General features: G+C 74.0%; 98 protein-coding genes and 2 pseudogenes (2 of these 100 only partly in view). 42 read left to right on the forward strand and 58 right to left on the reverse strand.

Features of this window, described 5'->3' with window-relative positions; all coding sequences use genetic code 11:
• From IE109_RS18510 to IE109_RS18525, 4 genes are all read right to left on the reverse strand, one after another.
• A protein-coding gene (locus IE109_RS18510; protein WP_189552018.1) for a cytochrome c oxidase assembly protein crosses the window boundary here: on the reverse strand, nt 1-798 show its 5' portion. 165 nt of this gene lie to the left of the window's left edge; the window shows 798 of its 963 coding nt (coding positions 1-798); the start codon lies at nt 796-798; its stop codon lies beyond the left edge, outside the window.
• Between the two features lie 125 nt (nt 799-923).
• A complete protein-coding gene (locus IE109_RS18515; protein WP_189552019.1) occupies nt 924-1,949 on the reverse strand; it encodes a 6-phosphofructokinase in 1,026 nt (341 codons plus the stop codon).
• A gap of 168 nt (nt 1,950-2,117) precedes the next feature.
• Entirely contained in the window at nt 2,118-2,846 is a 729-nt protein-coding gene (locus IE109_RS18520) for a type 1 glutamine amidotransferase (protein ID WP_189552020.1), read from the reverse strand.
• 17 nt (nt 2,847-2,863) lie between these two features.
• On the reverse strand, nt 2,864-4,111 hold the full coding sequence (locus IE109_RS18525) for a Mur ligase family protein (protein ID WP_189552021.1): 1,248 nt from the start codon (nt 4,109-4,111) through the stop codon (nt 2,864-2,866).
• A gap of 115 nt (nt 4,112-4,226) precedes the next feature.
• Here IE109_RS18525 and def point away from each other — a divergent pair, with 115 nt between their 5' ends.
• Complete coding sequence (gene def / locus IE109_RS18530) at nt 4,227-4,772, forward strand: peptide deformylase (RefSeq protein WP_189552022.1); 546 nt, start codon at nt 4,227-4,229, stop codon at nt 4,770-4,772.
• A 50-nt stretch (nt 4,773-4,822) separates the two neighbouring features.
• Here def and IE109_RS18535 read toward each other — a convergent pair whose 3' ends face one another.
• Nucleotides 4,823-5,476: a TetR/AcrR family transcriptional regulator gene (locus IE109_RS18535; RefSeq protein WP_189552023.1), complete on the reverse strand. Its 654-nt coding sequence runs from the start codon at nt 5,474-5,476 to the stop codon at nt 4,823-4,825.
• A gap of 135 nt (nt 5,477-5,611) precedes the next feature.
• Here IE109_RS18535 and IE109_RS18540 point away from each other — a divergent pair, with 135 nt between their 5' ends.
• Nucleotides 5,612-6,838, forward strand: coding sequence for an acyl-CoA dehydrogenase family protein (locus IE109_RS18540; protein ID WP_189552024.1), 1,227 nt, complete (start codon nt 5,612-5,614; stop codon nt 6,836-6,838).
• A gap of 196 nt (nt 6,839-7,034) precedes the next feature.
• On the opposite strand, the gene IE109_RS18545 is transcribed toward IE109_RS18540, so the two are convergent.
• The 5 genes from IE109_RS18545 to IE109_RS18565 form a co-directional block, all read right to left on the reverse strand.
• Nucleotides 7,035-7,958: a carbohydrate ABC transporter permease gene (locus tag IE109_RS18545; RefSeq protein ID WP_229891215.1), complete on the reverse strand. Its 924-nt coding sequence runs from the start codon at nt 7,956-7,958 to the stop codon at nt 7,035-7,037.
• A complete protein-coding gene (locus IE109_RS18550; protein ID WP_189552025.1) occupies nt 7,955-9,286 on the reverse strand; it encodes a carbohydrate ABC transporter permease in 1,332 nt (443 codons plus the stop codon). The genes IE109_RS18545 and IE109_RS18550 overlap by 4 nt, the downstream gene beginning before the upstream one ends.
• Before the next feature lie 4 nt (nt 9,287-9,290).
• The gene (locus tag IE109_RS18555) at nt 9,291-10,616 is read right to left on the reverse strand and encodes an ABC transporter substrate-binding protein (protein WP_373297728.1); all 1,326 of its coding nucleotides are present in this window, start codon (nt 10,614-10,616) and stop codon (nt 9,291-9,293) included.
• Nucleotides 10,613-12,304 carry a glycoside hydrolase family 13 protein gene (locus IE109_RS18560; RefSeq protein WP_229891217.1) on the reverse strand — a complete coding sequence of 564 codons (1,692 nt, stop codon included), beginning with the start codon at nt 12,302-12,304 and terminating at the stop codon, nt 10,613-10,615. The genes IE109_RS18555 and IE109_RS18560 overlap by 4 nt, the downstream gene beginning before the upstream one ends.
• Before the next feature lie 216 nt (nt 12,305-12,520).
• Entirely contained in the window at nt 12,521-13,795 is a 1,275-nt protein-coding gene (locus tag IE109_RS18565; protein ID WP_189552027.1) for an ABC transporter substrate-binding protein, read from the reverse strand.
• A gap of 123 nt (nt 13,796-13,918) precedes the next feature.
• On the opposite strand from IE109_RS18565, the gene IE109_RS18570 reads away from it, so the two are divergent.
• The 4 genes from IE109_RS18570 to IE109_RS18585 all read left to right on the forward strand — a co-directional run bounded on the left by IE109_RS18570 (nt 13,919) and on the right by IE109_RS18585 (nt 18,247).
• Complete coding sequence (locus tag IE109_RS18570; protein ID WP_189552028.1) at nt 13,919-14,434, forward strand: PadR family transcriptional regulator; 516 nt, start codon at nt 13,919-13,921, stop codon at nt 14,432-14,434.
• On the forward strand, nt 14,431-15,201 hold the full coding sequence (locus IE109_RS18575; protein ID WP_189552029.1) for an ABC transporter ATP-binding protein: 771 nt from the start codon (nt 14,431-14,433) through the stop codon (nt 15,199-15,201). The genes IE109_RS18570 and IE109_RS18575 overlap by 4 nt, the downstream gene beginning before the upstream one ends.
• 6 nt (nt 15,202-15,207) lie before the next feature.
• Nucleotides 15,208-17,493: an ABC transporter permease gene (locus tag IE109_RS18580; protein WP_189552030.1), complete on the forward strand. Its 2,286-nt coding sequence runs from the start codon at nt 15,208-15,210 to the stop codon at nt 17,491-17,493.
• A 100-nt stretch (nt 17,494-17,593) separates the two neighbouring features.
• Nucleotides 17,594-18,247 (forward strand): thermonuclease family protein, encoded by a 654-nt coding sequence (locus IE109_RS18585; protein WP_189552031.1) that lies wholly within the window; start codon nt 17,594-17,596, stop codon nt 18,245-18,247.
• Nucleotides 18,248-18,305: 58 nt separating this feature from the next.
• On the opposite strand, the gene IE109_RS18590 is transcribed toward IE109_RS18585, so the two are convergent.
• On the reverse strand, nt 18,306-19,007 hold the full coding sequence (locus tag IE109_RS18590; protein ID WP_189552032.1) for an esterase/lipase family protein: 702 nt from the start codon (nt 19,005-19,007) through the stop codon (nt 18,306-18,308).
• Between the two features lie 229 nt (nt 19,008-19,236).
• Nucleotides 19,237-19,722: a glutathione peroxidase gene (locus IE109_RS18595; protein WP_189552033.1), complete on the reverse strand. Its 486-nt coding sequence runs from the start codon at nt 19,720-19,722 to the stop codon at nt 19,237-19,239.
• A 71-nt stretch (nt 19,723-19,793) separates the two neighbouring features.
• On the opposite strand from IE109_RS18595, the gene IE109_RS18600 reads away from it, so the two are divergent.
• On the forward strand, nt 19,794-20,003 hold the full coding sequence (locus tag IE109_RS18600; protein WP_189552034.1) for a DUF6011 domain-containing protein: 210 nt from the start codon (nt 19,794-19,796) through the stop codon (nt 20,001-20,003).
• 70 nt (nt 20,004-20,073) lie between these two features.
• On the opposite strand, the gene IE109_RS18605 is transcribed toward IE109_RS18600, so the two are convergent.
• Nucleotides 20,074-20,940, reverse strand: a complete 867-nt coding sequence (locus IE109_RS18605) for an acyl-CoA thioesterase (RefSeq protein ID WP_189552035.1) — start codon at nt 20,938-20,940, stop codon at nt 20,074-20,076.
• Between the two features lie 70 nt (nt 20,941-21,010).
• The gene (locus IE109_RS18610) at nt 21,011-23,533 is read right to left on the reverse strand and encodes a DEAD/DEAH box helicase (protein WP_189552036.1); all 2,523 of its coding nucleotides are present in this window, start codon (nt 23,531-23,533) and stop codon (nt 21,011-21,013) included.
• Between the two features lie 147 nt (nt 23,534-23,680).
• On the opposite strand from IE109_RS18610, the gene IE109_RS18615 reads away from it, so the two are divergent.
• Together IE109_RS18615 and lgoX are read left to right on the forward strand one after the other, a co-directional pair.
• Nucleotides 23,681-24,472, forward strand: coding sequence for a metal-dependent hydrolase (locus IE109_RS18615; RefSeq protein WP_189552037.1), 792 nt, complete (start codon nt 23,681-23,683; stop codon nt 24,470-24,472).
• Between the two features lie 81 nt (nt 24,473-24,553).
• Nucleotides 24,554-26,491, forward strand: a complete 1,938-nt coding sequence (lgoX, locus tag IE109_RS18620; protein WP_189552038.1) for an L-glutamate oxidase LgoX — start codon at nt 24,554-24,556, stop codon at nt 26,489-26,491.
• A 118-nt stretch (nt 26,492-26,609) separates the two neighbouring features.
• Here lgoX and IE109_RS18625 read toward each other — a convergent pair whose 3' ends face one another.
• Together IE109_RS18625 and IE109_RS18630 are read right to left on the reverse strand one after the other, a co-directional pair.
• The gene (locus IE109_RS18625) at nt 26,610-28,400 is read right to left on the reverse strand and encodes an ABC transporter ATP-binding protein (RefSeq protein ID WP_189552039.1); all 1,791 of its coding nucleotides are present in this window, start codon (nt 28,398-28,400) and stop codon (nt 26,610-26,612) included.
• Complete coding sequence (locus tag IE109_RS18630) at nt 28,397-30,172, reverse strand: ABC transporter transmembrane domain-containing protein (RefSeq protein ID WP_189552040.1); 1,776 nt, start codon at nt 30,170-30,172, stop codon at nt 28,397-28,399. Before IE109_RS18630 ends, IE109_RS18625 begins: the two co-directional genes overlap by 4 nt.
• A gap of 375 nt (nt 30,173-30,547) precedes the next feature.
• On the opposite strand from IE109_RS18630, the pseudogene IE109_RS18635 reads away from it, so the two are divergent.
• Nucleotides 30,548-30,811 (forward strand): annotated as a pseudogene (locus tag IE109_RS18635) (peptide-N4-asparagine amidase); the annotation flags it as partial.
• 41 nt (nt 30,812-30,852) lie between these two features.
• On the opposite strand, the gene IE109_RS18640 reads toward IE109_RS18635, so the two are convergent.
• From IE109_RS18640 to IE109_RS18650, 3 genes are all read right to left on the reverse strand, one after another.
• Nucleotides 30,853-32,277: a Gfo/Idh/MocA family protein gene (locus tag IE109_RS18640; protein ID WP_189552041.1), complete on the reverse strand. Its 1,425-nt coding sequence runs from the start codon at nt 32,275-32,277 to the stop codon at nt 30,853-30,855.
• Between the two features lie 684 nt (nt 32,278-32,961).
• On the reverse strand, nt 32,962-35,886 hold the full coding sequence (locus IE109_RS18645; RefSeq protein ID WP_189552042.1) for an FAD-binding and (Fe-S)-binding domain-containing protein: 2,925 nt from the start codon (nt 35,884-35,886) through the stop codon (nt 32,962-32,964).
• A gap of 74 nt (nt 35,887-35,960) precedes the next feature.
• Nucleotides 35,961-36,410, reverse strand: coding sequence for a MarR family winged helix-turn-helix transcriptional regulator (locus tag IE109_RS18650; RefSeq protein WP_189552043.1), 450 nt, complete (start codon nt 36,408-36,410; stop codon nt 35,961-35,963).
• 276 nt (nt 36,411-36,686) lie between these two features.
• On the opposite strand from IE109_RS18650, the gene IE109_RS18655 reads away from it, so the two are divergent.
• Together IE109_RS18655 and mltG are read left to right on the forward strand one after the other, a co-directional pair.
• The gene (locus IE109_RS18655; protein WP_189552044.1) at nt 36,687-38,492 is read left to right on the forward strand and encodes an ABC transporter ATP-binding protein; all 1,806 of its coding nucleotides are present in this window, start codon (nt 36,687-36,689) and stop codon (nt 38,490-38,492) included.
• A 404-nt stretch (nt 38,493-38,896) separates the two neighbouring features.
• Nucleotides 38,897-39,754 carry an endolytic transglycosylase MltG gene (gene mltG, locus IE109_RS18660; RefSeq protein ID WP_189552045.1) on the forward strand — a complete coding sequence of 286 codons (858 nt, stop codon included), beginning with the start codon at nt 38,897-38,899 and terminating at the stop codon, nt 39,752-39,754.
• Nucleotides 39,755-39,806: 52 nt separating this feature from the next.
• On the opposite strand, the gene IE109_RS18665 is transcribed toward mltG, so the two are convergent.
• The gene (locus tag IE109_RS18665) at nt 39,807-40,958 is read right to left on the reverse strand and encodes an NAD(P)-binding domain-containing protein (RefSeq protein ID WP_189552046.1); all 1,152 of its coding nucleotides are present in this window, start codon (nt 40,956-40,958) and stop codon (nt 39,807-39,809) included.
• 122 nt (nt 40,959-41,080) lie between these two features.
• On the opposite strand from IE109_RS18665, the gene IE109_RS18670 reads away from it, so the two are divergent.
• Complete coding sequence (locus tag IE109_RS18670) at nt 41,081-41,503, forward strand: YjbQ family protein (RefSeq protein WP_189552047.1); 423 nt, start codon at nt 41,081-41,083, stop codon at nt 41,501-41,503.
• 116 nt (nt 41,504-41,619) lie between these two features.
• On the opposite strand, the gene IE109_RS18675 is transcribed toward IE109_RS18670, so the two are convergent.
• Complete coding sequence (locus IE109_RS18675) at nt 41,620-42,789, reverse strand: lactate 2-monooxygenase (RefSeq protein WP_189552048.1); 1,170 nt, start codon at nt 42,787-42,789, stop codon at nt 41,620-41,622.
• A gap of 237 nt (nt 42,790-43,026) precedes the next feature.
• Between IE109_RS18675 and IE109_RS18680 the strand changes: the two genes are divergently transcribed.
• The gene (locus IE109_RS18680) at nt 43,027-44,304 is read left to right on the forward strand and encodes an ATP-binding protein (RefSeq protein ID WP_189552049.1); all 1,278 of its coding nucleotides are present in this window, start codon (nt 43,027-43,029) and stop codon (nt 44,302-44,304) included.
• Nucleotides 44,305-44,307: 3 nt separating this feature from the next.
• Here IE109_RS18680 and IE109_RS18685 read toward each other — a convergent pair whose 3' ends face one another.
• From IE109_RS18685 to IE109_RS18695, 3 genes are all read right to left on the reverse strand, one after another.
• Nucleotides 44,308-44,583 carry a DUF2087 domain-containing protein gene (locus tag IE109_RS18685; RefSeq protein WP_189552050.1) on the reverse strand — a complete coding sequence of 92 codons (276 nt, stop codon included), beginning with the start codon at nt 44,581-44,583 and terminating at the stop codon, nt 44,308-44,310.
• Between the two features lie 240 nt (nt 44,584-44,823).
• A complete protein-coding gene (locus tag IE109_RS18690) occupies nt 44,824-45,525 on the reverse strand; it encodes an HAD family hydrolase (protein WP_189552051.1) in 702 nt (233 codons plus the stop codon).
• 43 nt (nt 45,526-45,568) lie between these two features.
• Entirely contained in the window at nt 45,569-46,054 is a 486-nt protein-coding gene (locus IE109_RS18695) for an Lrp/AsnC family transcriptional regulator (RefSeq protein WP_189552052.1), read from the reverse strand.
• A 535-nt stretch (nt 46,055-46,589) separates the two neighbouring features.
• Here IE109_RS18695 and IE109_RS18700 point away from each other — a divergent pair.
• Both IE109_RS18700 and IE109_RS18705 read left to right on the forward strand, forming a co-directional pair.
• Nucleotides 46,590-48,104 (forward strand): FUSC family protein, encoded by a 1,515-nt coding sequence (locus IE109_RS18700; RefSeq protein WP_189552053.1) that lies wholly within the window; start codon nt 46,590-46,592, stop codon nt 48,102-48,104.
• A gap of 345 nt (nt 48,105-48,449) precedes the next feature.
• Nucleotides 48,450-49,511, forward strand: coding sequence for a lactonase family protein (locus IE109_RS18705; RefSeq protein WP_229891219.1), 1,062 nt, complete (start codon nt 48,450-48,452; stop codon nt 49,509-49,511).
• Between the two features lie 163 nt (nt 49,512-49,674).
• Here IE109_RS18705 and IE109_RS18710 read toward each other — a convergent pair whose 3' ends face one another.
• The 5 genes from IE109_RS18710 to IE109_RS18730 all read right to left on the reverse strand — a co-directional run bounded on the left by IE109_RS18710 (nt 49,675) and on the right by IE109_RS18730 (nt 54,745).
• Entirely contained in the window at nt 49,675-50,595 is a 921-nt protein-coding gene (locus IE109_RS18710) for a sirohydrochlorin chelatase (RefSeq protein WP_189552054.1), read from the reverse strand.
• A 70-nt stretch (nt 50,596-50,665) separates the two neighbouring features.
• Nucleotides 50,666-51,709, reverse strand: coding sequence for an N-acetylglucosamine kinase (locus IE109_RS18715; RefSeq protein WP_189552055.1), 1,044 nt, complete (start codon nt 51,707-51,709; stop codon nt 50,666-50,668).
• Between the two features lie 64 nt (nt 51,710-51,773).
• On the reverse strand, nt 51,774-52,451 hold the full coding sequence (locus IE109_RS18720; protein ID WP_189552056.1) for a uracil-DNA glycosylase: 678 nt from the start codon (nt 52,449-52,451) through the stop codon (nt 51,774-51,776).
• A 34-nt stretch (nt 52,452-52,485) separates the two neighbouring features.
• The gene (locus tag IE109_RS18725; protein ID WP_189552057.1) at nt 52,486-53,571 is read right to left on the reverse strand and encodes a WD40/YVTN/BNR-like repeat-containing protein; all 1,086 of its coding nucleotides are present in this window, start codon (nt 53,569-53,571) and stop codon (nt 52,486-52,488) included.
• A 91-nt stretch (nt 53,572-53,662) separates the two neighbouring features.
• Nucleotides 53,663-54,745: an NADH:flavin oxidoreductase/NADH oxidase gene (locus IE109_RS18730; protein WP_189552058.1), complete on the reverse strand. Its 1,083-nt coding sequence runs from the start codon at nt 54,743-54,745 to the stop codon at nt 53,663-53,665.
• 120 nt (nt 54,746-54,865) lie between these two features.
• On the opposite strand from IE109_RS18730, the gene IE109_RS18735 reads away from it, so the two are divergent.
• On the forward strand, nt 54,866-55,216 hold the full coding sequence (locus tag IE109_RS18735; protein WP_229891221.1) for an ArsR/SmtB family transcription factor: 351 nt from the start codon (nt 54,866-54,868) through the stop codon (nt 55,214-55,216).
• Nucleotides 55,217-55,237: 21 nt separating this feature from the next.
• Here IE109_RS18735 and IE109_RS18740 read toward each other — a convergent pair whose 3' ends face one another.
• Nucleotides 55,238-56,587 carry an FAD-dependent oxidoreductase gene (locus tag IE109_RS18740; protein WP_189552060.1) on the reverse strand — a complete coding sequence of 450 codons (1,350 nt, stop codon included), beginning with the start codon at nt 56,585-56,587 and terminating at the stop codon, nt 55,238-55,240.
• Nucleotides 56,588-56,967: 380 nt separating this feature from the next.
• Nucleotides 56,968-57,627 carry a DUF305 domain-containing protein gene (locus IE109_RS18745; RefSeq protein WP_229891223.1) on the reverse strand — a complete coding sequence of 220 codons (660 nt, stop codon included), beginning with the start codon at nt 57,625-57,627 and terminating at the stop codon, nt 56,968-56,970.
• Nucleotides 57,628-57,787: 160 nt separating this feature from the next.
• Between IE109_RS18745 and IE109_RS18750 the strand changes: the two genes are divergently transcribed.
• Complete coding sequence (locus tag IE109_RS18750; protein ID WP_189552061.1) at nt 57,788-59,305, forward strand: LVIVD repeat-containing protein; 1,518 nt, start codon at nt 57,788-57,790, stop codon at nt 59,303-59,305.
• On the opposite strand, the gene IE109_RS18755 is transcribed toward IE109_RS18750, so the two are convergent.
• The 4 genes from IE109_RS18755 to IE109_RS18770 all read right to left on the reverse strand — a co-directional run bounded on the left by IE109_RS18755 (nt 59,278) and on the right by IE109_RS18770 (nt 62,558).
• Nucleotides 59,278-59,943 (reverse strand): TetR/AcrR family transcriptional regulator, encoded by a 666-nt coding sequence (locus IE109_RS18755; RefSeq protein ID WP_189552062.1) that lies wholly within the window; start codon nt 59,941-59,943, stop codon nt 59,278-59,280. The genes IE109_RS18750 and IE109_RS18755 overlap by 28 nt on opposite strands.
• A gap of 114 nt (nt 59,944-60,057) precedes the next feature.
• Complete coding sequence (locus IE109_RS18760) at nt 60,058-60,762, reverse strand: phosphatase PAP2 family protein (RefSeq protein WP_189552063.1); 705 nt, start codon at nt 60,760-60,762, stop codon at nt 60,058-60,060.
• A gap of 133 nt (nt 60,763-60,895) precedes the next feature.
• Nucleotides 60,896-61,831 carry a M56 family metallopeptidase gene (locus IE109_RS18765; RefSeq protein ID WP_189552064.1) on the reverse strand — a complete coding sequence of 312 codons (936 nt, stop codon included), beginning with the start codon at nt 61,829-61,831 and terminating at the stop codon, nt 60,896-60,898.
• Between the two features lie 103 nt (nt 61,832-61,934).
• Nucleotides 61,935-62,558, reverse strand: a complete 624-nt coding sequence (locus IE109_RS18770; protein ID WP_189552065.1) for a DUF5134 domain-containing protein — start codon at nt 62,556-62,558, stop codon at nt 61,935-61,937.
• A 147-nt stretch (nt 62,559-62,705) separates the two neighbouring features.
• On the opposite strand from IE109_RS18770, the gene IE109_RS18775 reads away from it, so the two are divergent.
• Nucleotides 62,706-63,269 (forward strand): GNAT family N-acetyltransferase, encoded by a 564-nt coding sequence (locus IE109_RS18775; protein WP_189552066.1) that lies wholly within the window; start codon nt 62,706-62,708, stop codon nt 63,267-63,269.
• Between the two features lie 70 nt (nt 63,270-63,339).
• Here the strand turns inward: IE109_RS18775 and IE109_RS18780 are convergent, their stop codons facing one another.
• Together IE109_RS18780 and IE109_RS18785 are read right to left on the reverse strand one after the other, a co-directional pair.
• Nucleotides 63,340-66,039: an ATP-dependent Clp protease ATP-binding subunit gene (locus tag IE109_RS18780; RefSeq protein WP_189552067.1), complete on the reverse strand. Its 2,700-nt coding sequence runs from the start codon at nt 66,037-66,039 to the stop codon at nt 63,340-63,342.
• A gap of 400 nt (nt 66,040-66,439) precedes the next feature.
• The gene (locus IE109_RS18785) at nt 66,440-67,123 is read right to left on the reverse strand and encodes a glycerophosphodiester phosphodiesterase (RefSeq protein WP_189552068.1); all 684 of its coding nucleotides are present in this window, start codon (nt 67,121-67,123) and stop codon (nt 66,440-66,442) included.
• Between the two features lie 394 nt (nt 67,124-67,517).
• Between IE109_RS18785 and IE109_RS18790 the strand changes: the two genes are divergently transcribed.
• The 4 genes from IE109_RS18790 to IE109_RS18805 all read left to right on the forward strand — a co-directional run bounded on the left by IE109_RS18790 (nt 67,518) and on the right by IE109_RS18805 (nt 71,471).
• The gene (locus tag IE109_RS18790) at nt 67,518-68,915 is read left to right on the forward strand and encodes a DUF6421 family protein (RefSeq protein WP_189552069.1); all 1,398 of its coding nucleotides are present in this window, start codon (nt 67,518-67,520) and stop codon (nt 68,913-68,915) included.
• 26 nt (nt 68,916-68,941) lie between these two features.
• A complete protein-coding gene (locus tag IE109_RS18795; RefSeq protein WP_189552170.1) occupies nt 68,942-69,706 on the forward strand; it encodes an SDR family NAD(P)-dependent oxidoreductase in 765 nt (254 codons plus the stop codon).
• The gene (locus tag IE109_RS18800) at nt 69,685-70,782 is read left to right on the forward strand and encodes a threonine aldolase family protein (RefSeq protein ID WP_229891225.1); all 1,098 of its coding nucleotides are present in this window, start codon (nt 69,685-69,687) and stop codon (nt 70,780-70,782) included. Before IE109_RS18795 ends, IE109_RS18800 begins: the two co-directional genes overlap by 22 nt.
• Before the next feature lie 74 nt (nt 70,783-70,856).
• Entirely contained in the window at nt 70,857-71,471 is a 615-nt protein-coding gene (locus IE109_RS18805; RefSeq protein ID WP_189552070.1) for a transglutaminase-like domain-containing protein, read from the forward strand.
• A gap of 127 nt (nt 71,472-71,598) precedes the next feature.
• Here the strand turns inward: IE109_RS18805 and IE109_RS18810 are convergent, their stop codons facing one another.
• Nucleotides 71,599-72,321 carry a lysophospholipid acyltransferase family protein gene (locus IE109_RS18810; RefSeq protein ID WP_189552071.1) on the reverse strand — a complete coding sequence of 241 codons (723 nt, stop codon included), beginning with the start codon at nt 72,319-72,321 and terminating at the stop codon, nt 71,599-71,601.
• Between the two features lie 217 nt (nt 72,322-72,538).
• Between IE109_RS18810 and IE109_RS18815 the strand changes: the two genes are divergently transcribed.
• The 6 genes from IE109_RS18815 (at nt 72,539) to IE109_RS18840 (ending at nt 79,017) form a co-directional block, all read left to right on the forward strand.
• On the forward strand, nt 72,539-72,898 hold the full coding sequence (locus tag IE109_RS18815) for a TlpA family protein disulfide reductase (RefSeq protein WP_189552072.1): 360 nt from the start codon (nt 72,539-72,541) through the stop codon (nt 72,896-72,898).
• Between the two features lie 243 nt (nt 72,899-73,141).
• Nucleotides 73,142-73,666, forward strand: coding sequence for a flavin reductase family protein (locus IE109_RS18820; protein WP_189552073.1), 525 nt, complete (start codon nt 73,142-73,144; stop codon nt 73,664-73,666).
• Between the two features lie 189 nt (nt 73,667-73,855).
• Nucleotides 73,856-74,641 carry an electron transfer flavoprotein subunit beta/FixA family protein gene (locus IE109_RS18825; RefSeq protein ID WP_189552074.1) on the forward strand — a complete coding sequence of 262 codons (786 nt, stop codon included), beginning with the start codon at nt 73,856-73,858 and terminating at the stop codon, nt 74,639-74,641.
• 59 nt (nt 74,642-74,700) lie between these two features.
• Nucleotides 74,701-75,663 (forward strand): electron transfer flavoprotein subunit alpha/FixB family protein, encoded by a 963-nt coding sequence (locus tag IE109_RS18830; protein WP_189552075.1) that lies wholly within the window; start codon nt 74,701-74,703, stop codon nt 75,661-75,663.
• Between the two features lie 153 nt (nt 75,664-75,816).
• The gene (locus tag IE109_RS18835) at nt 75,817-77,121 is read left to right on the forward strand and encodes a DUF6986 family protein (RefSeq protein ID WP_189552076.1); all 1,305 of its coding nucleotides are present in this window, start codon (nt 75,817-75,819) and stop codon (nt 77,119-77,121) included.
• Nucleotides 77,122-77,229: 108 nt separating this feature from the next.
• The gene (locus tag IE109_RS18840) at nt 77,230-79,017 is read left to right on the forward strand and encodes a serine/threonine-protein kinase (RefSeq protein WP_189552077.1); all 1,788 of its coding nucleotides are present in this window, start codon (nt 77,230-77,232) and stop codon (nt 79,015-79,017) included.
• Nucleotides 79,018-79,234: 217 nt separating this feature from the next.
• Here IE109_RS18840 and IE109_RS18845 read toward each other — a convergent pair whose 3' ends face one another.
• On the reverse strand, nt 79,235-80,263 hold the full coding sequence (locus IE109_RS18845; protein WP_373297730.1) for a LacI family DNA-binding transcriptional regulator: 1,029 nt from the start codon (nt 80,261-80,263) through the stop codon (nt 79,235-79,237).
• 243 nt (nt 80,264-80,506) lie between these two features.
• Here IE109_RS18845 and IE109_RS18850 point away from each other — a divergent pair, with 243 nt between their 5' ends.
• Entirely contained in the window at nt 80,507-81,469 is a 963-nt protein-coding gene (locus IE109_RS18850) for an ROK family protein (RefSeq protein WP_189552078.1), read from the forward strand.
• 30 nt (nt 81,470-81,499) lie between these two features.
• Here IE109_RS18850 and IE109_RS18855 read toward each other — a convergent pair whose 3' ends face one another.
• Nucleotides 81,500-81,724: a DUF8839 family protein gene (locus IE109_RS18855; RefSeq protein WP_189552079.1), complete on the reverse strand. Its 225-nt coding sequence runs from the start codon at nt 81,722-81,724 to the stop codon at nt 81,500-81,502.
• A 228-nt stretch (nt 81,725-81,952) separates the two neighbouring features.
• On the opposite strand from IE109_RS18855, the gene IE109_RS18860 reads away from it, so the two are divergent.
• Nucleotides 81,953-82,993, forward strand: coding sequence for an NUDIX hydrolase (locus IE109_RS18860; protein ID WP_189552080.1), 1,041 nt, complete (start codon nt 81,953-81,955; stop codon nt 82,991-82,993).
• Nucleotides 82,994-83,320: 327 nt separating this feature from the next.
• Here IE109_RS18860 and IE109_RS18865 read toward each other — a convergent pair whose 3' ends face one another.
• Complete coding sequence (locus IE109_RS18865) at nt 83,321-84,028, reverse strand: MBL fold metallo-hydrolase (RefSeq protein ID WP_189552173.1); 708 nt, start codon at nt 84,026-84,028, stop codon at nt 83,321-83,323.
• 85 nt (nt 84,029-84,113) lie between these two features.
• On the reverse strand, nt 84,114-85,499 hold the full coding sequence (locus tag IE109_RS18870) for a dipeptidase (protein WP_189552081.1): 1,386 nt from the start codon (nt 85,497-85,499) through the stop codon (nt 84,114-84,116).
• Between the two features lie 209 nt (nt 85,500-85,708).
• On the opposite strand from IE109_RS18870, the gene IE109_RS18875 reads away from it, so the two are divergent.
• Nucleotides 85,709-86,926 (forward strand): geranylgeranyl reductase family protein, encoded by a 1,218-nt coding sequence (locus tag IE109_RS18875; RefSeq protein ID WP_229891227.1) that lies wholly within the window; start codon nt 85,709-85,711, stop codon nt 86,924-86,926.
• A 321-nt stretch (nt 86,927-87,247) separates the two neighbouring features.
• A complete protein-coding gene (locus IE109_RS18880; protein WP_189552083.1) occupies nt 87,248-87,616 on the forward strand; it encodes an antibiotic biosynthesis monooxygenase family protein in 369 nt (122 codons plus the stop codon).
• 73 nt (nt 87,617-87,689) lie between these two features.
• Here IE109_RS18880 and IE109_RS18885 read toward each other — a convergent pair whose 3' ends face one another.
• Nucleotides 87,690-87,968, reverse strand: coding sequence for a DUF6332 family protein (locus IE109_RS18885; RefSeq protein ID WP_189552084.1), 279 nt, complete (start codon nt 87,966-87,968; stop codon nt 87,690-87,692).
• A 134-nt stretch (nt 87,969-88,102) separates the two neighbouring features.
• The gene (locus IE109_RS18890; protein ID WP_189552085.1) at nt 88,103-89,626 is read right to left on the reverse strand and encodes an MFS transporter; all 1,524 of its coding nucleotides are present in this window, start codon (nt 89,624-89,626) and stop codon (nt 88,103-88,105) included.
• An 87-nt stretch (nt 89,627-89,713) separates the two neighbouring features.
• Here IE109_RS18890 and IE109_RS18895 point away from each other — a divergent pair, with 87 nt between their 5' ends.
• Entirely contained in the window at nt 89,714-90,112 is a 399-nt protein-coding gene (locus IE109_RS18895) for a MarR family transcriptional regulator (protein WP_189552086.1), read from the forward strand.
• Nucleotides 90,113-90,384: 272 nt separating this feature from the next.
• Here IE109_RS18895 and IE109_RS18900 read toward each other — a convergent pair whose 3' ends face one another.
• The 4 genes from IE109_RS18900 to IE109_RS18915 all read right to left on the reverse strand — a co-directional run bounded on the left by IE109_RS18900 (nt 90,385) and on the right by IE109_RS18915 (nt 93,690).
• Nucleotides 90,385-91,137: a maleylpyruvate isomerase family mycothiol-dependent enzyme gene (locus tag IE109_RS18900; RefSeq protein WP_189552087.1), complete on the reverse strand. Its 753-nt coding sequence runs from the start codon at nt 91,135-91,137 to the stop codon at nt 90,385-90,387.
• Between the two features lie 98 nt (nt 91,138-91,235).
• Complete coding sequence (locus tag IE109_RS18905; protein ID WP_189552088.1) at nt 91,236-92,549, reverse strand: MFS transporter; 1,314 nt, start codon at nt 92,547-92,549, stop codon at nt 91,236-91,238.
• A 101-nt stretch (nt 92,550-92,650) separates the two neighbouring features.
• Entirely contained in the window at nt 92,651-93,007 is a 357-nt protein-coding gene (locus IE109_RS18910) for a DUF8129 domain-containing protein (RefSeq protein WP_189552089.1), read from the reverse strand.
• Nucleotides 93,004-93,690 carry an endonuclease gene (locus IE109_RS18915; RefSeq protein WP_189552090.1) on the reverse strand — a complete coding sequence of 229 codons (687 nt, stop codon included), beginning with the start codon at nt 93,688-93,690 and terminating at the stop codon, nt 93,004-93,006. Before IE109_RS18915 ends, IE109_RS18910 begins: the two co-directional genes overlap by 4 nt.
• A gap of 299 nt (nt 93,691-93,989) precedes the next feature.
• On the opposite strand from IE109_RS18915, the gene IE109_RS18920 reads away from it, so the two are divergent.
• Nucleotides 93,990-95,216 carry an ROK family protein gene (locus tag IE109_RS18920; protein ID WP_189552091.1) on the forward strand — a complete coding sequence of 409 codons (1,227 nt, stop codon included), beginning with the start codon at nt 93,990-93,992 and terminating at the stop codon, nt 95,214-95,216.
• Nucleotides 95,217-95,282: 66 nt separating this feature from the next.
• Here the strand turns inward: IE109_RS18920 and IE109_RS18925 are convergent, their stop codons facing one another.
• Nucleotides 95,283-95,825, reverse strand: a complete 543-nt coding sequence (locus IE109_RS18925) for an ATP-binding protein (RefSeq protein WP_189552092.1) — start codon at nt 95,823-95,825, stop codon at nt 95,283-95,285.
• Between the two features lie 197 nt (nt 95,826-96,022).
• Complete coding sequence (locus tag IE109_RS18930; RefSeq protein ID WP_189552093.1) at nt 96,023-96,352, reverse strand: hypothetical protein; 330 nt, start codon at nt 96,350-96,352, stop codon at nt 96,023-96,025.
• Between the two features lie 279 nt (nt 96,353-96,631).
• Here IE109_RS18930 and cds1 point away from each other — a divergent pair, with 279 nt between their 5' ends.
• The gene (cds1, locus tag IE109_RS18935; RefSeq protein ID WP_308431371.1) at nt 96,632-97,789 is read left to right on the forward strand and encodes an L-cysteine desulfhydrase Cds1; all 1,158 of its coding nucleotides are present in this window, start codon (nt 96,632-96,634) and stop codon (nt 97,787-97,789) included.
• Nucleotides 97,790-97,843: 54 nt separating this feature from the next.
• On the opposite strand, the gene IE109_RS18940 is transcribed toward cds1, so the two are convergent.
• The 3 genes from IE109_RS18940 to IE109_RS18950 all read right to left on the reverse strand — a co-directional run bounded on the left by IE109_RS18940 (nt 97,844) and on the right by IE109_RS18950 (nt 99,945).
• Nucleotides 97,844-98,326: an SRPBCC family protein gene (locus tag IE109_RS18940; RefSeq protein WP_189552094.1), complete on the reverse strand. Its 483-nt coding sequence runs from the start codon at nt 98,324-98,326 to the stop codon at nt 97,844-97,846.
• A gap of 174 nt (nt 98,327-98,500) precedes the next feature.
• Nucleotides 98,501-98,950: an SRPBCC family protein gene (locus IE109_RS18945; RefSeq protein WP_189552095.1), complete on the reverse strand. Its 450-nt coding sequence runs from the start codon at nt 98,948-98,950 to the stop codon at nt 98,501-98,503.
• Between the two features lie 164 nt (nt 98,951-99,114).
• Nucleotides 99,115-99,945 (reverse strand): DeoR/GlpR family DNA-binding transcription regulator, encoded by an 831-nt coding sequence (locus IE109_RS18950; RefSeq protein ID WP_189552096.1) that lies wholly within the window; start codon nt 99,943-99,945, stop codon nt 99,115-99,117.
• A 211-nt stretch (nt 99,946-100,156) separates the two neighbouring features.
• Here IE109_RS18950 and IE109_RS18955 point away from each other — a divergent pair, with 211 nt between their 5' ends.
• Nucleotides 100,157-102,616, forward strand: a complete 2,460-nt coding sequence (locus IE109_RS18955; protein WP_229891230.1) for a hypothetical protein — start codon at nt 100,157-100,159, stop codon at nt 102,614-102,616.
• Here IE109_RS18955 and IE109_RS18960 read toward each other — a convergent pair.
• The 5 genes from IE109_RS18960 to IE109_RS18980 form a co-directional block, all read right to left on the reverse strand.
• Nucleotides 102,586-105,042, reverse strand: coding sequence for a right-handed parallel beta-helix repeat-containing protein (locus IE109_RS18960; protein ID WP_189552097.1), 2,457 nt, complete (start codon nt 105,040-105,042; stop codon nt 102,586-102,588). The two genes, IE109_RS18955 and IE109_RS18960, sit on opposite strands and share 31 nt — an antisense overlap.
• A gap of 114 nt (nt 105,043-105,156) precedes the next feature.
• Nucleotides 105,157-105,762, reverse strand: a complete 606-nt coding sequence (locus IE109_RS18965) for an Rv1733c family protein (RefSeq protein ID WP_189552098.1) — start codon at nt 105,760-105,762, stop codon at nt 105,157-105,159.
• 143 nt (nt 105,763-105,905) lie between these two features.
• The gene (locus IE109_RS18970; RefSeq protein WP_189552099.1) at nt 105,906-106,730 is read right to left on the reverse strand and encodes an MOSC domain-containing protein; all 825 of its coding nucleotides are present in this window, start codon (nt 106,728-106,730) and stop codon (nt 105,906-105,908) included.
• A gap of 105 nt (nt 106,731-106,835) precedes the next feature.
• Nucleotides 106,836-107,315, reverse strand: a complete 480-nt coding sequence (locus IE109_RS18975; protein WP_189552100.1) for a DUF6643 family protein — start codon at nt 107,313-107,315, stop codon at nt 106,836-106,838.
• A gap of 385 nt (nt 107,316-107,700) precedes the next feature.
• The gene (locus tag IE109_RS18980; protein WP_189552101.1) at nt 107,701-109,029 is read right to left on the reverse strand and encodes a glycosyltransferase; all 1,329 of its coding nucleotides are present in this window, start codon (nt 109,027-109,029) and stop codon (nt 107,701-107,703) included.
• A 57-nt stretch (nt 109,030-109,086) separates the two neighbouring features.
• Here IE109_RS18980 and IE109_RS18985 point away from each other — a divergent pair, with 57 nt between their 5' ends.
• From IE109_RS18985 to IE109_RS19005, 5 genes and pseudogenes are all read left to right on the forward strand, one after another.
• Entirely contained in the window at nt 109,087-109,872 is a 786-nt protein-coding gene (locus tag IE109_RS18985; protein ID WP_189552102.1) for a glutamate racemase, read from the forward strand.
• A gap of 84 nt (nt 109,873-109,956) precedes the next feature.
• A pseudogene (locus IE109_RS18990) lies at nt 109,957-110,496 on the forward strand (hypothetical protein); the annotation flags it as partial.
• A gap of 313 nt (nt 110,497-110,809) precedes the next feature.
• Complete coding sequence (gene lnt, locus IE109_RS18995) at nt 110,810-112,420, forward strand: apolipoprotein N-acyltransferase (protein WP_189552103.1); 1,611 nt, start codon at nt 110,810-110,812, stop codon at nt 112,418-112,420.
• An 11-nt stretch (nt 112,421-112,431) separates the two neighbouring features.
• Entirely contained in the window at nt 112,432-112,914 is a 483-nt protein-coding gene (locus IE109_RS19000; protein ID WP_189552104.1) for an NUDIX hydrolase, read from the forward strand.
• A 54-nt stretch (nt 112,915-112,968) separates the two neighbouring features.
• Nucleotides 112,969-113,584 carry the 5' portion of a 3-hydroxybutyrate dehydrogenase gene (locus tag IE109_RS19005; RefSeq protein WP_189552105.1) on the forward strand. It continues 170 nt past the right edge of the window, so 616 of the gene's 786 nt are visible here — the first part of the coding sequence; it begins with the start codon at nt 112,969-112,971; its stop codon lies off the right edge, out of view.

Consider the following 113,584-nt stretch of genomic DNA (forward strand, 5'->3'; position numbering starts at 1 on the left):
GAACGCCCAGGCGATGCCGCCCGCCGCGTTCTGGTCGTCGAGGGCGTCGATGCCGAGCGAGGCCGGCGGGTTCGCGTACACCTTGACCATCGGCTCCGTCGCCATCATCAGCGCGATGCCGAAGAAGGCGTGGAACGGCATGCCCGCGAACAGCTCCAGCATCCGCATCACGTAGCCGGGCCGGTGCGGCCCGGGGTCCACGCCCATGATCGGCCAGAAGAACACCAGCCCGACCGCGAGGAAGTGCACCATCATCGCGATGTGCCCCGGCCGGGAGCTCATCAGGAAGTCGAACAGCGGCGTGAAGTACAGCGCGTACAGACTCGCGATGAACAGCGGGATCGTGAACACCGGGTGCGTGATGATCCGCATGTAGCGGCTGTGCAGCAGCGCCAGCAGCAGCTCGCGCGGCCCCTTGGCGCCACGCCGGGGCGCGACCGGGAGGGCGCGCAGCGCCAGCGTCACCGGGGCGCCGAGCAGCAGCAGGATCGGCGAGAGCATGCTGACGACCATGTGCTGGACCATGTGCACGCTGAACATGACCATGCCGTAGTCGTTCAGCGCGGTGCACATCACCAGCGCGATGCTGAGCACCCCGACCGTGAAGAACACCGTCCGGCCGGCCGGCCAGGCGTCCCCGCGCCGGCGCAGCCGCGCCACGCCCCATCCGTACAGACCGAGGGCCACCAGACAGCCGGTGAGGAAGAAGAGGTCCGGCGAGAACTCCAGGGCCCGCCCCAGGGTGAACGGCGGCAGATCCATGGGCATGTCGTGCGTGCCGTGCCCGCTGTGATCCATCCGCCGGCTCCTGACTCGTTTCGTGCTGGGTTGTCCGCTTGCGGGGTCCAGACTAGAACCGCCCCCGATCGCGGCTGCGACCGGGGGCGGGTGGTCCCGAGCGGGACGAGATCACGACACGGGCGTCACAGGACGGTCTCCGCCTCGTCGTACCGCTCCGCCGGCACGGTCTTCAGCGTCTCCACGGCCTGGGCCAGCGGCACCATCACGATGTCCGTGCCGCGCAGGGCGGTCAGCATGCCGAATTCGCCCCGGTGCGCGGCCTCCACCGCGTGCCAGCCGAACCGCGTCGCCAGCACCCGGTCGTACGCCGTCGGCGTCCCGCCCCGCTGGACGTGGCCGAGGATCACCGCACGGGCCTCCTTGCCGAGCCGGTGCTCCAGCTCGCCGGCCAGCTGCTGGGCAACGCCGGCGAACCGTTCGTGCCCGTAGATGTCCTTGCCGCCCTCGTTGAACTCCATGGAGCCCGCGCGCGGCTTGGCGCCCTCCGCCACCACGACGATGGCGAACTTCTTGCCCGCCGCGAACCGCGCCCCGACCCGGGCCGTCAGCTCGTCGATGTCGAAGGGCCGCTCGGGCACGACGATCGCGTGCGCGCCGGCGGCCATGCCCGAGTGCAGCGCGATCCAGCCGGTGTGCCGGCCCATGACCTCGACGATCAGCACGCGCTGGTGGGACTCGGCGGTCGTCTTGAGCCGGTCGAGCGCCTCGGTGGCGACCCCGACGGCGGTGTCGAACCCGAAGGTGACGTCGGTCGACGCGATGTCGTTGTCGATGGTCTTCGGTACGCCGACAATGGGCAGCCCGGCCTGGGAGAGGAGGTTCGCCGCCTTGAGGGTGCCCTCGCCGCCGATCGGGATGATCGCGTCGAGGCCGAGGTCGGCGACGTGCCCCTTGGCGCGCTCGACGCCGTCGACGAGGTGCGCCGGCTGCACCCGGGAGGAGCCGAGGATGGTGCCGCCACGGGCCAGGATGCCGGCCACCGCGTCCAGGTCGAGCTTGCGGTAGTCGCACTCCAGGAGGCCCTTCCAACCGTCGTGGAAGCCGATGACCTCGTCGCCGTGGTCGACGACGGCGCGGTGCACGACGGAACGGATGACGGCGTTCAGACCGGGGCAGTCGCCGCCGGAGGTGAGCACACCAATGCGCATAGCCCGAGATACCTTTGCAACGTGGGCCGACTCCCGGACCACGTCGTCCGGTTGGATCCCCGCCACCCTACCGGCGTTGGGTGACGGGGCCGAAACGAGCGTCCGACTACTGGACGGTAGTCGTAGGAACCGACGAAACCGGGGACCGGAGGGTCGCCCGGTGTCCCGTCAGGCGGGCTGCGAGGCCGCCGCGATCCGCTCGGAGCGCAGCGCCTCGTACCACCGGTCGTCGGTCGGCGGCAGGGCGTTCACATCCAGGGCCAGCTTCAGCAGCAGGTCCGCGATCTGCGGATTGCGCGCCATGACCGGTCCGTGCATGTACGTCCCGAAAACGGTCTCGTTGAACGCGCCCTCGGTGCCGTCCCCGGTGCCGTTGCCGTTGCCGAACACCGTCCGGGCGAACGGCCGGGCCGTCGGGCCGAGGTGGGTGACGCCCTGGTGGTTCTCGAACCCGGTCAGCTGGGGCAGCCCCAGGCGCGGGTCGATGTCCGCCAGCACGTCACCGACGCAGCGGGCGCCCTCGCCGCGCGTCGAGACCACGTCGAGCAGGCCGAGACCCGGCTCCCGCTCGCCGAGGTCGTTGATGAACTCGTGGCCGAGGATCTGGTAACCGGCGCACACCGAGAAGATGATGGCCCCGTTCTCGGCCGCGCGGTTCAGACCGCCGTCGCGGCGCAGCCGCTCGGCCGCCAGCCGCTGCGGCCGGTCCTCACCGCCGCCGATCAGGTAGATGTCACCGGACGTCGGGATCGGCTGGTCGCTGCGGACGTCCACCCGCTGCACGTCCAGGCCGCGCTGACGCGCGCGCCGCTCCACCACCAGGGCGTTGCCCTGGTCTCCGTACGTACTGAGCAGGTCCGGGTAGACCCACACGAGACGCAGACTGCTGTCGCTCATGCTCATCCTTCTCGGGGTCAGTTGCCGACGCGGCGGCGGACGTCCTGGAACGCGGTGTAGTTGGCGATCAGCTCGATCCGCCCGGGCGGGGAGAGCTGCACGGCCTCGTCGACGGTCTCGCAGACCCGGAAGTCCAGGCCGGCGACCTCGAGTCGCACCGCGAGGTCAAGCCGACGGTCGCCGATGACCACGATCGGGTGCCCGGCCAGCCGTGTGTAGTCCACGTCCCACAGCCAGGACGTGTCCGTGCCGTCCGCGCCGCGGGCGTTGACGGACAGGATGACCGGCGTCGGCGGCGGGTCGATCAGCGAGAACGTCTCGAGCCAGCCCGCCGGGTTCTTCGCCAGCAGCAGCCGCAGGTCGCGGCCCTGGAAGGAGACCACGTCGTACCGGCCGGCCACCGCCTGCACCTGGTACATGCGCTCCAGCGCCACCTGCGGAGGTACGCCGAACACGGCCGCGACGGCGGCGGAGGTCGCGGCGTTCGCCCGGTTGGCGCGGCCCGGCAGCTGGAGGTGGATCGGCCAGGCCGAACCGTGCGGGTCCAGGACGTGGTCGCCGCTGAGCGCCCAGCTCGGGGCGGGGCGCCGGAAGCCGCACTCACCGCAGAACCAGTCGTCGCCGGGGCGCTGCATCACACCGCCGCAGGCGGGGCACGACCAGGCGTCGTCCTTCCACTCCTGACCGGCCGCCACCCACACGACGTTGGCCGAGGAGGACGCGGCCCAGACGACCAGCGGGTCGTCGGCGTTGGCGATGACGACCGCCTTCGTGCCGGACAGCCCCTCGCGCCACTTCTCGGCGAGCATCCGTGTCTCGGCGGCGCGGTCGAGCTGGTCGCGGGAGAGGTTGAGCAGCGCGATCGCCTTCGGCGCCACGTCGCGAGCGACGCCGGCGAGGTACTTCTCGTCGACCTCGATCACGCCGTACTTGGCGTCCGAGCCGCCCGCGAGGGCGGAGGTGATGCCCGCGGGCATGTTCGCGCCGAGCGCGTTCGAGACGACCGGGCCGCTGGCCCGCAGCGCCTCGGCGATCAGCCGTGTGGTGGTGGTCTTGCCGTTGGTCGCCGACACCAGGACGACGTCCAGGTGCTGCGCCAGCCGCCCGAGCAGTTCCGGGTCCAGCTTGAGCGCCACCCGGCCGCCGATCACCGATCCGCTGCCGCGTCCCGCGGCGCGTGACACCGCCGCCGCGGCCTTTCCTGCCGTCACGGCCAGCTTGGCGCGCGGCGACAGCGGCTCAGGATTGCCAGGGTGTCCTGCCATCGTCCTTGTTCCTCCTAGCGTGGGTCCGGGCTCAGCCTATCGAGATCCGGCCGGGCGCCCGAACCGCGCCACCTGCTGAAACCCCCGAAGCGGCCGGGAACGTACGCTGAGTGCCATGCGAAACCGGCCGATCCCCGGCAGTTCCGGCCATGTACGAGCCATGACTCTGCTCGGCGACCCGGTCCTGCACACCCCCTGCGAGCCCGTCACCGACTTCGGGCCGTCCCTGTCCCGGCTCATCGAGGACCTGTTCGCGACGATGTACGCGGCGCAGGGCGTCGGCCTCGCGGCCAACCAGGTCGGCGTGGCCTCGCGGGTCTTCGTGTACGACTGCCCCGACGACGAGGACGTCCGCCACCTCGGCCACGTCGTGAACCCGCGCCTGGTGGAGGCGGACGGGGTGACGGTGCGCGGCCCGGAGGGCTGCCTGTCCCTGCCCGGCATCGAGGCCGGTACGGAACGCTTCGACCGCGCGGTCGTCGAGGGCGTCGACCGGCTCGGCCGGCCGGTGCGCGTCGAGGGCACGGGCTTCTTCGCCCGCTGCCTCCAGCACGAGTGCGACCACCTGGAGGGCACGGTCTACACCGACCGCCTCACCGGCTGGCGGCGGGCCCGTGCCCTGCGCGCGGCGGGCCGCGCCTCCTGGGCCAAGGCCCGCTGACCGGGGGACCCCGGCGGCCGGCAGCCGCGCCGGCGTCCGGCCGGACCCGGTCAGAACCCGGGGCTGTCCACCCTGTCGTCGACCCGCTCCAGGCGGCCCCAGAGCAGGTCCGCCAGGCCCCGCACCAACTCCGCCCGGGTGCAGGGGCGTTCGCCGAGCCACCAGTCGCCCGCGGCGTGCATCATCCCGACGATGCCGTGGCCCCACACCCGGGCCAGCACCTCGCTGTCCGGCCCCAGGTCGACGCGTTCGGCGATCACCCGGGCCAGCTCCTCGCCCATGCGGCGCAGTACGGGCGCGGAGTGGCGTCCCGTGTCGAAGCCGTGCTCCGGCTGCTGTCCGCCGCCGGTCTCCTCCGACGGGTGCATCAGGAACCGGTACACCTGCGGCCGGGCCTCGATGGCGGCCAGGTACGTGTCGAGCGTCGCCTCCACCCGCCGGCGCCGGTCGGCGGGCGCGTCGAGCGCCGAGCGCAGGTTGGCCAGCAGGGCGTCCGTGTGGCGCGTCGCGAGCGCGCGGTACAGTCCGCCCTTGTCGCCGAAGTGCCGGTACAGGATCGGCTTGGTGATGCCCGCCTCCGCCGCGATGGCGTTCATGGACGCCTGCGGCCCGTCGCGGAGGACCACGCGGTCGGCGGCCTCGAGCAGCTCGCGTCGCCGTTGGTCGGCCGACCGCTGCTGCTCGGTCCGGTGTGTGGTCTCCATAGCGTGTCTCCCCGCCCGTGCGATGTCCCTAAGACCCGCGCAACGTAACACCCGGTCCGCCGGGGCTGCCGGTTGACAGCGTCTACTTACCGGTAACAGACTGCGGTTACCGCAAGTAACATGCAGGGAGGGAACATGGCCGAGTTCACGTTCGAGCTCAACGACGACCAGAAGCAGGTCCGTGACTGGTTGCACGGGTTCGCCAGGGACGTGATCCGGCCGGCCGCCTCCGAGTGGGACGAGCGGGAGGAGACCCCCTGGCCGATCATCCAGGAGGCCGCCAAGGTCGGCATCTACTCCCTCGACTTCTACGCCCAGCAGTTCTTCGACCCCACGGGCCTCGGCATTCCGATGACCATGGAGGAGCTGTTCTGGGGCGACGCGGGCATCGCGCTGTCCATTGTCGGGACGGGCCTCGCGGCCGTCGGCGTCCTCGCCAACGGCACCGAGGAGCAGATCGGCACCTGGATCCCGCAGATGTACGGCGACCCGGGCGACGTCAAGGTCGCGGCCTTCTGCTCCTCCGAGCCGGACGCCGGCTCGGACGTCGCGGCCATGCGCACCCGCGCGGTCTACGACGCGGCCAAGGACGAGTGGGTGCTCAACGGCACCAAGACCTGGGCGACCAACGGCGGCATCGCCAACGTCCACGTCGTGGTCGCCGTCGTCGACCCCGAGCTCGGCTCCAAGGGGCACGCCTCCTTCATTGTCCCGCCGGGCACCCCCGGGCTCTCCCAGGGCCAGAAGTTCAAGAAGCACGGCATCCGCGCCTCCCACACGGCCGAGGTCGTCCTGGAGGACGTCCGCGTCCCCGGCTCGTGCCTCCTCGGCGGCAAGGAGAAGCTCGACGAGCGCCTCGCCCGCGCCCGGGAGAAGGCCAAGGCGGGCGGCGAGCGCGTGAAGAACGCCGCCATGGCCACCTTCGAGGCGTCCCGGCCGGCGGTCGGCGCCATGGCCGTGGGCACCGCCCGCGCCGCGTACGAGGTGGCGCTCGACTACGCGAGGACCCGCGTCCAGTTCGGCCGCCCGATCATCGACAACCAGGGCGTCGCCTTCCAGCTGGCGGACATGCGCACCCGGATCGACGCCGCCCGGCTCCTGGTCTGGCGGGCCTCCTGGATGGCCACCACCGGCAAGCCGTTCACCTCCGCCGAGGGCTCGATGTCCAAGCTCTACGCCAGCGAGGTCGCCAAGACGGTCACGGCCCAGGCCGTCCAGATCCTCGGCGGCAACGGCTTCACCCGCGAATACCCGGTGGAGCGGATGCACCGCGACAGCGCGATCTACACCATCTTCGAGGGCACCAGCGAGGTGCAGCGCCTGGTGATCGCCCGCACCCTGTCGGGCATGCCGATCCGCTGACCCGGCGGTCCGCCGGACGGAGCTTCGCCGAAGGCGGCACCGGCGGGCGCACCAACCCCGCTGCTCCGGGGGCACCGCGTCCTCCGACGTCCAGGTGCTCAGCCCGGAGCACGCGAAGGGTGTGCACTCACCGTCGCGCGGCGGGGCGCCTCCCCCGTGTGAGGCGCCCCGCCGCGCGACGGTGGTCCCGCCGGTCTCACTTGACCGACCCGGCCATCACCCCCTGGACGAAGTGCCGCTGGAAGGCGAAGAACACCACCACCGGCACGATCAGGGAGAGGAAGGCACCCGGCGCCAGGACGTCGATGTTGCTGCCGAACTGCCGGACCTGCGACTGGAGTTCCACGGTGAGGGGCTGTGAGGAGCTGTCGGCGAACAGCAGCGCCACCAGCATGTCGTTCCAGACCCACAGGAACTGGAAGATCGCCAGGCTCGCGAGGGCGGGCCGGCCCACCGGCAGCACCAGCCGGGTGAAGATGCGCCACTCCCCGCCGCCGTCCATCCGCGCGGCCTCCAGCATCTCGCGCGGGATGTCGGCGAAGTAGTTGCGCAACAGGAAGATCGCGAACGGCAGCCCGTACGCGACGTGGAACAGCACCACGCCCGGGATCGTGCCGAACAGGCCCAGCTGCCCGAAGAGCTTGGCGACCGGCAGCAGGCCCACCTGCACCGGGACCACCAGCAGCGCCACCACCGCCAGGAAGATCCAGTCCCGGCCGGGGAACTCCAGCCACGCGAAGGCGTAGCCGGCGAGTGCCGCCAGCACCACGACGAGCACGGTCGTGGGCACCGAGATCAGCACGGTGTTCCAGAAGGCCCTGGTGATGCCGGCGTTGCCCAGCAGCGCCGTGTAGTTGTCGAAGGACAACCGGCCGGGCTCGGCCAGCGCGGTCCACCAGCCGCTCGCCGCGTTGTCGTTGGCCGAGCGCAGCGAGGACAGCAGCAGTCCGGCCACCGGGGTGATCCACACCAGGCCGACCACCGCGAGGAACGCCTGGACCACGCCGTGGCCCAGCAGGCGGCGGAGCCGGCCGCCCGGCCGCCGGGCCGGCGCTGGCCGGACGGGCGGGGGCGGAGCGGACGGCTGGGACGGGGGAGGAGCGGTGACGGTCGCGCTCATGACTGGCTCCTGCGGAAGCGGCGGACGTTGAACACCATGGCGGGGACGACCAGCAGCAGGAGCAGTACGCCGAGCGCGCTGCCCAGCCCCTGGTCGTTGCCCCCGCCGAAGGAGACCAGCCACATCTGGGTGGCGAGGACCGTGGCGTCCTGCTGCACCGGCCCCGGCGCGATGATGTAGATCAGGTCGAAGACCTTCATCACATTGATCACCAGCGTCACGAAGACGACCGTCAGCACCGGCGCCAGCAGCGGCACCGTGATCCGGCGGAACACCTGCCACTCGCTCGCCCCGTCCATCCGCGCCGCCTCCAGCGCGTCCCGCGGCAGCGACGACAGCCCGGCGCCGATGAGCACCATGGCGAACCCGGTCCAGATCCACAGGTAGGCGCCGATGATCGCCGGCGTGACGAGCGCCGGACCGAGCCAGGAGACGCCCTGGTACGGCGGCGCGAAGTTCGCCGCGGGCAGCCGGATCGTGTACGAGCCGTCCGGGAGGTCCGCGAAGCGGTACGAGCCGTCCGCCGCCGTGGTCGCCGTGGCCACCGTCCGTCCGTCCCGCACCGCCTCCACCGTCAGGCCCGGCAGGCCGCGTTCGGCCGCGTCGATCGCGCCGGGCCGCCCACCGCCGCCGGGCGTGAAGTCCAGGTGGACGGCGCCGCGCAGTTCGTGGGGGCCGGCCTCCGCGGTCGACGCGGGCTCGGCCCGTGCCGGTACCTCCCCGGGCGGTACGCCCACCAGCCCGAGGTTCACGGTCCGGCCCGGTGGGACGGCGCCGGCCGTCCCGTACGACCCGTCCGGGCCCTCGCGCAGCCCCTGGTCGTCCCGGGGCCGGGCGCTCGGGTAGGAGGAGGCGCCGGTGAACGCGTCGTGCACCCCGACGACCGCCGCGTTGAGGACGCCCTTGTCGGGGTCCTCCTCGTACGCGAGCCGGAAGATGATGCCCGCCGCCAGGAACGACACGGCCATCGGCATGAACAGCAGCAGCTTGAACGCGGTGGCCCAGCGGACCTTCTCCACCAGCACGGCGAGGACCAGGCCGAGGCCAGTGAGCAGAGTCGGGGCGACCACGACCCAGATGGCGCTGTTGCGGATGGCGGTCAGGGTGGCGGGGTCGCGGAACATCTCCGCGTAGTTCTCCCCGCCGGCGAACCGGGTCCCGGTCGCGTCGAAGAAGCTGCGGCCGACGGAGAACAGGACCGGGTACACGACCAGCGCGCCGAGGAGCAGCAGCGCCGGGAGGACGAAGGCGGCGGCGATGGCCCGCCGGCGGCGCTGGGCGCGCCGCCGGGGACCCGCGGCCCCCACGGGAGTGGTGAGGGTGGTCATGTCGTCAGCCCTTGTACGCCTTGGCCGCCGCGGCTTCGAGCGCCGCCGCGGTCGCCGCCGGGTCCGACGGGTCGCGCAGGAAGTCCTGGAGCAGTTTCCACTCGCCCACGCCCTTGGTGCCGCCGAACGAGGCCGGTGCCTGGTCCGACATGTCGAAGCGCACCGCGTCGCCGGCGTCGATCAGCGACTTGGCCGTCTCGCGCACCGTGTCGTCGCCGTACGAGGCGAGGTCCAGCTTCTTGTTGGGGGACAGGAACCCGCCCGCCTCCGCCCACACGGCCGCCGCCTCGGGCGTCGCCAGGAAGGCGAGGAACGCCTCCGCGGCCTTCTGGTGCTTGCCGTCCTTGAGGACGACGGCCGCGTCGCCGCCGCTGACCACCGGCGCCTTGCCGCCCCCGACCGCGGGGAACGGGAAGAAGGCGGCGTCCTGGCCGATCTTCCTGCCGAACTGGTCCTTGGCTATCCCGGCGACGAAGTCGCCCTCGTAGACCATCCCGGCCTCCGGGTCGGGGCCGAAGACCTTCTCCACGGAGCCGGGGAAGTCGGTGCCCAGCGCGCCCTTGGGGCCGCCCGCGATCAGCCTGCCGTCGGAGAACAGCTTGCCGAGGGTGGTCAGGGCCTTCACCACGGTGGGATCGGTCCACTCGATCTCGTGCCGGGCGAGCCGGTCGTACTTCTCGGGACCCGCCTGGGAGAGGTAGATGTTCTCGAACCAGTCGGTGAGCGTCCACCCGTCCTCACCGGCGACCGCGAAGGCCGGGAGGCCGGAGTCGGAGACGGCCCGCCCGTTCGCCAGCATCTCCTCGTACGTCTTCGGGACCTCGACGCCCGCCTGCTCGAACGCCTCGGGGCTGTACCAGACGGTCGACTTGTGGGCGGCCTTGAAGTACAGGCCGTACAGCTTGCCGTCGACCGAGCCGTACATCGACCACACCGGGGCGAAGTTGGTGTGGACGGCGTTCACGGTCCGGGTCGGCAGCGGCTTGAGCCAGCCCTTCCTCGCGAACTGCTGGAGCACGCCGACCTGGGGGACCATCACCACGTCCGGGGCGTTGCCGCCCTCGATCTTGCTGCCGACGACCGTGGAGACGTTGTCACCGGTGGAGGTGAACCGGGTCTTCGCGCCGGTCTTCTCGGTGAAGGCGTCCAGCACCTTCTGGAAGTTCTTCTGCTCGGCGCCGGACCACACGCCGGCCACGTCGAGGGTCTGGCCGCTGAGCTCCTTGCTCCCGCCGCCCGCGCTCACCGGGCCACCGCCGCAGGCGGTCGCCCCCAGCGCCAGGGCCAGCGCCGAACAGCACGCCATCGCCATCCGTCGTCGCGTCATCATCGTGATACCTCCGAGGTGGTGTGGTCACCGGTCCACCAGGCGGCGGTGGATCCGGGCAGTACGCCGGCCGGGCAAGGGCCGCTGGACAGCAGGGGAGCGCCGGACACCGGTGCGGGCACCGGCTCGGCGGTGAAGTTCACGGCGCACACGAGGCCCTCGCCGCGCTCGAAGGCCAGGACGCCGGGCGGCGCCTGGAGCCAGCGCAGGGTGCCCTCGCCCAACTGCGGCAGCCCGTGCCGCAGTTGCAGGCCGTCGCGGTACAGGTGCCAGAACGAGCGCGTGTCGGCGAGCGCCCGGTCGGTGGCGTGGTCGGCGAACCAGCCGGGCTGCGGCAGCCACGGCTTGACGCTCTCGGCGCCGGTGCTGAACCCGAACGGCGAGGCGTGTCCCGACCACGGCAGCGGCACCCGGCAGCCGTCGCGGACGCGGGCCCGGCTGCCGGTGCGCCGGAAGATCGGGTCGGTGAGCACCTCGTCGGGCAGGTCCACCACCTCGGGCAGACCCAGCTCCTCGCCCTGGTAGACGTACGCGGCGCCCGGCAGTGCCAGCATCAGCAGCGCGGCGGCCCGCGCGCGGGCGGCGCCCAGGCCGCTGCCCCCGGTGCCGGACTCGCCGTACCGGGTCACCGTGCGCACCTGGTCGTGGTTGTTGAGCACCCAGGTGACGGTGGAGCCGGTGCCGGCGATGTCCCGGATCGCCTCGTCGATGACCGTACGGAAGGTGCCGGCGTCCCAGGGGGCGCTCAGCAGGTCGAAGAAGAACGCCTGGTGCAGTTCGTCGGGCCGGACGTACTTGGCGTGCTCCCGGGCCGTCGGTACGGACACCTCGCCGACCAGCAGCCGTTCCCGGCCGTCGCGGGCGGTGTACTCCTCGCACACCGCGCGCCAGTGGCGCCACACGTCGTGCACCTCGGGCTGGTTCCAGGCGAGCGGGTTGACCGAGTCGCGCGTGCGGGCGTCGGCCTCCGGGTCGGGGGAGTCCGGCAGGTCGGGGTGCTTGAACAGACCGGCGGCCACGTCGATGCGGAAGCCGTCCACGCCCCGGTCCAGCCAGAAGCGCAGGACGTGGTCGAAGTGCGCGGGCACCTCGGGGTTGCGCCAGTTCAGGTCCGGCTGCTCGGGCGTGAACATGTGCAGGTACCACTGGCCGGGCGTGCCGTCCCGTTCGGTGACCCGGCTCCAGGCGGGGCCGCCGAACATGGCGTGCCAGTTGTTGGGCGGCACGTCGCCGCCGGGGCCGCGGCCCTCGGCGAAGTGGAAGCGGGCGCGGGCCTCGCTGCCGGGCGCGGAGGCGAGTGCCTCGCGGAACCAGGCGTGCTGGCTGGAGCAGTGGTTGGGGACGATGTCCAGCAGCACCTTGACGCCGAGCCGGTGCGCGTCGGCCACCAGCCGGCCGAACTCGCCGAGGTCGCCGAAGACGGGGTCCACGTCGCAGTAGTCGGCCACGTCGTACCCGTGGTCGGCCTGCGGGGACGGGTAGAAGGGGCTCAGCCAGATCCCGTCGACGCCCAGCTTCTTGAGGTACGGAAGCCCGGCGCGGACGCCGGCGAGGTCGCCGATGCCGTCACCGGTGCTGTCCAGGAAGCTGCGGACGTACACCTGATAGATCACCGCGTCGCGCCACCAGGGGTGGGCGGTCGGGTGCGTGAGGTGCTGCGAGAGGCCGTCGTCGGCCGGAGCTGTGAGCATCACCCGTTGACCTGTTTCTTCGTGAAGGGGTGCGCGCCATCCGGAGCGGGTAGCGGTTATGCATGCATGTTAGGTAGGGATGCCGAGAGGGTGTCAACGGTGGTGCACGAAACAGCGAAAGTTGGCGGCTTATGTCCCGCTATGAACCGGTGGTTGTTGGCGTGCGGCTACCTAACAGGTAACTATGTGGCGCTAGGGGAGCGGGAGAAGGGAGTGTCAGCGGCGGCGGGCGATGGCCGCGAGCTCGCCGGCCAGCCGGCCCACCGCGGCCTCGGGCGCCTGGCGCTGCGCCATCGCGTCGTGCAACACGGCCTGCACGGCCAGGCTGACCTGCTCGTAGTGGGGACTCTTGGGGCGCGGGGCCGCCGCCAGCACACTGCTCCGCAGCGCCGGGAGGTACGGGAAGCGCCGCACCAGCGCCGGGTCCCCGTACAGGGCGGCCCGCACCGGCGGCAGGGCGCCCTCCGTCAGCACCCGGCGCTGCACCCGTTCGCTCGTCAGGTACGCGATGAGGTCACGCGCCGACTCCGGGTGCCGCGCATGGCTGCTCACCGCCAGGTTGGAACCGCCCAGCACGCTCGTGCCCGGCCCGTGCGGGCCCGGCAGGGGCACCGCGCCGAACCTCCCCGCCACCCGCGATCCGGTGCCGGAGGCGCCGGCCCAGGCGTACGGCCAGTTGCGCAGGAACAACAGCCCGCCGTCCTGGAACGCCTGCCGCGACTCCTCCTCCGTGTACGCCAGGGCCTCCCGGGGGATCCAGCCGTCCCGGACGCCCCGGGCCAGGAAACCGATCCCCGCGCGAGCCGCGGCGGAGTCCACCGTCACCCGCTCGCCCTCGTCCCCGAGGATGGTGCCGCCCGCCGAGTACACCGCCTCGGCGGCGTTCACCGTCAGCCCCTCGTACGGCAGGAACTGGCCCGCGTAACCGTCCAGCCCGTGCGCCGGGGCGAGAGTCCGCGCCTGGCGCTCCAGCTCCGCCCACGTCCGCGGCGGCCGCTCGCCCGCGCGGTCGAGCACGTCCTTGCGGTAGAAGAGCATCCCGGCGTTGGTGACGTAGGGAACGGCGTACAGCCTGCCGTCGTACGTCGCGGTGTCCACCACCGGGGGCAGGAAGCTGCCCAGCGGGAACCGCTCCCGGTCCACCGGGGCGATCCACCCCGCGGCGGCGAACTCCGAGGTCCAGGCGACGTCGATGTTGAGGACGTCGAACCGGCCGGCCCCCGACCGCAGGTCGGTGATCATCTGGGAGCGGGTCTCGTCCGCCGAGTCCGGCAGCTCGACCAGGGTCACCCGCTCGTCCGGACGCGCCCGGTTCCACCCGTCCAGCACCCGGCCCAGGTAACCGGTCAGGTCGCCGGCCGTGGCCAGGGTCATGGGGCCGCGCCCCCCGTCGGGCACCCGGCCCGCCGGAGTGACGCCGGAAGCCGCGTACCCGGTCAGAACGACCATGACGACGAGGAGACCCCTACCCGCGGCACGCATCCACCGCATAGGTTCCTCCCTGAGCACCGGCGCAGGACGTCGGCGTCCGCGTCTCGGGCATGTATACCCGTTAGGCATGGGCGATACTAGAGCCCACATCACATCGGGAGCACGCGGAGGAGGACAGCACGGGTGCGCCTTCCCCTCCTCGCCCTCCTGGCCCGGGGCCCCGCCCACGGCTACGAGCTCAAGCAGGACCTTGAGCAACTCCTGGGCGCCGCGTACCCTCCCACCAACGTCGGCCAGATCTACGTGACGCTCGGCCGGCTGGAGAAGTCCGGGCTCATCGAGGGCGAGGAGATCGCCCAGGAGAGCCGGCCCAACAAGAAGATCTACCGACTCACCGACGCGGGGCGGGAAGCACTGCGCGCCTGGTTCGAGGAGACGGCCGACGAACCGAGGGTCCGGGACGAGTTCTTCATGAAGCTCGCCCTCGCCCCCCGCACCGGTCTCGCCGACCAGATCGCCCTGATCAACAAACAGCGACGCGAGTACCTCAACACCATGCGCAACCTCTCCAAGCTGGCCGCGACCGAAGACCGCACGAACCGCATATCGCACCTGCTGATCGAGGGCGCCATGCTGCACCTCCAGGCCGACCTCGACTGGCTGGAGCGCTGCCAGGAGGAACTGGAGGACCTGCGATGACGGACGCCTCCGCGATACCCGCCACGCCCCTGCTGCGCGCCGAGGGCCTGGTCAAGACCCACCACGGCGAGGGCGCCCCCGCCCACGCCGTACGCGGCGTCGACCTCTCGGTACGGCACGGCGAGTTCGTCGCCGTCACCGGACCCTCCGGCGCGGGGAAGTCCACCCTGCTGCACCTGCTCGGCGGTCTCCAGCGCCCCGACAGCGGCTCCCTCTGGCTCGACGGCGAACGCACCGACGGCTACAGCGAGGCACGGTGGGCCGTCGAACGGCGGCGCCGCATCGGCATCGTCTTCCAGTTCTTCAACCTGGTCTCCAACCTGACCGTCGCCGACAACGTCGAACTGCCCGCCCTCCTCGCCGGCACCTCGGCCCGGCAGGCCCGCGCCGAGCGCGAGAAGCTCCTCGCCGAGCTCGGCCTGGAGGGCAAGGCCCGCAGCATGCCCGGCGAACTGTCCGGCGGCGAACAGCAGCGCGTCGCCCTCGCCCGCGCCCTGGTCAACCAGCCGCGCCTGCTCCTCGCCGACGAACCGGCCGGCAGCCTCGACAGCAAGGGCACCCGCGAGGTCATGCGGCTGCTGAGCCGGTTCCACCTGCGCGGGCAGACCATCGTCCTGGTCACCCACGACGCCCGGCTCGCCAGCGCCGCGGACCGGGTGATCAGCTTCTTCGACGGCCGCGTCGCCGACGACGCCGAACTCGGCGGCACGCCCCCGCGCCGCACCGGCCCGGCCGGCGTCATCGCGCTGAACGAACTGAGGGACTGACCGGCTGTGCGGGCCATGCTGCGCTGGGCGCACGCCGATCTGCGGACCCACCGGGGCGAGGCACTGTTCCTGGTCGCCGCGACCGCCGGGATCGTCGCGTCGCTGCTGCTCGCGACCGCGCTCTTCGGCTATGCCACCAACCCCTGGCAGCGGGTGTTCACCCAGTCCCGGGGCGCCCACGTCTGGATCCACACCGGGCCCACCGCCGACACCGGCCGGCTGGCCGCCCTGGACGGCGTCGACGCCCTGGCCGGCCCGTACCGCACCGCCACCACCACCGTCGCCTCACGCGGAGCCCGCGCCGGCGCGGAGCTGCGTGCCACGGACGGTGGCCAGCCCCCGACGGGCCGCCCCCTCATGACGTCCGGCCGCTGGCTGGACCCGGCCACGCCCGGCGGCGTCGTCCTGGAGGCGGGCCTCGCCCGCGCCCTGTGGGCCGAGCCGGGCGACCGGCTCACCGTCGCCGAACGCACGGTGACCGTCCTGGGCGTCGCCGAGACCGCCGAGCGCCGCTACCGCCCCGGCGAACGGCCCGGCACCATCTGGGCCCTGCCGGGCGCCGTGCCCCTCGACCGCACCGGCGGACAGGTCGTCGGGCTTCGGCTGGCCGACCCCGGTGACACCGACTACACCGTGCAGCGCGCCGTCACCACGCTCGGCGCGGGCGCCGTCAGCGACGTCTCCACCTGGCAGCAGGCCCGCGGCGAGGCGCAGGGCGACACCCGGCTGCTCGGCCAGGTCCTCGGCCTCTTCGGCCTCGGCGCCCTGATCGCCGCCGCGCTGGCGGTGTTCGGCGCCATCGCCACACGGGTCCGCGGCCACCTGCGGGACATCTCCGTCCTCAAGGCCGTCGGGTTCACCCCCGGCCAGGTCGTCCGGATCTTCCTCGTCCAGCACCTGGCGTTCGCCGTGCTCGGCGCCGCCCTGGCCGTGCTGCTCGTGCGGACGCTCGGCGCCCGCCTGCCGGGCCGCCCCGGTGACGCCGTGCGGGTCTGGCAGGGGCTGCCGGGCCACCTCCCGGCGCTCCTGCTGATCCCCGCCGGGGCCGTGCTGTTCATCGGGGCGGCGACCTGCCTGGCCGCCTGGCGGGCGGGCCGCGTACCGCCGGTGCCGGTGCTGCCCGCCGCCGCGGCCCCGGGCGGCGGGCTGTCCGGCGCGGCACGGAAGGCGCTCGGGCTGCGCGTGCCGCCCGCCCTGGTCCTCGGCTGGCACCGGGCCTTCGGGCGCGGGCGGCGCGCCCCGGCGGCCATCGGGCGCCTCGCGCTGCCGCTGCTGCTGATCACCGTGGCGCTCGGCGCGTGGACCACCATCGAACGGTTCGACAGCCGCCCCGAGCAGCTCGGCCTCGCCGCCGCCCTCACCGCCCGCCCCGACGGCACCCTCACCGACCGCGACGCCACCGCGCTCCTGCGGGCCCACCGGCAGGTCACCGCCGCCCACCCGGGGCTGGAGGTCGCCGCCCTGGTCCCCGGCCAGACCGGCACCATCGCGCTGCGCGGCCTCGGCACCCGCGAGCGGCCCTACCCGTACTCCATCGCCGAGGGCCGCCCGGCCCGGGGCCCCGACGAGGCGGTCGCCGGACAGGGGCTGCTCGACCTGCTCGGCGCGCGCGTCGGCGACTGGGTGCGGCTGACCGTCGCCGGCCACCCCCAGGTGCTCCACATCGTCGGCCGCAGCATCGAGCCGGAGAACGGCGGCCGGGTCATCTCCACCTCGCTCGACACCCTCCGCGAGAACGACCCCGGCCTGCGCCCCAGCCTGTACCAGCTGCAACTGCGCCCGGGCGCCGACCCCCGCGCGGTGGGCGACGAACTGGCCGACGCCTCCTCCGGGCGGCTGGACGTCCGCGAGGTCTCCAGCCCCGCCGACCGGCTCTCCGCCCTGCGCGGGGTCGTCGCCGGGCTGATCGCCGTCCTCGCCCTCATCGGGCTCACCGAGCTGTCCACCGCCATCGGCGGTACCGTCCGCGACGGTGAGCGCGACCTGCTCGCGCTCAAGGCGATCGGCCTCTCCCCGCGCCAGATCACCACCGTCACGCTCACCGCGACCGGCTGCACCGCCCTGGCCGCCGCCCTCCTCGGGACGGCCCTCGGCGTCCCGCTCGCCCTCTGGCTGGTCGACCACGAGGCGCACGCCACCGGCGTCGGCGCGGGCATCGCGCACGCCCCGCCCCCGCTCCAGCTCCTGGCGCTGGTCGCCGCCGCCGTCGCCGGCGCGGTCGCCCTCGCGGCCCTCCCGGCCGCCCGCGCCACCCGCCACCGCCTGGCGGACACCCTCAGTGCGGTGGCCTGACCCCGGCGCGGGCCCCGCGCCCCCTCCGGGCCGGGCAGAAGACGTTCACGGCCGGAGGTGCTGTACTGGAAGGCCGGCACTCTCCCCGGGAGGGGGCGTCATGAGCCCTTCAGTCACTCCGAGGCGTCCGGCACGCCGCCGGACCGGCGTCGTCCTCATCTCCCTCGCCGTCGTCCTCGGCCTCGGCGGGCCGGCCGACGCGGCGCGGCCCGACGGCCGGGCGGCCCGCGACAGGGCGGAGGCCGCGCCGCGCGGCCCGGTCGTCCTGCGGGTCGTCGACGGCGACACCATCGAGGTCAGGGGCGACGGCAGGATCATCCCCGCCGGCGCCAGGGCCAAGGTGCGCCTGCTGGAGATCGACGCGCCGGAAAAGGGCGACTGCTTCAGCCGCGAGGCCACGCAGCGCACCGCCACCCTGCTGCCCGTCGGGACCCGGCTGCGGGTCGAGCGCGACGAGGCGCTCAAGGACCGGTACCAGCGCTACCTGTTGTACGTGTGGAACGAGCGGGGCGTCCTCGTCAACGAGTCCCTGGTCCGCACCGGTCACGCCGAGGCCGTGCTGTACCCGCCCAACGACAAGTACTGGCCCAGGATCTCCCGCGCCCAGACCGCCGCCGTGCAGGCCGGCGCGGGGCTGTGGAAAGCCTGCGCCGGCGCCCCCGCGACTCCGCCCGCCGCGCCGGGCACCTCCGGACGGCCGGCGGATCCCCACGGCGACGGGCCGCCCCCGCTGCCACCCGGTCCTCGCGCATGACCGACGCGCCCGCGCCCTCCCGCCCGCGCGGCGGGGTCCGCGCGGGCGGGGCGGGGCGTCAGGCGTTGACGAAGTCGCGCACCTGTCCGTACACCACCGGGTCGGAGCCCAGGGCGCTGTGACCCAGGCAGGCGGTGCGGGTGTTGGCGGCGCCGCTCAGGGCGACGCTGCTGTCCGGGTTGATGAAGGTGTCGCAGGGCGACCACCAGGTGGCGTGGCGCGTGCCCTCGGGGGTCTCGTCGCCGGAGTTGAGCGCGGTGAGGAAGGCGGAGCCGATCCGCATCTCCGTACAGGACGTGTCGTAGCAGGAGTTGGCCGCGTCGGTGCCGTGGTTGGGACCGCCCAGGGAGACCCAGGCGTCGGTCTTCCCGCCGCCGCCGAGGCTCTTCGTCCAGTGGCGGCTGGACAGGCCGCCCATGGAGTGGGTGACGACGTCGACCCGGGAGGCGCCGGTCCCGGCGAGCAGGCGGTCGACCTCCGCGGCGACTTCCCGTGCCGTGGTGGCATTGGACTGGCGCCAGTCGTAGCTCCACTGGCGCAGGTGGGTCGAGGGCCAGCCGTCCGCGCGGAAGCGGTCGGCCATGGTGTTCCAGTACGACCCGGAAGAGCTGTATCCGTGCACGAACAGAATGGGGTTGCTGCCGGGCCGGAAGGAGGACGCCGGAGCGGCGGCGGCGTCCTCGGCGGCGTCCGCGGGAACGGCGGTGACCAGCCAGAGCAGGGTGCTCGCCACGGCGATGACTAGCAGGTTCTTGTTCATGACCTACCTCGGTGAGGGGGCGCGTGGGGGGCGCCAGAGGAGGCTACTGGTGAGTAGTGGAGGTATGTCAATGCCCGTGCGCGAAAGAAAGCGGAAAAGCGGAGCCGGGGATTACGCTCCATTCCGTAGCGTTATTGGGAGCCGAAAGGAAAAGCGGCTCGCAAACCCTCGGCGACGAAAAGGGCGCCGGCCCCCGCGAGGGGACCGGCGCGTGGCGGAGCCGTGCGGGTCAGGCGGACAGCGCCGCCTCGATCGCCGCGACCAGCTCGGCGCCCTCCGGCTCGGTGCGCGGACGGAAGCGGGTGACCTCGCCCCGCGGGGTGACGAGGAACTTCTCGAAGTTCCACTGCACGTCCCCGGCCTCGCCGTCCGCGTCCGCCACCTTCGTCAGCTCCGCGTACAGCGGGTGCCGGCCGGGGCCGTTGACGTCCGTCTTCTCCAGCAGCGGGAAGGTCACCCCGTACGTCGCCGAGCAGAACGTGCCGATCTCCTCCGCCGTGCCCGGCTCCTGGCCGCCGAACTGGTTGCACGGCACGCCCAGCACCGTGAAGCCCCGGTCGCCGTAGGTCTTCTGGAGCCGCTCCAGGCCCTCGTACTGCGGCGTCAGTCCGCACTTCGACGCCACGTTCACCACCAGGACCACCTTGTCCTTGTAGTCGGCCAGGGTCGTCGGGTCACCGGACAGCGTGCGCAGCGGGATGTCGTACAGGGACATGCGGGGACTCCTCGTCGAAGGGAAGGACAACAGGGTCGATCAAAACACGCGCGCCTGGTAGACAGGCAGGTGTGCACCAGGAACAGCAACTGCTCGGGACGGAGACCGTCGCCGCCGGCCCACGCCCGGTGCGGTGCCGGCTGTGCGGGCGGACCCTGACCGGTGCCTCCTCGCGGCGCACCGGCCTCGGCCCGGCATGCGACGCCAAACTGCACCCGGCCGGGCCCGACATCAGGACGCGGCGCCACGAGGTCGAGCAGGACGCGCTGCCCGGCCTGTGAGCCCGCACCGCACGCCCCGCCCGGTCACGTCGCCGCTCCCGGTCACGCCGCCCCGCCCGGCCCGTGCGGCTCAGTGGCGGCGGAACAGGCCCTCCTGCACCACCGACACCAGCAGCCGGCCCTCCCGGTCGTAGATCCGGCCGCGAGCCAGGCCACGGCCGCCCGTCGCGATCGGGGACTCCTGGTCGTACAGGAACCACTCGTCGGTGCGGAACGGGCGGTGGAACCACATCGCGTGGTCCAGCGACGCCATGTCGAAGCCGCGCGGGCCCCACAGGGGCTCGACCGGGATGCGGACCGCGTCCAGCAGGGTCATGTCGGAGGCGTACGTCAGCGCGCAGGTGTGCACCAGCGGGTCGTCGCCGAGCGGGCCCACCGCGCGCATCCACACCGCGCTGCGCGGGTCCGCCTCCTTGACCTCCTCGGCCGTCCACCGCAGCCGGTCGACGTAGCGGATGTCGAACGGCTGGCGCCGCGCCATCCGCTCCAGCGCCTCCGGCAGCGCGCCCAGGTGCTCGCGGATCTCGTCGGTGACCGACGGCAGGTCCTCCGGCGGCGGGAAGTCCAGGCGCGGCGGCAGCTGGTGCTCGAAGCCCGCCTCCTCCGGCCGGTGGAAGGACGCCGTGAGGTTGAAGATCGTCCTGCCGCGCTGGATCGCGGTCACCCGGCGGGTGGTGAACGACCGCCCGTCCCGCACCCGTTCCACCTGGTACACGATCGGCAGGCCCGGGATGCCGGGCCGCAGGAAGTAGGCGTGCAGCGAATGCACCGGGCGGTCGCCGTCCGTGGTCCGCCCGGCCGCGACCAGGGCCTGGCCGGCGACCTGCCCGCCGAAGACCCGTTGCAGGGACTCCTGCGGGCTCGCGCCACGGAAGATGTCGACCTCGATCCGCTCCAGGTCGAGCAGGTCGACGAGTCTCTCGGCGGGGTTCGTCACGGATGCTCCTTCACGCTGGACGACATACGGTCGGGACGGTACGGGTGAACGAGGCGGGCGGGGGGACGGCTCACAGCTGCCCGACGTCGGTGACGCGGACGACCGCGCGGCCCTCCTCGTCCGAGGCCGCCAGGTCCACCTCCGCGCTGATGCCCCAGTCATGGTCGCCGTTCGGGTCGGCGAAGGTCTGCCGGACGCGCCACAGGCCGTGCGACGTGTTCTCGTCGGACGCGTCGATCGACAGCAGCTTCGGCCCGCGCGCGTCGGGGCCGGTGCCGAGGTCGTCGTACTCGTCCCAGTACGCGTCCATGGCCTCCGCCCACCGCTCCTCGTCCCAGCCGGACTCCGCGTCCATCTCGCCCAGCTCCGCCAGCTGGTCCAGCGCGGCCAGTTCCACCCGGCGGAACATCGCGTTGCGCACCAGGACCCGGAAGGCGCGGGCGTTGGCCGTCACCGGCTTGACCTGGTCGGCCCGCTCCTGGGCCTCCTCGGCGGTCTCGACCTCCGGGTTGGCCAGCTGCTCCCACTCGTCCAGCAGCGAGGAGTCCACCTGCCGCACCATCTCGCCCAGCCAGGCGATCAGGTCCTCGAGGTCCTCGGTCTTGAGGTCGTCCGGGATCGTGTGGTCCAGCGCCTTGTACGCGGACGCCAGGTACCGCAGCACGATGCCCTCGGTGCGCGCCAGCTCGTAGAAGGACGTGAACTCCGTGAAGGACAGGGCCCGCTCGTACATGTCACGGATGACGGACTTCGGCGAGACGGGGTGGTCGCCCACCCAGGGGTGCGACTTCTTGTACGTGTTGTACGCGTGCCACAGCAGCTCTTCCAGCGGCTTGGGGTACGAGACGTCCTGGAGCCGCTCCATCCGCTCCTCGTACTCGACGCCGTCCGCCTTCATCGCGCCGACCGCCTCGCCGCGCGCCTTGTTCTGCTGGGCGGCGAGGATCTGGCGCGGGTCGTCCAGCGTGGACTCGACGACCGACACCATGTCGAGCGCGTACGACGGCGACTCCGGGTCCAGCAGGTCGAACGCCGCCAGCGCGAACGTCGACAGCGGCTGGTTCAGGGCGAAGTCCTGCTGGAGGTCGACGGTGAGCCGGATCGTCCGCCCCTCCGCGTCCGGCTCGGCGAGCTGCTCGACGACCCCGCCGTCCAGCAGCGAGCGGTAGATCGCGATGGCGCGGCGGATGTGCCGCAGCTGGTTCTTGCGGGGCTCGTGGTTGTCCTCCAGCAGCCGGCGCATCGCCTCGAAGGCGTTGCCGGGCCGCGCGATCACCGACAGCAGCATGGTGTGGGTGACGCGGAAGCGGGACGTCAGCGGTTCGGGCTCGGAGGCGATCAGCTTCTCGAAGGTGTTCTCCGTCCAGCCGACGAAGCCCTCCGGGGCCTTCTTCCGCACCACCTTGCGCCGCTTCTTCGGGTCGTCGCCGGCCTTCGCCAGCGCCTTCTCGTTCTCGATGACGTGCTCGGGCGCCTGCGCGACCACGAACCCGGCCGTGTCGAACCCGGCGCGCCCGGCCCGGCCCGCGATCTGGTGGAACTCCCGGGCGCGCAGCGTCCGCACGCGGGTGCCGTCGTACTTGGTGAGCGCGGTGAACAGCACCGTGCGGATGGGGACGTTGACCCCGACCCCCAGGGTGTCCGTCCCGCAGATGACCTTCAGCAGGCCCGCCTGGGCCAGCTTCTCCACCAGGCGCCGGTACTTGGGCAGCATGCCCGCGTGGTGCACGCCGATGCCGTGCCGCACGTACCGCGAGAGGTTCTTGCCGAACTTGGTGGTGAAGCGGAAGTTGCCGATCAGCTCGGCGATCCTGTCCTTCTCCTCGCGCGAGCACATGTTGATGCTCATCAGCGACTGGGCCCGCTCGACGGCCTGCGCCTGGGTGAAGTGCACGATGTAGACCGGTGCCTGCTTGGTCTGCAGCAGCTCGGTCAGCGTCTCCGTGATGGGCGTGAGCTGGTACTCGTACGACAGCGGCACCGGCCGGGTGGCCGAGCGCACCACCGAGGTGGGGCGGCCGGTGCGGCGCGTGAGGTCCTTCTCGAACATCGAGACGTCGCCGAGCGTCGCCGACATGAGGACGAACTGCGCCTGCGGCAGTTCCAGCAGCGGGATCTGCCAGGCCCAGCCGCGGTCCGGCTCGGCGTAGAAGTGGAACTCGTCCATCACGACCTGGCCGACGTCGGCGTGCCGGCCGTCGCGCAGCGCGATCGAGGCGAGCACCTCCGCCGTGCAGCAGATCACGGGCGCGTCGGCGTTCACCGACGCGTCGCCGGTCAGCATGCCCACGTTCTCGGTGCCGAAGAGCTTGCACAGGTCGAAGAACTTCTCCGACACCAGTGCCTTGATCGGCGCGGTGTAGAAGGTCACCTGGTCATTGGCGAGGGCCGTGAAGTGCGCGCCGGCCGCGACCAGCGACTTGCCGGATCCGGTGGGGGTGGAGAGGATCACGTTGGCCCCGGAGACCACCTCGATCAGCGCCTCCTCCTGGGCCGGGTAGAGCGTGATGCCCTGCTCCTCGGCCCATGACGAGAAGGCCTCGAAGAGGGCATCGGGGTCGGCGTCCGGCGGCAGCTGATCGATAAGGGTCACGCCCCCATCTTGCCTGGCCCACGTCCGGAAGCGGGAACCGGCCGCCCGGATGAAGATCACGGACGGTAGGCTGTCCCGTCGGCCGGGGGGCGGGAGCGGGAGCCGCCCGAGGGCGCGGGACAAGGGCTAACGGGGCGGGGAACGCACATGATGGGACCGGCGCACTCGCTCTCCGGAGCGGCCGCGTGGCTGGGAGTGGGGGCCGCGACCGCCGCGGCGGGGCATCCGATGCCGTGGCCGGTGCTCGTCGTCGGCGCCCTGATCTGCGCCGGAGCGGCGCTCGCCCCGGACCTCGACCACAAGTCGGCGACCATCTCGCGAGCCTTCGGGCCCGTCTCGAAGACCCTCTGCGAGATCGTCGACAAGCTCTCGTACGCCGTCTACAAGGCCACGAGGACGCGGGCGGACGCCCGCCGCAGCGGCGGCCACCGCACGCTCACGCACACCTGGGTGTGGGCCGTGCTGTGCGGCGCGGGGGCGTCCGCGCTCGCGATCACCGGGGGCCGGTGGGCGGTGCTGGGCATCCTCTTCGTCCACCTGGTGCTGGCGGTGGAGGGCCTCCTGTGGCGGGCGGCCCGGATGTCCAGCGACGTCCTGGTGTGGCTGCTGGGCGCCACCAGCGCGTGGACCCTCGCCGGTGTGCTGGACAAGCCCGGCAACGGCGCGGACTGGCTGTTCACCGCGCCCGGCCAGGAGTACCTGTGGCTGGGGCTGCCGATCGTGCTGGGCGCACTCGTCCACGACGTCGGCGACGCCCTGACCGTCTCGGGCTGCCCGATCCTGTGGCCGATCCCGGTCGGGGGAAAGCGCTGGTACCCGGTGGGGCCGCCGAAGGGCATGCGCTTCCGCGCGGGCAGCTGGGTGGAGCTCAAGGTGCTGATGCCGGCGTTCATGCTGCTGGGCGGTGTGGGCGGGGCGGCAGCTCTCAATCTCATCTGAAGAAACCCGTGACGATTCCCGTTCGAGTGAACGGGGCGCGTAGCCGTTCCATGGGGCCTCAAGATCCGCTTTCTTCTGACCATGGATTCCTCTCAACTGACGCGCCGTCAGTTCACGGCCCGCACCAGCACGGTCGCCGCGGCGGCCGCTCTTCCCGCCGCCGCCGTCACCGCGCCACCCGCCACCGCCGCTCCGGCCCCCCGTTCCACCGCCGACTGGCAGACCTGCCTGGCCGTCGCCCGCGCCCTGCTGGTGCTCGACGACAAGAACCAGCCCCTGGTCCCGCGTTACGAGAAGATCCTGCTGGGTGGAGGGCTGCCCAAAGCGGCCTCCAAGCCCAAGAAGGTCCTGGTCCTCGGCGCCGGCCCGGCCGGCATGGTCGCCGCGGCGCTCCTCAAGCGCGCCGGTCACCACGTCACTGTCGTCGAGGCCAACGGAAACCGGGCCGGTGGCCGCATCAAGACCTTCCGCACCGGCGGCCACGAGAACGCCGCCCAGCCCTTCGCCGACCCCAAGCAGTACGCCGAGGCGGGCGCCATGCGCATCCCGGGCAGCCACCCGCTCGTCATCGGCCTGATCGACGAACTGGGCATCGAGCGCCGCCCCTTCCGCTACGTCGACACCGACCCGGAGGGGAAGCCCCGGTACCGCACCTGGATCCGCGTGAACGGCATCAGGGCTCGCCGCGCCGACTACGCCAAGAACCCGCAGGCGATCAACCGCTCCTTCGGCGTGCCGCGGAAGTACGAGAACGTGCCGGCGGCGGACATCGTGCGCCAGGCCCTCGATCCCGTACGCGACGAGTACAGCACCCTCCGCCCCGACGGCACCCGGGTCGACAAGCCGATGCCCGAACTGGTCGAAGGGTGGGCCAGAGTGGTCCAGCGCTTCGGCGACTGGTCCATGTACCGCTTCCTCACCGAGCACGCCAAGCTCGACGAGCGCACCATCGACCTCATCGGAACCCTGGAGAACATGACCTCCAGGCTGCCGCTGTCCTTCCTGCACAGCTTCATCAGCCAGTCGCTCATCAGCCCCGGCACCGCCTTCTACGAGCTGGAGGGCGGCACCGCCGTCCTCGCCGACGCGCTGCTGGACCGGGTACGCGAGGACGTCCGGTTCGACCGGCGCGTCACCCGCATCGAGACCAGGGAGGACGGCCGGGAACGGGTGAGCGTCGACACGGTCTCCGAGGGCCGGGACGGCAAGGTCGTCCGCGAGCGGTTCACCGGGGACGCGGCGATCGTGACCATCCCGTTCTCCGGGTTCCGGCACGTCCAGGTCTCCCCGCAGCTGTCGTACGAGAAGCGCCGCGCCGTCACCGAGGTGCACTACGACAGCGCCACCAAGGTCCTCCTGGAATTCAGCCGCCGCTGGTGGGAGTTCGCCGAGGACGACTGGCGGCGCGAGCTGGACGCCATGGAGCCCGGACTGTACGACAAGTACCGCAAGGGCCAGGTGCCGCCGGACGGCCGCCGGCTCGGCGAGCACCCCTCCGTGCTGCGGGGACACCTCACCGAGGACCAGCGGACGCACTACGCGGCCAACGCCTGGGTGTCGCGCGACCAGCCCGAGGCCGCCGAGGTCATCGGCGGCGGGTCGGTCACCGACAACCCCAACCGCTTCATGTTCAACCCCTCGCACCCCGTCCCCGGCAGTGACGGCGGTGTCGTCCTCGCGTCCTACAGCTGGGCGGACGACGCCAGGCGCTGGGACGCCTACGACGACGAGGCGCGGTACGCGCTCGCCCTGCGCGGCATGCAGGAGGTGTACGGCCAGCGGCTGGAGGTCTTCTTCACGGGCGTCGGCCGCACCCAGAGCTGGCAGCGCGACCCGTACGCCTACGGCGAGGCGTCCGTCCTGCTGCCCGGCCAGCACACCGAGATCCTGCTCGACATGCGTACCACGGAGGGTCCGCTCCACTTCGCCGGCTGCCACACCTCGGTCAAGCCCGCCTGGATCGAGGGCGCCATGGAGTCGGCGGTCCGCGCGGCCCTGGAGGTGCACGGCAGCCGCTGAGACGGCGGGGACCCGGGGCGGCGCGCACGCGCCGCCCCGGGTCCCCGCCCGGACGCGGCCCCCGTTCGCGGCCCCCGGACGCGGCCCCCGGACGCGGCGGGAGCGCGAGCGCCCGCCGCTACCCGTGCCAGGACCGCCACAGCGCCGCGTAGGCGCCGTCCGCCGCGACCAGCTCGGCGTGGCTGCCCGACTCGGTGATCCGGCCGTCCTCGACGACCGCGATCACATCCGCGTCATGGGCCGTGTGCAGCCGGTGCGCGATCGCCACCACCGTACGGCCCTCCAGCACCCGGGCCAGGGACCGCTCCAGATGCCGGGCGGCGCGCGGGTCCAGCAGGGACGTCGCCTCGTCCAGCACCAGGGTGTGCGGGTCGGCCAGCACCAGGCGGGCCAGTGCCACCTGCTGGGCCTGCGCCGGGGTCAGGGCCAGGCCGCCGGACCCGACCTCGGTGTCCAGCCCGTCGTCCAGCGCCCGCGCCCAGCCGTCGGCGTCGACCGCCGCGAGGGCCGCCCACAGCTCGGCGTCCTGGGCGCCCGCCCGGGCGAGCAGCAGATTGTCGCGGAGCGTCCCGACGAAGACGTGGTGCTCCTGGTTGACCAGCGCGACGTGCTCCCGGACCCGCTCGGCGGGCATCCGCGACAGCTCCGCGCCGCCCAGCGTGATCCGCCCGTCGCGCGGCGCGTAGATCCCGGCCAGCAGCCGGCCCAGCGTCGACTTGCCCGCCCCCGAAGGGCCGACCAGCGCCACGCGCGTGCCCGGCGGCACGTCCAGCGACACCCCGTGCAGCACGTCCACGCCGTCGCGGTAGCCGAACCGCACCTCCCGCGCCCGTACGTCGCGCCCGTCGGGCCGGACCGACGCGTCGCCGCTCTCCGGCTCGATGTCCCGCACCCCGACGAGCCTGGCCAGCGACACCTGCGCCACCTGGAGCTCGTCGTACCAGCGCAGGATGACGCCCACCGGGTCGACCAGCATCTGGGCCAGCAGCGCGCCGGTCGTCAGCTGCCCGACGTCCATCCAGCCGTTCAGGACGAACACGCCGCCGATCATCAGGACGGCGGCCAGCACGGTGGTGTGGGTGATGTTGACGACCGGGAAGAGCACCGAGCGCAGGAAGAGCGTGTAACGCTCCCACGCCGTCCACTCCTTGATCCGCCGTTCGGACAGCGCGATCCGCCGCCCGCCCAGCCGGTGCGCCTCGACCGTCCGGCCCGCGTCGACCGTCTCGGCCAGGGCGGCGGCGACCGCCGCGTACCCGGCGGCCTCGGAACGGTACGCCGAGGGCGCCCGCCGGAAGTACCAGCGGCAGCCCACGACCAGTACCGGCGCCGCCACCAGCACGGCGAGCGCCAGCGGCGGCGCGGTCACCGTCAGCCCGCCGATCAGCAGCCCCGCCCACACCACGCCGACGGCCAGCTGCGGCACCGCCTCCCGCATGGCGTTGGCCAGCCGGTCGATGTCGGTGGTGATCCGGGAGAGCAGGTCACCGGTGCCCGCCCGCTCCAGCACACCCGGCGGCAGCGCGACGGACCGCACGAGGAAGTCCTCGCGCAGATCGGCCAGCATCTCCTCGCCGAGCATCGCCCCGCGCAGCCGCACCATGCGCACGAACACCGTCTGCACCACCAGCGCGGCCAGGAACGCCCCCACGGTGACCGGCAGGTGCAGGTCCCGCGCGCCCTCGGCGAGCCGGTCGACCAGCGAGCCGAGCAGGTACGGCCCGACCATCGACGCCACGACCGCCACCGCGTTGACGGCGACCAGCACGGCGAACGCCGTGCGGTGGCGGCGCAGGAGTCCGGTCACGTACGCCCGGACGGTCGCGGCCGTGCCCACCGGCAGGGTGGTCGCCGACTCCGGGGCCGCCGGGTCGTGGGCGGGCGGCGCCATGCCGATGACGACGGTCATGCCGACTCCTCGATGTCCACCAGGGTCTCCTCCTCGGTCTCGCGGGTGACGACCGCGCGGTAGCGGCCGTCGGCGGCCAGCAGTTCGCGGTGGGTGCCCACCGCCACCGCCCGGCCCTCATGGACGAGCACCACCCGGTCCGCCAGGTCCAGCAGCAGCGGCGACGAGGCCAGCACCACGGTCGTCCGGCCGGCGCGCAGCCGCTGGACGCCGGCCGCGACCCGCGCCTCGGTGTGCGAGTCCACCGCGGACGTCGGTTCGTCCAGCACCAGCACCTCGGGGTCGGTGACCAGCGACCGCGCCAGGGCCAGGCGCTGGCGCTGGCCGCCGGACAGGGACCGGCCGCGCTCGGTGATCCGGGTGAGCGCCGGATCGCCGCCGTCGTCCGGCGACGCCTGCGCGAGCGCGTCCAGCACGTCGCCGCACCGGGCGGCCGCGAGCGCCTCGTCGGCGGTGACCTTCCCGGACGACGGCACGTCCAGCAGCTCGCGCAGGGTGCCGGACAGCAGGACCGGGTCCTTGTCCTGGACCAGGACGGCCGAACGCGCCGTGTCGAGCGGCAGTTCGTCGAGGGGAACCCCGCCGAGGAGGACGGAGACGTGCGACTCCGGGGCCTCGGACGGATGCCCGCCGAGCCGGTCGGCCAGCCTGCCGGCGGCGTCCGGGTCGCCGCACACCACGGCGGTGAACAGACCGGCCGGGGCGAGCAGCCCGGTCACCGGGTCGTACAGGTCGCCGCCCGGCCGTTCGCCGGCCGCCGCCTGGGTGCTGGTGGTGGTGCGCGTCAGGGCGAGCACCCTGGCGGCGCGCTTCGCGGAAGGACGCGAGAAGGAGTACGCCATGGCGATCTCCTCGAAGTTGCGCAGCGGGTGGTGGGCGAGGGTGACCGCGCCGTACACGGTGACCAGTTCGCCGACCGTGACGCGTCCCTCCAGGGCGAGTTTCGCCCCGTACAGCACCACCACGACCAGCAGCAGCCCCGGCAGCATCACCTGCACCGCGGCGATCAGGGCCCACATCCGGGCGCTGCGCACGGCGGCCTCGCGCACCTCCTGGGACGCTTCGCGGTAGCGGCGGAGGAACAGCTCCTCGCCGCCGATGCCGCGCAGCACCCGCAGCCCGGCGACCGTGTCGGAGGCCAGTTCGGTGGCGCGGCCCGCCTTCTCCCGCTGGACGTCCGCGCGCCGGGTGGCGCGGGGGAGCAGCGGCAGGGCGGCGAGCGCCAGCACGGGTACGCCCACGGCGACGACGACACCGAGGTCGGGCTGGTAGACGACCAGGCCCCCGCAGATCACCACCAGCGCGGTGGCCGCCGCGGCGAACCGCGACAGGGTCTCCACGAACCAGCCGATCTTCTCGACGTCGCCGGTGGAGACGGCGACGACCTCGCCCGCGGCGACCCGGCGGTTCAGCACCGAGCCCAACTCGGCGGCCTTGCGCGCCAGCAACTGCTGGACACGGGCGGCGGCGGTGATCCAGTTCGTCACGGCCGTGCGGTGCATCATCGTGTCGCCCACGGCGATGGCGGCGCCCATCAGGGCGATGAGCGCTCCGGCGCGGGCCAGGCCGCCGCCCGAGCGGTCGATCACGGCCTGGACCGCGAGGCCCACGCCCAGCGGCAGACCGGCGATGCCGAGGTGCAGCAGCAGGCCCCACAGCAGGGACTTGACCTGACCGCCCAGCTGGTTGCGGCCGAGCCAGAGGAGGAAGCGCGTGCCCGACCTGACGTCGGGAGCACCCGGATCGGCGTACGGAAGATGGTGGATCTGCATGACGTCCCAGGGGTTCCGTCGGCGGGCGGCAGCGCTGAGCGGCGGCCGGAAACCGTGCAAGGTTCGCCTTCCGGGCCCGCCGACGGCAATCGGTTTTCCGACCGGACCGCGCGGAACACGCCACCGGCCACCCCCCGCCCCCGGCGCCGGGGAGGCCGTCCCGCGCTTCACTCCCGGCCCATGAGACCACGACGAGTCATGAGCATGTTCATCGGCGGAGACCTCGGCGTCACCGCGCCGGCGGGTACGGCCCCGGCGTCCGCCACGCCCCACGACCCACCCGCGGAGTTCGGCACCGATTGGCGCGATCCGGTCACCGCAGCCCGGGCCGCCGACGTCCCCGGCCGGGGTGATCCCGCTCACCGGCCCCTCCCCGGCGACCGGCTGCGGACCGTCCTCACCCTCGGCGACCGCGCCGACTCCCCGGTCCCGCGCGCCGGGCAGCGCCCGCGGTGGACCAGGCTCGACGACACGTACGCGGGCGGGTGCGCGACCTGGACCACCGGCGTCCCGCGCGACCAGCGGCACGCGGTCGGCACCAGCTCCGAGCGGTACCGGCTGTACGGCTCCGGCGGCTGCCGGGGCCGGAGCCCGGGGACCGAGCAGGGGACGCTGACGGAGGACCGTCGCCACCGCTGAACGCGAGGAGCGGGCCCGGACCGGGCCCGCTCCCACGGTTCTCACTCCGGCTTGACCGAGTCCACGCCCGACCGGGCCCTTCTCCACTCGCCGCGGGTGAAGTCGGGTATCCGCTGCGGCGCGCCCTTCGCCTTGATGGAGGCGTGGCTCAGCGGCACCGGGGCCGTCCAGGTGGCCGCGTCGTACACGTCGAAGTCGGGGACCAGGCCGAGCCTCATGCACTGCGTCAGCCGGAACACCATGATGTAGTCCATCCCCCCGTGGCCGCCGGGCGGGTTGGCGTGCTCCTTCCACAGCCAGTGGTCGAACTCGTCCGCGTACGCCGAGAAGTCCGCCCACCGGTGGTCGTCGTGGTCCGGCTCGATGTATATCCGCGCCGGGTAGTCCTCGAACACGCCCTTCGTACCGCCGAGGCTGTTGATCCTGCTGTACGGGTGCGGTGTCGACACATCGTGCTCCAGCCGGATCACCCGGCCCTTGGCGGTCCGCACCATGCTGATGGTGCGGTCGCTCTCGATGTACGTCTCCTTCCAGCTCGGGTCGCCCGGCTCCATGTTGGCCTCGCGGTACTCGGCCAACCCCAGTGCGGGCGTGCCGAAGCTGCTGATGCTGACCGCGCGGTCGCCCCGGTTGACGTCCATGTAGTTGGCGACCGGCCCGAAGCCGTGGTTGGGGTACAGGTCGCCCCGCAGCCGGGTGTGCCACAGCCGACGCCAGGGGCCCTCGTAGTACGTCGGCGAGAACATCAGGGCCCGCAGGTCGTGGTTGTACGCCCCGGCCCCGTGCAGCAGCTCGCCGAACTTGCCCGCGTGGGCCATGCGCAGCACCCGCATCTCGTTCTTGCCGTAGCAGCAGTTCTCCAACTGCACGCAGTGGCGGCGGGTGCGCTCGGAGAGGTCGACCAGCTCCCACAGCTCGTCCAGGCGCATCGCGACGGGGCACTCGACGCCGACGTGCTTGCCGTTCAGCATCGCTGTCTTCGCCATGGCGAAGTGGACGTCCCACGGTGTCGCCACATAGACGAGGTCGATGTCGCCGCGCTCGCAGAGCCGCTCGTAGTCGTTCTCCCCGTTGGCGTAGACGGCGGGCGACGGCTGTCCGGCCCTCACCACCCTGGCGGCGGCCTGTTCCGTCCTGGCCTTCACGGGATCGCAGACGGCGACCACCCGGACGCCGGGGATGGCGAGGAACAGGTCGATCATGCTGCCGCCACGGTTGCCGAGCCCGACGATCGCGACGCGGACGGTGGAACGCCGCTCGAAGGGCACGCCGGCCATCGTGCGGCCCTGGCGCGGGGGAGTGGCGGTGGTCTCCGGTCCGTCGTTCTCGGCGGCGACAGCGGTACCGCCCAGCGCGCCGAGCCCCAGTCCGGCGGCGCCCGCCACCCCGGCCGTGGTCCGCAGGACGGACCGGCGGCTGGGTGAGTCCTCGGCCCGGTCCTGGTTCCCGGGTGCTGCGTCGTTCATCGAACCTCCAGTGCGTTGTGTGCGCGGCTGGTTCATGAATCCCGGCAAGGACCCTGGCTGTTGGGGCTGCGGACACGCAAGAGGGCTGGCTGGACTCTCGTTTCGAGCACATGGACTCTTGTGCGGGGATGGCGCGATGGCGTTCACCAAAGGGTTCCGGCGCACGGTCTGGAAGGCTCGCGCGGGACGGCCCGCCCGCGCCCGGCGGTCGGCGTGACGGAGCCGTACGCCGTCGGCGCCGGTCTCTGGGCGCGGTCGGGTGCCCCGGCCGACCCCGCCTGCCGACCCTGGTCGGCCCCGGCCCCTACGCGGGCGGGCTTCTGGGGCCGACCGACACGCTCCACCACGGCCGATTGGCCCGTGGGCGCCCCACGGGCGGCGGTGCCGTTCGCAGGCACGTTTGGATAGCCCTCGAAAGGCTGTCGGGCCGGCGGGCCGCCCCATGAGACTCCTTGGTACCGGGCAGGCCGCGACCGGTTCGCGGCCGGAAAGTACCGGTCCCGGTGACCCGCGTATGTCAGGAGCAGATCAGTCATGGGCACAGTGTTCTCACGGCGGCCGGACCGGCCGGCGACGGCTGACGACCACGGCGCCGGCGGGGACGGCCCTCCTCCTCGCCATCACCCCTACGTAGGCGCCGGGGCTCCGGCAGCCGAGGGAGCGGCGTCGGCACCGGCGTGAGCGTCAGAGGCGGGTCGCCCGCTCCAGCTCCAGCAGCACCGAGTGGTAGGGGCGGCCCGTGGCGTGGTGCATGCCGAGCTCGCACATGCGGTTCGCGGAGAGGTACGCGTCGAAGGTCCGCGCCGTCACCTCGGCCGCCTCGCGGGCCGTCGCCGATTCCGTCAGCTCGGGGTGCAGCATGCCCCGGTCGCCCGCGAAGGCGCAGCAGCCGGCGTCGTCCGGGACGACGACCTCCTCCGCGCACGCCTCGGCGATCACCGGCAGCCGGTCCTGGTCGCCCAGGTGCCGCATCGCGCAGGTGGGATGGACGACCGCGGAGGCGGCCTTCCGCCGCACCGTCAGGTGCGGCAGCAGGTCGTCGGCGGCCCACACGACCGAGTCGAGCACGGTCAGTTCCGCGTGCAGCTCGCGGTTGCGGGCGTCCAGGTACGGCACCACCTCGCGCCCCAGGCCCAGCGCGCAGGAGGAGGCGTCCACCACGAGCGGCAGCCGCCCGCCCGCGGTCCAGCCCCAGGCGGCCTCGACGATCCGGTTCGCCATCACCCGCGCGCCCTCGTCGTACCCCTTGGAGTGCCAGATCGTGGCGCAGCAGGTGCCCGTCACATCGGCCGGGATCCACACCGGCTTCCCCGCCCGTGCGGACAGGGCCACCACCGCCTCGGGCAGGGACGGCCCGTCGAACCCCTCCGGCTCGCCGAACACCCGGTTCACGCACGCCGGGTAGTACACGGCCACCGCCCGCGCCCGCTCCGTGACGGGCAGCCGGGCGGCGGCCGCACCGGGGATCTCCGGCAGCCACCCCGGCACCAGCTCGGGCCCCGCCACCGCGCGGACCAGCCGGGTGACGGCACCGGGCAGGCGGTCGCCGAGCCGGCGGCCGGTGGCCACCGCGAGCCGCGCCGAAGCCTCCACCGCCGCGAACCGCCGCGCGGCCAGCGCCGCCGTCCGCTCCTCGCGTGCCGAGTGGCGGGCGTGCCGCAGGCGCTTCATCAGCGCGCCCGTGTCGATGCCCACCGGGCAGTCGAGGCCGCACACCGAGTCGCCCGCGCAGGTGTCCACCGCGGCGTACCCGTACGCCGCCAGCAGGCCCGTCTCGACGGGCGCCCCGGGGACCTGCCGCATCATCTCGCGGCGCAGCACGATCCGCTGGCGGGGCGTCGTCGTCAGGTCGCGGCTGGGGCAGGACGGCTCGCAGAAGCCGCACTCGATGCACGCGTCGGTGATCGGCTCCACCCTCGGCACCGTCTTCAGGCCGCGCAGGTGGCCCCGGGGGTCCCGGTCGAGGACGACGCGTGGGGCCAGCACCCCGTCGGGGTCGAAGGCCCGCTTGGTGCGCCACATCAGCTCCGTGGCCCTGGGCCCCCACTCGAGCTCCAGGAACGGCGCGATGTTCCGGCCGGTGGCGTGCTCGGCCTTCAGGGAGCCGTCGAACCGCTCGACGGTCAGCTTGCAGAACTCGTCCATGAAGGCGGCGTACCGGTCCACGTCGTCCGGGTCGGACGGGTCGAAGGCCAGCAGGAAGTGCAGGTTCCCGTGGGCCGCGTGGCCGGCGACGGCGGCGTCGAAGCCGTGCTCGGCCTGGAGTGCGAGGAGCGCCTCGCACGCCTCGGCGAGCCGGGCGGGCGGCACCGCGAAGTCCTCGGTGATCAGCGTCGTACCGGAGGGGCGTCCGCCGCCCGCCGCGGCGACGAACGCCTTGCGGGCCTTCCAGTAACCGCCGATCGTCCGGGCGTCCCGGGTGAAGGCGTTGGTCACCGACTCCACCGGCGCCACCAGCTCGACGTCGTCGAGCACCCGCGCCGCCGCCCGCTCGCAGGACTCCAGGGCCGCCGCGTGGGGCGCGCGGAACTCCACCAGCAGCGCCGTGGTCGGGCCGGGCAGCCGCCCCCAGTCGGCGGGCACCCCGTCCACCCGGACGGAGGCCCGCAGCGTGTTGCCGTCCATCAGCTCCACGGCGACCGCGCCCGCCTCGGTGAAGCGCGGCACCGCGGCCGCGGCGGCGGGCAGGGAGGGGAAGAACAGCAGCGCCGCGGCGACCTCGCGGTCCAGCGGCAGGGTGTCGAAGACCACTTCGGAGATGAAGCCGAGGGTGCCCTGCGAGCCGACCATCAGCCCGCGCAGGATCCCGGCCGGCGTCGCGACGTCGAGGAAGGCGTCGAGCCGGTAGCCGTTGGTGTTCTTGAGCGCGTACTTGGCGCGGATCCGGGCCGTCAGCTCCGCGTCGGCCTCGATCTCCGCCTTGATGGCGAGCAGCTCCGCGCACAGGCCGGGCTCCGCGCGCTCCAGGACGTCGTCGGCCGCCGGGTCGCCGGTGTCCACGACCGTGCCGGACGGCAGGACGACGGTGAGCGAGGCGACCGTGCGGTACGAGTTGCGCGCCGTGCCGGCGGTCATCCCCGACGCGTTGTTGGCGACGACCCCGCCGACGGTGCACGCGATCGCGCTCGCCGGGTCGGGGCCCAGTACGCGCCCGTACCGGGCGAGGGCCGCGTTGGCGCGGGCGAGGGTGGTGCCGGGGCGGACACGGGCGCGGGCGCCGCCGTCGAGGACCTCGATCCCCGCCCAGTGCCGGCGCACGTCGACCAGGATGTCCTCGCCCTGCGCCTGGCCGTTGAGGCTGGTCCCGGCGGCACGGAACACGACCTCCCGGCCACGGCCGTGGGCGTACGACAGGACGGCCGAGACGTCGTCGACGTCCTCCGGGACCACGACGACCTGGGGGACGAAGCGGTAGGGGCTGGCGTCCGACGCGTACCGGACGAGGTCGGAGACCTGCCACAGCACCTTCCGCGCACCCAGCAGCGCCGTCAGTTCGTCACGCAGCCGTCCGGGTGACCCGTGGGCCATCAGGTCGGGCACCCGGTCGGGGGAGGGGCCGTGGTGCGTGCCCGGTCTCAGGGCGTCGGGTTTCGGCTCCGGCAGTGGCATGTCACTGTCCCCTCGGCAGGCGGCACGGGCGTCGGGCGACCGGCGACACGGCGCGGGGTGTCACGGCACGGGCGTCAGCAGTGGTGCTCCGGGCTCCCGTCGACCAGGGCGGACAGCAGCCCGCCGAGCACCTCGCGCTGTTCGGCGGTCAATGGGGCCAGGATGTCCTCCGCGGCGGCCCGGCGCGCGGTACGCAGCTGCCGCAGCGTGTCCCGCCCGGCGTCGGTGAGCTCGATCCGCACCACCCGCCGGCTGGCCGGATCGGGGACCCGGCGGACCCGCCCGCTCGCCTCCAGCCCGTCCACCAGGCTGGTCACGGCGCGCGGGACGACCTCGAGGCGGGCGGCGAGGTCGGCCATCCGGGGCGGGGTGTCGTAGTGGGCGACCGTGCGCAGCAGCCGGGACTGGGCGGGGGTGATCGCTATGTCGGCCGACTCCAGCTGCCGCTTCTGGCTGCGGTGGAGGCGCCGGGTCAGCCGGAGCAACTGCTCCGCGAGAAGGCCGTCGGCGTCGGGGGAGTACATGGCCGGATGCTATCAGGACCCCGCTCATTGTGAGGATAGGTAACAATGAGCTATCCTCTCGAAAACCCCTCGCCGGCCCGGTTCCCCCAGCCGTGCGGAGGGCGACACCCCGAGCCGCTGGGAGTCGTCCGGGAATCGCCCGGCGGGTCCGCTCCGGAGCCGGGTCCCGGTCCTCCGGAAGCCGCCGAAGCGGCCGTCCGGGCACCGCTCCGCGGCCGTCCGGGCACCGCCTCCGCAGGACGGTCCGCGGCCCGCCCTGTACGTTCGAAGGAGCCCATGCGCATCCACGCCGAGTCCACCTGGACGCCCCCGCCTCCCGATCCGGAGCAGCCGGCCCAGATCCGGCGCGTCCTCCGCCTCTTCCGTCCCTACCGCGGCCGGCTGGCCGTGGTCGGCCTGCTCGTCGGCGCCTCGTCGCTCGTGTCGGTCGCCTCGCCCTTCCTGCTCCGCGAGATCCTCGACACCGCGATCCCGCAGGGCCGCACGGGTCTGCTCACCCTGCTCGCCCTCGGCATGATCCTCACCGCCGTGGTGACCGGTGTCTTCGGCGTGCTGCAGACGCTGATCTCCACGACGGTGGGCCAGCGCGTCATGCACGACCTGCGCACCGCCGTCTACGGCCGGCTCCAGCGCATGCCTCTCGCCTTCTTCACCCGCACGCGCACCGGTGAGGTCCAGTCACGCATCGCCAACGACATCGGCGGGATGCAGGCGACCGTCACCTCCACCGCGACCTCCCTGGTGTCGAACCTGACCGCCGTCGTGGCCACCGTCGTGGCGATGCTGGCCCTGGACTGGCGGCTGACGGTCGTCTCGCTGCTCCTGCTGCCGGTGTTCGTGTGGATCAGCCGCCGGGTCGGCCGCGAGCGCAAGCGGATCACCACCCAGCGGCAGGGGCAGATGGCCGCCATGGCCGCGACCGTCACGGAGTCGCTGTCGGTCAGCGGGATCCTGCTGGGCCGCACCATGGGCCGGGCCGACTCGCTCACCCGGTCCTTCGCCGCCGAGTCCGAGCGCCTCGTCGACCTGGAGGTCCGCTCCTCGATGGCTGGCCGGTGGCGCATGTCGACCATAGGGATCGTCATGGCCGCCATGCCCGCGATGCTCTACTGGGCGGCGGGGCTGGCTCTCCAGGCGGGCGGCCCGGCCATCTCGATCGGCACGCTCGTCGCGTTCGTCTCGCTCCAGCAGGGCCTCTTCCGGCCCGCCGTGAGCCTGCTGTCGACCGGGGTGGACATCCAGACCTCCATGGCCCTGTTCCAGCGGATCTTCGAGTACCTGGACCTCCGGGTGGACATCACCGAGCCCGACGCCCCGGTCCGGCTGGAGGAGATCCGGGGCGAGGTCCGCTTCGAGGACGTCGACTTCCGGTACGACGCCAAGAGCGGCGAGACGCTCAGCGGCATCGACGTCGCCGTGCCGGCCGGCGGCAGCCTGGCCGTCGTCGGCCCCACCGGCTCCGGCAAGTCCACGCTCAGCTATCTCGTCCCCCGGCTGTACGACGTCACCGGCGGCCGCGTCACACTCGACGGCGTCGACGTGCGGGACCTGGACTTCGACAGCCTCGCCCGCGGGGTGGGCGTGGTCTCCCAGGAGACCTACCTCTTCCACGCCTCGGTCGCCGACAACCTCCGCTTCGCCCGGCCCGAGGCGACCGACCAGGAGATCGAGGCGGCGGCCAGGGCGGCCCAGATCCACGACCACATCGCGTCGCTGCCGGACGGTTACGACACCCTGGTCGGCGAGCGGGGATACCGCTTCTCCGGTGGGGAGAAGCAGCGGCTGGCCATCGCCCGCACGATCCTGCGCGATCCGCCGGTGCTGATCCTCGACGAGGCCACCAGCGCCCTCGACACCCGTACGGAACACGCCGTGCAGCAGGCGATCGACGCGCTGTCCGCCGGCCGCACCACCATCACCATCGCCCACCGGCTCTCCACCATCCGGGACGCCGACGAGATCGTGGTGCTGGACGCGGGGCGCATCGTGGAGCGGGGGACGCACGAGGAGCTGATGGAGCGGGACGGCCGGTACGCCGCGCTGGTGCGCGGTGACGCCGAGCTGGAGCCGGCCGGCTCCTGAACACCCCGCGGCAGGCCGGCGGCCCCTCGCGCGCCGGACCGCCCGTACGACGACGGCGCCGCCGCTCCCCTGGGGCGGGGGAGTGGCGGCGCCGGGCGGGCGATCGTCAGACGAGCCAGCCGATGAAGTGGACGACGCCGGCGAGCAGATCGGTGATGACGTTCATGAGGTGCGTTCTCCTTGTGCTTCGCATGCCTGTGTGGGACTGCGCGGTCGCGGTCTGCAGCCCGTCGCTTGCGCATCGTAAGCATCACCCGTCACATTCGGCACGCGCGGCTAAACCAACCGCGATCACGCCTTCGGGCGAACAACCGGCCCCGTGTTCGTCTGTTCCCTCTCGGCGGCTGGCGACGATCCGGGTGGATTTACCGGATTATGTGCTGATATCGGGTTAGCGTTCCGGCATGGTGAACGAGCCCCCGCAGGACACGCCCCGGCGCAGGAGGCCCCGTATGACCCGTCGCGGTTGGCTGGCCCTGGGCGCCGGCCTGGTCGCCGTCGCGGCTGTCGCGGTGCTGGTGCCGCTGCTGCTGCTCAAGCAGCCCCCCGCCGTGCCGCCACCGGAGAAGCCGACGATGCTGCTCGTCCCCGAGGGGTGGCGGGCGAGCCAGGTGTACGAGGCGGCCGACAAGGCGCTGAAGGTGGCGCCCGGCACCACCCGCAGGACCGCCGAGGCCGGCACGCTCAAACTGCCGGCGGACGCGCTGGGCAATCCGGAGGGGTTCCTCTTCCCCGCCACCTACCCGGTCTACCGGAAGACGACCCCGCGCGGCCTGCTCGACTATATGGTCAGGACCGCTCATCAGCGGTTCGGGGCCGACCGCATCACGTCCGGCGCCCAGCGCAACGGCGTGAGCCTCTACCAGACGGTGACCATCGCCAGCGTCGTACAGGCCGAGGCGGACACCCCGGAGGACATGGGGAAGGTCGCCCGGGTCATCCACAACCGCCTCGCCCAGGGCATGACGCTCCAGATGGACTCGACCCTCAACTACGGGCTCGGCCGCTCCACGCTCGACACGTCGCACGCCGACACCCGCATGGACAACCCGTACAACACCTACAACCGCCAGGGGCTGCCCCCCACTCCGATCGGCAACCCCGGCGAGCAGGCCATGCACGCCGCGGTCGACCCCCCGCCCGGCGACTGGCTCTACTTCGTCACCGTGCGGCCCGGCGACACCCGCTTCACCGCCGACTACGCGGAACACCTGCGCAACGTCCAGGAGTTCAACGCCCAGCGCGCGTCGGCGGCGGACTGACAAACCGACCGGCTGACCGCGGCCCGGCCGGCCCCGGCGCGCGCCGGTCGCGTCAGACGGTCGCCGCCTCCCGGTCCCGGTCGCGGTCCCGGTCGTCGCCCCGGCCGGGCCCGCGGCCCCGGTCCCCGTCCAGCAGGCGGGCGATGTCACGGGCCGCGGACCGGCCGGCCCGATTCGCGCCGATCGTGGAGGCGGAAGGGCCGTACCCCACCAGATGGACGCGCTCGTCGCGCGCCGCGCGCGTCCCGTCCACGCGGATGCCGCCGCCCGGCTCACGCAGCCGCAGCGGCGCCAGGTGGTCGATGGCCGCCCGGAAGCCGGTCGCCCACAGGATGACGTCGGCGTCCAGCGTCCGCCCCGCCGACGAGGGGCCCGCGTCCCAGAGGACGCCCGTCGGGGTGATCCGGTCGAACATCGGCAGCCGGTCCAGGACGCCGCGCTCGCGGGCCCGCCGGGTCGCCTCGTTCAGTGGCAGGCCGGTCACGCCGACCACGCTCTGCGGGGGCAGCCCGCGCCGTACCCGCTCCTCCACCAGGGCCACCGCCGCCCGGCCCTCCGCCTCGCCGAACGGGCCCTCGCGCCAGACCGGCTCGCGGCGCGTCACCCACGTCGTCTCCGCCGCCACCTCCGCGATCTCCATAAGGTGCTGCGTGCCCGACGCCCCGCCGCCGACCACGACCACCCGCCGGCCGGCGAACGCCGCCGGTCCCGGGTAGTCCGCCGTGTGCAACTGCCACCCGCGGAAGGTCTCCTGACCCGGGTAGCGCGGCCAGAACGGCCGGTCCCAGGTGCCCGTCGCGCTGACCAGGGCGCGCGTCGCGTACGTCCCCTCCGAGGACTCGACCAGCAGGCGTCCGCCCTCCCCTTCCCGGACGGCCGTGACGTCCACGGGCCGGTGCACCCGCAGCCCGAACCTCTCCTCGTACCGCGCGAAGTACCCGCCGATCACCTCCGACGACGGGCGGCTGTCGTCGGCGCCGGTCAGCTCCATCCCGGGCAGCGCGTGCATCCCGTGCACACGGCCGTACGTCAGCGACGGCCAGCGGAACTGCCAGGCGCCGCCCGGTCGCGGGGAGTGGTCCAGGACGACGAAGTCCCGGTCCGGTTCGAGACCGACACGCCGCAGGTGGTACGCGGCGGACAGCCCGGCCTGTCCCGCGCCGATGACGACCGCGTCCACGTCCCCGCCCACCAAGTAGTTCATGTTTCTACCAACAGGGGTGGGCCCGCGGATCTTCCCCGCCGCCCGGTGGAGCCGCCCGCGCGGACCCGCGACCCCGCGCCGGCCTGCGCGGGCCGGCACCGGCGCGGTGACACCATGGGGGCATGAGCGACGCATTCACCACCCGTACGCTGCGCATCACCACCGGCCACACGGAGACGGTCCACGACCTGACCGACGCCTGCGCCTCCTTCCTCCGCGAGGTGGCGGCCGGGCGCGACGGCCTGCTGAACGTCTTCACCCCCCACGCGACGACGGGCGTGGCCGTCCTGGAGACCGGTGCCGGCAGCGACGACGACCTCCTGGCCGCCCTGCACACCCTGCTCCCCGCCGACGACCGCTGGCAGCACCGCCACGGAAGCCCCGGCCACGGCCGCGACCACGTGCTGCCCGCGCTGGTGCCGCCGCACGCCACCATCCCCGTGGTGGGCGGGGAGATGGCGCTGGGCACCTGGCAGTCGGTGTGCGTGGTCGACACCAACAAGGACAACCCGGACCGGCAGGTGCGGCTCAGCTTCCTGGGCTGAGTTCCCGCCCGGCCGGCGCGCCCGGCGCAGGCGCCCGGCCGGGTGGCCGCCGGGCGTCCGGCCGGTTCACCCGGCGGCGTCGGCCGGCGGCTTCCCCTCCGGGCGGCGGGCGGCGGTCACGCGCCCTCCTCGACGAGGTCCTCCCGGCCGGGGCCCGCCGGGGTGCGGTGGCCGGACAGGGCCAGGGTCAGATCGAGTTCGGCCAGGAGACAGCGGATGACGTGCTCGACGCCCGCCTGGCCGTCGAGGCCGAGTCCGTACGCGTACGGGCGTCCCACCAGCACCGTGTCGGCGCCCAGCGCCAGCGCCTTGAAGATGTCGTCGCCCGTGCGGATGCCGCTGTCGAACAGCACGGCCAGCCGGCCGTCGGCCGCCTCCGCGACCCGGGGCAGCGCGTCGGCGGCGGCGACGGACCCGGCGACCTGGCGGCCGCCGTGGTTGGACACCACCACGCCGTCCATGCCCGCCTGGGCGGCACGCCGGGCGTCGTCCGGGTGCAGGACGCCCTTCAGCACGATCGGTCCGTCCCAGTTCTCCCGCAGGAACTCCAGGTCCGGCCAGGTCTTCGCCGGGTCGGCGAACATCCCGACGAAGTGCGCCACCGCCGCGTTCGGGTCCTCGTGCACCGGCTTGGCCAGCCCCGCCAGGAACGCCGGGTCGGTGAAGTAGTTGGCCGTGCCCACGCCGTGGAGGAACGGCAGGTACGCCTGGTCCAGGTCGCGCGGCCGCCACGCGAGCAGCGGTGTGTCCAGCGTGACGAACAGCGCGGTGAACCCGGCCGCCTTCGCCCGGCTCAGGAACGAGCGGGTGACCTCCCGGTCCTTCGACCAGTACAGCTGGAACCACCGCTCCGCGTCGCCCATCGCCTCCGCGACCTGCTCCATGGGGGTGCTGGACGCGGACGACAGGACGAACGGCACCCCCTGCGCCGCGGCGGCCCGCGCGGCGGCCGGCTCCGCGTCGGGGTGCATGATCGACAGCACGCCCACCGGGGCCAGGGCGAGCGGCGCGGGCAGTTCCCGGCCCAGTACGCGCACGGACAGGTCGCGGTCGTGGACGTCCCGCAGCATGCGCGGCACGATCCGCCGCCGCTCCAGCGCCGCCCGGTTGGCGGCCGCGGTGCTCCCGTTGCCCGCGCTGCCCGCCACGTAACCGACCGGCCCGGGGCCGAGGCGCCGCTCGGTCAGCTCTTCGAGGCGCGTCAGATCGGTGGGGAGCCTCGGTACGGCGCCGGTCATCCCGTTCAGGTAGATCTCGTACTGGAAGTCCGCCCAGTGCTTCGCCATGCGTCGTACGTCCCGTCCCTCGGTCGCGGAGATCGTGCGTCCCCGTGATCCTGTCCATCGTCCGGGCGCACGTCCACCGCCGTGCCGCCGCTGTGCCGCCCGCCACAAGGTCCTCGCGGACGTGCACAACGTCCACGGCGGCGCAGTCGGCCCCCCGCCCTTGTGCGCGGCGGCACAGGAGAAGGCCGGTAGGGGCCCCCTAGCCTCGCCGGAACAGCAGAACGAGGGGTGGTACCGGTGAACTGGCTGATCCACGACTACCGCGAGAGCGACCTCGCGGCCGTCGTCCACTTGATCGACACGACGGCCGAACTCGGTCAGGAGTCGGTGTTCTCGCTCGCCGAGTGCATCGGCGCGCTGACGAGCCGTCAGCCGGCGGTCGTCGCCGTCCACCAGGGCGCGCCCATCGGCGCGGCGCTCGCGTGCGTGGCGGGGGAGCGCGCCTGGGTCATGCGCATCGCGATCGCGCCGGCGTGGCGCGGCAGGGGGCTGGCGAGCGCCCTGCTGGTCGAACTGGAACGGCGCCTGGTCGCCGCCCGGGTGGGAAGGATCGCGTACGTCCTGCCCGAGGAGGAGCTCGTCGGCGAGGGCCTGCTCAACGCGGGGTACACGCGTCAGCCCGCCGTGGCGTACTTCGAGAAGGTCGAACCGCTGCACGGACCCGCCGCCAACCTCCTGGAGGACCTCGGCGGCAGTTTCCTGCCGGGCGACCTGTGGGGCCGGGTCGCCGGCATGGAGGCCGAGAAGGACCTCATCGAGAGGCGCGTCGTCCTGCCGCTCGCCCAGCCCGAGCGGGCCGCCCGGCACGGTGTGCGTCCGCCCCGCGCCATCACCCTGTTCGGGCCGCCCGGCACCGGCAAGACCACCTTCGCGCGGGCCATCGCCTCCCGGCTGGGCTGGCCCTTCGTCGAACTCCTGCCGTCCCGGCTGGCCGACGAGGGCAACCTGGCCGCCGCGCTGCGCAGCGCGTTCGCCCGGATCGCGGAGCTGGAGCGGGTGCTCGTCTTCATCGACGAGGTGGAGGAGATCGCCCCCGTACGCGCCGAGCCCGCGCAGCCCGGCGGGATGCACGGCGTCACCAACGAACTCCTCAAGCTCATCCCCCGGTTCCGTGAGGGCGACGAACGGCTGCTGGTGTGCGCCACCAACTCCATCCGGTCGCTCGACCCGGCGTTCCTGCGCCCCGGCCGGTTCGACTACCTCATCCCGATCGGTACGCCGGACAAGGCGGCGCGCGCCGCGATCTGGTCCCGGTACACGGACGGCCGGACGGACGTCGACGTGTCGGTCCTGGTGGCGGCCAGCGACCTGTTCACCCCGGCGGACATCGAGCACGCCGCCCGGATCGCCGCCCAGACCGCCTTCGAGCGGGACCTGGGAGACCGGGACCCGCTGCGGACGCCCGGGGCCGGAACCGAGGACTACCTGGAGGCCATCGCCCAGTGCCGCCCGACGGTGACCCCGGCGATGACCGACCAGTTCGACGCGGACATCACCGCCCACGCCCGCTTCTGACGGCTACCCCGCCCGCCGGTAGGCGGCGCCGTCCCGCGTCCGGGTCAGCATCCCGCCGACCACCAGGTAGCGGCGCAGCGCGGAGCAGTCCTCGTGCACCGTGCGCAGGGCCGCGTTCACCTCGGGCTCGGTGTACGAGCGGTCCCGCTCGAACAGCGTTTCGGCGAGGTGGACGAGCAGTTGCTCACGCCGGGCCGGCTTGCGGGGGATGGCCGTCAGCCGGCCGTGGGAGAAGAGGGCGGTCACGTCGCGCGCACCGCCCGTTCGGATCTCGGACATGCCGGGAAGCCTGTCGTGCCGATTCCGCACGGGCAACGGGTTTTCCCGGCCGTGCGGGCCCGGACCGCGCGGGATCCGCGCGGGGTCCGCGCCGGGCCCGGGTTGCGCGGGCACCCGTCGGGACGGGCACCGGCCGTTCGGGGACGGGCCGTTCGAGACCCGACGGACACCGGCGCGGGTGCCCGGTGCGGTCGGTCCGCGGTCACCGGCCCGGGAACGCGTCGTCCGGTGACCGTCCGGTCAGGTCGTCCGGCGGCCGGCCATCACGAAGTCGTAGGCCGCCGCCGCGGTGAACTCCGCCTGCCCGCCGCGCAGCAGCAACTCCGCGCCGCCGAAGGCCGGGTCGTCGACCGTGCCCGGCACGTACGGCACGGCGACGCACCGCATCCCGGCCGCCCGGGCCGCCGCCGCGCCGGGCGGGGCGTCCTCCAGCACCACACAGTGCTCCGGCTCGACCCCGAGCCGCCGTGCCGCCTCCAGGAACACGTCCGGCGCGGGCTTGCCCCGCTCGACCTCCTCGGCCGACACCAGGGTGGTGAGGTACGCGTCCAGCCCCGTACCGCCGAGGACCGCCTCGATCGCGGCGCGCGACGAACCGGACGCCACCGCCATCGGCACGCCCTCCGCGTGCAGCCGCTCCACGAGCGCGCGCATCTCGGGGAACACCTCGGTCGCCGCGCGCGCCAGCTCCAGGTAGTGCCGGTTCTTGCCGGCCAGCAGCTCGTCGAGCGGGGCGTCGAGCCCGTACTCCTCCTTCAGTGCCGCCAGCGTCTCGCGTGTCCCGATCCCGATGAAGTCGGTGTGCCGCTCCCAGCCGAAGTCCGTGACGCCGTAGCGCTCCAGGAGCCGGCGCCCGGCCTCGTAGTAGTTCGGCTCGCTGTCGACCAGCGTGCCGTCGAGATCGAAGACGACCGCGACGCGAGGGGTGTCTGTACGTGGCATGCGTCCAGCATGCCAAGTACCGCCCGCGGTCCTCCGGCCCGGCTCACCCCCGCTGCCGCCCGGCCGCCCGGCCCACCGCCTCGACCAGGGGCAGCAGCCGGTGCGGCACCCGCTCCCGCAGGGCCATCTCCGTACGCGTGCGCACCACCCCGGGGAGCTGGATCAGCCGCTGGATGACGTCTTCCAGGTGCCCGTTGTCCCGCGCCACGACCCGGGTGAGCAGGTCCCCGCCGCCCGTGATCGAGAACGCCTCGACGATCTCGGGGACGGCGGCCAGCGCGTCCCCCACCTCGTCCAGGTGGCCCTGGGTGACCTCGATGTGCACGAACGCCAGCACCGGATGCCCGAGCGCGGCGGGGGACAGGACCGGGCCCGTACCGGTGATCACGCCCTCCCGTTCCAGCCGGTCCAGCCGGGCCTGCAACGTGCCGCGCGCGATGCCGAGGACGCGTGCGTACTCCCGGACGCTGGTGCGCGGCTGCTCGATCAGCAGCCGGAGGATGCGGGTGTCCAGCTCGTCCACGGCCATGGCTGCTCGCTCCCTCTGGTACGACGCTTCCCGAGATCACCGTACCAATGGCCCAGTCCGGTCCTCCCCGGCGGATGGCGGGATCCGTCGCCCCCGCCGCTCGGCGGCGCCGGCGTCGGGGTCGGCACCGGGTCGGGCCCTCCGGCGCCGGATCAGAGACCGGGGTCGGCCCCGTCGTGGTCGGCCTGCGGGCTCTCTCCTGGCCCGGGTCCCGGCGGACGGTCTGCTTCCCCTTCTCCTTCCGTCCTCGGGACGCTCCCTCTTGAGCCCGGTCCGGATGCTGGCCCATTGGCCCCGCCCGAGGGGTACCGCGCTGTCCATCATCGGGCCAATGGCCCAGTCGACTCTCGACGAGTTGAGCCATCGGGCCGGAAGGTGGTGTCATAAAGGCGTCGATGGCGCTGCGGATCCCGCGGCGCCTTTTTCATGCCGGAACACCGGAACCGGAACGCCGGAATGTCGGGGCGTCCCGGACGCCGGGCGTCGAGGACACCGGGCCACCGAGGACCCGGTGTCGTGGAAGGGGCGGGAGACTGTGCTGAAGAGGATGTTCGTGGCTCCGGATCCGGGGCGGCTGCGGTTGCGCGGCGCCGCCCGGGCCGTCCTCGGCATCAGCGCGGCGGTGGCCGGGTGCGGGCTCGCCGGACACTCCCTCACGGCGGCCATCACCGGTGGGCTCGCCGCGCTCCTCGCGCTCTTCACCGTCACGGACGCCACGGTCGGGCGGCAGGCGGTCACCACCGCCCTGCTGCCGGTCGTCGGCTTCCCGGTACTCGCCGCCGCCGCCCTGCTGCACGATCACCCGGTGGCGCGGGACATGGCCTTCCTCGCCGTCATGGGCGCCGGGGTGTACGCCCGGCGCTGGGGGCCGCGCGGTCACTCCCTCGGGGTGTTCGCCTTCATGACCTTCTTCGTGACGCAGTTCCTGCGCACGATGCCCGGGCAGCTCCCCGAGCTGTACGCGGCCGTCGCCCTCTCCCTGCTGTGCTCGTCGGCGGTCCGCTTCGGGCTGTGGTGCTACGAGCGGCGCCTGGCGCCGCCCGCCCCGCCCGTGCCGGTCGAGGGCCGGGGACTGGCCCGTACCACCACACGGCAGGCCGTCCAGGCGACCGTCGGCGGCGCGGTGGCGCTCGTCATCGGCCAGATGCTGTCGGGGGAGCGGTGGTACTGGGCGGTCGGCGCCACCTGGTGGATCTTCGTCAACACGTCCTCGCGGGGCGAGACCCTCGTCCGCGGCTTCCGCCGGGTCCTGGGCACCCTCATCGGCATCGCGGCCGGCCTGGTGGTCGTCGTCCCGCTGGACGGCGCCGCGGTGCCCACCGCCGTCCTGGTCGCGGCCTGCGTGTTCGGGATCTTCTACACGGCCGCCGTCTCCTACACCTGGATGATGCTGTCGGTGACGCTGATGGCCGGGGCGCTCTACGGCCTCCTGGGAGTCCTGGACCCGGCCCTGCTGGCGCTGCGGGCCCTGGAGACCGGGGTCGGAGCGCTCGGGGCGGTGCTGGCCGTGCTGCTCGTGCTGCCCGTCACCACCCACGCCACCACGGACGCCTGGATCCAGCGGGCCCTGCGTTGTGTGCACGTCTGCACCGAGCGGGCCGCCGCGCGCCTGTCCGGCACGCCGGACGCCGATCCGTCCCCGCACGTCGCCGAACTGGAGGCCGTGCTCGGCCGGGTACGGCTGTCCCTGGCCCCGCTCGTGCACCCGCTGAGCCCGCTGCGCGCCCGCAAGGCCCGGGCCCGGCAGGTGCTCGCCCTGCTCGACGCGTGCGCCCGGGAGGTACGGGGCCTGGCCTCCATCGCCGCCGACCCCGAGGCGTCGCACGACGCCCGGCTGGCCGCCGCGTGCTGGCGCGTCGAGGCGGCCGTCGAGGCACTGACCACGCCAGCACGGGCCCAGGAGGCCCGTACCGCCCCGGTCGACGCGGCGGGTGCCGTCGCGGCGGTGGCCGAGCCCGCGCTCGCCCACCTGCACAGCCTGGAGCGCGCGCTCACCGAGCTCGCCGCGCCGCTGCGCAGTTCGCCGCGCGGGCCACTGATCGGCGCGTAGCCGGCCACCAGCCCGGTCCGCGCGTCCGGTCCGCACCCCACTCCCGCCCGCTCGCGGGGCCTCCGTGCGCGTCGCCGGCCCGCGCGCCGTAGCGGCGGCCCTCCGCGTGGCCGCCCGCCCGCGCGGGCAGGGCCACCCACGTGCGGGTAGGGCCCTGTCCGGGTGTCACCGGCCGGCCCGGCACCTACCGCTGCCGCCGGCCGGCCCGGCACCTACCGCTGCCGCCGGTCGCCGGTCACTCCGCCCGTGCGCACCCCCGGCCGCTGCTCGACGCCACCGACGACGTCTTGGTCTAGACCTGCTAGCGTCGGCGCGGACCGGGTCGGCAGAAAGAGGGGCAGCGCGGTGGCGGACGCAGTGCGGCGGGACGAGGAACGGGGCCGGCGGGCCTACATCGGGTCGTTCACCTCGGCGGGTGGGCGCGGTGTCCTCGCGGCCACCGTGGACGGGCCGACCGGAGCGTTGACCGTGACCGGCGCGTCGGACGCGGTCGCGGACCCGTCGTTCCTGGCCATGGGCCCGGGCGGCGACGTGCTGTACGCGGTCGGCGAGACCGAGGAGGGCGTCGTCGCCGCCTTCGACGTCACCGGACCGGCTCCCCGGCCGCTCGGGGCCCCGGCGCCCGTGGGCGGGGCCCACCCCACGCACCTGGCGCTCGCGCACGGGCACGCCCTCACCGCCAACTACGGCTCGGGCAGTGTCAGCTCGCTGCCCCTCGGCCCAGGCGGCGCGCCGCACCCGCCGGTGGAAGCGCTGCGCCACCACGGCAGCGGCCCGCACCCGGAACGGCAGGCCGGCCCGCACGCCCACCAGGTGGTGCCCGCTCCCGGCGGGACCTGGGTGCTCAGCGTCGACCTCGGCACCGACTCCGTGCGCGTCAGCGCCCTCGACCCCGCCACGGGCGCGCTGTCCGCGCACGGCGAGACCGCGCTGCGCCCGGGCAGCGGCCCGCGCCACCTCGCCCTCCACCCGGCGGGCGGCCACGCCTACGTCCTGGCCGAACTGGCCCCGACGCTCACCGTCTGCCGCTGGGAGCCCGGTACGGGCGCTCTCACCACCGTGGGCGAACCGGTGGTCCTGCCGACGGGCACCGCCTCCGCGAGCTACCCGTCCGGGATCGTCGCCGCACCCGACGGGCGCTTCCTGTGGGCGGCGGTGCGGGGCGACGACACCCTCGTCGTCCTGGCCCTCGACGAGTCCCTCGAGGAGCCCCGGATCGTCACCACCGTCCCCTGCGGCGGCCACTGGCCCCGGGACCTCGCCCTGGACCCCGCCGGACGCCGGCTGTACGTGGCCAACGAGCGTTCCGGCGACGTCACCTGGTTCGACATCGACCCCGCGACGGGGGTGCCGACCCCGGCGGGCTCTCTCGAAGCCCCCGCCGTGTCCTGCGTGGTCTTCGCCTGAGCCCGGTGGCGTCGACGGCGTGCGGCGGCGCTCAGCCGCGTTCGGTGGTGTCGGTGGCGTGGCGCCGGCGGCCTCGTGCGACCGCTGGGGCGCCGGACGCGCCGGGGGCGACGACGAGGGCCCGCACCGATCGCTTCCGGTGCGGGCCCTTCCGTCGCACGTGTCAGTGGACCGGAGCTCCCTGCGGCTGCGGCGCGATGCCGAGCGCGGTCGTGTACTGCGCCAGCACCAGCTTCCCGACCGCCGGGTAGGCGCCCAGCGCCTCGGCGACCGGGCACCCGGCCGCCCGCGCGGCGTCGTCCAGCAGCCCCTCGGCCAGCTCCGGGCCGATCAGGTACGGCGCCAGGGCCAGCTGCTGCGAGCCCGAGCCGCGCAGCCGCTCCGCGACCGCCGCCACCGAGCCCTCCTGGTCCAGCGCGGCGGCCATCACCGGGACGGCGAGACGCGCGGCCAGCAGCATGCCGGTGATCCCGGCCGCCCGCACGGCCTCCTCGCCGCCGACCGTGGCCAGCACGATGCCGTCGGCCGCCGTGGCGACCGTGAACAGCCTCGCCCGGTCCGCGCGGGCCAGCCCGGCCTCCGACAGGCGCACGTGCAGCGCCTCCGCCAGCAGCGGGTGCGGGCCCAGTACGTCGGTCAGCTCCGCGGACGCGCCGCTGTCCGCCACGGCCTGCCGTATGCGGTCGGTCAGGGCGCCGTCGGGGCCCGCCAGGAGCGGCACCACCACGGCGGCCGGGCCCTGCGGCTCGGCGACTTCGCGGCCCGCCGCCCTGGCCAGCTCGTACCGCTCCACACGCAGCACGGCGGCCCGCTCCAGGACGGCCGACAGCCGCGGGTACTCGGACTCGTCGCCGTCCAGGAAGCCGATCGCGGCCTCCAGGCCGGGCAGCTCGGAACGAGCGATGCTCACGACCTCTTCGGCCAGGCTGCGGACAGCGGCCGAAGGAGTGCCGGGAACGGCGAGAACGAGCGCGGGCGCGCCCTCGGGGGCCGCCACGGGTTCGGGGCGACGGTGCCGCCCGGACTGTCGGGGTCGCGGCATTCGTACAGGCAGGCCGGAAGCGGGCCCAGTGGGGGAGCTCATGGCCCGGCATGCTACTGGCTTTACCTGCTCCGACGCTTGGGGAGGGGGCGGTCAGGCGCCCTCTGTCCAGCTATATCCGAGTCGTCGGTTGAAGGGTGGTTGCCTCCAGCATGCCCGGCTCACGAGGCAGCCGGAGCGTGCCGGTGGCGAGGGCCGCCGCGACCGCGAGAGAGCCGTCGAGCGGGTCCCCGGCGGCGGTCACCACCCGCGCGTACGGCAGGTGCTCCGCCAGCGCGGCGCGCAGCGGCGACAGGAGCGGTTCGCCCGTCCGGAACAGCCCGCCGGTCAGCGCGACTTCACGGTCCTCGCCCCGGGGGCAGACGGCCGCCGCGGCCTCCGCGATGTGCCGCGCCGCCCGCGCCAGGACGCCGGCCGCCACCGTGTCGCCCTCCGTGGCGCACCGGGCCACCTCGGGAGCGAACGAGGCGAGTACGGCGGGCCGGTCGGCGCGTGGGTAGAGCAGTCCCGGCAGGGCCGCCGGGGGACCGAACACCGCCCTGACCCGCGCCAGCAGGGGCTCCGATCCGCCGGGGCGCCCGTCGTGGGCCCGCAGCGCGGCCTCCAGCCCGGCGCGGCCGATCCAGGCTCCGCTGCCGCAGTCGCCCAGCAGATGCCCCCAGCCGTCCGCGCGGGACCAGCCGCGCAGGTCCGTGCCGAGTGCGATCAGACCGGTGCCCGCCGCGACCACCGCCCCGGGCCGCTGCCCGAGGGCCCCGGCGTAGGCGGTCACGGCGTCGGCGGCCAGTGCCAGCCGGGGCACCCCCAGCGAACGGCGCAGCGCCTGCGGCAGGGTGGCGCGCAGCTCGTCCCCGAGCGTCGCCATGCCGGCCGCCCCGACCGCCACCGCCGCGAGCCGGCCGGCACCGGCCCGCCTCAGCAGCCCCTCGGCCGCCGGGACGAGCCGACCCAGCAGCTGCCGCGCGTCGATCCCGCCCGCCCCGGTGCGCACCGGCTCCGCGAGGGCCACGCTCCCGACCGCGCGCACGCCACCGCCCCCACCGGCATCGGAGCCGCTGCCACTCCCGCTGCCGGAGCCGCGCGGCAGCGCGCCGAGCGCGACCCGCAGCCCCGAGCCTCCGGAGTCGACTCCCAGCACCCAGGTGCCGGAAGTCACCGGCGCCGCCCCGGAAGGGGAACGGGCACGGGAAGGGGACGGAGCGGAGAGGTACCGGAACGGGTCACGGCAACTGCCAGTCGATCGGCTGGGCACCCTGCCGGACCAGCAGTTCGTTCGTACGGCTGAACGGCCGCGAGCCGAAGAAGCCCCGGTCCGCCGACATCGGGGACGGATGCGCCGACTCGATCGCGGGCAGGTCACCGAGCAGCGGACGGAGGTTGCGGGCGTCGCGGCCCCACAGCACCGAGACCAGCGGCTTGCCGCGGGCCACCAGCGCCTTGATGGCCTGCTCGGTCACCTCCTCCCAGCCCTTGCCGCGGTGCGCGGCCGGCTTGCGGGGCGCCGTCGTCAGCGCCCTGTTGAGCAGCAGCACCCCCTGCCGGGTCCACGGCGTCAGGTCGCCGTTCGACGGCCGGGGCAGGCCCAGGTCGGAGTGCATCTCCCGGAAGATGTTCTCCAGGCTGCCCGGCAACGGCCGCACGTCCGGTGCGACGGAGAAGCTCAGCCCCACGGCGTGTCCCGGTGTCGGGTACGGGTCCTGGCCGACGATCAGGACCCGCACCTCGTGGAACGGTTGCTGGAACGCCCGCAGCACATTCGGCCCGGACGGCAGATAGGTGCGCCCGGCGGCGATCTCCTCGCGGAGGAAGTCACCCATCCCGGCGATGCGTTCGGCCACCGGCGCGAGGGCCTCGGCCCACCCCGGCTCGACGATTTCTTTCAACGGTCGTGCTCCCACGGCCGTCACTCTACTGGCGCAACAGGCGCGTCCCTCACCCGATCACCGCCGCCCGCACGCACAGCACGTCCGGCAGGTGGGAGGCGAGGAGGCGCCAGCTGTCGCCGTCGTCGGCGCTCGCGTACAACTCGCCGTTGCGATTGCCGAAGTAGACCCCGGCGGGGTCCGCGTCGTCCGTGCACATCGCGTCGCGCAGCACCGTGCCGTAGTGGTCGCCCTCGGGCAGGCCGGCCGACAGGGCCTCCCAGCTGCCGCCCGCGTCGCCGGTGCGGTAGACCCGGCACCGCCGCTGCGCGGGGACCCGGTCGGAGTCGGCCGTGATCGGGAAGACGTACGCCACACCGGGTCGGTGCGGGTGCGCGACCGCGGCGAAGCCGAAGTCCGAGGGCAGGCCCTCGCCGATGTCGGTCCACCGGGCGCCCGCGTCGTCGCTGCGGTACACCCCCCAGTGGTTCTGGAGGTAGAGCCGGTCAGGGTCGCCGGCGTCCTGGGCGATCTTGTGCACGCACTGCCCGAAGGGCGGATGGGGATCGGGCAGGAAGACGGCGGACACCCCCTGGTTGGACGGTGACCAGGTCTCGCCGCCGTCCCTGGTGCGGAACACCCCGGCCGTCGACACCGCGACCGTCACCGCGTCCGCGTCCCGGGGATCCGTGACGACCGTGTGCAATCCCTCGCCGCCCCCGCCCGGCACCCACTGCGACCGGGTCGGGTGCTCCCACAGCGGACGGACCAGCTCGAAGGTCTCCCCGCCGTCCTCCGAGCGGAACAGCGCGGCGGGCTCGGTGCCCGCGTACACCACCCCGGGCGCCGCGGGTCCGGCCGGGTGCAACTGCCACACCCGCTCCAGCGAAGCCCCGGTGTCCTTGGGGAACTTGACCGACGGCCGCACCGGCTCCGTCCACGTCGACCCCAGGTCGTCGGAGTGGAACACCGAAGGGCCGTAGTGGGCGCTGTCCCCGCCGACGAGCAGCCGGGGCGTGGACCGGCGCGCGTCGATACCGATCGCGTACACGGCCTGGGCATTGAAGTGCGGGCCGTCGAACTCCCACCGGCCGTCATGCCTGCGGCCGATGAACAGCCCCTTGCGAGTGCCTACGGTCAGTAGCACGTCGGTCATCGCCGACACCTCCTGGACGCCTTTGTCGCGGATACGGGCCAGTCTGCACCCCGCCACTGACAATGGCGCCCGAAGGACGTGTTCGCGCAGGTCAGACGGAGCGGTGGTACGGGTCCGGCACCCGCACCGCGCCGCCGAGCTCACGGGCCGCGTGCCGCGCCCAGGACGGGTTGCGCAGCAGCTCGCGGCCGAGCAGCACCGCGTCGGCCTCACCGTTGGTGACGATCTTCTCCGCCTGACGCGCCTCGGTGATGAGCCCGACGGCGGCGACCGGCAGCCCGGTCTCCTCCTTCACGCGGGCCGCGAAGGGCACTTGGTAACCCGGACCGACGGGGATGCGGACGTGCGGCGCGTTCCCGCCGGTGGACACGTCGAGCAGGTCGACGCCGTGCTCCTGGAGCAGGGCGGCGAAGCGCACCGTGTCGTCGGCCGTCCAGCCCGGCTCGCCGTCCAGCCAGTCGGTGGCCGAGATGCGGAAGAACAGCGGCAGCTCCTCGGGCCACACCTCCCGTACCGCGTCGACGACCTCCAGGGCGAACCGGGTGCGGTTCTCGAAGGAGCCGCCGTACGCGTCCGTGCGGTGGTTGCTGTGGGGCGAGAGGAACTGGCCGATCAGGTAGCCGTGCGCACCGTGCACCTCGACGACCTCGAAGCCGGCGTCGAGGGCGCGCCGCGCCGCCGCGGCGAACTCGCCGGCGATCTCGTGGATCCGGTCCACGGTCAGCTCGTCCGGCACCGGGTGGCCGTCGTCGAACGGCACCGGGCTCGGGGCGACCGGCTGCCAGCCGTGTGCGTCCGCCCCCACGGGCGCGCCGCCCCGCCAGGGCCGCTCGGTCGACGCCTTGCGCCCGGCGTGGGCGAGCTGGATGCCGGGAACGGTGCCCTGGCTCCTGAGGAACCCGGTGATCCGCCGGAGCGCCTCGACCTGTGTGTCGTTCCAGATGCCGAGGTCGTACGGGCTGATACGGCCCTCGGGCGACACGGCGGTCGCCTCCAGCAGGATCAGGCCGGTGCCGCCGGTGGCGCGGGCGGCGTAGTGGGCGAAGTGCCAGTCGTTCGCCACGCCCGCGTCCGGGCCGGACGGCTCGGCGCTGTACTGGCACATCGGTGCCATCCAGACGCGGTTGGGGACGGTCACGGACCGCAGGGTGCGGGGCTCGAACAGTGCGCTCACGGCGGGACTCCATTCGGACGGGGCCGGTGTGGCAGTCGTACGATAACCTTCGTAGTACGGCGCCTGTCAAACTACGAGGATGCTCGTACGATGGGGGCAACCGACGACTCTGGAGCCGCCGTGACCACCGCGACCAGCCCGCGCGAACTCGCGCATCCCGCGCGTGACGAGATCCGTCTCGAAGGCGTGCTCCACGCGCTGTCCGACCCCATGCGGCTGCGCGTCGTCCGCGAACTGGCCGCCGCCGGTGCGGAGGTGTCCTGCTCGTCCATCGAGCTGCCGGTCACCAAGTCGACCACCACGCACCACTTCCGCGTGCTCCGCGAGTGCGGCGTCATCCGCCAGGTCTACCGGGGGACGGCCAAGATGAACGGCATCCGCCGCGCAGACCTGGACGCGCTCTTCCCGGGCCTCCTGGACACGGTGCTGTCCGCCGCCGAGAACCAGGCAGCCCGCCTGGAGAACCCCTGACGCCGCGGATGGCGGCCCGGTTCAGTCCCGGCCCGCCGCCGCCAGGAGCCCGGACCAGTCGGGGATCTTGACCGGGCCGCGGCCCAGGGTGCGGCCGAGGGCCGCCTCCGCCTGCTCGATGGACAGCCAGCCGGGCCACTCCACCGGCCGGTGCCCCCACGCGCGCAGCGTGGCCAGGGGGTCGTCCGCCACCCTCCGCCGGGCCAGGGCGGGCGCGTCCGCCAGCAGCGACCCGGCCGTCTCCTTGGCGCACGGCCGATTGGTGCCGATCACCCCGGTCGGCCCGCGCTTGATCCATCCGGCGACGTACTCGCCCGCCGACGGCGCCCCGTCCCGCAGCACCCGCCCCGCCGCGTGCGGCACCGTCCCGCGCGCCGCGTCGAACGGCAGGCCCTCCAGCGGCATCCCGCGGTAGCCGACCGCCCGCAGCACCAACTGCGCCTCCACGTCCTCGTACGCCCCGGTCCCGCGCACCCCGCCCGCACCGTCCGGCACGGTGCGCTCGAAACGCACCCCGGCCACCCGGCCGGCCCGCTCCAGCACCTCCACGGGCCGCAGGAAGAACCGCACCCGGATGACCCGCTCCCGGGACTCCGGGCCCCCCGCCTCCGCCCAGCCGCGCACCACCTCCACATTGCGCCGGTTCACCGCCGGGAGCCCCGCCGGGTCCGCGTACGCCGGGTCGAGCGCCAGGTCGGCCGGCTCCACCTCGACCCGGGCCCGGGGCATCGCCCCGAGTTCCCGCAGCTCCTTGGTGGTGAACTTGGCCTGCGACGGGCCCCGCCTGCCCACCATGTGCACCTCCCGCACCCGGCTGGCGGCCAGCGCGCCCAGCGCGGCCTCCGGCACGTCGGTGGGGCGCAGCTCGCCGGGGCCGCGCGCCAGGATCCGGGCCACGTCCACGGCCACGTTCCCGACGCCGATCACCACGGCCGACCGGGCCTCCAGTACGAAGCCGCCCGGGACGGCGTCCGGGTGGGCGCTGTACCAGGAGACGAAGTCGGTGGCCGAGAAACTGCCGGGCAGGTCCTCCCCGGGTACGCCCAGCCGCCGGTCCCGCGCCGCGCCCACGCAGTAGACGACCGCGTGGTACAGCTCCAGCAGCCGCGCGGGCGTGACCCCGCCGGCGCCGCCGACCTCGACATTGCCCACGAAGCCGATCCGCTCGTGCTCCAGCACCGCGCGGAGGCTGCCCTGCAAGGACTTGATCTTCTCGTGGTCCGGGGCGACCCCGTAGCGGACGAGGCCGTACGGACACGGCAGCCGGTCCAGGACGTGCACCCGCACGCCCGGCACCGCGGTCTGCTCGACGAGGGACTGGGCGGTGTAGACCCCGCTGGGCCCGGAACCGACGACAGCGACACGAAGCACGGCTGCGCTCCTTCCCGCGGGGATTCCCAGCATGGCACCACCGGGCCGCACGCGGGAGGGTTCGCGCGCGCCGGCAGGGCATCGTCCGCGCGTGAGCGGCGGGGGCGCCGGAATCCGTTGCTCATGGTGCCGGATATGCAGGATCATGCGTTTTTGCCGTAAATGATGATCTTAACGGGCACGCGGGAGCACGGCCACCCGTGTACGACTCCGTACCACGTGCCGGCGGCGCCCCGCCCCGAGGAGCGAGCCGACGGCCCCCGGAAGACGCGCCCGCCTCGCCGTACCGCGCGGGAGCGCGGGCCGGCGGGCGGTCGCCGACCGGGCGGGCGTGCCACCCGGAGCGCATCCGGTGCGTCACCGGGAGCGCAGCGCATCCGTCACATGGAGCGCATCCGGTCGATCTCGGCCGTCTGCTGGGCGATCACATCGTTGGCCATCTCCTCCACCTGGACGTTGTTCCCCCGGGCCAGCACCTCGCCGGCCATGGTGACCGCGCCCTCGTGGTGGGTGACCATCAGTTTCAGGAACAGCTCGTCGAAGGCCGCCCCCCGCGCGCTTTTCAACCGCGCCAGCTGGGCGGCCGTGGCCATCCCGGGCATCGTGGCGTGGTCGTGGCCGGCGTGCGGCCGGGGACCGCCGTTGTTCTCCAGCCACCCCCGCATCGCGCCGATCTCCGGTCCCTGGGCCGCCGCGATCCGCGCCGCCAACTGCTTGACCCGCGCGGACCCGGCCTGCTTGGGCGCCAGCGAGGTCATCCGCAGGGCCTGCCCGTGATGGACGACCATCATCTGGACGTAGCTGAAATCGGCCGAGTTCGGTGTGTCGGGCGGCACCTCCCTGCGCGCCTCCTCCGGGGAGAGCGTCCGTGCCGGCTCACCCGGCCGGCCCGGCGCGAGCACGGCAGGGCCGGTGCTGCCGCGCGCCGCCTCGGGACGTGGCCCGTCGTCCGTTCCCCGGGGCGCGGAGTCGCAGGCCGTCAGGGCGAGGGCGGCGGTCAGGGCGACCGCCGCCGCGACGCTGGTGCTGCGCTTCAACACCCGGACCTCCAGGGGCGTGTGACATGGCCGGAACCGTCGCTGCGCGCGAACGCCTGTATGAAGTCTCTGTTGCCATCTATTGAGATGTGCATGCTGAGGAAGATACTGCCGGGGTCCAGGACCCGTTCGGCTTCGAACGGAAACAAGAGAGGACGACGCAGTGACCCCGTTGCGCACCACTCACGTGCGACGCAGACGTCTCGGCGTGGCCACCGCCGCCGCCGGACTGCTCGCGACACTCCTGACAGCCGGTCCCGCGGTCGCCGTACCCGACCCGGGAGACGCACCCGCCCCACCCGGCACGGTCTCGGCGCAGGACCAGGAGGAGGCCCGCGCGGCCATCCGGTCCGGCGAGATCCCGCCCGTGGACCAGGTCGTCCACAGCGACAACATCACCCACCTGGCCAACGTCCCGCGCGAGGCGTTCACCGGCATCAACTCGGACCTGGCCTTCCAGGGCAGGTACGCCTTCGCCGGCAACTACGACGGCTTCCGGATCTTCGACATCAGCAACCCCTCCTCCCCGAAGACCGTCGCCCAGGTCCTCTGCCCGGGCTCCCAGAACGACGTCTCCGTCTCCGGGAACCTGCTCTTCCTCTCCACCGACTCCTCGCGCAGCGACAGCTCCTGCAGCAGCACCACGCAGCCGGCGACCGAGAAGTCCTCCTGGGAGGGCATGAAGATCTTCGACATCAGCGACAAGCGCAACCCCCGGTACGTCGCGGCCGTCGAGACCGCCTGCGGCTCGCACACCCACACCCTGGTGCCCGAGCGCAGGAACGTCTACGTCTACGTCTCCTCGTACTCGCCCAACGCCGCCTTCCCCGACTGCAAGCCGCCGCACGACGGCATCTCGGTCATCAAGGTGCCGCGCAAGGCGCCCGAGAAGGCGGCCGTCGTCGGCTTCCCCGTCCTGTTCCCCGGCGAGGGCCCCGACGGCGGCGGCAACCCCGGCGCCCCCACCAACCCCGGTGTCTCCAAGACCACCGGCTGCCACGACATCACCGTCCTGCCCTCCAAGGACCTGGCGGCCGGGGCCTGCATGGGTGACGGCATCCTGTTCTCCATCGAGGACCCGGAGAACCCCGTGGTCATCGACCGGGTGCAGGACAACGTCAACTTCGCCTTCTGGCACTCCGCCACCTTCAACCAGAAGGCCGACAAGGTCGTCTTCACCGACGAGCTGGGCGGCGGCGGGGGCGCCACCTGCAACGAGCGCATCGGCCCGAACCGCGGAGCCGACGGCATCTACGACATCACCGGCAAGGGCAAGAAGCGCAAGCTCGTCTTCCGCGGCTACTTCAAGATCGACCGTCACCAGGCGGACACCGAGAACTGCGTCGCCCACAACGGCTCCCTCATCCCGGTCAAGGGCCGGGACCTCATGGTCCAGGCCTGGTACCAGGGCGGCGTCTCCGTGTGGGACTTCACCGACTCGGCCAGGCCCAAGGAGATCGCCTACTTCGAGCGCGGTCCGCTCAGCACCGAGCGGCTGGTGGGCGGCGGCTCCTGGTCGGCCTACTACTACAACGGCCACATCTACTCGAACGACATGGTCAAGGGCCTCGACGTGCTGAAGCTCGACGACCGCCGCACCGACCCGGCGAAGCGGGTGCGCATGCACGAGCTGAACGTGCAGACGCAGCCGGATTACCTCGACGATTTCGACGACGACTGAGACGCGTCACCCGTCGTGTCACCGGCCCCGCCACCGGGCGGTCCGCCGCCCGGTGGCACCCCGAGCTCCCAGTCCAGCCCGTACCGCTGGAACAACTCCGCCCGGAGCCGCGCCGGCGCCATCGGCGCCCCGGGCAGCAGGGCGGCGAAGACGGCGCCCATCAGCAGCGCCCGCAGCAGCGGGTAGTCGGCGTCCACGTCGCGCGAACCGTACCGGTCCACCGTGTCCCGCAGCAGGAACGCCAGACGCTGCTGCTCGGGGCCCTGCACGAACCCCTCCGCCTGGAGGATGCCGGCCATGTGCGTGCGCATCAGCAGCGGCTGCTCCACCGCCAGGCCCAGAATCGCGTCGATGGCGCGCGCCAGCCGCTCCCGCCCGTCCTCGCTGCGCGGCTCGCGCTCCAGCGCCGCCTCCAGGGTCAGGTGCATCAGCCGGTGCACCGCCGACTGGAGCAACTGCCGCTTGCCCGGGAAGTAGTACGAGACCAGCCCGCGCGCCGAACCGGCCCGGTCCGCGATGTCGGCCAGCGTCGTCGCCTCGTACCCCCGTTCGGCGACCAGCTCCACCGTCGCCTGGAGCAGACGCTCCCGGGAACGCCGTCGCAGCTCTTCATTGACCGATGCGCTGCGCGGGGACATGCTTAACTCCTGCGTTGACTGGCTCACAGCCAATATACTCAGGGCATGTCGGCCGGACCGGGCGACGCGGGGGATCGTCCGGTCCGGTGGACCCGCGCGCGAGAAGCACCGACGTCACTCCCGGTGCGCCAGGTCCCCACGGGTCGCCGCCCGCGCCGCCGTCCGCTCGTGCAGCACCACGGCGACGGCCACCAGGCACCCGCCCAGCAGCCACCCGCCGACCACGTCGGACGCCCAGTGCACACCCAGGTACAGCCGGGTGAAACCCACGCCGACCACCGAGACGACGCCGGCCACCAGCACGGCGATCCTCGGCCACCCGCCCACCCGGAACCGGGCCAGCACCCACAGCAGCAGCCCGAGGGTGACCGCCGCCGTCATCGCGTGGCCCGAGGGGAACGCGGCGAAGTGGGCCGAGTCCACCGGGTCCGGCCACCACGGCCGGTCCCGTCCCACCGCCGCCTTCAGCGCCTGCTGCACCGCCGAACCGATCGCGCTCACCGCCACCGACCACACGGCGAGGAGCCGCTCGCCGCGCCACCACAGCCACACCACCCCCACCGCGACCAGCGCGCGCATCGTCCAGGGATCCCACACCCAGTCGCTGAGGACGCGGTTGGTGTGGGACAGCCCCGGACTGCGTACGGCCGAGTCGTGCAGGCCGTCCGCGACGGCCCGGTCGAACGAGATCAGCGGGCCCCACTCGGCCGCGACCAGCGCGAGGAGCACCGCCGAGAGGACACCGGACCACAGGGCGAAGGTCGAGGCGAAGCGGGAGTGCGTGGGGGAAAGTGCGGGGGGAGGTGTGGGGGAGTGCATGGAATGATCCTCCCCTGCCTTCGCCGGCGTATCCCCGTCCACCGGGCCGTCGGCGGTCCGGTCGTCGGCGGTCCGGCCGACGGGCCTCCCGCCCTCCGGTCGTTCCCGCGCCCGCGCCCAGAGCCGGGACCGGCTAGCCGAGCGCTCTCAGCGCCGGTACGAACGCCACCAGCAGCGGTACCACCGGCACCATCGCGGCCGCGGCCGTCAGGCGCAGGCGCCGCCCGGCAGTGAGGCGGGGCTCGGCGGTCAGCAGGCGGCGCACCCGCTGCGGCAACTGGGCGTCCGGGGCGGGGGACGGGCCGAACACCCCGCGGTCCTCGTTCAGTTCCACCAGCGCGAGCGCGATCGTCAGCCGCCCGTACCGCCGCGACGCCACGTCGTCCGCGGCCAGCTCCACCAGCCGGTGCATCTCGTCGCGGAACGCCGCGAACACCGGGATCTGCGGGAACCCCGTGGCCAGCGCCGTCGAGCAGTGCAGCAGCCAGTCGTGCCGGGCCCGCGCGTGCCCCTGCTCATGGGCGAGGACCGCGTCGAGCTGATGCCCCTTCAGGCGGCGCAGCGCGGCCGTGGTGACGACCAGCCGCGGCGCCGCGCCCGGCAGCCACCAGGCGTCCGGCCGCTCGCCCTCCAGCAGCACCAGGGACTCCGCGTCCGGTTCCTCGCCCGGCAACAGGGGGGAGCGCACCAGGAGTTCGGCCCGCCTGTGCCGGTGCCGCGCACGGGCCCGGCGTACCTCCCGGGTCAGCATCGCGCCGGTCCACAGGCCGCCGCACGCCAGCAGCACCGCCAGCACGGCGGACCACGGCCCGTGCGCGCCCAGCTCGTACGCCTCCACGACCGCCCGGGGAGCGGGTGCGAACACATGGCCCCGCACCGCCTGCCAGGCCGCCGCCGCGCTGAACGTCATCGACAGCGCGAAGCACAACAGCACCGCCGCCACCACGCACTGCCACACCCACAGCGCCACCACCGGCTCCCGCTCCGGCCACTCGACCCGCGCCAGCAGACGCGGAGCCGCCACGGCGGTGAGAAGGCCGAGCCCGAGCAACGCGAGGGAGACCAGCATGCCCTCACCTTAGGAGCGGCGGACTACCCACCGGTATGGGCCGGCGGCGCAAGTGACGCACACCACGGAATCCGCAGCACGGGTACGACGGAATCCGCACCCCTCACACTCCCGCCAGCATCGCCAGCATCGCCAACCCCATCGCCACCCGGCAAGCCAGAGCCACCTCGGCCCCCGCCCACCGGCCGCCCGCCCCGGACACCGCCCCTGCCGCCGGTCCCGCCGCCGGCCCGGACACCGGTCCCGCCGCAGATCCCACCGATCCCGCAGGCCCCGCGGGCGCCAGCCGCGCGCCCGCCACCAGTACGTACACCGTGTAGTACGCGAGCAGCAGACCCGTCACCAGCGGTACCCCGCCCGCCGTCCCGTGCGCCCCGTGCGCCGTGTGTGCCCCCGCTCCGCCCCCGGCCATCGCCAGCGCCATGTACACCATGGCCAGCGACCCCACCAGGTGGTGCAGGTGGTGACCGGTGCCGCCCAGGGCCGACCACAGCGCGCGCAGCGACGCGGCACCGAACACCACGGCGTACCCCACCCACGCCCACTCCGGGGGCGCCACCGCCGCCGCGGGCACCGCCATCACCGCCATGCCGAATCCCATCAGCGCCTCGTCCAGGGCAGCCCGGCGCTCCGCGCCCCTGACGCTCCGCGTCCGCGCCAGACAGTAGGCGCCCGCCACCACGCACAGGGCCACCAGCAGCCAGCCGGGCATCGCGGGTCCGTGCACGACGTACCTCCCCCTCGGCGAGACGGCTCCTGGGACGATGCCCGGACCGGCGAGGGTGCACGCGAGCGCAGGGGAGTACACGGGGAGCGTGAACGAGGCGCGTTAGGCTCCGGTGCCGGACGGGACACCGAGCACGAGGAGACAGCCATGGACACCGCACCGCCCCGGGCCGCGGACGTACTGACCTACCGGGACGCCGACGAGGCCGACGTGCCGGTGCTGGTCGACCTGGTCCAGTCGGCGTACCGGGGAGACTCCAGCCGGGCCGGCTGGACGACCGAGGCGGACATCCTCGAAGGCCGGCGCACCGACCCGGAGGGCGTCCGCGAGGTCATCGCCACGCCCGGCTCCCGTCTCCTCGTCGTCGAGCGCGACGGTGACCTGGTCGCCTGCTGCCAGCTGGAACACCGCGGGGACGCCGCCTACTTCGGGATGTTCGCGGTCCGGCCGGGCCTCCAGGGCGGCGGCCTGGGCCGGCGCGTCATCGCCGAGGCGGAGAGGCTCGCCGTCACCGAGTGGGGCGTGCGCGAGATGCACATGACGGTGATCTCGGTCCGGGACGAGCTGATCGCCTGGTACGAGCGCCGGGGCTACCGCCGTACGGGCCGGATGACCCCGTTCCCGTACGGCGACGAGCGCTTCGGGGTGCCGCAGCGCGACGACCTCCGGTTCGAACTCCTGGTGAAGGACCTCCCCCCGGCGCACTCCTGACCGACGGGGAGCACCCCCGGCCGGCGGGACGCCCCCGGGCCGGGGCCGCTGGGCCGAGGCGCCCGGGGCCCTACGCCGCGGGCGCGGGGCCGTCCGTGTCACCCGGCGGCGGACCGGACTCCCGCCGGGCGCCCGGCGGGCGGTCCATGGACCCCGGCTTGCCCGGCGTGCCCGTGTCGGCCGGGCGGTCGGGCGCCCGCGTACCGCCGGGTTCCTCCGTGTGGAAGGCCAGCCGGCCGTCCCCGGCCGTGACCCGCACCCGGGCGCCCTCCGGCAGCCGCCCGTCCAGCAGCAGGCGGGACAGGTGGTTGTCGACCTCCCGCTGGATGGTGCGCCGCAGGGGGCGCGCCCCGTACTCGGGCTGGTGGCCCCGGCGCGCGATCCAGTCGACGGCGGCCGGGTCGAAGTCGACCGTGAGGTGCTGGGCGCGCATCCGGCGCCGGGTCTCCTCCAGCAGCAGGTCCGTGATCCGCCGCAGCTGCTCCTCGTCGAGGCGGCGGAAGAGGACGATCTCGTCGATGCGGTTGAGGAACTCGGGGCGGAAGTGCTCCCGCAGCGGCCGCAGGGCCCGCTCCCGCATCGCGTCGTCCGCCGCGCCGGAATCGGTGGCGCCGAAGCCGACCAGGCCGCGCCCGGTGCCGATCGCCTCGGAACCGAGGTTGCTGGTCATCACGATGACGGTGTTCTTGAAGTCGACCGTGCGGCCCTGCGAGTCGGTCAGCCGTCCGTCGTCCAGTACCTGGAGGAGGACGTTGAAGACGTCCGGGTGGGCCTTCTCCACCTCGTCCAGCAGGAGCAGCGAGTACGGGTGGCGGCGCACCGCCTCCGTGAGCTGCCCCGCCTCCTCGTGCCCCACGTACCCCGGCGGAGCGCCGACCAGCCGGCTGACCGTGTGCCGCTCCTGGAACTCGCTCATGTCCAGCCGCACCATCCGGTCCTCGCTGCCGAACAGCGCGTCCGCCAGGGCCCGCGCCAGCTCGGTCTTGCCGACCCCGGTCGGGCCGAGGAACAGGAAGCTGCCGATCGGGCGCCGGGGGTCGGCGAGACCGGCGCGGGAGCGCAGCACCGCCTCCGACACGGCCCTGACGGCCTCCTCCTGCCCGATGACCCGCCGGCGCAGGTGGTCCTCCAGGCCGAGCAGCCTCTCCTTCTCCTCCTGCGTGAGGCTGCTGACCGGAATGCCGGTCTGCCGGCTCACCACCTCGGCGATGTCCTCCGCGGTGACCTCGGCGGCCGGGCCGTCGCCGGCCGGACGGGCGACGCGCCCCGCTTTGATCCGCTCGGTGACCTCCTGGATGCGGTCCCGCAGCTCCGTCGCCCTCTCGTACTGCTCGGCGGCCACCGCCTGGTCCTTGTCCCGCGCCAGCTGTTCGGCCTGCCGCTCCAGCGCCCGCACGTCGGTGTTCGTGTGCGTGCGCAGCCGGACGCGGGCGCCCGCCTGGTCGATCAGGTCGATGGCCTTGTCGGGCAGGAACCGCTCGGTGACGTACCGGTCGGACAGCTCGACGGCGGCGAGCAGGGCCTCGTCGGTGTAGCGGACCTGGTGGTGCGCCTCGTAGCGGTCCTGGAGCCCGCGCAGGATCTCCAGCGCGTCCTCCGGGCTCGGCTCGGGCACCAGGATCGGCTGGAACCGGCGGGCCAGCGCCGCGTCCTTCTCGATGTAGCGGCGGTACTCCTCCATGGTCGTCGCGCCGATGACGTGCAACTCGCCGCGGGCGAGGGCGGGCTTGAGCATGTTGCCCGCGTCCATCGAGCCGCTGTCGCCGCCGCCGCTGCCCGCGCCCGCGCCCACGACCGTGTGGAGTTCGTCGATGAAGACGATCAGCTCGCCGGAGTGGGAGCGGATCTCCTCGATGATGGCGTTCAGCCGCTCCTCGAAGTCGCCCCGGTAGCGGGTGCCGGCGACGACGCCGGACAGGTCCAGGGCGATGACCCTGCGGTCGCGCAGCGTGTCCGGCACGTCGTGCTCGGCGATCCGCTGGGCCAGCCCCTCCACGATGGCGGTCTTGCCGACGCCCGCGTCACCGATCAGTACGGGGTTGTTCTTGCCGCGCCGGGAGAGCACCTCCACCGTCTGCTCGATCTCCAGGTCGCGGCCGATCACCGGGTCGATCCGGCCGGACTTGGCCATGTCGGTCAGGTCCCGGCCGTACTTGTCCAGGGTCGGGGTGCCGCGCGGCGGGGCGGGCCGCTGGTCGGGCTCGCCCACCCACGGCCCCTGCCCGCCGCGTCCGGCACCCGGGGAGCCCTGCACGGAGCCCGGGTCGAACTTGGCGGCGTTGAGGATCCGCCCCGCCGCCGAGTCCGGGTTGGAGGCGAGCGCGGCGAGCACGTGCTCGGGGCCGATGTACGAGGCACCGGTGTGCCGCGCCAGGTCGTGGGCGTCGAGCAGGGCGCGCTTGACGGCCGGGGTGACGGCGATCCGGGACTGCGGCGGGCCGTCGCCGGCCGTCCGGTCGATCTCCTCGGCGAGGGCGTCCGGATCGGCGCCGGCGCGGGCGATGAGGTCGCGGGTCGGCTCCGTCGCGAGGGCCGCCCGCAACAGGTGCTCGGTCTCCAGGTCGGTGCTGCCGTGTTCGGCCGCGTACGAGGCGGCGTCGCCGACCATCCGGCGCGCGGGCTCGCTCATGAGGCGGCCGATGTCGATGTACCGGGGGATGGGCCGCCCACCAGCGGGCGACGATCCCGTCCCGCCCCCGAAGAAGCGGGCCAGAAACTCGCTGAACGGGTCGGAGCCGTAACCCTCCGGACCCATGAAACCGCTGCTCATATGCGTCCGTTCCGGTGTCCGGGAGTGGCCGGGACACGCTGTGCGAGAAGACCTGCTGGATCCAGGTCGCGGGTTCCCGAGCGCATTCCGGTTACACCTGCGGCGCACAGGGCGCATGGGCCTCCCGCGCCTCCCGCGCCACGCGCGCCACGCGCGCCACGCGCGCTTCCCACGCCGCCCGGGCGCCGCCCCCCGGCCGTTCCCTGCCGCGCGGGCCCCGGCCGGCGCCGCGCGGCCACCGCGCCGCGCGGCCACCGCGCCGCGCGGCCACCGCGCCGCACACCGCCGTGCCGCGCCGCACTCCGCCGCACTCCGCCGTGCCGCGTGGCCCCGGTCCTCCGGCCCGCGAACGCGCCGTCGGCTCCCGGCGGCCGGGGCCGGCGCCCATCCGCCCCCCGGCTCAGGCCGTGAAGCGGCCGGTACGGCGGATCTCCGGGTGGTCGGTGGTCGCGCCGTCCAGCTCCAGGGCGCGTACGAGCCGCAGGTGCTGGGGTGTGTTGACGACCCAGGCGATGACCCCGAGCCCCGCCGCCCGCGCCCGCTCCGTGGTCTCCAGGGTGAGGCGGCGGATGTTCAGCGCGAGCGTGCCGGCGCCGACGGCCAGTGCCCGCGCCACGATGTCGTCGCCCCAGTGGCTCGCGATGAGCACGGTCCGCACGCCCGGCACCAGCCGGGCGATCTCCGCGACCGCCTCGTCGTGGAAGGAGGACACCTCGACCCGCCCGGTCAGGTCGCGCCGGCGCATGACCTCGGCCAGCGTCCGGGCCGCCGCCACGTCTTTGATCTCCGCCTGGAGCGGTGTCCGTACGGCGTCCAGCACCTCCTCGAACACCGGCACCCGCTCGCCCAGCCCGGCGTCGAGCTCCCGCAGCTCGGCCAGGGTCCTGTCGGCGATGGCGCCGGTGCCGTCGGTCGTACGGTCCACCTCGGCGTCGTGCATGACGACCAGGGCGCCGTCCTTGCTCAGGTGCAGGTCCAGTTCGATGACGTCCATGCCCGCGGCTTCCGCGCGGACGAAGGACCGCAGGGTGTTCTCCGGTTCGACACCCATGACTCCGCGATGACCGATGGTGAGGAAACTCAAGATCTTCTCGCTTCCGTCGACGGCGGTGCCGCGCGGTGCCGTGCCACCCGCGGCACCGTCGCAGCCTAACGATCCGGGCGGAGGGCGGAAGCCGTCCCGCGCCGGAAAACGGAAGGGTCCGGTCGTCGCGCCGGCCGCCCGGCCCCCGTCCGGCCCCCGTCCGGCCCCCGCCCGGCCCCCGCCCGGTACGGCCGTCTCCGGACGCGTCCGGCCGCCTCCGGGGCGGCACCTCCGCGGAGACTCCGTGGATGCCGCTGCATCACCCACCCCGGACAGGAAAAACAGCGGTCACGATGGGGGGTGGACAGGATATTTTCTTCCCTCTCCTCTTGTGGCGGAGAACCACCCATGGATACGGTGCCTTGACGCGAGGTTCTCCCGTGGAGGAAGTGTGATGACGGAAATTCTTGTGCAGGACGTTGTGGGCGGGGACGTGTCCGCCGACACCAGGGTGATCGAGCACCCTGCGTGGCCCGAGCTCAAGAATGCCGTGGAAGAGATCCGCCCCTGGCAGTCCGCGGACGGCTCCATCGACTTCGAGGCCGAGGGCGGGCCCTCCCGCGCAATCGTCGAGAACACCCTCGACCGGGTCGTCGCCGCCGTCGAGCAGCTCTCCCCGCTGCTCCCGCACGACACCGCCTACCACCGGGCGCTCGTCGCCGACCTGCGCAAGTGGGCGGACAGTGGTTTCGCCGTGCCGGACTTCCTGGACTCGCTGCTGGCCTTCCAGCCGGCCGCCGACCGGGTCGACGGACTCCAGCACCTGGTGCTGTTCCCGATGTACACGCAGAACGGCAACCCGGACCGCAACCTGGAAGCCGTCGTGCTGCGCATGGTCTGGCCGGAGTGGCTCGCCGAGCTGGAGGCGACCCGCTACGACAACCCGCTGTTCTGCGGCATCACGTTCGAGGACTTCACCTCGGGGTACGACACCAACTCGGCCGTGCTCTTCCCGGAGACCATCGCCGTGCGCGAGGCCCCCGAGCGCTTCAGCTGGGGCGGCATCTTCTGCGACCGCGAGGCCGCCCGCTTCCGCCGCGTCACCGAGGCGGCCGTGGAGATCCTGGGAATCGACCTCCCCGAGGACATCCGCGAGATGCTCGGCGACCAGGAGCGCTGCGAGAAGGCGTTCGTGCTCTGGGACATGGTCCACGACCGCACCCACAGCCACGGAGACCTGCCGTTCGACCCCTTCATGATCAAGCAGCGACAGCCGTTCTGGATGTACGGCCTGGAGGAGCTGCGCTGCGACCTCACCGCCTTCAAGGAGGCCGTGAAGCTGGAGGCCGAGGGCCACCCGCACGGCCGCGACGTCCAGTACGCCGTGCTGTTCGACCGGATGTTCCGCTTCCCGGTCACCGGCGACCGCGTCCGCAACTACGACGGGCTGGGCGGCCAGCTGCTCTTCGCGTACCTGCACAAGCACGATGTGCTGCGCTGGACCGACAACACGCTGAAGATCGACTGGCAGCGGGCGCCGGAGGTCACCAACCAGCTGTGCGGTGAGATAGAGCGGCTTTACCGCGACGGCATCGACCGTCCGAAGCTGGTCCACTGGTTCGCCGCCTACGACCTGGTCTCGTCCTACCTCGCCCCGCACCCCGGCTCCCGCTGGGCCAAGGGCCCGGAGGCGCTCGACCTCGGCCTGCCGCCGCGCAAGCTCGTCGACGAGGTGCTTCCGGACGAGTTTCCGCTGAGCATGTTCTATGAGGCCCTCTCCAAGAAGCTGAAGAGCGTGATCGCCTCCACCAAGGGCATCACCGCCGAGAAGGCCGAGAGGGTCGCCGCGTGAGCTCTCGTACGGAGGAGACGACGACCATGAACGGCAAGGGCAACGGAAACGGCGGCCCGCTCGAGGGTGCGGTCGTCGCGGTGGCCGGAGCGGCCGGCGCGGCCGGCCGGGCCACCCTGCTGCGGCTCGCGGAGGCCGGTGCGACCGTGGTCGCCTCCGACGCGGACCCGGCGCGGCTCGCCGAGGCGGTCGACGCGGCGCGGTACGCGCACGGCGGCGCGACCGTCGTCGGTGACACGGTGGACCTGCTCGACCTCGGCGCGGCGCGTGAGTGGGCCGACAAGACCGAGAAGGAGTTCGGCCGGGTGGACGGCCTGGTCCACCTGGTCGGCGGCTGGCGCGGCAGCGCCACGTTCGCCGAGACCGACCTCGCCGACTGGACCCTGCTGGAGAAGCTGCTGATCCGCACGGTCCAGCACACCTCCCTCGCCTTCCACGACGGGCTGCTGCGCAGTGACCGGGGCCGGTACGTCCTGGTCAGCGCCGCCGGTGCGAGCAAGCCGACCGCCGGTAACGCCGCGTACTCCGCCTCCAAGGCCGCTGCCGAGGCGTGGACGCTCGCCCTCGGGGACGCCTTCCGCAAGGCGGGCGGCGAAGACGGCCCCAAGGCCGCCGCTACGATCCTGATCGTCAAGGCTCTGGTGCACGACGCCATGCGCGCCGAGCGCCCGAACGCGAAGTTCGCGGGCTTCACCGACGTCGAGGATCTGGCCGACGAGATCGCCGCCGTCTGGGACAAGCCCGCTCAGGAAGTGAATGGACAGCGCCTGTGGCTGACCCCCAAGCCGTGACCCCCGGCACCGCGAGGACCGATGCCCGGCGGCGTCACGACCCGGCCGTCCGGGGCTTCGCCAGCGACAACTACGCCGGTGTGCACCCCGAGATCCTCGCTGCCATCGCCCTCGCCAACGGCGGCCACCAGGTCGCCTACGGCGAGGACGTCTACACCGAGCACCTCCAGCGGGTGATGCACAGCCACTTCGGTCCGACCGCCGAGGCGTTCCCGGTGTTCAACGGCACCGGCGCCAACGTCACCGCCCTCCAGGCGCTCACCGACCGCTGGGGCGCGGTGATCTGCGCCGAGTCCGCGCACATCAACGTGGACGAGGGCGGTGCCCCGGAGCGCATGGCCGGGCTGAAGCTGCTCACCGTGCCCACGCCGGACGGCAAGCTGACGCCCGAACTCATCGACCGGCAGGCGTTCGGCTGGGACGACGAGCACCGCGCGATGCCGCAGGCCGTCTCGATCACCCAGAACACCGAGCTGGGCACCGTGTACACGGTGGACGAGATACGGGCGATCGTCGAGCACGCCCACGGCCTGGGCATGAAGGTCCACCTCGACGGCGCCCGGATAGCCAACGCGGCCGCCTCGCTGGACGTCCCGATGCGGGCGTTCACCAACGCGGTCGGCGTGGACGTCCTGTCGTTCGGCGGGACGAAGAACGGCATGCTCGCGGGCGAGTGCGTGGTCGTCCTCGACCCGGGCGCCGTCCGCCATATGAAGCACCTGCGCAAGATGTCGATGCAGCTCGCCTCCAAGATGCGCTTCGTCTCGGTGCAGTTCGAAGCGCTGCTCGCCAAGGACCTGTGGCTGCGCAACGCCCGGCACTCCAACGCGATGGCGCAGCGCCTGGCGGAGGGCGTGCGCGCGGTGGACGGGGTGGAGATCCTGCACCCCGTGCAGGCGAACGCGGTGTTCGCACGCCTGCCCCACCAGGTCTCCAGGCGGCTCCAGGAACGATTCCGCTTCTACTTCTGGGACGAGGCCGCCGGGGACGTGCGGTGGATGTGCTCGTTCGACACCACCGAGGACGACGTCGACGCCTTCGTCCTGGCGCTCAAGGAAGAGATGGCACAGGGGTAGCCAGCCCTGTATAGGTATGCGGCCGGCCGGAAATCAATTGCCTCTGGTCGGCCGCTTCCCTATGGTCGGCGGGCATGGAGCTGATCCAGCAGGTCCCCGAGATCTCCGCCTATCTGGCGGCCGACGACGTCATCGATCACGAACACCCTCGCGTGCGCGAGATCGTGCGGCACCTCGCGGATCAGCACCGCGACGCATACGCATACGCCGAAGCCGCCTTCGAGTACGTCCGCGACACCATCCCGCACTCGATGGACGCCGGTGATCCGCGCGTCACCTGGCGCGCCTCGGACGTCCTGGAGCAGCGCACCGGGATCTGTTACGCCAAGTCCCACGCCCTCGCGGCGCTCCTGCGCGCCCGGTCCATCCCCACCGCGCTGTGCTACCAGAGCTTCGACGTGGTGCACGGTCTGGTGGCCGTGCGGCTGCCGGGCGGCGCCGGCTGGGTGCGGCAGGATCCGCGCGGGAACAAGCCCGGTGTGGACGCCCGGTTCCGGACCGATCGCGAACAGGTGGCCTTCCGTGTCCGGCCGGAGGCCGGTGAGGTGGACCATCCGGAGCTGTACGCCGCGCCGCACCCGGTCGTCCTGCGCGCCCTGAGGAACGCCCGCGACCGGCCCCACCTGGACCGGACGCTGCCCGTCGCCCTGTCCGCCGCCGTCCGGCGCCCCGTGCGCGGCGGACCGTGAGCACCGCAGGTACCGCCGCCGGCGGGGTTCGCGCCCGTCCCCGGTGCCTCACGGCGCCGGTGGCGCGGGCGCCGGGCCCGCGTCACACGCGTCGTACGGCGCGTTGCGCCCGGTCGCCCGGCGCCGCTCAGCCCGCCTCGCGGACCTCGGCCGGAGTGGGCGCCGTGCCGCCGAGGTGCGCGGGGACCCACCAGGTGTCGCTCGCGTCCTTGGGGCGCACGGGATAGGAGCGCTGGGCCGCTTCGAGCAGCTCCTGCACCCGCTCGCGCAGCCGCCGGGTGATCGCGCCCGCGTACTGGTCGGTCGGCGCCTCCACCGGCTCGCCCACCCGGATCGTCACCGGGATGTGGCTCCGCTTGAAGTTGCGCGGCCGTCCCTTGGTCCACAGTCGCTGTGTGCCCCACAGGGCCATCGGGATCAGGGGCACGCCGGCCTCCTGGGCCAGGCGCGCCGCGCCGGACTTGAAGCTCTTGAGCGTGAACGACGGGGAGATGGTCGCCTCGGGGAAGACCCCGATGATCTCACCGGACCGCAGGGACTCCAGGGCGTGGTGGTACGCCGCCTCGCCCTGGTCGCGGTCGACCGGGATGTGCTTCATGCCCCGCATCAGCGGGCCGGAGACCTTGTGCCGGAACACCGATTCCTTGGCCATGAACCGCACCAGGCGCTTCTGCGGCAGGGCGGCCAGCCCCGAGAAGATGAAGTCCAGATAGCTGATGTGGTTGCTGACCAGGACGGCCCCGCCGGTGCGCGGGATGTTCTCCGAACCCTGTGTGTCGATCTTCAGGTCGAGCGCCTTGAACATCGTGAGAGCGGCGCCGATGACCGGCCGATAGACGAGTTCTGCCATCTGGAGAAGACCCCTTCTTCAGTGCCTGGGGAGGAATCTCCCGGCGGAAGTTACGCAGCCGTAGGTACCCGGCATTGCGCCGATCGTGCACCATGTGCGGCCTACAGGCCAGTCCTGACGGCTCCGCACCGCGAGATTCTCGTCACGTCATGTCCGCTCAAGTGGCGTTTCATGCCTCCGGCGGGAATCCCCGCGCGTCCTCGCGCGCTGCAACCGCATGGTGCCACCACAGGACGGACGGGAGAACGCGGTGCGCGAGGACGGTACGGGCAGGGTGCTCGGTGCGGGCGAGCTGGGCGCCGAGCCGGGGGAGCGCGCGACCCTGGTGCAGTTCTCCAGCGCCTTCTGCCAGCCGTGCCGGGCGACCCGGCGCATCCTGGCCGAGGTGGCCGCGATGGTGGACGGCGTGGTCCACGTGGAGATCGACGCCGAACGGCACCTCGGTCTGGTGCGCGAGCTCGGCGTCGCCCGGACGCCCACCGTGCTGGTGCTCGACCGCGAGGGGCGGATCGTCCGCGCGGCGGCGGGGCAGCCGCGCAAGGCCGACGTCATCGTCGCGCTGGGCCGTGTCCTGTGAGGTCGTGCCCGGCGGCGACGGCCTCACCGGCCGCGTCCCGTGACCGGCCCGTGACGCACGTCGCACATCCCCGGCCGCACTTGACTGTGCCTGCCATCCATCGTCAGGCTGACGCCGTGCCCCAGGACCTCCTTCCCCACGGGCGGGCCCCCATCGACCCGGCCCGCGACGCGAGCGCGCGCTGTCCGGGTGTCTGAGCAGCCACGGACCACCGCCCCGCGCCACCCGCAGAAGGACCCCTCCATGACGGTCTCGCCCGACCTCGCCGCACGCGGCATATCCCGGCCCGCCCGGCCCGCCACGCCCGAGCTGCTCCGCTCCGTCTTCCGGCGGCACGCGGCCGGGGTCGCGGTGATCACCGCCCGGGGCGAGCGGCCCGTCGGCTTCACCGCCACCTCGCTCACCTCCGTGTCGGCCGAGCCGCCGATGGTCTCGTTCGGCGTAGGGACCTCCTCCTCCAGCTGGCCCGTCCTGGCGGAGGCCGCCCACATCGGCGTCCACGTCCTGGGGGACCACCAGCGGGACCTCGCGGCCACCTTCGCCCGCAGCGGCGCCGACCGCTTCGGGCCGCCGACGCGCTGGCGTCCCGGGCCGGAGGGCGTGCCGGTGCTCGACGACGTCCTGGCCTGGCTGGTGTGCCGGATCGTCGCCCGTGTCCCGGCCGGTGACCACCGCCTGGTGCTGGCCGAGGTCGTCGCCGGCGACGCGGACGGCTCGGGCCGTCCGCTGCTGTACCACGAGGGGCGTTTCAACGCTCTGCGGGACTGAGAAATCCCGGTTACGCAGCGTTGGCAAGGTCACAGTTCAAAGCGCTTGCTTACCGGGAAAGCAATCGGTGTACTGACGAGTAATATTTCGGGAGGGGCGTCCACCGCCCCGAGCGGAAACCGTCCCATCAGGCGCCTATGCTGCGTGCAACAAGGCAGCCCAGTTATGACGATGTGTAGGAGAGCCGGCGTGAGCTTGAGGATCGTTGTCTGTGTGAAGTACGTGCCCGACGCCACCGGCGACCGGCACTTCGCCGATGACCTGACCGTCGACCGCGACGACGTCGACGGCCTGCTGTCGGAGCTGGACGAGTACGCGGTCGAGCAGGCACTGCAGATCGCCGAGGAGGCGGACGACGCGGAGATCACCGTGCTGACCGTCGGTCCCGAGGACGCCAAGGACGCGCTCCGCAAGGCGCTCTCCATGGGTGCCGACAAGGCCGTCCACGTCGAGGACGACGACCTGCACGGTTCCGACGTCATGGCCACCTCGCTCGTGCTCGCCAAGGCCGTCGAGAAGACCGGGTACGACCTGGTCATCTGCGGCATGGCGTCCACCGACGGCACCATGGGTGTCCTGCCCGCGATCCTCGCCGAGCGCCTGGGCGTCCCGCAGGTCACCCTGCTCTCCGAGGTCTCCGTGGAGGACGGCACCGTCAAGGGCCGCCGTGACGGCGACACCGCGTCCGAGCAGCTGGAGGCGTCCCTGCCGGCCGTCGTGTCCGTGACGGACCAGTCGGGCGAGGCCCGCTACCCGTCCTTCAAGGGCATCATGGCCGCCAAGAAGAAGCCGGTGGAGTCCCTGGAGCTGGACGACCTGGACATCGACGCCGACGAGGTCGGCCTCGAGGGTTCCTGGACCAAGGTCGACTCCGCGGCGGAGCGCCCGGCCCGTACGGCCGGCACGATCGTCAAGGACGAGGGCGAGGGCGGCAAGCAGCTGGCCGAGTTCCTCGCGAGCCAGAAGTTCATCTAAGGCTCGCGCGAGCCACTCACCGCCCCCAGACTCTTCGCATCGCAGGAGATTGAAGTCCCATGGCTGAAGTTCTCGTCTACGTCGACCACGTCGACGGCGCCGTCCGCAAGCCCACCCTGGAGCTGCTGACGCTGGCCCGCCGCATCGGTGAGCCGGTCGCCGTCGCCCTCGGTGCCGGCGCCGAGGCCACCGCCGCCACGCTCGCCGAGCACGGCGCGGTCAAGGTCCTCACCGCCGACGCGCCCGAGTTCGCCGACTACCTCGTCGTACCGAAGGTGGACGCGCTCCAGGCCGCGCACGAGGCCGTGTCCCCGGCCGCCGTGCTCGTCCCCTCCTCCGCCGAGGGCAAGGAGATCGCCGCCCGCCTCGCGGTCCGCATCGGTTCCGGCATCATCACCGACGCCGTCGACCTCGAGGCCGGCGACGAGGGCCCGGTGGCCACGCAGTCCGCGTTCGCCGCCTCCTTCACCACCAAGTCCCGCGTCTCCAAGGGCACGCCGGTCATCACGGTCAAGCCGAACTCGGCCCCCGTCGAGGCCGCCCCCGCCGCGGGTGCCGTCGAGGCCCTGTCCGTCTCGTTCTCCGAGAAGGCCACCGGCACCAAGGTCGTCTCCCGCACCCCGCGCGAGTCGACCGGCCGTCCCGAGCTGACCGAGGCCGCGATCGTGGTCTCCGGCGGCCGTGGCGTCAACGGCGCCGAGAACTTCTCGATCATCGAGGACCTGGCCGACTCGCTCGGTGCGGCCGTCGGTGCCTCCCGCGCCGCGGTCGACGCCGGCTGGTACCCGCACACCAACCAGGTCGGCCAGACCGGCAAGTCGGTCTCCCCGCAGCTGTACATCGCCTCCGGCATCTCCGGCGCGATCCAGCACCGCGCGGGCATGCAGACCTCGAAGACCATCGTGGCCATCAACAAGGACGCCGAGGCCCCGATCTTCGACCTGGTCGACTACGGCGTGGTCGGCGACCTCTTCCAGGTCGTCCCCCAGCTGACCGAGGAGATCAAGTCCCGCAAGGGCTGACCTGCGGCAACTCTCCGGACCCGGGGCCGCGCGGTGAACCTCACCGCGCGGCCCCGGGTCGTCGGGGGGATCATTGACGCAGGTCATGAGCACCCATTAACTTCACTATACGGATTGTTGATTCCGTGTAGTGGAAATTTGGAGGGTGTGGGAATGGGTCAGCAGGAGAAGGTGGCGACGAGCCTCACCGGCGCGGTCAGCGAAGGCATCAGCGCCTCCCTCGTCTCGGTCGACGAGGAGCTCGCACGCCGCTACCCGGGCGACCCCGGCACCCGCCAGCCGGTCCACACCGTCTACGTACCCGGCGAGGTGTTCGAGGCCGGGACCGTCCGCTCCTGGGGCGACCAGGCCCTGGCCATGCTCGACGAGCACGCCCCCGACGCCGCCTCCCTCGCCGCCGTCCTCAACCTGCCCGAGGCCCTCGCCGACGACGTCCACGCGCGCGTACGGGCCAAGCTGGAGCGCGAGCCCGTCGAGGACCTCCGCGTCGACTTCGAGGACGGCTACGGCGGGAAGGGCGGGGCCGAGGAGGACGCGGACGCCGCCCGGGCCGCCCGGCTGATCTCCGAGGCCCACGCGAACGGCACGGCCGCCCCGTACATGGGCATCCGCATGAAGTGCATGGAGGCCGCCGTACGCGACCGGGGCATCCGCACCACCGATGTCTTCCTCAGCGGCCTCATGGCGCGGGGCGGCCTCCCCGAGGGCCTCGTCCTCACCCTCCCCAAGGTCACCTACGCCGAGCAGGTCGGCGCCTTCGTACGGCTCCTGGAGGCCTTCGAGACGGCCCACGGCCTCGATGCGGGCCGCCTCGGCTTCGAGATCCAGATCGAGACCAGCCAGGCCATCCTCGCCGCCGACGGCACCGCCACCGTCGCCCGCATGATCGACGCCGCCGAGGGCCGCGCCACCGGCCTGCACTACGGCACCTTCGACTACAGCGCCTGCCTCGGCGTCTCCGCCGCCCACCAGGCCAGCGACCACCCGGCCGCCGACCACGCCAAGGCGATCATGCAGGTCGCCGCCGCCGGAACCGGCGTACGCGTGTCCGACGGCTCCACCAACGTCCTCCCCGTCGGCCCCACCGAGAAGGTCCACGACGCCTGGCGCCTGCACTACGGCCTCACCCGCCGCGCCCTGGCCCGCGCCTACTACCAGGGCTGGGACATGCACCCCGGCCACCTGCCGACCCGCTACGCCGCCGTCTTCGCCTTCTACCGCGAGGGCTTCGAGCAGGCCGCAGCCCGCCTGTCCGCCTACGCCACCCACGCCGGCGGCGACGTCATGGACGAGCCCGCCACCGCCAAGGCCCTCAGCTCCTACCTGCTGCGCGGCATCGACTGCGGCGCCCTCGACACCGACGAGGTGGCCCGCCTCACCGGCCTGACCCGCGCGGACCTCGACGGCTTCGCCGCGCCGCGCCGGGGCGACCTCACCGCCACCGCCACCGCCTCCTAGCCCCGCGGCCCACCGGCCACGCGGGCCGGTGCCGGTCGGCGCCGTCACAGCGGCCCCGTACTCTGTACGCGTTCATCGACATGACGTGTACAGAGGAACGGGGCAGCGGTGTCTTCGGGGGAGAACGAACTGATCGCCGGGCGCTACCGGGTGGTCCGGCAGCTCGGCCGCGGCGGCATGGGCGTCGTCTGGCGCGCCGTCGACGAGGTCCTGGGCCGCGAGGTCGCGGTCAAGGAGCTCCGCACGTACACCGACTCCTCCGGCCATGAACTGGCCGATCTGCGGGTGCGGATGCAGCGCGAGGCACGCGCCGCCGCGCGCGTGCGCCACCCCGGGGTGATCTCCGTCCACGACGTCGCGGACCACCAGGGCCGTCCGGTCATCGTGATGGAGTTCGTCGACGGGCCGTCCCTGGACGACGTGCTCGCCGAGCGTGGCGTCCTGGACCCGCGCGAGGCCGCCGCGATCGGCGCCAAGGTGCTGGAGGCGCTCGGCGCCGCCCACGCCGCCGGAGTGCTCCACCGCGACGTCAAGCCCGGCAACGTCCTGCTGGACCGGGGAGGACGCGTCGTCCTCACCGACTTCGGCATCGCCGCCATGGAGGACCCCGGCGACGGCTCCACCACCCACCTGACGCGCAGCGGTGAGATCGTCGGCTCGCTCGACTACCTCGCCCCCGAGCGGGCCCAGGGCCAGGAGCCGGGCCCCGCCTCCGACGTCTGGGCGCTCGGCGCCACCCTCTACGCGGCCGTCGAGGGCGCCTCGCCCTTCCGGCGGACGTCGACGTGGTCGACGCTCACCGCGATCGTCGTCGAGCCGCTGCCCGAGCCGCGGCGCTCGGGTCCGCTCGGCCCCGTACTGCGGCAGCTGATGGACAAGGACCCGGCGCAGCGGCCGGACGCGGCGACCGCGGCCCGACTGCTGGCGGAGGTCGCCGCGGGACGGGAACCGGGGCCCGCGAGCACGCCCCCGGCGTACGTCCCGACCGAGCGGACCGTCCTGCCCCACCAGCCGCAGGGTTTCGGCCCGGCGCCCGCGATGCCGTCGGCCGCCCACGTCCCTCCGCCCGCGTCCGCGCCGGCACCGCACCCGGCCACGCCGACCCCCGGCACGGGGGCACCCGCGGCGACCGGCGCCCCCACCCGGGCGGCACGCAAGGGCGGCAGGGGCAGGCTCGTCGTCGCGGCGGCGACCGCCGCCGTCCTGCTGGCCGGGGGAGGCGTGACCTACGCCTTCATGGAGGACTCCGGGACCGCGCCCGCCGGACAGGAGCTGGCCGGCGACCGGACCGGCGACGGCGACGCCCCGGACCCCGGCAGGCCGCTCGACCCCGGCGCCGCCCCGTCCGCCTCCGGCGCGACGCCCGGCGCGAAACCGTCCGCCTCGGAGCCGTCTGCAACGAAGCCCGCCACGGCGGACAAGCCGCGCGCCTCCACCTCCGCGACGGCGGCGGCCGGCGGCGGCACGGACGGCGGCGCCGACGGCGGGTCCACCGGCGGCACGTCGGGGACGACCGGCGGCTCCGGCTCCGGCCCGGCCTCCACGGGCGGCGGCGCGACGACCACCACGGGCGGCGGCTCCACGTCCACCACCGGCGGCGGCGCCGACCCCGCGCCCGCCTGCCACCCCATGGGCGGCGGGAAGTACAACTGCGAGGTGTGGCGCACGGCGAAGTCCTACCGGGCCGACGGCAGCGAGGCCGGCGTCCTCAACGCGGGCACCAACTACTTCTACTGCCAGGCGAACCTGGGCCGCCGCGAGACCCACGGCGAGTGGACCAACGTCTGGTGGGCCAGGACGGACGACGACAACGGCAACACCGGCGTGTACGTCAGCGACGTCTACCTCCAGGGCGGCGACAACGACCAGCCGGTGCCCGGCCTGCCCGTCTGCTGACCGGCCGCACCGCGCGCACGCCGTCCCGGCCGCGCCGTCCGCGCCCCGGCCCCCGCCACCGCCCGGGGCCGCCGCGCCCACCGGCTCGGCGGTCCCGGCCGACGCGGCCGTCTTGATCGGCGCCGGCGCCGATGGCCTCGGCCCTCCGGTGCGTCCCCGGGGTCGGCCGCTCGCACACGGCGTGTCGGGACGCACCGGGGGGCCCGCGGTTCCGGTCTCAGGCCGGCGGGATCTCGCCCGAGCCGCGCGGGATCAGCGCCGTGCCGAGGACGGTGCGCGCCGGCGCGTCGTCCAGCCCGTCGAGGCGCCGGAACAGCCGCTCCGCCGCCGTGCGCCCCAGCGCGGCGGCGTCCTGGGCGATGACCGTGATGCCCAGGAGGTCGGCCAGCTCGATGTCGTCGAAGCCGACGAACGCCACGGGCCGCTCACGTCCCGCCAACTCCCTCACGGCGGTCACCGTCACCCGGTTGTTGCCCGCGAAGACGGCCGTCACCGGGTCGGGGCCCGAGAGCATCGCGGCCATGGCCTCCCGCACCCGCTGTGGCTCCGTCGAGCCCAGCGACACCCATGCGTCGTCCACCGCCAGTTCGGCGTCCTCCATCGCCGCGCGGTAGCCCCGCAGCCGCTCCACGGCGGTGTGGATGCGCGGCTGGTCGCCGATGAACCCGATCCGGCGGTGGCCGTGCGCGATGAGGTGGGCGACGCCCGCCCGGGCTCCGCCGAAACTGTCGGACAGCACCACGTCCGCGTCGATCCGCCCCGCCGGGCGGTCGACGAAGACGGTCGCGATGCCCGCCCGCATCTCCGGCTCCAGATAGCGGTGATCGGTACCGGCCGGAATGACGATCAGCCCGTCGACACGGCGCGCGCACAGCGCCAGCGCCAGCTCCTGCTCCCGGTCCGGGTCCTCCGCGCTGGAACCGTTGATCAGGAGCGCCCCGTGTGCCCGGGCCACCTCCTCCACCGCCCGGCTGAGCGGGCCGTAGAAGGGGTCGGCGAGATCCTCCAGGACCAGGCCCACGGAGGCGGTGCGGCCCTTGCGCAGGACACGCGCGCTGTCGTTGCGGCGGAAGCCGAGCGCCTCGATGGCCTCTTGGACCCGGCGCTCGGTGTCGGGCGTGACGCCCGCCTCGCCGTTGACCACGCGCGAGACGGTCTTGAGCCCGACGCCCGCGCGGGCGGCCACGTCCTTCATGGTGGGCCGGTTGCCGTAGCGGTGGGCGGGGCGGCGGGTGGTCTCTGCCACGGGTGCTGTCCTGTCGTTCGTCGTCCGGCGTACGGGGCGGTGTGCGAGGCTGTGGCGTCGAGCATAGGGCCTGGACAACGTTGTCAACGCAGGGGAGACTGAGTGGACGGTTCTTGAACCGCTCTTGAACGTCGCCCTGAAAGCGCAGGTCCGGTCGGTCGCAGCCACGTCCGCGCGGGCCCGCGCCGTCATGTTCCGGCACGCTCACGCACGTACACGCGACTCACGGGGGATCCGACACCGATGCTTTCCGACCTCGTCGCCGCGCTGGACATCGGCGGCACCAAGATCGCCGGCGCCCTGGTGGACGGCCGCGGCGGCATGCTGCTGCGGACGCGGCGGGCGACCCCGGCGCGTGAGGGCGCCGAGACCGTGATGGGCGCCGTCGAGGCGGTTCTCGCCGAGCTCGCGGCCTCCCCGCTGTGGCCGCGCGTCGGCGCGGTCGGCATCGGCAGCGCGGGCCCCGTGGACGCCTCGGCGGGCACGGTCAGCCCCGTCAACGTACCCGCCTGGCGGAATTTCCCCCTCGTCGAGCGGGTACGCCGGGCGACCGGCGGTCTGCCGGTGGTACTGGTCGGCGACGGCGTGGCGATGACGGCGGCCGAGCACTGGCAGGGCGCCGCCCGCGGTCACGACAACGCGCTGTGCATGGTGGTCTCCACCGGCGTCGGCGGCGGGCTGGTGCTGGGCGGCCGTCTGCACACCGGCCCGACCGGCAACGCCGGTCACATCGGTCACATCAGCGTCGACATGGACGGCGACCCCTGCGCGTGCGGCGCGCGCGGCTGCGTGGAGCGGATCGCCAGCGGGCCCCACATCGCCGCCCGCGCCCTGGAGAACGGCTGGCGACCCGGCCCCGACGGCGACACCACCGCCGTCGCGGTGGCGGCGGCGGCCCGTGCCGGTGACCCGATCGCCACCGCGTCGTTCGAGCGCGCCGCCCGGGCGCTGGCGGCCGGGATAGCCGCCACGGCGACGCTCGTCGAGATCGACATCGCGGTGATCGGCGGCGGGGTGGCGGGCGCCGGTGACGTCCTGTTCGCCCCGCTGCGCCGGTCCCTGCGCGACTACGCCACGCTCTCGTTCGTCCGGCGTCTGACGGTCACCCCGGCCCTCACCGGCGCGGACGCCGGCCTCCTCGGCGCGGCCGCCGCCGCGGCACCGTACCGGCGCGGCACCGCCGCCGAGGTGACCTTCACCGGCTGAGCCGCCGCGGTCGCCCTCTCCGGCCCGCCGTCAGCGCGCGGCGGCCTCGACGCGGGGCTCGGGCGCGCCGGAGTACGGCGAGCGGGGCTGCGGCGTGCGCGGCTGGTGCATGATCACCAGGAACGCGTCCGCCTCGATGTCCATCACGACCTCCGCCGCCAAGCCCTCTTCGCGCCGCGCCTGGGCGAACTCCTCGGCCGGCCACGAGCCCCGCGGGCCTCCTGCCGGAAACCTCTCCAACACCGTGCGTGCCATCGCGCACCCCCTGTCCATCACCTGCTCCAACGACACCCGCTCCGGAGTGTTACGCCCCGGGCGGGCATCTCTTCGTACCGTGAGACGTTCTGGTTCCCCGTCGGACGCGACGGAAGCGCAACAGCCCGGCCACAGTTGCGTGCCCGATCGGACACCCGCGTGCTCCCCCGGGTTTCCGTGGCACGCTGATGCGGGCAAGCCCTTGGGGGCTACGGAGGAGGGGGAACCGTGATCGTCTGGATCAACGGTGCGTTCGGTGCCGGCAAGACGAGTGCCGCGCGCGAACTGGTCGACCTGATCCCTAACAGCGCCGTCTACGACCCCGAGATCATCGGCGGGGCGCTGCGGCACCTGCTGCCGCAGAAGCGGCTCGCCGAAGTGACCGACTATCAGGACCTGCCGATGTGGCGGCGCATGGTCGTGGACGCCGCGGCCGCGATGCTCGCCGAGGTCGGCGGTGTACTGGTGGTGCCGATGACGCTGCTGCGCCAGGAGTACCGCGACGAGATCTTCGGTGGGCTCGCCGCCCGCCGCATCGCCGTCCACCATGTGGTGCTCACCCCGGACGAAACGATCCTGCGCACACGTATCGGCGGCCGGGAGGAGCAGGCGGACGACCCGGGGGGCAACGAGCGGATCCGGCAGTGGGCGTACGACCACATCGAGCCGTACCGCGCGGCGCTCGGCGGCTGGCTGGCCACCGACGCCCACGCCGTCGACAACAGCCGACTCACCCCGGCCCAGACCGCGCGCACCATAGCCGAGGCCGTACGCACCGGGGCGGCCGGCGCGTGCGGGATCGTCCAGACGCCCGAGCCGACCGGCGAGACCCTCGCCGCCGGGGTCCTCCTCTTCGACGAGCAGGACCGCGTGCTGCTCGTCGACCCCACCTACAAGCCCGGGTGGGAGTTCCCCGGCGGGGTCGTCGAACGCGGTGAGCCGCCGGCCCGCGCCGGGATGCGGGAGGTCGCGGAGGAGATCGGCCTCGAACTGGACGCCGTGCCCAGGCTGCTGCTCGTCGACTGGGAGCCCCCGCGACCGCCCGGGTTCGGCGGCCTGCGGCTCCTCTTCGACGGCGGCCGGCTCACCGCCGCCCAGGCCCGGGGCGTCCTGCTGCCGGGCGCCGAGCTGCGCGGCTGGCGGTTCGTCACCGAGGACGAGGCGTCCGGGATGCTGCCCCCGGCCCGCTACGAGCGCCTCCGCTGGGCGCTGCGTGCCCGCGAACGCGGCACCGTGCTGAACCTGGAGGCCGGCGTCCCGGTCGGCTGACCGCACGGCCGGCGGGCCGGGGAGCGGGCGGGCCGCGTGGGCCGCGCTCCGGCCGGGGCCGGCTCGACGGGGCCACCAGCCGGGCCGGCCACGACGGCCGGCGGCACCGAGCGGCTCGGGTCCCGACCCGGTGGCCGGCGGGTCGGTCCACCGGCGCCGTGGGCCGCGTGGGCCGTGCCGGCCCGGTCGGCGGGTGGCCGGATCGGCCGGGTGGGGCAGGGGCGGCGGGTCGGTCCAGCCGGTGGGTACCGGCCGGACGGGTCGGCCGGCGTGGCACGGGCCTGTCGGCGTGCCGGGCGTCCGCGCCGGGACGTTCCCGTCCCCGTCCTACCGTCGTGGGGCCGGGGCGTCCCGCTCGGCCGCCTCCCGCAGCGCGTCCGCCGCGCCGTCCGTGAGCGGGTCGCCGTGCCCGCAGCACACCGTGTCCGGGGCCAGCCCGGCCAGGCGGCGCATCGACGCCCCGGCGCGCTCACGGTCCACGTGGAACACGCCCAGTGCCGGCCGCCCCACCGACGCCACGGTGTCGCCCGTGAACAGCACCCCGTGCCGCGGCAGGTGCACCGCGATCGAGCCGTCCGTGTGGCCCGGTGTGTGCACCACCCGCGCCCCGCCGCCGAAGCCGAGCCCGTCCCCGTCGCGGACCTCACGGTCCACCCGGGTCGGCGGTGCCACCGGGACCGTCAGCCCGTGCTCGTACAGCGGCACCTCCCAGTCCAGCAGGACCGGGTCCGGGACCGGGGCCTCGCCCCGGACCACCGGGGCGTCCAGGGCGTGCGCCATCACCTCGGCGCCGTACCGCGCGGCCAGCTCGCCCGCGGCGCCCACGTGGTCGCGGTGGCAGTGGGTGAGCACGATCCGCCGCAGCCCCTCGGGGCGCAGGCCCCGCCCCCGTAGCGCCTCCTCGATCCGCGGCGCCGCGCCCGCCCAGCCCGCGTCGATCAACGTCAGGTCGTCGTCCCCGTCCACCCACAGGTACGCCTGCCCGATCGGGAAGCGCAGCATGAGCAGTCCGGGCCGTACCTCGATGACGTCCACACCCGCGTTATCGGTCATGCGGCGAACGTACGCACCGGGGACGTCCGCCGCCGCCGTCTCTGCTGTGCGCAGATCCGCTGTCGGCTCAAACGGGCCGGGCGGCGGCGTAGTTGACCAGGAACAGGGCCTCCGCGACCGACATGCGCTCCAGCTCGTCCGGCGACACGCTCTCGTTCACCGCGTGGATCTGCGCCTCCGGCTCGCTCAGCCCGATCAGCAGGATCTCCGCGTCCGGGTAGAGCGCGGCCAGCGTGTTGCACAGCGGGATCGAGCCGCCCATGCCCGCGATCTGCATCTCCTGCCCGGGGTACGCGGCACCGAGCGCGTCGGCCATCGAGGTGTACGCCGGGCTGCCGACGTCCGCCCGGAACGGCTGCCCCTGTCCGACCTGCTCCACCGACACCCGCGCGCCCCACGGCGTGTGCGCCTCCAGGTGCGCGGTCAGCAGCTTCGTCGCCTCGGCGGCGTCCTGGCCGGGCGGCACGCGCAGGCTGATCTGGGCACGCGCGCTGGAGTGCACCGACGGCGTGGCGCCCACCACCGGCGGGCAGTCGATGCCCATGACGGTGACGGCCGGTCGCGCCCACAGCCGGTCGCCCACCGAGCCGTGACCGATCAGTTCCACACCGTCGAGGACCTTGGCGTCCCGGCGGAAGTCCTCCTCCTCGTACCGCAGGCCCTGCCAGCCGCCCTCGGCGTCCAGGCCGTCCACCGTGGTCGAGCCGTCCTCGGCACGCAGCGAGTCCAGGAGGCGGATGAGCGCGGCCAGCGCGTCCGGCGCGGCCCCGCCGAACAGGCCCGAGTGCAGGTTGCCCCGGAGGGTGTCCACCGTCACGCGCACCATGGTCATCCCGCGCAGCGTCGCCGTGACGGTCGGCAGGCCGGCCCGGAAGTTTCCGGCGTCGCCGATCACGATGGCGTCCGCCGCCAGCAGCTCGGGGTGCGCCTCGGCGTAGCGCTCCAGGCCGCCCGTGCCCTGCTCCTCGGAACCCTCGGCGACGACCTTGACGCCGACCGGTATCCCGCCGTTCGCCTTCAGGGCCCGCAGGGCCAGCAGGTGCATGATGAAGCCGCCCTTGCAGTCGGCGGCGCCGCGTCCGTACCAGCGCCCGTCCTCCCGCTCGGTCAGCTCGAACGGAGGGGTGACCCAGCCGGCCGGGTCGAGCGGCGGCTGCACGTCGTAGTGGGCGTACAGCAGCACCGTCGGCGCGCCCTCGGGGCCGGGCAGGTAGCCGTACACGGACGGCGAACCGTCCGGGGTGTCGAACACCGACACGTCCTGGAAGTCCTCCGCCCGCAGCGCGTCCGCCACCCAGTCCGCGGCGGCCCGGCACTCGCTCGGCGGGAACTGCGCCGGGTCCGCCACCGATTGGAACGCCACCAGTTCCGTCAGCTCCGCCTTCGCGCGGGGCATCAACGAGGCGACGGTCGCGGCGATCGGCGGGATCGGCCGGCTCGGCTGGGCGGTCATGGGCACGCTCCTGGTGGGTGCGACGTCGAGACTCGCGTCGCGTGTGGTTGCACGGCGAACGCGCGTCCGATCCTCCCACAGCGGGTGACGGGGGCCCGCGCCGTAGTATGCGATCACAGGCACGGGCCAATGGGTCGGGACCGGTCGGGACCGGCCGGGACCGGTCGGCGCCGGTGGGGACCAGACGGGATCAGGAGCAGAAGCACATCGTGAGCAGCGAGAACGCAGACGCCGGCAACGCATACTCCGCGCCGGTGTGGGATGTCGTCGTGGTCGGCGCCGGGCCGGCGGGAGCGTCCGCGGCGTACGCGGCGGCCGTCGCGGGCCGCCGGGTGCTCCTGCTGGAGAAGGCGGACCTGCCGCGCTACAAGACGTGCGGCGGGGGCATCATCGGCCCTTCGCGCGACGCGCTGCCCCCCGGGTACGAGCTGCCTCTGCGCGACCGGGTGCACGCGGTCACGTTCTCGCTGAACGGCCGTTTCGCCAGGACCCGGCGCTCGAAGCGGATGCTGTTCGGGCTGATCGACCGGTCCGAGTTCGACGCGGGTCTCGTCGAGCAGGCGCAGAAGGCGGGCGCCGAGCTGCGCACGGGCGTCACGGTGTCGCGGGTCGAGCAGCACGGCACGACGGTGCCGGACCGGCGGACGGTCGCGGTCGTCCTGGCCGACGGGGAGGTCGTGCTCGCCCGGGCGGTCGTCGGCGCGGACGGCAGTGCCAGCCGGATAGGCGCCCATGTCGGGGTGAAGCTGGACCAGGTCGACCTCGGCCTGGAGGCGGAGATCCCGGTTCCGGAGACGGTGGCGGAGGACTGGGCGGGGCGGGTGCTCATCGACTGGGGCCCGATGCCCGGCAGCTACGGCTGGGTCTTCCCCAAGGGCGACACCCTGACCGTGGGGGTGATCTCGGCGCGGGGCGAGGGGGCGGCCACGAAGCGGTATCTGGAGGACTTCATCGCCCGGCTCGGACTCGCCGGGTTCGAGCCGGCGATCTCGTCCGGGCACCTCACGCGGTGCCGGAGCGACGACTCGCCGCTGTCGCGCGGCCGGGTACTGGTCTGCGGCGACGCGGCGGGCCTGCTGGAGCCGTGGACCCGGGAGGGCATCTCCTTCGCGCTGCGGTCCGGGCGGCTGGCGGGGGAGTGGGCGGTACGGATCGCCGAGGCGAACGACGCGGTGGACGCGCGGCGCCAGGCGCTGAACTACGCGTTCGCCGTCAAGGCCGGGCTGGGCGTCGAGATGGCGGTCGGGCGCCGGATGCTCGCCCTGTTCGAGAAGCGGCCCGGCCTGCTGCACGCGGCCATCACGGGCTTCCGCCCGGCGTGGCGGGCGTTCGCCGACATCACCCGTGGTGCCGCCACGCTCGCGAGCCTCGTCCACGGTTCGGCCGCCGCGCGCCGCGCCCTCGACGCCCTGGACCGCCGTCGCTGACCCGTGCGCCGGGGCCGCCCGCCCTGGTGCCGCCCACCGGTGCCGCGGGCTCGGGTACGGCGCCGGGTCGGTAGGTGACGGGCAGGCCGGTGCGAGGCCGGTAGGTGCTTGTGCCGGGCCCGGGGCCCAGGGAGGCCGGTCGGTGCCGGGCGGCCGGTGGCGCACCGGTGCCACCGGCCCCGCGCCGGACGTCGGGCGCGGCGCCCGTCGCGGTGTTCGGTACGCTCCCGACCCGCCGCCCGTGCGCGGCGGTTCACGTCCACCGCGTGTCCGGCCGGCGGTGAACCGGCCGGGCCGCGCCGACCGTTCAAGGAGTGCGCCATGACGACCCCCGACAGCCGGCCCGAGGACGCGCCCGGTTCCTCCGTCACGTTCATCAACGTCTTCGACATAGCGGCCGACCAGGTCGACGCGTTCGTCGCCCAGTGGGAGCGGCGTGCCGCCCTCATGAGCGCCAAGCCGGGCTTCCTCGACACGCGCTTGCACCGGGCGCGTTCGTCGAAGACGCGGTTCCAGCTCGTCAACGTGTCGCACTGGAGGAGCCGGGAGGCGTGGGAGGCCGCCACCGCGGACCCCGAGTTCGAGGAGCGCACCCGGGCCGCCCGCGAGGACGCCCCGACGCCGGTGACGCCCAATCCGGGTCTGTACGACGTGGTGGTGGAGTTCTCCGCCGTGGCCGAGCCCGAGTGACGCCGGCCGCCGCCCGCGTGCGCCCCGGCCGAGGTCCCACCCGGCGGGCGGCGCGCCGCCGGAGCGGCCCGCCCTAGGAGCCGGGCCTGTCGCGCCCCGCTCCGGCCGCCCGGACGCGGTGGCCGTTCCCGAACCGCCACAGCACCCGCGTCACCCGCGTCATGAACGCCAGACCGGCCACCGTCGCCGCCACCACCAGTACGCCCCGGGCCGCGCCGCCCGCCAGATCCAGCACGAGCACGGGCGCGGCGCACAGGACGAACACCCCGGCCGCGAGGAACACCCCCGTCACCAGGGCGTATCCGATCTCCACGGTCATGGCGTCCCGTTGGGCCTGCGTGCGATTCCCCATCGGCCGAGTGTCACAAGCGCGCGGCCGGTGGGCAAGTCCCGCACCCACCGGCCGCGCCGCGCTCCCCGGACGATCGGCCCGTCCGCCGACGGACCCGACGGGATCAGTCCCGTGCGCCGACGGGCCCGACGGGATCAGTCCCGTGCGCCGACGGGCTCGGCCCGCTCCGCCCGCGTGCCGGCCGACGCGGCGACCACGACCGAGGGCTGAGGCGCCCGTGCGCGGCGGTCGGCGCGCAGGCCGGTGAGGGTGATCAGCAGTCCGGCCAGGGCGATGGCGGTCACCACGGCGAGACCGGGCCGGAAGCTGTCCAGTACCGCCTGCGGGGAGGCGGGAGAGGTGCCCTCGTGACCCCCGGCCGTGATCACGGCGGTGACGACGGCGAGGAAGACGGCCCCGCCGACCTGGACGGAGGTGTTGAGCAGACCCGACACCATGCCCTGCTCGTCGTCGTGCACACCGTTGGTGGCCTGGATGTTGAGGGACGGGAACGTCAGGGCGCAGGCCGCGCCGAGCAGCAGCATGGAGGGCAGGATGACGGCCGCGTAGCGGGGGGTGAGATCGACCTGGAGGAAGATCGCGTACGCGGCGACCAGGAACGTGAAGCCCGTCGCGATCACCCGGGGCGTGCCGAACCGGTCCACCACGTCACCGACCTTGGTGGAGGACAGCGCCACCAGCAGACCGGCCGGCAGGAAGGCGAGCGCGGTCTGCAGCGCGCTCCAGCCGAGCAGCGACTGCATGTACTGGGTGACGATGAACTGGAAGGCGACGTACGAGCCGAAGAACGCGGCGGCGCCGAGCTGGGCACGCAGCTGCGTGCCCGAGCGGAGCACGCCGAGCCGCAGCAGCGGGCTCGCGCTGCGCCGTTCGATGGTCACGAAGGCGGCGAGCAGGGCCGCCGTGGCGAGGAACGACAGCAGCGTACGGGCGGACGTCCAGCCCACCTCGGGTGCCTGGACCACGGTGAACACCAGCAGCAGCATGGCGGCGGTCCCGGTGACGGCGCCCGGGACGTCGTAGCCGCCGCGGGTGTCCTCACGGTCGCTGTGCGGGATCATCCGCAGTCCGGCGACGAGGGCGATCAGCGCGATGGGCGCGGGCAGCAGCATGGTCCAGCGCCAGCTCAGCTCGGTGAGCAGCCCGGACAGCACCAGGCCCATGGAGAAGCCGGTGGCGGCGCAGGTGGTGTAGATGGACAGCGCGCGGTTGCGCTGCGGGCCCTCCTTGAACGTGGTGGTGATGATCGAGAGGCCGGCGGGCGCGGTGAAGGCGGCGCTCAGGCCCTTGATGAAGCGGCTCGCGATGAGCAGCGGGCCGGAGTCGACGAGTCCGCCGAGCAGGGACGCCACGGCGAAGACGGCGAGGGCGATCAGGAAGACGCGGCGGCGGCCGAGGAGGTCGGCCGCCCGTCCGCCGAGCAGCAGCAGACCGCCGTAGCCGAGGATGTAGCCGCTGACGATCCACTGCAGCGTCGCGGTGGACAGGCCGAGGTCACCGGCGATGGACGGCAGGGCCACGCCGACCATGGAGACGTCGAGCGCGTCGAGGAACATGGCGGCGCACAGCACCAGCAGCGTGCCCCACAGGCGGGGGCTCCAGCGTTCGTCCGTGGCCGAACCCACGGCGGGGGAGGGGGTGTTGAGCGGAGAAGTCATGCGCAGCACAGTACATGCACATGCATTGAATGCAAGCGCATTTAATTCTCATGCAACAAACAGTGTCTTCCCTGCTAACGTGGACGCATGGCGGTGACCAAGGCTGAGCGGGCGCTCGTGGAACAGTGGCGCGACGTGCTCTCCGTGCATGCCCGCACGATGTGTGAACTCGACCGCGAGCTGCACCGGTTCGGGCTCGGCGCCAGCGACTTCGAGGTCCTCGACGTGCTTGCCGAGGGGGCGGCGGAGGACGGCGGCTGCGCCTACCGGGTGCAGGAGCTCGCCTCCCGCGTACACCTCAGCCAGAGCGCCCTGTCGCGGCTGGTGGCGCGGCTGGAGAAGGAGGGCCTGGTGTCCCGCGGCATGTGCAGCGAGGATCGGCGCGGCGTACGGGTGGCCCTGACCGACTCGGGCCGGGCGCGGCACGCGGAGGCGCAGCCCCACCAGCGTGCCGTGCTCGGCCGCATGCTCGCCGAACGGGCCTGACACCGGCCGGGCGGGGCGGGCCGAACGGGCTTCAGCCGAACGGACCCGCCCCTCCGGACCGGAGTCGAACAGGCCCCGCCCGGCCGGGTCCTCGGCCGGGTGAGGGGTCGTCCAGGGGTGTCTTTTGGATCCTGCCGGGCTCGCGTGCCCCGGCACGCGCGTCCGCGGCGTTGTCGTCGGTCGCCCATGCTCCGCAGGGGCTCCCTCCTCCGCCTCGCATCCGCACGCACCGGACCCCGCTCCCCGATCCGGCCTGATCGAAAAGACACGCCCTAGACGACGGCGGACGTCTCCCGCCACAGCCGCGCCAGCCGTTCGTCCCCCGAGGCGGTGACGGCCGTGACCCCGTCGGCCGAGGTGGGCGGCCGGTTCCACAGGGTCAGGTACAGCTGTGCCGCCGGGCCGCTCAGCTCGCAGTCCGCCGGCCCCTCGGATGTCCGCTCCGCGCGCGGGACCCGGTCCGACAGGTGGACGGTCCACACGTCGCCGGTGTCCGTCGCCCGTACGCGCAGGACGCCCGGTTCGGAGGTGCGGACCCGGCTCTTCTCCCGGGCGTGGAAACCGCGCAGCAGCTCGTCGATCCCGTCGGCGGCGAACCCCGGGGCCGGCTCGGCCACGTCCGCCCCCAGCGCCGACTGCGCGTCCACCCGGTGCACGGCGGTCTCGTGCGCCTGGCGCCTGGCCCAGAACGCGCGGGGTGAGGGCGCGGGCAGGAACGTCCAGCACTCCAGGGCGTCGGACGCCTCGGTCAGCGCGGCGACCAGCCGGCCGTGGCCCTCGCGGAACCAGTCGAGCAGTTCCCCGCCGTCGAGGTCCGGCTCGGCCGGGAACGGGCGGGGTGAGGTGTATCCCTCCGTCACGAAGGCGGTGGCCCACCGGTGCACCGCTCCCGTGTGGCGCAGCAGGTCCCGCACCTGCCAATCGGGGCAGGCCGGGACCGGGGCGCCGGGGCCCGACAGCTCGGCCGCGTCGGCGAGCAACTGGCCGTCGCAGGCCAGGTACTTGATGTGCTCGGTGATCTCCATGACGCGATTCTGCCAGCGCGGCCGTCCGGCCGGTACGGCCCAAGCGGCCGGATCGCCGGGGCCGTCCGGGCGTCAGGGGCGCCCGGATCCCAAGGCCGTCACACCCGGGCGGCGTCCCCAATCCGGCCCTCCGCGCGGAGCGCGCCGGTCGCACCGGCACCGGCCGGCCGGGTCGCCCCGGCGGGCTGCGCCGCCGACGCGTCGCGCACCGCGTACCCGGTGACCGCCGCGCCCGCGGCCAGTACCGCCACGGTCGTCAGCGCGACCGGCAGCGAGAACCAGTCGGCCAGGAACCCGATCGCGGGCGGGCCGAGCAGCATCCCGCCGTAGCCCAGCGTGGAAGCGGCGGCCACTCCGCCGGGGCCTGCCACGGCGCCCGCCCTGGCGACGGCGACCGGGAAGATGTTCGCCAGGCCCAGGCCGGTCACCGCGAAGCCCGCCAGCGCGAGCCAGACCGTCGGCGCGAGGGCGCCCAGCAGCACGCCGACGGCGGCGGTCGACCCGCCCGCCACCAGGGTGCGGGTCTGGCCGAGCCGCTCAAGCAGCGCCGTACCGGACAGCCGTCCGGCGGTCATGGCGAGCGCGAACAGCGAGTAGCCGGCGGCCGCAGCGCCGGGGTGGGCGTGCAGATCCTGCTCCAGGTGCAGCGCCCCCCAGTCCGCCAGGGCACCCTCGCCGTACGCCGTGCACAGCGCGATCACGCCGAAGACGGTGACCAGCCGGCGCGACCGGCCGTCGAGACGGCCCGGCGCCCGCTCACCCGCCCGGTCGGCCGGGACGGCCTCGGGGGCGGATGCGGAGGGGTGCCGCAGGAGTGCGGGACCGGCGGCGGCCGTCAGGGCGAGTCCCGCGACCGTCAGGCAGAGGAGGTGTACGGCGGGGGAGAGGCCGCCCGCGACCAGCCCGCCGAGACCGGCGCCGACCATCCCGCCGAGGCTGAACGCGGCGTGGAAGGTGGGCATCACCGGGCGGCGCAGCGCGGCCACCAGATCGACGGCGGCGCTGTTCATGGCCACGTTGATGCTGCCGTACGCGGTGCCGAAGACCAGCAGGACGAGGCCCAGCGCGACCGCCGAGTGGGTCAGCGCGGGGAGCGCGATGCTCAGGCTGAGCAGCACCGCCGAGGCGACCGTGACCGGGTGGCTGCCGAAGCGGCGGCACAGGCGGCCGGTGAGCGTCATGGTCACGACCGCCCCGGCCGATACGCCGAGAAGGGCGAGTCCGAGGTCGCCGGTGGAGGCGCCGGTCTGCTCCTTGATGGCCGGGATGCGGACCACCCAGCCGGCGAAGAGGAAGCCGTCGAGTGCGAAGAACAGGGTCAGGGCGGTGCGGAGGCGGGTCGGGGAGGTCGCGGCGGTGTCTCCGCCGGGGCTGCCCGGGGCGGCCGTCCGGCTTTTGTTTAGTAGCGGCACAAACTCAGGATAGGGGCCGGCGCCGCCTGCCATCAACCAGCGACGTCGTCCCGGCCCCGGCCGGCGGGCGGTCGGGGCCGGGACGACGCCGTCCGGTGTGGTCAGCCGGTGCGGTCGCCCTTCGGTTCGCCCCGCTGGTCCGGTGCGCCGTGCGTCGGGGGATTCGCCGGTTCCGGCGACGCGGTGGCCGGGGAGACCGGAGAGCCGCCCCGGCCCTGGCCGGCCGTCCCGGGCTTGAAGGCGGCCGGGTTGCCGCTGGACAGGGGGGCTCCGGCGTCCAGCTGCCGCTTCCGGGCCGTCAGCACCTGGACCACCATGGCGCGGTCGGCGTGCTGGTGCTCGTAGTGCAGCAACCGGTCCAGCTCCGGGACGCTCAGCGTCCGGATGCGGTGTTCCAGCGTGCCGACGGACAGCCGGTCGTAGTCGGGCAGCGGAAGTCCGCCGTGGTCGGTGGTCATCCGGATCCTCCCTGTGTCTCGTTGGCGGTCCCGAGGACCGCGTCGACGACGTGTGCGTCCAGCGCGGCGCGCACCAACGCGGCGGCCAGCGCGGGCAGTTCCTCCTTCCCGACCAGGCGGGCGAGTGCCTGGGGATCGGCGGGCAGCCCCAGCCGGGCGGCGCCCTCCAGGGTCTTGCCGTCCAGGTACGGCGACAGGTCCGGCCAGACGCCCTGCACCTCGCGCAGGAAGATGTCCGCCCCGGCCGGGCCGATCCCCGGCGCCTCCTGGAGCAGCGCGCGCAGCTTTCCCACGTCACCGCCGGCCCGGTCGCGCAGGCGGCGCAGGTCGCCGCCGTAGGCGTCGAGCACCAGCTCGGCGGTCCGGCCCAGCTGGGTGGACGTCCGCTCGTCGTAGCGCCGGTAGCCGCCCTCGCCCAGCGCGTCCACGCGCTGCCGCCAGGTGGCGTCCCGCATGTGCCTGGCGTCCCGCATCCCCGCTCCGAACAGCGCGCGGGCCGCCGCCACCGCCGTGCCGGCCCGGATCCGGGCGCTCAGCAGATGGGCGAGGACCAGCAGCTGGTACAGCGGCTGCGGGGTGTCCTTGAGGTGGATCCCCGCCTGCTCCGCGTACGTGCGGCCCTCCACGTCGAGCAGGGCCCGGACCGTCGTCCCGCTCGCGTCCCCGCTGCCGGATCGTGCCATGCGACCTCCCGGTACCTCACGCGGACGGATCCGTCCGATGCCGTGCGACGAGCGTCCGGCGGTTCTCCGACGCCCCTGCGGTGACGCGCGCCCCGCCCCGGGGCGCACCACCTCCCTCTGCCACCTCCCTGTGCCGGGTCCCCGCCACCTTGTGTGCCGCGACGCTCCGCGGTGGCGCTCTCCCGCGCCGGTCCGCTGGCCGGACCCGGCGATCCTGCCGCCCGCAGTACCCGTCCAGGACCGGGCGAAACGGCACCACCGGGCGGGCCGGCCCCCGGGATCATGGGAGACTCGCCCCCATGAACGGCAAGGCGACCACGACCCGATCACGGCTGGACAGAGGCCGCAGCGCGCTCGGCCCCGCGCTGGAACTGGTGCACACCGGACGCGCCCCCACCCGCGCCGTCCTCACCGCCGAGCTCGGTGTCACCCGCGCCACCGCCGGTGCCGTCGCCGCCGAACTGGAGGCCCTCGGCCTCATCCGCGTGGACTCCCGGCCGGGCGCCGCCGCCGGGTCCCAGGGGCGGCCCTCGCACCGGCTGACCGTCGACGAGAAGGGGCCGGTCGCGCTCGCCGCCCAGATCCACGCCGACGGCTTCCGCGCCGCCCTGGTCGGCCTCGGCGGCCGCGTGGTCGCCACGGCACCCGGCTGCGTGACCGTCTCCGCCGATCCGGCGCAGGTCCTGGGAGCCGTCGTCGAGGCGGGCGCCGGGCTGCTGCGCGACAGCGGGCGCCGCTGCGTGGGCGCCGGCCTCGCGGTGCCCTCCGCCGTCGCCGAACCCGAGGGCACCGCCCTCAACCCGCTGCACCTGGCCTGGCCGGCCGGGGCGCCCGTCCGCGACGTCTTCGCCGAGCTGGTCCGGGAGGCCGGCATCGAGGGCCCCGCCTTCACCGGCAACGACGTGAACCTCGCCGCCCTGGCCGAGCACCGGCACGGCGCGGGGCGCGGCGCCCAGCACCTCCTGTGCGTGGCCACCGGGCACCGCGGTGTCGGCGGCGCGCTCGTCCTGGACGGGCGCCTCCACACCGGCAGCTCCGGCCTCGCCCTGGAGGTCGGCCACCTCACCGTGAACCCCGAGGGGCGGCCCTGCTACTGCGGCAGTCGCGGCTGCCTCGACGTCGAGGCCGATCCGCTCGCCTTCCTCTCCGCCGCGGGACGCGCACCCGGGCCCGAGGTCTCCCTGCTCCAGCAGAGCCGCGACCTGCTCCGCGACCAGGCCGCCGACCCGGCGGTGCGGGCGGCCACGGAGCAACTCGTCGACCGGCTCGGCCTGGGGCTGGCCGGCCTGGTCAACATCCTCAACCCCGACCGCATCATCCTCGGCGGCCTGCACCGCGAACTGCTCGCCGCCGCCCCCGAGCGGCTCCGCGCGGTGGTGGCCGACCGCAGCCTGTGGGGCCGCAGCGGCGGCGTACCGATCCTGGGCTGCACCCTGGACCACAACAGCCTCGCGGGCGCCGCCGAACTGGCCTGGCAGCCGGTGCTGGACGACCCGCTCGCCGCCCTGGGCCGGCTCGCCGCGTGACGCCGGCCCTTACTCGGCCGACGTGTGCGGGCGCGCCCTTCCGCTGAAGCGGGGGCGGCGCCCCGGTCAGCCCGCCACGGCCGGCCGGGCGACGGCCCGTTCGCGGACGGCGTCCGCCGCGTCGGCCACGTCGCCGAAGGGGACCCCGCCCGTGAAAGGACCGCTGGTGGCTGCCCCGTACACCGGAAGGGGCGGGATCGGCAGGGGAGTCGACGAGGGCGCGGGAAGGGTGAACCACACGACCTTCCCGGTGTCGCCCTGCGGCCTGGCGCCCCAGCTCTCGCTGAACGCCTCGATCAGAGCGAGGCCCCGGCCCGAAGTGGCCATCGGATCGGGCGCGTTGACCGTGGGCAGGCGGGGGTCGTGGTCGTGGACCGAGACCGTCAGCCGGTCGAGCAGCAGCTCGATCTCCACGGTGCACACCTTGTCCGGCTGGGCGTGCTGATGGACGTTCGTCAGGAGCTCGGTGACACCGAGCGCGGCCTTCTCGATCAGACAATCGAGATTCCAGTAGCGCAGTTGCGCTGAAACGATTCTGCGGACCTGACCGATCCGCGACGGCAGGGCTTGGAGCTCTACCGTGCACTGCCTGCTTGCCTGGCTGATCACGGCTGCGACTCCCCGAAATAGGTCCGGAAGAAGACGGAGATCGGATCCAGTGGTTGGCTGGCTGTTGCTTCCGGCGGGCTGGATCGCAGCGTCACCGCCGATGCACCCTGAGTAGTGATGTCAGTCCAGCGTGGACCACGGGTCACCGCCGCGCAACTCGCGACGACCGGTCACCCGCACGTCCCGGCGGCCCCGGGTCAGTCCCGACCGCCGCCCGCGCGGCGCACGGCCTCCATCAGGCGGCCGGCGAGGGCCGTCCCGGCCGGCCCGCCGGACCTCCGGTCGCGCTGCCCCATGGTCAGCCGGTACCGCGTGCCGTTGAGCGTCGCCACCATGGCGTCCTCGCCCCCCGCGAACCACGGCCTGCTCGCCCTGACCGCGCGGACCGGAGCGGCGTCGATCACCCGCCCGTAACTGGTGAGGAGCGCCAGGTTGCCGTCCTGGATCTGGACCTCGCCCGCCCGGGTCAGCGAACGCGGCCACCGTTCGATCCGTACGCCCGTGGCGCTGAAATCAGTCTCGGCCATGACGCACCCAGCCCCCTTCGCGCAGGTTTATGCCGGTCAGTCTGCACAAGTGCCCGCCACAATGCCAGGGCGCGTGGGCGGATGCGCCCCCCGTATCGCGTACAGCGCCGCACGGTGCGCCCCGTGCGCCGCGCACCGCACCGCGCGCCGTGCCTGCGCCCCCGGCCGTGCCCGAGGTCTCTGCAAGCCTTCCCTATGGGGTATCAAAGTCAACGTTTGCGCAGGTGAGCGGGGTATGTTCGAGGAGGTCAGCGGGGGAAGGGCAACGAGGAGCGGCGCGTGAGCACCAGGGAACGAGCAGGACTGACCGGCCCGGCCGGGCAGGAGACGACCATCGACGTGGACCGAAGCGATCCCGTGTACCGGGAGTGGCTCAAGGAAGCCGTGCGCAAGGTCCAGGCCGACGCGAACCGGTCCGCCGACACGCACCTCCTGCGCTTCCCGCTGCCCGAGCGGTGGGGCATCGACCTCTACCTCAAGGACGAGTCGACCCACCCCACCGGCAGCCTCAAGCACCGGCTGGCGCGCTCCCTGTTCCTCTACGGCCTGTGCAACGGCTGGATCCGCCCCGGAAAGCCCGTCATCGAGGCGTCCAGCGGCTCCACCGCGGTCTCGGAGGCGTACTTCGCGAGCCTCATCGGCGTGCCGTTCATCGCCGTCATGCCGCGCACCACGAGCCCGGAGAAGATCCGGCTCATCGAATTCCACGGCGGCCGGTGCCACTTCGTCGACGACCCGCGCAAGATGTACGAGGAGTCCGCCGCGCTCGCCGCCGCCACCGGCGGCCACTACATGGATCAGTTCACCTACGCGGAGCGCGCCACCGACTGGCGCGGCAACAACAACATCGCCGAATCGATCTACCAGCAGCTTCGGCTGGAGCGCTATCCGGAACCGGCCTGGATCGTCGCCACGGCCGGCACCGGCGGCACCTCCGCCACCATCGCGCGCTACGTCCGCTACATGATGTACGACACCCGGCTCTGCGTGCCCGACCCGGAGAACTCCTGCTTCTTCGAGGGCTGGACCACCGGGGACCCGGACGCCGCCAGCGACTGCGGGTCACGCATCGAGGGCATCGGACGGCCCCGGATGGAGCCGAGCTTCGTGCCCGGCGCCATCGACCGGATGATGAAGGTGCCCGACGCGGCGAGCGTGGCCGCCGTACGCGCGCTGGAGAGGGCCATCGGGCGCAAGGCGGGCGCCTCGACCGGGACGGGTCTGTGGAGCGCGCTGAAGATCGTCGCGGAGATGGTCGCGGAAGGCCGCACCGGGAGCGTCGTCACCCTGATCTGCGACCCGGGCGATCGCTACCTCGACAAGTACTACTCGGACGCCTGGCTCGCCGAACAGGGCCTGGACATCAGCCCGTACAGCGCGGCCATCGACGAGTTCCTCGCCGGCGGCGTCCGGCCGGACCGGCCGGCGCGGGACTGACGCCGCCGTGCGACACCGCCGTTCGGCCACGCTTCCCGGCGCCCGGGCGGGACGTCAGGGCGCCGGGGACGAGGCCAGTCTGCGGTCGAGGTTGCGCATCGCGTCCCGGAACGAGCGCCCCACCCGGGACCGCGCCAGCCGCAGCACCAGCCGGAACGGAGCGGAGCCCTCGGCCGCCATCGTCCACCGCACCCGGGTACCCGTCCCGTGCGGCGCCAGCACCCACTCCTCCATCAGGGCCCGTACGCCCGGGGCGTTGGTCTCCTCCACGCGGTAGGCGTAGCGTTCCCCGGCGTCCGTCACCATGACCCGTTCCTGGAACACCACCCCGCCGCGCAGCCGTATCTCCCGGCCGGCGCCACCGGCGGTCGGCCGGGCGGCGGAGACGGCCGTGAACCAGGAAGGACTGTCGGCGACGTCATCGGCGAGTGCCCGGTACACCGCCCGGGGCGACGCGGCCACTTCCGTGTCGAAGACCAGACGCAGGGGAGCCGACTCGAGGAAGTCGAGCCGGACCGGGCGCAGTCGGCGTGCCATGGACCGTACCTCCAGCATCCGAGGGGCAGGGCGCCAGGCGGGCCCGTGCGGCGGGCCCCGGTCCAGGGGCCGGGTGCGCCGGCGGCGTGGCGGGCACGCCCGGCGGGGCGTCACCCACCCGTGGGCGGGACGTCGCGGACACGGCCTGGGCGTCACACCATAGCTGGCGCCCCGTCAGTTGTCCGCCAGCAGACCGGAAAGGGCCCGGCCGAAGAGCCGGCGGCCCGCCCGTGCCACGACCGCGTCGCACATCCGGGGCAGGCCGCGTACGCCCACCTCCTCGGTCCAGGTCACCCGGACGGCGCCGGGCGCGGTCTCCCGCACCTCGATCTCCGCCCAGCCGGTGACCACCCGGCCCCGCTTCTCCAGCCGGCACAGACCCGCGCCCGGCGCGCCGCCCGGCCCCGGGGGCTCGCAGCGGACGACCTCCATCGGGTCGTCGAACCCGACCGGTCCGATCCCGGTGCGCATCGTGAACCGGCTCCCGGTCCGCACCGGGCCATCCGTCACCGCCGTGGCCCGGGTCAGCGGCACCAGCGCGGCGTGCGCCGGCCAGTCGGTGAGCCGCCGCCACGCCTCGTCGGCGGACAGCGGGGCATCACGGGTGATCCGGAACAGCGCCATGCCCCGATCGTATGCGCGCCGCCCCCGCGCGGCCCCCTCCCGGCGCCCCCGGGGCGCGGGCGCCGGACCACCGGACCGTGGCGGACACGACCGTTCGGCCGGCTGGGACCGTCTCCCGCCCCGGCGCCCGCCGGCGGACCGCCCCGCCGCTGTCCCCGCGACCGTCAGGCCGCGTCCTCCTCGCCCGCGACGACCAGCCCCGGCAGGTGCTCGGCCATCTCGGCGCGGGCCTCGGCGGAGAGACCGCCGTCCGTCACCAGGGTCTCGATCTCGTCCAGCCGGGCGAAGGAACTCAGACCCACCGTGCCCCACTTGGTGTGGTCCGCCACGACCACCACGCGGCGCGCCGAGCACACGAGGCGCCGGTTGGTCTCCGCCTCGGCGAGGTTCGGCGTGGACAGGCCCGCCTGCACCGAGATCCCGTGCACCCCGAGGAACAGCACGTCGAAGTGGAGCGAGCGGATCGCCTGGTCCGCCACCGGCCCCACCAGCGAGTCCGAGGGCGTCCGCACACCGCCCGTCAGCACCACGGTCGCCGCACCCGGCCGGGGGGCGCCGCCCGCCGCGGGGCGCTGCGCCGTGTGGAACACGTCGGCGACCCGCACCGAGTTGGTCACCACCGTCAGGTCCGGAACGTCCAGCAGGTGCTGGGCCAGCGCGTACGTCGTCGTACCGCCCGACAGGGCGATGGCGCTGCCCGGCGCCGCCATCGCCGCCGCCGCCCGCGCGATGTCCTCCTTGGCGCCCTGCTCCAGCGACGACTTCGCCTCGAAGCCCGGCTCGTGGGTGCTCGCCTCGGCGAGCGGCACCGCGCCGCCGTGTACCTTCTCGATGACCCCCTGCCGCGCCAGCGCGTCCAGGTCGCGGCGGACCGTCATGTCCGAGACGTTGAGCCTGCGGGTGAGCTCGTTGACCCGTACCCCGCCGCGTCGCCTCACCTCGTCCAGAATCAAGGCGCGTCGCTGCTCCGCGAGGAGGTTCTGGTTGTCGCTCACCGCTCGGGCCGGTCCCTTCCGTCGTCAACACCGTCATCACCGCTGGCCAAGGGTCATCATCCTGCCATGGGCCCGGCGGCGGCGGACCGGGGGAGATTCGGTGAGAACCCTGCCCTTCCCGGCCGGGTTCGACGATTCTTGTCACGTCCGGTCACGGCCGGTCACGCACCACGGTCCCACGCGAACCCCATCCTGAGAGGGGAGCCCGCTCGTGCCCCCTGCCACCCCGGAGCCCACCCGCCCCGTCGGCGCCGCACTGGAACTGCTGGTCCACGGCGTCGGCGGCACCACCCCGGAGCTCATGCTCGACGATCCCCGTACCGTACGGATCACCGGTGACAAGACCGCGGCGATGTACCGGCGCACCGTCGACCAGCACGCCGAGGAGGAGCCGGAGCGGTTCGCCGACGGGCGGCCCGTCCCCGAGGCGTACTGCTGGTGCAACCTCACCTCCGGCAACGGATCCCGGGCTCTATGGCTGCTGCTCCTGCCGTTCATGGTGGCCAACCTCGCGCACTGGATGCGCCCGCCCGCCGAGCGGCAGGCCGGCTCCGTCCGGCTCTACGGCGTCCTGGTCCGGCTCCTCGCCCTGACCCTGACCGTGCTGCTCACGGCCGCCGCCTGCGAAGTCGCCCTCGACCTGACCGCCTGGCAGTGCGCCGGGTCCGCCCGCTGCGCGCAGGAGCGCTCCTGGCTCGGCTTCCTGTCCGCCGCGCAGGGCGGCTGGTGGTCCCAGCCCGGCCGCCGGCTCGCCCTCGCCGCCCTCGTACCCGCGGCCCTGGTGGGGCTCCTGTGGTACCTGTCCCACCGCACCTGGAGCGCGTACGAGGCCCAGCGTCCGCCCCGCGGCGACGTGGACGGCAACGGCACGCCCGACCGGCGGCCGCGGCCCGCGCTCGGCAGGCCCGGCTTCTGGTACGGCCGCCGGCTCGTCGCCCGGCTCCGTGCCGCGCACACCGCCGCCGGGTTCCTCACCGTCGCGGCCGCGGTCGCCGGCGCGGCGGCCCGCCACGACCGGAGCGCGGCGGGCCCGGCCCGCGCGGCACTCGGCTGGGCGCTGGAGGCCGCGCTGTTCCTCGGCGCGGTCGCCGTGACGTGGGTGGTGTGCCGGCGGGGGCGCAGCGAGAAGCGGCTCGACAACCGGCTGGACCGGGCCGCGGTCAGCTGGCTGCCCGGCGCCTCGATCGCCCTGCTCGTCCTCGCGGCGCTCTACGCCGGCTGGTCGCGCCCCGGCTGGCGCTCCACGGGCACCCTGCCCGGGGACACCACTTTCAGCGTGATCACCCTCGCGCAGGGCGTCCTCGTGCTGTCCCTCGCCGTCGTGTCGACGCGGCTGTACCGGCGCGCGCCCCACACCAGGACCGTCCTGTGGGGGCTCGGCGGCCCCGCCGTCGCGATGCTGGCCTGCGCGCTGGGCGGCGTCATGAGCGGGGGCGTCGCGCAGCGCGTCGCCGACTGGCTCGACGGCCCGGCCACGCCGGGCACCGGCGAGGACCCCATCGGGCCGCCGGTGCTGCTCAGCTGGCAGGCCTCCGTCATCCCCGTCCTGCTGGTCCTGCTGCTCGTCCCGGTCGCCGTCCTCGCCGTGCGCACCGCGCTCACCGCCCGCCGCCTCGCGCCCGTGGTGGAGGCCGAGTACGAGGGCGAGCGGCCGGACGTCGTCCGCACCCGCCGCATCGCCGGCACGCGCGCGCGTGCCGCCCTGACCGACGCGGCGCCCGTCGTCGTGGGCATCGTCTCCGGCGCGACGCTGCTGCTCGGCGCCGGAGCCCTCGCCGGGGCGTGGCTGAGCGGAACGGTGCCCGGCAAGGCCTTCACGGGCGGCCATCCGTTCGTCGAGAGCACGGCCGAGGCGGCCCAGGCGCTGGGGTCCTGGCTGATCGGCTTCGGTTTCATACTCTTCGTGACCTGGGGCCGCCGCGCCTACAAGGACGCCTCCGCCCGCCGTACCATCGGCATCCTCTGGGACGTCGGCACGTTCTGGCCGCGCGCCGCCCACCCCTTCGCCCCGCCCTGCTACGCCGAGCGGGCCGTGCCGGACCTCGCCTGGCGCATGGCGTCGTGGACCGGCCGCACGGGCGGGCGCCTGGTCATCTCCGGCCACTCGCAGGGCAGCGTGCTGGCCGCCGCCGCGGTGTGGCAACTACCGGCCGGCACCCGCCGCCGGGTCGCGCTGCTCACGTACGGCTCGCCGCTGGAGCGGCTGTACGGGCGCTGGTTCCCCGCCTACTTCGGTCCCGGGCCCCTCGGCGAGCTCCACCGGGAGGTGCACTGCTGGCGCAACCTGTGGCGCCGTACCGACCCGATAGGCGGCCCGGTGAAGCTGCCGGCCGAGGGGGGCAAGCCGGAGGTCGACCACAGGGCACTGCGCGACCCCGTGGTCTACGGCCGCACCAGCGAGCACCCCCTGCCGGAACCCATCCTGGGCCACGGCGACTACCAGGCCGACCCGGTGTTCGCCAAGGAACGCACCGTGCTGCTCGACCGGCTTCCCCCCGCCCTGCCGCTGCCAGCCCCCGACCGGGCCGCGCCGCCGCTCCCCGGCCAGCGCGACGACTCCCGGAACGGCGGCGACGACCCCCGCGAGGGCGTCGTCGGGTTCCGGGGGCAGGGCTCCGGCGAGCCGGGGGAGGGCGACGCTCAGGGCAGTTCGGGCAGGTCCTCCGGGTAGAGCAGGGTGAGGTCGTCGGTGCTCGTCTCGGCGAGCCCGGCGACCCGGCCCGCGTGCCGCTCGACCATCGACTCGAACGTCCGGCGGGCCGTCCGGCCGTTGCCGAACGCGGGCCCCTTGGGCAGCTCCGTGAAGTACTTCAGCAGCGCGTCGGCCGTCCCCCCGGCGAGGCGGTACTCGTGCTCGTCCGCCTGCTGCTCGACGATCCGCAGCAGCTCGCCGGGAGCGTAGTCGTGGAAGGTGATGGTGCGTGAGAAGCGCGAGGCGACACCGGGGTTGACGGTGAGGAACCGCTCCATCTCGGCCGTGTACCCGGCGACGATCACCACGACCGCGTCGCGGTGGTCCTCCATCAGCTTGACCAGGGTGTCGATGGCCTCGCGCCCGAAGTCGCGCCCCGAGTCCTCGGGGGACAGCGCGTACGCCTCGTCGATGAACAGCACCCCGCCGCGCGCCCGGTCGAACGCCTCCTGGGTGCGGATCGCGGTGGAGCCGATGTGCTCGCCCACCAGGTCCACGCGCGACACCTCCACCAGGTGGCCGCGCTCCAGCACGCCCAGCGACGCGAGGATCTCGCCGTAGAGGCGGGCCACGGTCGTCTTGCCGGTGCCGGGGGAGCCGGTGAAGACCAGGTGCCGCCGCACGGAGGCGGCCTTGAGTCCCGCTTCCTGGCGCCTCCTGCCGACCTCGATCATGTTGGTGAGGGTGCGGACCTCCCGCTTGACGCTCTCCAGCCCCACCAGGGCGTCGAGTTCGCCCAGCACGTCCTCGGGACGGCGGACCGGCGGCTCGGCGGGCGGCTCGGCGGGAGCGGCGGCCTGCGCCGGCACCGCCGCGGCGGCCCGGGCCGGGGCGACGGCCTGGGCGCCGGCCGGGGCGTGCGGGGCCACCGCGCCGAGCAGCCCGCCGACCGACCGGGCGGCGGCGGGAGCCGGGCTCCCCCCGCCGGGGGCCAGGACACCGCTCTCGTCGCCGGTGCAGTCCTCGACGACGGGCCGCTCCTCGCCGAACTCGTACCCGCCCCGCGCGCACCGCTCGGTACGGCACCGCCGCAGCGTCGTGCGGCAGCCGTCCATCACGTGGAAGCCGTACCCGCCGCTGCCGGTCACCCGGCAGCCGTGGAACGTGCCGCGGCCCTCCGCCGACACGTAGAACCCCGCCTCGGCGGGGGAGGTGACCGTGCACCGCTCGATCACCGGATCGGCGCCCTTGGTGACGATGACCCCGGTCTGCACGGAGTCGATGGTGCATCCGTTGAGGGTGCCGCCGCTGCCGTGGTCCCGGAACCACGCGCCCGTGCACGCCTCCCGGATCCGGCAGTCGTCCAGCTGCGCGGTGGCGCCGTCGCTGACCGACACGGCCGTGTTCCGCACCTGCGACAGGTCGCTGTCCACCACGTCGGCGCGCGACCCGCGGTCGAGCACGAACAGGGCGTCCGGCACGTCGTGGACGCGGCACGCGTCGAGGACGGCCGTGGCGCCGTCGCTGACCCAGACCGCGGGGTAGTCCCCCGTACTGTCGTGGATCTCGCACTGGTTGGCGTCCACGCGCGTGCCCGGGTCCCACACGGACAGCCCGTTGCGCCCGAACCGCCGTACCGTCGACCGGGTCAGTGTCAGCACGGACCGGGACCGCAGGTCGACGGCGTTCTCCGGCACGTCGTGGATGTCGCAGTCGGACAGCGTCAGCACGGCGTCCGTGTCGAGGGTGATCCCGTCGGCCGTCGTCCGGTGCACGGACGAGTCGGTGAGGTGCGCCGCGGCCCGGGAGGCGATCTGGACGCCGCTGCCCTTGATCTCGTACACCTCGCAGCCGATCGCCTCCACGCCGCTGCCCTCGCCCGTCACGGACAGGCCCGCGCCCGAGGCGTGGTGGATGCGGCACCGCTCCAGGCGGGGGTGCGCGCCACCGCGTACCGAGACGCCCGTCCGTCCCGCCGCGACCACCTCGCAGTCCTCGAACACCCCGCCCGCGCCGTCCAGGACGCCGATCCCGACGCCCGCCGGGTTGTCGACCGTGCAGCGCCGTACGGTGGGCCGCGCGGCGCCGCGCACCTCCACCCCGGCCGCCGACCGGGTCACGATCCGCAGGTCCAGCAGCTCGGGGGTGCCGTCCTCGATCAGCAGCGCGGGCACCGAGGTGTCCTGGCCCTCGACGTGCAGGTCCTGGACGGTCGCCGAGGCGCGCACGGTGAGCGGCACCCCGTCGGCGGGGGCGATCCGCACCGGGCCCACCGCGCCGTCCGAGCCGCGCAGGGTGACGGCGCGCCGGACGACGAGGTTCTCCCGGTACGTGCCGGGGGAGATGGTCAGGACGTCGCCGTCACCGGCGGCCTCCAGGGCGGCGGCGAGGGAGGCGTACTCGCCCGTGCGGCGCCGCCACCGCGACGTGCCGGTGTGCGTCACCTGGACCGTGCCCTGTGCCATGGTGCTGCTCTGCCCCCACCTCGTGCGCCGCGCGTCTTTCCGGACGATCGCACCACCGTAGCGCGCGCGGGAGGAGCGGGTTGACCGGTCGGCCGGTGCGGTGACGGCGACCGGTCAACTGCCCGCTCCCGCCCGGCCCCAGTCCTGCCCGGCCCGCGCCCACGCCCGGTCCAGCTCCGCGTACCGCCGCCGCACCATCCGCCGTACGACGATCCGCCGCACGCCCTCGACGAGCCCGGCCGCCAGGACGGCGGTGCCGATGCCCGCGAGCACGGCGTGGTCGTGGGCGTTGCGCTCCGTCATGGGCGGGGCGACCGGCCGGCCGCGGTCGTCGGTCCAGATGCGGAAGGTGTCGCCGGGGGCGATGTCGTGCCGGGCGGTGGTCAGGGATCCGGTGCGGCGTACGCCGTCGGGCCCTTCCCACTGGGCGGGCACCGGCCTGCGCAGGCGGTGTCCGTCGGGCGCCCCCGCGTCGCGCGCCCCCGTCCGGGTGCCGTCGTGGTCGAGCACCCGGGCGGTGACGGGGTGGCGCTGCTCCTGCTGGAGCCGCGCGGACTGCTGGAGCGAGCCGTGGGTGAGCGTGCCGACGACCAGGCCGGTGGCCGGAGCGGCGACGCAGATCAGCAGCAGGGCGACGAGCGCCACCCATGCCTCGGCGAGATCGGTGGCCCGGCGCAGGGGATTGTGCCGCCACCGCCGGAGTCCGACGACCGCACGCACAGGCCCGCACCCCCTTTCGTGCCCTCGTGTTCCGTTTCCGCCGACGCGTGGTCGTCGCGCCGTCGTCGCGTCCGGGTTCCCGTGAAGGCGCGGCCTATGCGGTGGGCCGGGGGCGGCCCCGGGGCATGTCCGGAACCGGTGCCCTAGTCGAGGATCTCGACCGGGTCGCCGACCCGGAGGGTGCCGGTGCGCTCGGGGATCAGGTTCTGCCCGAAGAGCATCTTCCGGTCGGTGAGGCGGTGCCGGGCCAGGGTGCGCAGGGGCTCCTTGCCCCTGTGCCCGGTCCGCTGGTCGGTGGTGGTCACGACGCACCGGGCGCAGGGCTTGGCGACGCGGAAGGTGACCTCGCCGATGGCGAGTCGCCGCCAGCCGTCCTCGTCCCACGGGGCGGTGCCGCCGACGACCACGGTGGGCCGGAAACGGTCCATGGGCAGTGGGCCCTCGTCGGGGTGGTCGCCCTGCGCGATAAGGGAGTTGAGGGCGTCCAGCGAGGAGAGGGTGGTGGCGAGGACCGGGTAGCCGTCGGCGAAGTTGACGGTCTCCCCGGGCAGCGCGAACTCCGGGTCGATGGGCCGGCGTCGGGCGGGGTCGTCGAGGTGCACCAGGCGGACGTCGTCGCCCAGGTAGGTCCGGAACCATTCGTCGGCGGCGGTCCCGGCCGGCACCGCCTCGACCCGCTTGCGGAAGATCTCGGTGGTGACGGTGGCCGACGGCTCGGGCGCGGCGACGGTCAGCGGCTCCATGCCCGGTGCGGACAACCGCACTCCGCCGTGCGGCGCGGGCTCGGCGAAGGCCGACGCCAGCCGGGCCTGCTGGCGTTGGGTGACCACCGTCGCCTCGGCGTCGATCAGCATCCAGCGGCGGTCCCCGGCGAGCCCCCATGGCTCGACCGCCGCTTCGACGGGTGACGGCCCGCCGAGTGACTTGACCGGACGGACGTGCAGCGAGTGCAGGGCAGGAGTCGGCATGACCTCATCCTGCCAGCAGGCATGACATCCCTCGGGCCGGGTCGGTACGCGGTCCGCCCCGGCTCCCGGGCCCTCTCGGGCCGGGTCGGTGCCCGGTGCGGCCGGTCAGTACCCCCCGCCCTGGTAGGGGCGGTTGTACGGGTCGTCGTACGGGGAGGGCGCGGGCGTCGGGACGGGTCGCGGCGCCGCCGGGCGCATCGCCTCGTACCCGGCCGGGACGGGCCGTGCCTGCTGCTGGGGCTGCTGCCCCGGGTAGCCGTAGCCGCCGCGCGGGGCGGTCGGCTGCTGCGGGATGTACGGCGCCGGCATGTGCTGCAGCGACGCGGGCTGCGGCGCCGCCTGCTGGGGGTAGCCGTACGAGCCGCCGCCGTAGGAGGGCATGGGCTGGGAGGGGGCCGCCGGGAGGGCGGGGAGGGCCGCGGGGAGCGCCGGGAGGTAGGAGTTGCCGGTGTCGTACGCGGCGGGCACTCGGATCGGAGCGATCTGAGGCGTGCCCCGCTCGGCGACGAGAGAGTCGTAGATCGGGGTGTCCGGGAACGACGGCGCGTTGTAGTAAGCGCCGCCGTAGGAACGGGGGGAGGTCATGACACATAAGTTAAGCCCACGATGTGCTGGTTGGGGAGGCCGATAAGCAGGTTGTTTTACGCGGTGTGAGTGGCGGTGGATCGCCAATACGAGCGAACCCGGGGAAATCGGTCACCGTCCGTGTAAAGGCCAGGCCGACGGGGGGTTACCGGCAGGTCGGCCGGGCCCGTCGGAGGGCGTCGGCAAGGTGGCCCATACATAAATCCCGCGTCAAGATCGGTTGTGTCGGGCTCAGCATGTCCATGCTTAAATTGGATCAATGTTCCGCCGCGTGCGCGGAGTCTTCCCACCTCTCGGCGGGAATTGGGGCCGCGTTACTCCGTGTGCCGGGAAAAACGCACTGCGGCGCCGGTCCGCCTTTCCCCGCCCTTCATCCGACGATCCGTCATCTCTCCGCCGTCACCCCTGGACGCGGGTAGGTACGGCCCTTCCAGGCGGCCCCTCGGCCCCGGTGGTGCCGTACGGCCGAATCGACCGTCATGCACAGATAGAGGCACGCGGTGAACGGCAGCAGGAACGCCCGCCCCGGCGACTGCCGGTAGTAGCGCAGCACCGGGACGTACGTCCCCGCCATCACCGCCCAGGCCGCCGCGCCCAGCGCACCCGCCGCCGTGTCCCCCGCGCACAAGCCCGCAGCCAGCGCGGCGGGCGGCGCCAGGTACACCACCGCCAGCCCCGCCACGGTGCCGGCCAGCACGAACGGGTTGTGCCACAGCTGGGCGTACGCGCTGCGGGCCACCATCCGCCACAGGTCCGCCAGCCCGGGGTAGGGGCGGACGCTGTCCACCCGGTCGGCGAGCCCCAGCCAGACCCGCCCGCCGGCCCGCCGGACCGCCCGTGCCAGTGACACGTCGTCGATGACGGCCTGTCGGATCGCCTCCGGGACGCGGGCACGGACGGCCGCCTCGTCCCGCAGCAGCACGCACCCGCCCGCGGCGGCGACCGTGCGGGCCCCGGCCCGGTTCACCCGCCGGAACGGGTACAGCTTCGCGAAGAAGTAGACGAACGCGGGCACGATCAGCCGCTCCCACGCGGTGACCGTCCGCAGGCGGGCCATCTGCGACACCAGGTCGAGTCCGTTGGAGGTGGCCGCGCACACCAGCTCCCGAAGGCTGTCCGGCTCGTGTGCGATGTCCGCGTCGGTGAGCAGCAGGTACTCCGGGCCGCGCGGAACGGTGGCACCGTCCGGACCGGCGGCACCGCGCGGAACGGCGGCGCCGCCCGCGCCGCCCGGGTCCCGCCGGGTGCCCCCCTCTCGCCCGGCGCCCGCTCGCGCGCCCGTGCCCGCCTCGCCGCCCGCCTCCGCGAACGCTTCCGCCCCACGCGCGCGTGCCCGTTCGATGCCGTGCCGCAGCGCCCACAGCTTCCCGGTCCAGCCGGGCTCCGGCGCCCCGGGCGTCACCACCGTCAGCGGCGGACCTCCGTGCCGCACCGCCAGGGCGCGCGCCACATCTCCCGTACCGTCCTCACTGCCGTCGTCGACCAGGAAGATCTCCAGGGGCCCCGGATAGTCCTGCGCCAGCAGCGACGGCAGGCTCAGCGGCAGCACCTCCGCCTCGTCCCTGGCCGGCACCACCACGGCGACCGACGGCCACCGGGCCGGCGCGGACCGGCGCGGCAGGCGCTGATCCGTGCGCCAGAAGAGCCCCTGTCCCAGCAGCAGCCACACCCAGGCGACCAGGGATGTCAGGGCGATCCACGCAATGGTGCTCATTCGCCGCAGTCTGCCCCACAACGGCGGGAGCGCAAGGGTGTCGGCTAGGGTGACCGGGTGAAGATCGCGCTCATGGACTCCGGAATCGGCCTCCTGGCGGCGGCCGCCGCGGTGCGCCGGCTGCGGCCGGACGCGGCTCTCGTCCTCTCCTCCGACCCCGACGGCATGCCCTGGGGACCCCGGACGCCCGACGACCTCACCACCCGCGCCCTCGCCGTCGCCCGGGTGGCCGCGGCACACCGGCCGGACGCGCTGATCGTCGCCTGCAACACGGCCTCCGTCCACACGCTGCCCGCCCTGCGCGCCGAGCTCGAACCGGAGATCCCGGTCATCGGGACCGTCCCCGCCATCAAGCCGGCCGCGGCCGGCGGCGGCCCCGTCGCCATCTGGGCGACCCCCGCCACGACCGGCAGCCCCTACCAGCGCGGGCTCATCCGTGACTTCGCCGGATCGGTCGACGTCACCGAGGTCCCCTGCCCCGGACTCGCCGACGCCGTCCAGCACGCCGACGAGGAGGCCGTCGACCGCGCGATCGCCGCGGCCGCCGCGCTCACGCCGCCCGGCGTGCGATCCGTCGTCCTGGGCTGCACCCACTACGAGCTGGTCGCCGAGCGCATCCGGGCGGCCGTGCGGCCCGCCGGCCGCCCGCCGGTCCTGCTGCACGGCTCCGCCCACGCCGTCGCCGCCCAGGCGCTGCGCCGCACCGGAATCCCCGCCGACCCCGCCGCGTCCCCCAGCACCGACCTCACGGTGCTGCTCAGCGGCCGCGAGGCGGACCTCCCGGCGGCCGCCCTCACCTACGCCGAGGGCCGCCTGCTCGCCGCGACCGCGCCCACGCGCTGAGGCCCGCGCGGTCCGTCCGCGGCGTTCATCCGCTCGGTCGCCGTCGGAGGGCAGCGGCGGCGGACCGTGATTACGCTGCTACGCATGGACCATCCCCGGGGCGAGCGACCTTCCGCGAGGGACCCGGTGCCGGACGTGTGGACCGGGCGGGCCACCAACCGTCTCCAGTGGGCGCCGGCCGCCGCCGGGGCGGCCTGTGTGGCCCTCGGCGTCGGACTGGCCGTCGACCTGTCGTGGGCCTCCGGTACCGCCGCCCTGCTGATGGCGGTCATCGGCTGCGTCGCCGCGGGGCTGCTGGTGCTCTTCGGGACGCTCGCCTTCGTGCACGTCGAGCTCACCGTGGACCCGCACGCCCTCGAAGTGCGCTGCGGACACATGGGCGTGCCGCGCCGGCGCATCCCGCTCGACACCGTCGTGGGCGCCGACTTCGCCCCGTCCGTGACGCCGCGCCAGTGGGGCGGCTGGGGGTACCGCTGGCGCCCGGAGAAGGGCACCGCGGTCGTGGTGCGCCGGGGTGAGGCCGTGGTCCTCACCCTGGGCGACGGGCGGAGCTTCACGGTCACCGTCGACGACGCGGAGACCGCCGTGCGTGTCATCCGCCACCGCCTGCGCCTCCGCGGCGCGCCGCGGAGGGCCGCCCCGGCCGGGTGGGCGGACGCCCCGGGCCGGACGGCCCCCCGAAGTCCCGGCCCCGGGGACCTGGGTCCGGAGGGCCTGGGCCCGGAGGAGACGCCCGTGCCCGGCGGACCGGGCGGCACCGGTCCCCGCACCTGACCGCCTCGCCGGTGGCCGCCTCTCTGGCCGCCTCACCCGCCCCGCCCGCCCCGTGCACCTCTCGCGGCTCCCGCCCCGGGCGGCCCGCCTCGCGGGCCGGCTCCGGGGCGCGGCGGCCCGCCCGCGCTGGGGTTCGCACAGGTGCCCGCCGTACACTCCGCACGTGAGCGCCACCTTGACCACCGCCGAAGCCCCTCCGCCCGCCCCCGAAGAGCGGCGGCCGAGCCGGCTGCCGCGGTGGGCGGCACGGCTGCGGCGGCCGGCGGCGGCCGTGACGGCCGGCGTCCTGCTGTTCCTGAGCTTCCCGCCCCGCCCCCTGTGGTGGCTCGCCGTGCCGGGCTTCGCCCTCCTCGGCTGGGCGCTGCGCGGCCGGCGGCTCAGGGCCGGCTTCGGTCTCGGCTACCTCGCGGGTCTCGGTTTCCTGCTGCCCCTCCTGGTGTGGACCGGCGAGGAGGTGGGAGCGGGGCCCTGGCTGGCGCTGGTCGCCGCCGAGTCGCTGTTCGTCGCGACCGCCTGCCTCCTCGTCGCCGCCGTGTCGCGGCTCCCCGCCTGGCCGGTGTTCGCCGCCGCCGCGTGGATCGTGGGCGAGGCGGTACGCGCCCGGGTGCCCTTCGGCGGGTTCCCCTGGGGCAAGGTCGCCTTCGGGCAGGCGGACGGTGTGTTCCTGCCGCTCGCGGCCGTGGGGGGCACGCCCCTGCTCGGCTTCGCGGTCGCCCTGTGCGGCTTCGGCCTGTACGAGGCGGTGCGCGTCCTCCGTACGTACCGGGCGGCCGGCGTCGTCCCGCGCGGCCCCCTCGCCGCCGCCGCGCTGTCCCTCCTCGTACCGGTCACCGCCGCGTCGGCCGCCCGGCCGCTGGTCACCGACGCCGCCGAGGACGGCACCGCCACCGTGGCAGCGATCCAGGGCAACGTGCCCCGGCTGGGCCTGGACTTCAACGACCAGCGCCGTGCGGTGCTCGACAACCACGCGCGCCGCACCGAGCAGCTCGCCGCCGATGTGACCGCCGGCAGGGCACCGAAGCCGGACTTCGTGCTGTGGCCGGAGAACTCCTCCGACCTGGACCCCTACCGCAACGACGACGCCCGGGCGGTCATCGACCGGGCGGTCACGGCCATCGGCGTCCCCACCGTCGTCGGGGCCGTGATCACTCCCGGGACCGGCAAGCTCCGCAACACCCTGATCCAGTGGGACCCGCGGAACGGCCCCGTCGCGACCTACGACAAGCGGCATGTGCAGCCGTTCGGCGAGTACATCCCGATGCGGTCCTTCGTGCGGATCTTCAACAAGAACGTGGACCGGGTCAGCCGGGACTTCGGCCCCGGCACCGAGGTCGGCGTGTTCGACCTCGCCGGCACCGAGGTGGGCCTCGCCACCTGCTACGAGGCGGCCTTCGACTGGGCGGTGCGGGACACCGTGACGCACGGCGCCCGGCTCATCTCCGTACCCAGCAACAACGCCACCTTCGGGCGCAGCGAGATGACCTACCAGCAGCTCGCCATGTCGAGGGTGCGGGCCGTCGAGCACAGCCGCGCCGTGGTCGTGCCCGTCACCAGCGGGGTCAGCGCGATCATCCGGCCGGACGGCACGATCGTGCGGGAGTCGCGGATGTTCACCCCCGACGCCCTGGTGGCCGAGGTGCCGCTGCGCTCCTCCCTCACGCCCGCGACCCGCATGGGCACACTCCCCGAGGCCGCCCTGGTCGCACTCGCCGCCGCCGGGCTCGGCTGGGCGGCGTACGGGGCCGTACGCCGCCGGAGGCCCTCGACCGCCTAGGCTCACGGGATATGGCGACTCCTGACTTCATCCGGGCCGTCCGGGCCACCGCCGGGCACCAGCTGCTGTTCCTGCCGGGCGTGACCGCCGTCGTCCTCGACGACGAGGGGCGGGTCCTCCTGGCCAGGCGCGTCGACAACGGCCGGTGGTCGCTGATCGGCGGGATCCCGGAGCCGGGGGAGCAACCGGCCGTGAGCGTCGTGCGCGAGGTGATGGAGGAGACGGCGGTGGAGTGCGTCGTCGAGCGCGTGGTCCTCGTGGAGACGCTGCCGCCGGTGACGTACCCCAACGGCGACCGGTGCCAGTACATGGACACCTGCTTCCGCTGCCGGGCCGTGGGCGGGGACGCGCGCGTGAACGACGACGAGTCGCTGGAGGTGGGGTGGTTCCCGCTGGACGCGCTGCCACCCCTGCGCCCTGGTGAGCTGTTCCGGATCAAGCAGGCTCTCACCGACGAACCCACATGGTTCTCCACCACGGCCGACCAGGCGTAAGTATGGGTGCGGCCCATATCGGTGGAGCCGTCCCCGCTTCATAGGGTGCCGGACATGACCGCACCCCACACCGTCACCCCCCTCCACCTCGGCGGCCGCACCGCGCTCGTCACCGGCGCGGCGAGCGGCATCGGCCGCGCCTGCGCGCTGCGCCTCGCGGCGGCCGGAGCCAAGGTGAGGGCCGTCGACCGGGACGCCACCGGCCTGGAGGCCCTGGCCGGGGCGGCGCCCGCCACGGCCGGGTCGGTCGAGCCCCACGTACTGGACCTGACCGACCTCGACGCGGCGGAGGACCTGGCGGCGGGCACCGACATCCTGGTCAACAACGCCGGACTGCAACTGGTCCGCCCCATCGAGGAGTTCCCCCCGGAGGTCTTCCACACCGTCCTCACCGTGATGCTGGAGGCACCCTTCCGGCTGATCCGGGGCGCGCTGCCGCACATGTACGCGCAGGGGTGGGGCCGCGTCGTCAACGTCTCCTCCGTGCACGGGCTGCGCGCCTCCGCCTACAAGTCCGCCTATGTGGCCGCCAAACACGGCCTGGAGGGGCTCTCCAAGACAGCAGCCCTCGAAGGCGCCCCGCACGGCGTCACCTCCAACTGCGTCAACCCCGGTTATGTGCGCACCCCCCTGGTCGAGGCGCAGATCGCGGACCAGGCGGAGGCGCACG

This window comes from Streptomyces lavendofoliae, from assembly GCF_014649735.1.
Taxonomy (GTDB): Bacteria; Actinomycetota; Actinomycetes; order Streptomycetales; family Streptomycetaceae; genus Streptomyces; species Streptomyces lavendofoliae.

What these genes read in the sequence shown, in the direction of transcription:
- IE109_RS18650 (WP_189552043.1), bottom strand. Translation starts at nt 36,410, where the DNA reads ATGTACTCCCCCGACGCCGACGGCCTTCTCGCGGAGCAGTTGCTCCGG.
- IE109_RS18975 (WP_189552100.1), bottom strand. Translation starts at nt 107,315, where the DNA reads ATGACCTCCCCCCGTTCCTACGGCGGCGCTTACTACAACGCGCCGTCG.
- IE109_RS18760 (WP_189552063.1), bottom strand. Translation starts at nt 60,762, where the DNA reads ATGCACTCCCCCACACCTCCCCCCGCACTTTCCCCCACGCACTCCCGC.
- IE109_RS18895 (WP_189552086.1), top strand. Translation starts at nt 89,714, where the DNA reads ATGGCGGTGACCAAGGCTGAGCGGGCGCTCGTGGAACAGTGGCGCGAC.
- IE109_RS18670 (WP_189552047.1), top strand. Translation starts at nt 41,081, where the DNA reads ATGAGCGACGCATTCACCACCCGTACGCTGCGCATCACCACCGGCCAC.
- IE109_RS18645 (WP_189552042.1), bottom strand. Translation starts at nt 35,886, where the DNA reads ATGCCACTGCCGGAGCCGAAACCCGACGCCCTGAGACCGGGCACGCAC.
- IE109_RS18830 (WP_189552075.1), top strand. Translation starts at nt 74,701, where the DNA reads ATGGCTGAAGTTCTCGTCTACGTCGACCACGTCGACGGCGCCGTCCGC.
- IE109_RS18855 (WP_189552079.1), bottom strand. Translation starts at nt 81,724, where the DNA reads ATGGCACGCACGGTGTTGGAGAGGTTTCCGGCAGGAGGCCCGCGGGGC.
- IE109_RS18675 (WP_189552048.1), bottom strand. Translation starts at nt 42,789, where the DNA reads ATGGCGAAGCACTGGGCGGACTTCCAGTACGAGATCTACCTGAACGGG.
- IE109_RS18590 (WP_189552032.1), bottom strand. Translation starts at nt 19,007, where the DNA reads ATGAACAAGAACCTGCTAGTCATCGCCGTGGCGAGCACCCTGCTCTGG.
- IE109_RS18540 (WP_189552024.1), top strand. Translation starts at nt 5,612, where the DNA reads ATGGCCGAGTTCACGTTCGAGCTCAACGACGACCAGAAGCAGGTCCGT.
- IE109_RS18625 (WP_189552039.1), bottom strand. Translation starts at nt 28,400, where the DNA reads ATGACCGTCGTCATCGGCATGGCGCCGCCCGCCCACGACCCGGCGGCC.
- IE109_RS18940 (WP_189552094.1), bottom strand. Translation starts at nt 98,326, where the DNA reads ATGGCACGCCGACTGCGCCCGGTCCGGCTCGACTTCCTCGAGTCGGCT.
- IE109_RS18655 (WP_189552044.1), top strand. Translation starts at nt 36,687, where the DNA reads ATGCGCATCCACGCCGAGTCCACCTGGACGCCCCCGCCTCCCGATCCG.
- IE109_RS18630 (WP_189552040.1), bottom strand. Translation starts at nt 30,172, where the DNA reads ATGCAGATCCACCATCTTCCGTACGCCGATCCGGGTGCTCCCGACGTC.
- IE109_RS18815 (WP_189552072.1), top strand. Translation starts at nt 72,539, where the DNA reads ATGGTGCCACCACAGGACGGACGGGAGAACGCGGTGCGCGAGGACGGT.
- IE109_RS18910 (WP_189552089.1), bottom strand. Translation starts at nt 93,007, where the DNA reads ATGACCACCGACCACGGCGGACTTCCGCTGCCCGACTACGACCGGCTG.
- IE109_RS18970 (WP_189552099.1), bottom strand. Translation starts at nt 106,730, where the DNA reads ATGCCGACTCCTGCCCTGCACTCGCTGCACGTCCGTCCGGTCAAGTCA.
- IE109_RS18930 (WP_189552093.1), bottom strand. Translation starts at nt 96,352, where the DNA reads ATGGCCGAGACTGATTTCAGCGCCACGGGCGTACGGATCGAACGGTGG.
- IE109_RS18960 (WP_189552097.1), bottom strand. Translation starts at nt 105,042, where the DNA reads ATGGCACAGGGCACGGTCCAGGTGACGCACACCGGCACGTCGCGGTGG.
- IE109_RS18560 (WP_229891217.1), bottom strand. Translation starts at nt 12,304, where the DNA reads ATGCTCACAGCTCCGGCCGACGACGGCCTCTCGCAGCACCTCACGCAC.
- IE109_RS18575 (WP_189552029.1), top strand. Translation starts at nt 14,431, where the DNA reads ATGACGGACGCCTCCGCGATACCCGCCACGCCCCTGCTGCGCGCCGAG.
- IE109_RS18685 (WP_189552050.1), bottom strand. Translation starts at nt 44,583, where the DNA reads ATGTCCGAGATCCGAACGGGCGGTGCGCGCGACGTGACCGCCCTCTTC.
- IE109_RS18780 (WP_189552067.1), bottom strand. Translation starts at nt 66,039, where the DNA reads ATGAGCAGCGGTTTCATGGGTCCGGAGGGTTACGGCTCCGACCCGTTC.
- IE109_RS18555 (WP_373297728.1), bottom strand. Translation starts at nt 10,616, where the DNA reads ATGATGACGCGACGACGGATGGCGATGGCGTGCTGTTCGGCGCTGGCC.
- IE109_RS18525 (WP_189552021.1), bottom strand. Translation starts at nt 4,111, where the DNA reads ATGGCAGGACACCCTGGCAATCCTGAGCCGCTGTCGCCGCGCGCCAAG.
- IE109_RS18515 (WP_189552019.1), bottom strand. Translation starts at nt 1,949, where the DNA reads ATGCGCATTGGTGTGCTCACCTCCGGCGGCGACTGCCCCGGTCTGAAC.
- IE109_RS18980 (WP_189552101.1), bottom strand. Translation starts at nt 109,029, where the DNA reads ATGAGCACCATTGCGTGGATCGCCCTGACATCCCTGGTCGCCTGGGTG.
- IE109_RS18870 (WP_189552081.1), bottom strand. Translation starts at nt 85,499, where the DNA reads ATGACCGCCCAGCCGAGCCGGCCGATCCCGCCGATCGCCGCGACCGTC.
- def (WP_189552022.1), top strand. Translation starts at nt 4,227, where the DNA reads ATGCGAAACCGGCCGATCCCCGGCAGTTCCGGCCATGTACGAGCCATG.
- IE109_RS18545 (WP_229891215.1), bottom strand. Translation starts at nt 7,958, where the DNA reads ATGAGCGCGACCGTCACCGCTCCTCCCCCGTCCCAGCCGTCCGCTCCG.
- IE109_RS18695 (WP_189552052.1), bottom strand. Translation starts at nt 46,054, where the DNA reads ATGGCCGTGGACGAGCTGGACACCCGCATCCTCCGGCTGCTGATCGAG.
- IE109_RS18535 (WP_189552023.1), bottom strand. Translation starts at nt 5,476, where the DNA reads ATGGAGACCACACACCGGACCGAGCAGCAGCGGTCGGCCGACCAACGG.
- IE109_RS18755 (WP_189552062.1), bottom strand. Translation starts at nt 59,943, where the DNA reads ATGTCCCCGCGCAGCGCATCGGTCAATGAAGAGCTGCGACGGCGTTCC.
- IE109_RS18520 (WP_189552020.1), bottom strand. Translation starts at nt 2,846, where the DNA reads ATGAGCGACAGCAGTCTGCGTCTCGTGTGGGTCTACCCGGACCTGCTC.
- IE109_RS18765 (WP_189552064.1), bottom strand. Translation starts at nt 61,831, where the DNA reads ATGCTGGTCTCCCTCGCGTTGCTCGGGCTCGGCCTTCTCACCGCCGTG.
- IE109_RS18795 (WP_189552170.1), top strand. Translation starts at nt 68,942, where the DNA reads ATGAACGGCAAGGGCAACGGAAACGGCGGCCCGCTCGAGGGTGCGGTC.
- mltG (WP_189552045.1), top strand. Translation starts at nt 38,897, where the DNA reads ATGGTGAACGAGCCCCCGCAGGACACGCCCCGGCGCAGGAGGCCCCGT.
- IE109_RS18565 (WP_189552027.1), bottom strand. Translation starts at nt 13,795, where the DNA reads ATGCGGTGGATGCGTGCCGCGGGTAGGGGTCTCCTCGTCGTCATGGTC.
- IE109_RS18835 (WP_189552076.1), top strand. Translation starts at nt 75,817, where the DNA reads ATGGGTCAGCAGGAGAAGGTGGCGACGAGCCTCACCGGCGCGGTCAGC.
- IE109_RS18810 (WP_189552071.1), bottom strand. Translation starts at nt 72,321, where the DNA reads ATGGCAGAACTCGTCTATCGGCCGGTCATCGGCGCCGCTCTCACGATG.
- IE109_RS18885 (WP_189552084.1), bottom strand. Translation starts at nt 87,968, where the DNA reads ATGGGGAATCGCACGCAGGCCCAACGGGACGCCATGACCGTGGAGATC.
- IE109_RS18805 (WP_189552070.1), top strand. Translation starts at nt 70,857, where the DNA reads ATGGAGCTGATCCAGCAGGTCCCCGAGATCTCCGCCTATCTGGCGGCC.
- IE109_RS18725 (WP_189552057.1), bottom strand. Translation starts at nt 53,571, where the DNA reads ATGACCGACGTGCTACTGACCGTAGGCACTCGCAAGGGGCTGTTCATC.
- IE109_RS18640 (WP_189552041.1), bottom strand. Translation starts at nt 32,277, where the DNA reads ATGAACGACGCAGCACCCGGGAACCAGGACCGGGCCGAGGACTCACCC.
- IE109_RS18820 (WP_189552073.1), top strand. Translation starts at nt 73,142, where the DNA reads ATGACGGTCTCGCCCGACCTCGCCGCACGCGGCATATCCCGGCCCGCC.
- IE109_RS18850 (WP_189552078.1), top strand. Translation starts at nt 80,507, where the DNA reads ATGCTTTCCGACCTCGTCGCCGCGCTGGACATCGGCGGCACCAAGATC.
- IE109_RS18915 (WP_189552090.1), bottom strand. Translation starts at nt 93,690, where the DNA reads ATGGCACGATCCGGCAGCGGGGACGCGAGCGGGACGACGGTCCGGGCC.
- IE109_RS18550 (WP_189552025.1), bottom strand. Translation starts at nt 9,286, where the DNA reads ATGACCACCCTCACCACTCCCGTGGGGGCCGCGGGTCCCCGGCGGCGC.
- IE109_RS18690 (WP_189552051.1), bottom strand. Translation starts at nt 45,525, where the DNA reads ATGCCACGTACAGACACCCCTCGCGTCGCGGTCGTCTTCGATCTCGAC.
- IE109_RS18880 (WP_189552083.1), top strand. Translation starts at nt 87,248, where the DNA reads ATGACGACCCCCGACAGCCGGCCCGAGGACGCGCCCGGTTCCTCCGTC.
- IE109_RS18665 (WP_189552046.1), bottom strand. Translation starts at nt 40,958, where the DNA reads ATGAACTACTTGGTGGGCGGGGACGTGGACGCGGTCGTCATCGGCGCG.
- IE109_RS18775 (WP_189552066.1), top strand. Translation starts at nt 62,706, where the DNA reads ATGGACACCGCACCGCCCCGGGCCGCGGACGTACTGACCTACCGGGAC.
- IE109_RS18615 (WP_189552037.1), top strand. Translation starts at nt 23,681, where the DNA reads ATGATGGGACCGGCGCACTCGCTCTCCGGAGCGGCCGCGTGGCTGGGA.
- IE109_RS18585 (WP_189552031.1), top strand. Translation starts at nt 17,594, where the DNA reads ATGAGCCCTTCAGTCACTCCGAGGCGTCCGGCACGCCGCCGGACCGGC.
- lgoX (WP_189552038.1), top strand. Translation starts at nt 24,554, where the DNA reads ATGGATTCCTCTCAACTGACGCGCCGTCAGTTCACGGCCCGCACCAGC.
- IE109_RS18945 (WP_189552095.1), bottom strand. Translation starts at nt 98,950, where the DNA reads ATGGCGCTGTTCCGGATCACCCGTGATGCCCCGCTGTCCGCCGACGAG.
- IE109_RS18920 (WP_189552091.1), top strand. Translation starts at nt 93,990, where the DNA reads ATGAACGGCAAGGCGACCACGACCCGATCACGGCTGGACAGAGGCCGC.
- IE109_RS18900 (WP_189552087.1), bottom strand. Translation starts at nt 91,137, where the DNA reads ATGGAGATCACCGAGCACATCAAGTACCTGGCCTGCGACGGCCAGTTG.
- IE109_RS18595 (WP_189552033.1), bottom strand. Translation starts at nt 19,722, where the DNA reads ATGTCCCTGTACGACATCCCGCTGCGCACGCTGTCCGGTGACCCGACG.
- IE109_RS18890 (WP_189552085.1), bottom strand. Translation starts at nt 89,626, where the DNA reads ATGACTTCTCCGCTCAACACCCCCTCCCCCGCCGTGGGTTCGGCCACG.
- IE109_RS19000 (WP_189552104.1), top strand. Translation starts at nt 112,432, where the DNA reads ATGGCGACTCCTGACTTCATCCGGGCCGTCCGGGCCACCGCCGGGCAC.
- IE109_RS18710 (WP_189552054.1), bottom strand. Translation starts at nt 50,595, where the DNA reads ATGAGCTCCCCCACTGGGCCCGCTTCCGGCCTGCCTGTACGAATGCCG.
- IE109_RS18790 (WP_189552069.1), top strand. Translation starts at nt 67,518, where the DNA reads ATGACGGAAATTCTTGTGCAGGACGTTGTGGGCGGGGACGTGTCCGCC.